The organism is Serinicoccus hydrothermalis, from assembly GCF_001685415.1.
In the GTDB taxonomy this organism is placed as follows: Bacteria; Actinomycetota; Actinomycetes; order Actinomycetales; family Dermatophilaceae; genus Ornithinicoccus; species Ornithinicoccus hydrothermalis.
Genome location: NZ_CP014989.1, coordinates 3,270,964 through 3,382,676 on the forward strand (window position 1 = coordinate 3,270,964; position 111,713 = coordinate 3,382,676).

Annotated in this window: 106 protein-coding genes, 1 tRNA gene and 1 riboswitch (2 of these 108 only partly in view); of the genes, 67 read left to right on the top strand and 40 right to left on the bottom strand. The window is 73.5% G+C overall.

Features of this window, described 5'->3' with window-relative positions; translation table 11 throughout:
• Both SGUI_RS15320 and SGUI_RS15325 read right to left on the bottom strand, forming a co-directional pair.
• On the bottom strand, positions 1–691 hold the 5' portion of the coding sequence (locus SGUI_RS15320) for an enoyl-CoA hydratase/isomerase family protein (RefSeq protein ID WP_066641698.1). 113 nt of this gene lie to the left of the window's left edge; 691 of the gene's 804 nt are visible here — the first part of the coding sequence; the start codon lies at positions 689–691; its stop codon lies off the left edge, out of view.
• A gap of 9 nt (positions 692–700) precedes the next feature.
• Positions 701–1,489 (bottom strand): PaaX family transcriptional regulator, encoded by a 789-nt coding sequence (locus tag SGUI_RS15325; RefSeq protein WP_066643517.1) that lies wholly within the window; start codon positions 1,487–1,489, stop codon positions 701–703.
• 159 nt (positions 1,490–1,648) lie between these two features.
• Here SGUI_RS15325 and SGUI_RS15330 point away from each other — a divergent pair, with 159 nt between their 5' ends.
• Positions 1,649–1,816, top strand: coding sequence for a DUF3117 domain-containing protein (locus tag SGUI_RS15330; protein WP_022925064.1), 168 nt, complete (start codon positions 1,649–1,651; stop codon positions 1,814–1,816).
• Between the two features lie 59 nt (positions 1,817–1,875).
• Here the strand turns inward: SGUI_RS15330 and SGUI_RS15335 are convergent, their stop codons facing one another.
• Positions 1,876–2,508, bottom strand: coding sequence for an O-methyltransferase (locus SGUI_RS15335; RefSeq protein ID WP_066641700.1), 633 nt, complete (start codon positions 2,506–2,508; stop codon positions 1,876–1,878).
• A 65-nt stretch (positions 2,509–2,573) separates the two neighbouring features.
• On the opposite strand from SGUI_RS15335, the gene sigE reads away from it, so the two are divergent.
• The 4 genes from sigE to SGUI_RS15355 are packed head-to-tail and all read left to right on the top strand — an operon-like array spanning position 2,574 to position 5,074.
• Positions 2,574–3,158 (top strand): RNA polymerase sigma factor SigE, encoded by a 585-nt coding sequence (gene sigE / locus SGUI_RS15340; RefSeq protein ID WP_066641702.1) that lies wholly within the window; start codon positions 2,574–2,576, stop codon positions 3,156–3,158.
• 25 nt (positions 3,159–3,183) lie between these two features.
• Positions 3,184–4,320 (top strand): S1C family serine protease, encoded by a 1,137-nt coding sequence (locus SGUI_RS15345; protein ID WP_066641703.1) that lies wholly within the window; start codon positions 3,184–3,186, stop codon positions 4,318–4,320.
• Positions 4,321–4,377: 57 nt separating this feature from the next.
• Positions 4,378–4,755, top strand: a complete 378-nt coding sequence (locus SGUI_RS15350; protein ID WP_083190730.1) for a twin-arginine translocase TatA/TatE family subunit — start codon at positions 4,378–4,380, stop codon at positions 4,753–4,755.
• A 4-nt stretch (positions 4,756–4,759) separates the two neighbouring features.
• Positions 4,760–5,074, top strand: coding sequence for a DUF7677 family protein (locus SGUI_RS15355; RefSeq protein WP_066641704.1), 315 nt, complete (start codon positions 4,760–4,762; stop codon positions 5,072–5,074).
• A 28-nt stretch (positions 5,075–5,102) separates the two neighbouring features.
• Here the strand turns inward: SGUI_RS15355 and SGUI_RS15360 are convergent, their stop codons facing one another.
• From SGUI_RS15360 to SGUI_RS15370, 3 genes are all read right to left on the bottom strand, one after another.
• Positions 5,103–6,251, bottom strand: a complete 1,149-nt coding sequence (locus SGUI_RS15360) for an Mrp/NBP35 family ATP-binding protein (RefSeq protein ID WP_066641705.1) — start codon at positions 6,249–6,251, stop codon at positions 5,103–5,105.
• A gap of 77 nt (positions 6,252–6,328) precedes the next feature.
• On the bottom strand, positions 6,329–6,922 hold the full coding sequence (locus tag SGUI_RS15365; RefSeq protein ID WP_066641715.1) for a DUF1003 domain-containing protein: 594 nt from the start codon (positions 6,920–6,922) through the stop codon (positions 6,329–6,331).
• Positions 6,915–8,198: a magnesium transporter MgtE N-terminal domain-containing protein gene (locus SGUI_RS15370; RefSeq protein ID WP_066641717.1), complete on the bottom strand. Its 1,284-nt coding sequence runs from the start codon at positions 8,196–8,198 to the stop codon at positions 6,915–6,917. The genes SGUI_RS15365 and SGUI_RS15370 overlap by 8 nt, the downstream gene beginning before the upstream one ends.
• Positions 8,199–8,277: 79 nt before the next feature.
• Between SGUI_RS15370 and SGUI_RS15375 the strand changes: the two genes are divergently transcribed.
• On the top strand, positions 8,278–8,772 hold the full coding sequence (locus tag SGUI_RS15375) for a YflT domain-containing protein (RefSeq protein ID WP_066641718.1): 495 nt from the start codon (positions 8,278–8,280) through the stop codon (positions 8,770–8,772).
• A 30-nt stretch (positions 8,773–8,802) separates the two neighbouring features.
• Here the strand turns inward: SGUI_RS15375 and SGUI_RS15380 are convergent, their stop codons facing one another.
• Positions 8,803–10,317 (bottom strand): aminopeptidase P family protein, encoded by a 1,515-nt coding sequence (locus SGUI_RS15380; RefSeq protein WP_066643523.1) that lies wholly within the window; start codon positions 10,315–10,317, stop codon positions 8,803–8,805.
• Positions 10,318–10,388: 71 nt separating this feature from the next.
• Here SGUI_RS15380 and SGUI_RS15385 point away from each other — a divergent pair, with 71 nt between their 5' ends.
• The gene (locus SGUI_RS15385) at positions 10,389–11,897 is read left to right on the top strand and encodes a threonine/serine exporter family protein (RefSeq protein WP_083190732.1); all 1,509 of its coding nucleotides are present in this window, start codon (positions 10,389–10,391) and stop codon (positions 11,895–11,897) included.
• 18 nt (positions 11,898–11,915) lie between these two features.
• Here SGUI_RS15385 and SGUI_RS15390 read toward each other — a convergent pair whose 3' ends face one another.
• Positions 11,916–12,605, bottom strand: a complete 690-nt coding sequence (locus SGUI_RS15390; protein WP_066641720.1) for a hypothetical protein — start codon at positions 12,603–12,605, stop codon at positions 11,916–11,918.
• Between the two features lie 116 nt (positions 12,606–12,721).
• On the opposite strand from SGUI_RS15390, the gene SGUI_RS15395 reads away from it, so the two are divergent.
• Positions 12,722–13,594 (top strand): PHP domain-containing protein, encoded by an 873-nt coding sequence (locus SGUI_RS15395; RefSeq protein WP_066641721.1) that lies wholly within the window; start codon positions 12,722–12,724, stop codon positions 13,592–13,594.
• Here the strand turns inward: SGUI_RS15395 and SGUI_RS15400 are convergent.
• The 4 genes from SGUI_RS15400 to SGUI_RS17570 all read right to left on the bottom strand — a co-directional run bounded on the left by SGUI_RS15400 (position 13,570) and on the right by SGUI_RS17570 (position 16,687).
• Positions 13,570–15,060 (bottom strand): DEAD/DEAH box helicase, encoded by a 1,491-nt coding sequence (locus tag SGUI_RS15400; RefSeq protein ID WP_066641723.1) that lies wholly within the window; start codon positions 15,058–15,060, stop codon positions 13,570–13,572. The genes SGUI_RS15395 and SGUI_RS15400 overlap by 25 nt on opposite strands.
• Positions 15,061–15,311: 251 nt before the next feature.
• A complete protein-coding gene (locus tag SGUI_RS15405; RefSeq protein ID WP_066641729.1) occupies positions 15,312–15,587 on the bottom strand; it encodes a GlsB/YeaQ/YmgE family stress response membrane protein in 276 nt (91 codons plus the stop codon).
• Positions 15,588–15,766: 179 nt separating this feature from the next.
• Positions 15,767–15,994, bottom strand: a complete 228-nt coding sequence (locus SGUI_RS15410) for a DUF3107 domain-containing protein (RefSeq protein WP_066641731.1) — start codon at positions 15,992–15,994, stop codon at positions 15,767–15,769.
• A gap of 57 nt (positions 15,995–16,051) precedes the next feature.
• The gene (locus tag SGUI_RS17570) at positions 16,052–16,687 is read right to left on the bottom strand and encodes a TetR/AcrR family transcriptional regulator (protein ID WP_066641733.1); all 636 of its coding nucleotides are present in this window, start codon (positions 16,685–16,687) and stop codon (positions 16,052–16,054) included.
• A gap of 84 nt (positions 16,688–16,771) precedes the next feature.
• Between SGUI_RS17570 and SGUI_RS15420 the strand changes: the two genes are divergently transcribed.
• Positions 16,772–19,972: an ATP-dependent DNA helicase gene (locus tag SGUI_RS15420; RefSeq protein ID WP_083190734.1), complete on the top strand. Its 3,201-nt coding sequence runs from the start codon at positions 16,772–16,774 to the stop codon at positions 19,970–19,972.
• On the top strand, positions 19,969–23,259 hold the full coding sequence (locus SGUI_RS15425) for an ATP-dependent helicase (RefSeq protein ID WP_066641736.1): 3,291 nt from the start codon (positions 19,969–19,971) through the stop codon (positions 23,257–23,259). The genes SGUI_RS15420 and SGUI_RS15425 overlap by 4 nt, the downstream gene beginning before the upstream one ends.
• On the opposite strand, the gene SGUI_RS15430 is transcribed toward SGUI_RS15425, so the two are convergent.
• Entirely contained in the window at positions 23,223–24,920 is a 1,698-nt protein-coding gene (locus SGUI_RS15430; protein WP_237141521.1) for a phosphotransferase, read from the bottom strand. The genes SGUI_RS15425 and SGUI_RS15430 overlap by 37 nt on opposite strands.
• A gap of 96 nt (positions 24,921–25,016) precedes the next feature.
• Between SGUI_RS15430 and nudC the strand changes: the two genes are divergently transcribed.
• The 4 genes from nudC to SGUI_RS15450 all read left to right on the top strand — a co-directional run bounded on the left by nudC (position 25,017) and on the right by SGUI_RS15450 (position 28,893).
• Positions 25,017–25,958 (top strand): NAD(+) diphosphatase, encoded by a 942-nt coding sequence (gene nudC / locus SGUI_RS15435; RefSeq protein ID WP_066641738.1) that lies wholly within the window; start codon positions 25,017–25,019, stop codon positions 25,956–25,958.
• A 2-nt stretch (positions 25,959–25,960) separates the two neighbouring features.
• The gene (locus SGUI_RS15440; RefSeq protein ID WP_066641739.1) at positions 25,961–28,075 is read left to right on the top strand and encodes an ATP-dependent DNA helicase UvrD2; all 2,115 of its coding nucleotides are present in this window, start codon (positions 25,961–25,963) and stop codon (positions 28,073–28,075) included.
• 127 nt (positions 28,076–28,202) lie between these two features.
• Positions 28,203–28,403, top strand: a complete 201-nt coding sequence (locus SGUI_RS15445; protein ID WP_066641740.1) for a hypothetical protein — start codon at positions 28,203–28,205, stop codon at positions 28,401–28,403.
• 238 nt (positions 28,404–28,641) lie between these two features.
• The gene (locus tag SGUI_RS15450; RefSeq protein ID WP_237141522.1) at positions 28,642–28,893 is read left to right on the top strand and encodes a WhiB family transcriptional regulator; all 252 of its coding nucleotides are present in this window, start codon (positions 28,642–28,644) and stop codon (positions 28,891–28,893) included.
• A 6-nt stretch (positions 28,894–28,899) separates the two neighbouring features.
• Here SGUI_RS15450 and SGUI_RS15455 read toward each other — a convergent pair whose 3' ends face one another.
• Entirely contained in the window at positions 28,900–29,640 is a 741-nt protein-coding gene (locus SGUI_RS15455) for a hypothetical protein (protein WP_066641741.1), read from the bottom strand.
• Between the two features lie 50 nt (positions 29,641–29,690).
• Positions 29,691–31,136 carry a zinc-dependent metalloprotease gene (locus SGUI_RS15460; protein ID WP_066641742.1) on the bottom strand — a complete coding sequence of 482 codons (1,446 nt, stop codon included), beginning with the start codon at positions 31,134–31,136 and terminating at the stop codon, positions 29,691–29,693.
• A gap of 193 nt (positions 31,137–31,329) precedes the next feature.
• Between SGUI_RS15460 and SGUI_RS15465 the strand changes: the two genes are divergently transcribed.
• Both SGUI_RS15465 and SGUI_RS15470 read left to right on the top strand, forming a co-directional pair.
• Entirely contained in the window at positions 31,330–31,758 is a 429-nt protein-coding gene (locus SGUI_RS15465) for a molybdenum cofactor biosynthesis protein MoaE (RefSeq protein ID WP_335675377.1), read from the top strand.
• Positions 31,755–32,927 (top strand): YlbL family protein, encoded by a 1,173-nt coding sequence (locus tag SGUI_RS15470; protein ID WP_066641743.1) that lies wholly within the window; start codon positions 31,755–31,757, stop codon positions 32,925–32,927. Before SGUI_RS15465 ends, SGUI_RS15470 begins: the two co-directional genes overlap by 4 nt.
• On the opposite strand, the gene SGUI_RS15475 is transcribed toward SGUI_RS15470, so the two are convergent.
• On the bottom strand, positions 32,924–33,490 hold the full coding sequence (locus SGUI_RS15475) for a PPA1309 family protein (protein ID WP_066641746.1): 567 nt from the start codon (positions 33,488–33,490) through the stop codon (positions 32,924–32,926). The genes SGUI_RS15470 and SGUI_RS15475 overlap by 4 nt on opposite strands.
• Before the next feature lie 68 nt (positions 33,491–33,558).
• On the opposite strand from SGUI_RS15475, the gene SGUI_RS15480 reads away from it, so the two are divergent.
• The 4 genes from SGUI_RS15480 to SGUI_RS15495 all read left to right on the top strand — a co-directional run bounded on the left by SGUI_RS15480 (position 33,559) and on the right by SGUI_RS15495 (position 39,600).
• Positions 33,559–36,720 (top strand): UPF0182 family membrane protein, encoded by a 3,162-nt coding sequence (locus tag SGUI_RS15480; protein ID WP_237141384.1) that lies wholly within the window; start codon positions 33,559–33,561, stop codon positions 36,718–36,720.
• Positions 36,721–36,775: 55 nt separating this feature from the next.
• A tRNA-Met gene (locus SGUI_RS15485) sits at positions 36,776–36,849 on the top strand.
• A 103-nt stretch (positions 36,850–36,952) separates the two neighbouring features.
• Entirely contained in the window at positions 36,953–38,230 is a 1,278-nt protein-coding gene (locus SGUI_RS15490; protein WP_066641749.1) for a M16 family metallopeptidase, read from the top strand.
• On the top strand, positions 38,227–39,600 hold the full coding sequence (locus tag SGUI_RS15495) for a M16 family metallopeptidase (RefSeq protein WP_066641751.1): 1,374 nt from the start codon (positions 38,227–38,229) through the stop codon (positions 39,598–39,600). The genes SGUI_RS15490 and SGUI_RS15495 overlap by 4 nt, the downstream gene beginning before the upstream one ends.
• Here SGUI_RS15495 and SGUI_RS15500 read toward each other — a convergent pair.
• The 3 genes from SGUI_RS15500 to aroA are packed head-to-tail and all read right to left on the bottom strand — an operon-like array spanning position 39,591 to position 42,853.
• A complete protein-coding gene (locus SGUI_RS15500) occupies positions 39,591–40,415 on the bottom strand; it encodes an inositol monophosphatase family protein (protein ID WP_066641754.1) in 825 nt (274 codons plus the stop codon). The two genes, SGUI_RS15495 and SGUI_RS15500, sit on opposite strands and share 10 nt — an antisense overlap.
• Before the next feature lie 27 nt (positions 40,416–40,442).
• Positions 40,443–41,471 (bottom strand): ribosome small subunit-dependent GTPase A, encoded by a 1,029-nt coding sequence (rsgA, locus tag SGUI_RS15505; protein ID WP_066641756.1) that lies wholly within the window; start codon positions 41,469–41,471, stop codon positions 40,443–40,445.
• On the bottom strand, positions 41,468–42,853 hold the full coding sequence (aroA, locus tag SGUI_RS15510; protein WP_066641758.1) for a 3-phosphoshikimate 1-carboxyvinyltransferase: 1,386 nt from the start codon (positions 42,851–42,853) through the stop codon (positions 41,468–41,470). The genes rsgA and aroA overlap by 4 nt, the downstream gene beginning before the upstream one ends.
• A gap of 208 nt (positions 42,854–43,061) precedes the next feature.
• On the opposite strand from aroA, the gene SGUI_RS15515 reads away from it, so the two are divergent.
• On the top strand, positions 43,062–43,688 hold the full coding sequence (locus SGUI_RS15515) for a DUF998 domain-containing protein (RefSeq protein WP_066641760.1): 627 nt from the start codon (positions 43,062–43,064) through the stop codon (positions 43,686–43,688).
• Positions 43,689–43,703: 15 nt separating this feature from the next.
• Here SGUI_RS15515 and SGUI_RS15520 read toward each other — a convergent pair whose 3' ends face one another.
• The 4 genes from SGUI_RS15520 to SGUI_RS15535 are packed head-to-tail and all read right to left on the bottom strand — an operon-like array spanning position 43,704 to position 48,507.
• Positions 43,704–45,146 carry a glycosyltransferase family 39 protein gene (locus SGUI_RS15520; protein WP_066641763.1) on the bottom strand — a complete coding sequence of 481 codons (1,443 nt, stop codon included), beginning with the start codon at positions 45,144–45,146 and terminating at the stop codon, positions 43,704–43,706.
• Positions 45,143–46,354 (bottom strand): glycosyltransferase, encoded by a 1,212-nt coding sequence (locus SGUI_RS15525; protein WP_191090923.1) that lies wholly within the window; start codon positions 46,352–46,354, stop codon positions 45,143–45,145. The genes SGUI_RS15520 and SGUI_RS15525 overlap by 4 nt, the downstream gene beginning before the upstream one ends.
• Before the next feature lie 19 nt (positions 46,355–46,373).
• Complete coding sequence (locus SGUI_RS15530; protein ID WP_066641766.1) at positions 46,374–47,249, bottom strand: SOS response-associated peptidase; 876 nt, start codon at positions 47,247–47,249, stop codon at positions 46,374–46,376.
• 13 nt (positions 47,250–47,262) lie between these two features.
• Positions 47,263–48,507, bottom strand: a complete 1,245-nt coding sequence (locus SGUI_RS15535) for a pyridoxal phosphate-dependent aminotransferase (protein WP_066641771.1) — start codon at positions 48,505–48,507, stop codon at positions 47,263–47,265.
• A 185-nt stretch (positions 48,508–48,692) separates the two neighbouring features.
• Here SGUI_RS15535 and SGUI_RS15540 point away from each other — a divergent pair, with 185 nt between their 5' ends.
• A complete protein-coding gene (locus SGUI_RS15540; protein ID WP_066643538.1) occupies positions 48,693–49,352 on the top strand; it encodes a sigma-70 family RNA polymerase sigma factor in 660 nt (219 codons plus the stop codon).
• Complete coding sequence (rsrA, locus tag SGUI_RS15545; RefSeq protein ID WP_066641773.1) at positions 49,352–49,651, top strand: mycothiol system anti-sigma-R factor; 300 nt, start codon at positions 49,352–49,354, stop codon at positions 49,649–49,651. Before SGUI_RS15540 ends, rsrA begins: the two co-directional genes overlap by 1 nt.
• Before the next feature lie 92 nt (positions 49,652–49,743).
• On the opposite strand, the gene SGUI_RS18440 is transcribed toward rsrA, so the two are convergent.
• Positions 49,744–49,818, bottom strand: coding sequence for a 50S ribosomal protein bL37 (locus SGUI_RS18440; protein ID WP_373288732.1), 75 nt, complete (start codon positions 49,816–49,818; stop codon positions 49,744–49,746).
• Positions 49,819–50,196: 378 nt separating this feature from the next.
• Here SGUI_RS18440 and SGUI_RS15550 point away from each other — a divergent pair, with 378 nt between their 5' ends.
• Together SGUI_RS15550 and SGUI_RS15555 are read left to right on the top strand one after the other, a co-directional pair.
• Positions 50,197–51,561, top strand: coding sequence for an HD-GYP domain-containing protein (locus tag SGUI_RS15550; protein ID WP_066641775.1), 1,365 nt, complete (start codon positions 50,197–50,199; stop codon positions 51,559–51,561).
• 25 nt (positions 51,562–51,586) lie between these two features.
• Positions 51,587–52,810: an HD-GYP domain-containing protein gene (locus tag SGUI_RS15555; RefSeq protein WP_157621876.1), complete on the top strand. Its 1,224-nt coding sequence runs from the start codon at positions 51,587–51,589 to the stop codon at positions 52,808–52,810.
• A 62-nt stretch (positions 52,811–52,872) separates the two neighbouring features.
• Here the strand turns inward: SGUI_RS15555 and sodN are convergent, their stop codons facing one another.
• Entirely contained in the window at positions 52,873–53,274 is a 402-nt protein-coding gene (gene sodN / locus SGUI_RS15560) for a superoxide dismutase, Ni (RefSeq protein WP_066641777.1), read from the bottom strand.
• Between the two features lie 59 nt (positions 53,275–53,333).
• Here sodN and tsaB point away from each other — a divergent pair, with 59 nt between their 5' ends.
• The 5 genes from tsaB to SGUI_RS15585 all read left to right on the top strand — a co-directional run bounded on the left by tsaB (position 53,334) and on the right by SGUI_RS15585 (position 57,585).
• Positions 53,334–54,002, top strand: a complete 669-nt coding sequence (gene tsaB, locus SGUI_RS15565) for a tRNA (adenosine(37)-N6)-threonylcarbamoyltransferase complex dimerization subunit type 1 TsaB (protein WP_202816587.1) — start codon at positions 53,334–53,336, stop codon at positions 54,000–54,002.
• Positions 53,999–54,463, top strand: coding sequence for a ribosomal protein S18-alanine N-acetyltransferase (gene rimI, locus SGUI_RS15570; RefSeq protein WP_083190739.1), 465 nt, complete (start codon positions 53,999–54,001; stop codon positions 54,461–54,463). The genes tsaB and rimI overlap by 4 nt, the downstream gene beginning before the upstream one ends.
• The gene (tsaD, locus tag SGUI_RS15575; RefSeq protein WP_066641781.1) at positions 54,456–55,499 is read left to right on the top strand and encodes a tRNA (adenosine(37)-N6)-threonylcarbamoyltransferase complex transferase subunit TsaD; all 1,044 of its coding nucleotides are present in this window, start codon (positions 54,456–54,458) and stop codon (positions 55,497–55,499) included. The genes rimI and tsaD overlap by 8 nt, the downstream gene beginning before the upstream one ends.
• A 66-nt stretch (positions 55,500–55,565) precedes the next feature.
• Complete coding sequence (locus SGUI_RS15580; protein ID WP_066641782.1) at positions 55,566–56,897, top strand: TrkH family potassium uptake protein; 1,332 nt, start codon at positions 55,566–55,568, stop codon at positions 56,895–56,897.
• 37 nt (positions 56,898–56,934) lie between these two features.
• A complete protein-coding gene (locus tag SGUI_RS15585; protein WP_066641783.1) occupies positions 56,935–57,585 on the top strand; it encodes a potassium channel family protein in 651 nt (216 codons plus the stop codon).
• A 13-nt stretch (positions 57,586–57,598) separates the two neighbouring features.
• Here the strand turns inward: SGUI_RS15585 and SGUI_RS15590 are convergent, their stop codons facing one another.
• Positions 57,599–58,834 carry a class I SAM-dependent methyltransferase gene (locus tag SGUI_RS15590; protein ID WP_066641784.1) on the bottom strand — a complete coding sequence of 412 codons (1,236 nt, stop codon included), beginning with the start codon at positions 58,832–58,834 and terminating at the stop codon, positions 57,599–57,601.
• 33 nt (positions 58,835–58,867) lie between these two features.
• On the opposite strand from SGUI_RS15590, the gene SGUI_RS15595 reads away from it, so the two are divergent.
• From SGUI_RS15595 to groL, 3 genes are all read left to right on the top strand, one after another.
• The gene (locus tag SGUI_RS15595; protein WP_066641785.1) at positions 58,868–60,133 is read left to right on the top strand and encodes a phospholipase D-like domain-containing protein; all 1,266 of its coding nucleotides are present in this window, start codon (positions 58,868–58,870) and stop codon (positions 60,131–60,133) included.
• 227 nt (positions 60,134–60,360) lie between these two features.
• Entirely contained in the window at positions 60,361–60,654 is a 294-nt protein-coding gene (groES, locus tag SGUI_RS15600) for a co-chaperone GroES (RefSeq protein WP_066641786.1), read from the top strand.
• A 128-nt stretch (positions 60,655–60,782) separates the two neighbouring features.
• Positions 60,783–62,387: a chaperonin GroEL gene (groL, locus tag SGUI_RS15605; protein ID WP_066641787.1), complete on the top strand. Its 1,605-nt coding sequence runs from the start codon at positions 60,783–60,785 to the stop codon at positions 62,385–62,387.
• A gap of 96 nt (positions 62,388–62,483) precedes the next feature.
• On the opposite strand, the gene SGUI_RS15610 is transcribed toward groL, so the two are convergent.
• Positions 62,484–62,789 carry a WhiB family transcriptional regulator gene (locus tag SGUI_RS15610; RefSeq protein ID WP_066641791.1) on the bottom strand — a complete coding sequence of 102 codons (306 nt, stop codon included), beginning with the start codon at positions 62,787–62,789 and terminating at the stop codon, positions 62,484–62,486.
• A gap of 189 nt (positions 62,790–62,978) precedes the next feature.
• On the opposite strand from SGUI_RS15610, the gene guaB reads away from it, so the two are divergent.
• The 8 genes from guaB to SGUI_RS15650 are packed head-to-tail and all read left to right on the top strand — an operon-like array spanning position 62,979 to position 71,926.
• A complete protein-coding gene (gene guaB / locus SGUI_RS15615) occupies positions 62,979–64,496 on the top strand; it encodes an IMP dehydrogenase (RefSeq protein WP_066641793.1) in 1,518 nt (505 codons plus the stop codon).
• A 59-nt stretch (positions 64,497–64,555) separates the two neighbouring features.
• Positions 64,556–65,677, top strand: a complete 1,122-nt coding sequence (locus SGUI_RS15620) for a GuaB3 family IMP dehydrogenase-related protein (RefSeq protein WP_066641794.1) — start codon at positions 64,556–64,558, stop codon at positions 65,675–65,677.
• 46 nt (positions 65,678–65,723) lie between these two features.
• The gene (locus SGUI_RS15625; RefSeq protein WP_418314004.1) at positions 65,724–67,043 is read left to right on the top strand and encodes a YncE family protein; all 1,320 of its coding nucleotides are present in this window, start codon (positions 65,724–65,726) and stop codon (positions 67,041–67,043) included.
• Positions 67,044–67,073: 30 nt separating this feature from the next.
• Positions 67,074–67,871, top strand: coding sequence for an SURF1 family protein (locus tag SGUI_RS15630; RefSeq protein WP_066641796.1), 798 nt, complete (start codon positions 67,074–67,076; stop codon positions 67,869–67,871).
• Positions 67,868–68,203: a DUF3817 domain-containing protein gene (locus SGUI_RS15635; RefSeq protein WP_066641798.1), complete on the top strand. Its 336-nt coding sequence runs from the start codon at positions 67,868–67,870 to the stop codon at positions 68,201–68,203. Before SGUI_RS15630 ends, SGUI_RS15635 begins: the two co-directional genes overlap by 4 nt.
• On the top strand, positions 68,200–69,819 hold the full coding sequence (gene guaA / locus SGUI_RS15640) for a glutamine-hydrolyzing GMP synthase (RefSeq protein WP_066641806.1): 1,620 nt from the start codon (positions 68,200–68,202) through the stop codon (positions 69,817–69,819). Before SGUI_RS15635 ends, guaA begins: the two co-directional genes overlap by 4 nt.
• A complete protein-coding gene (locus SGUI_RS15645) occupies positions 69,810–71,132 on the top strand; it encodes a Mur ligase family protein (protein WP_066641816.1) in 1,323 nt (440 codons plus the stop codon). The genes guaA and SGUI_RS15645 overlap by 10 nt, the downstream gene beginning before the upstream one ends.
• On the top strand, positions 71,129–71,926 hold the full coding sequence (locus tag SGUI_RS15650) for a type 1 glutamine amidotransferase (protein WP_237141386.1): 798 nt from the start codon (positions 71,129–71,131) through the stop codon (positions 71,924–71,926). Before SGUI_RS15645 ends, SGUI_RS15650 begins: the two co-directional genes overlap by 4 nt.
• Here the strand turns inward: SGUI_RS15650 and SGUI_RS15655 are convergent.
• From SGUI_RS15655 to SGUI_RS15665, 3 genes are read right to left on the bottom strand one after another with little or no spacing between them, the layout of a single operon-like run.
• Positions 71,899–72,975, bottom strand: a complete 1,077-nt coding sequence (locus SGUI_RS15655) for a lysylphosphatidylglycerol synthase transmembrane domain-containing protein (RefSeq protein ID WP_066641821.1) — start codon at positions 72,973–72,975, stop codon at positions 71,899–71,901. The two genes, SGUI_RS15650 and SGUI_RS15655, sit on opposite strands and share 28 nt — an antisense overlap.
• Positions 72,972–73,406 (bottom strand): hypothetical protein, encoded by a 435-nt coding sequence (locus tag SGUI_RS15660; protein ID WP_066641822.1) that lies wholly within the window; start codon positions 73,404–73,406, stop codon positions 72,972–72,974. The genes SGUI_RS15655 and SGUI_RS15660 overlap by 4 nt, the downstream gene beginning before the upstream one ends.
• Complete coding sequence (locus SGUI_RS15665; RefSeq protein WP_083190741.1) at positions 73,403–73,795, bottom strand: hypothetical protein; 393 nt, start codon at positions 73,793–73,795, stop codon at positions 73,403–73,405. The genes SGUI_RS15660 and SGUI_RS15665 overlap by 4 nt, the downstream gene beginning before the upstream one ends.
• Positions 73,796–73,868: 73 nt before the next feature.
• Here SGUI_RS15665 and pcrA point away from each other — a divergent pair, with 73 nt between their 5' ends.
• From pcrA to SGUI_RS15685, 4 genes are all read left to right on the top strand, one after another.
• Positions 73,869–76,403: a DNA helicase PcrA gene (gene pcrA / locus SGUI_RS15670; RefSeq protein ID WP_066641823.1), complete on the top strand. Its 2,535-nt coding sequence runs from the start codon at positions 73,869–73,871 to the stop codon at positions 76,401–76,403.
• Between the two features lie 133 nt (positions 76,404–76,536).
• Complete coding sequence (gene sucC, locus SGUI_RS15675; RefSeq protein WP_066641825.1) at positions 76,537–77,718, top strand: ADP-forming succinate--CoA ligase subunit beta; 1,182 nt, start codon at positions 76,537–76,539, stop codon at positions 77,716–77,718.
• A gap of 42 nt (positions 77,719–77,760) precedes the next feature.
• The gene (gene sucD / locus SGUI_RS15680; protein ID WP_066641828.1) at positions 77,761–78,651 is read left to right on the top strand and encodes a succinate--CoA ligase subunit alpha; all 891 of its coding nucleotides are present in this window, start codon (positions 77,761–77,763) and stop codon (positions 78,649–78,651) included.
• A gap of 172 nt (positions 78,652–78,823) precedes the next feature.
• Complete coding sequence (locus tag SGUI_RS15685; protein ID WP_157621878.1) at positions 78,824–80,119, top strand: cell division protein PerM; 1,296 nt, start codon at positions 78,824–78,826, stop codon at positions 80,117–80,119.
• Here SGUI_RS15685 and SGUI_RS15690 read toward each other — a convergent pair whose 3' ends face one another.
• A complete protein-coding gene (locus tag SGUI_RS15690) occupies positions 80,120–82,120 on the bottom strand; it encodes an HNH endonuclease signature motif containing protein (RefSeq protein WP_066641831.1) in 2,001 nt (666 codons plus the stop codon).
• A gap of 221 nt (positions 82,121–82,341) precedes the next feature.
• Between SGUI_RS15690 and purN the strand changes: the two genes are divergently transcribed.
• Complete coding sequence (gene purN, locus SGUI_RS15695; protein ID WP_066641834.1) at positions 82,342–82,938, top strand: phosphoribosylglycinamide formyltransferase; 597 nt, start codon at positions 82,342–82,344, stop codon at positions 82,936–82,938.
• Here the strand turns inward: purN and SGUI_RS15700 are convergent.
• A complete protein-coding gene (locus SGUI_RS15700) occupies positions 82,897–83,514 on the bottom strand; it encodes a class I SAM-dependent methyltransferase (protein ID WP_066641838.1) in 618 nt (205 codons plus the stop codon). The genes purN and SGUI_RS15700 overlap by 42 nt on opposite strands.
• A gap of 49 nt (positions 83,515–83,563) precedes the next feature.
• A riboswitch (ZMP/ZTP riboswitch) is annotated at positions 83,564–83,641 on the top strand.
• Between the two features lie 48 nt (positions 83,642–83,689).
• Here SGUI_RS15700 and purH point away from each other — a divergent pair.
• From purH to SGUI_RS15715, 3 genes are read left to right on the top strand one after another with little or no spacing between them, the layout of a single operon-like run.
• Positions 83,690–85,288 (top strand): bifunctional phosphoribosylaminoimidazolecarboxamide formyltransferase/IMP cyclohydrolase, encoded by a 1,599-nt coding sequence (gene purH, locus SGUI_RS15705; protein ID WP_066641839.1) that lies wholly within the window; start codon positions 83,690–83,692, stop codon positions 85,286–85,288.
• A complete protein-coding gene (locus tag SGUI_RS15710) occupies positions 85,278–86,306 on the top strand; it encodes a DMT family transporter (RefSeq protein WP_066641843.1) in 1,029 nt (342 codons plus the stop codon). The genes purH and SGUI_RS15710 overlap by 11 nt, the downstream gene beginning before the upstream one ends.
• Positions 86,307–86,316: 10 nt before the next feature.
• A complete protein-coding gene (locus SGUI_RS15715) occupies positions 86,317–86,853 on the top strand; it encodes a glycine cleavage system transcriptional repressor (RefSeq protein WP_066641844.1) in 537 nt (178 codons plus the stop codon).
• 10 nt (positions 86,854–86,863) lie between these two features.
• Here the strand turns inward: SGUI_RS15715 and SGUI_RS15720 are convergent, their stop codons facing one another.
• Positions 86,864–87,394, bottom strand: coding sequence for a GNAT family N-acetyltransferase (locus SGUI_RS15720; RefSeq protein WP_083190742.1), 531 nt, complete (start codon positions 87,392–87,394; stop codon positions 86,864–86,866).
• Positions 87,395–87,469: 75 nt separating this feature from the next.
• Between SGUI_RS15720 and SGUI_RS15725 the strand changes: the two genes are divergently transcribed.
• Together SGUI_RS15725 and SGUI_RS15730 are read left to right on the top strand one after the other, a co-directional pair.
• Entirely contained in the window at positions 87,470–88,333 is an 864-nt protein-coding gene (locus SGUI_RS15725) for a bifunctional methylenetetrahydrofolate dehydrogenase/methenyltetrahydrofolate cyclohydrolase (RefSeq protein WP_066641846.1), read from the top strand.
• Positions 88,330–88,641 carry a DUF3017 domain-containing protein gene (locus SGUI_RS15730; RefSeq protein ID WP_066641847.1) on the top strand — a complete coding sequence of 104 codons (312 nt, stop codon included), beginning with the start codon at positions 88,330–88,332 and terminating at the stop codon, positions 88,639–88,641. The genes SGUI_RS15725 and SGUI_RS15730 overlap by 4 nt, the downstream gene beginning before the upstream one ends.
• Before the next feature lie 56 nt (positions 88,642–88,697).
• Here SGUI_RS15730 and SGUI_RS15735 read toward each other — a convergent pair whose 3' ends face one another.
• The gene (locus SGUI_RS15735) at positions 88,698–89,684 is read right to left on the bottom strand and encodes a malate dehydrogenase (protein WP_066641849.1); all 987 of its coding nucleotides are present in this window, start codon (positions 89,682–89,684) and stop codon (positions 88,698–88,700) included.
• 191 nt (positions 89,685–89,875) lie between these two features.
• Here SGUI_RS15735 and SGUI_RS15740 point away from each other — a divergent pair, with 191 nt between their 5' ends.
• Positions 89,876–90,178 (top strand): LysM peptidoglycan-binding domain-containing protein, encoded by a 303-nt coding sequence (locus tag SGUI_RS15740; RefSeq protein WP_066641850.1) that lies wholly within the window; start codon positions 89,876–89,878, stop codon positions 90,176–90,178.
• Between the two features lie 3 nt (positions 90,179–90,181).
• Here the strand turns inward: SGUI_RS15740 and SGUI_RS15745 are convergent, their stop codons facing one another.
• Positions 90,182–90,733: a 2'-5' RNA ligase family protein gene (locus SGUI_RS15745; RefSeq protein WP_066641851.1), complete on the bottom strand. Its 552-nt coding sequence runs from the start codon at positions 90,731–90,733 to the stop codon at positions 90,182–90,184.
• A 127-nt stretch (positions 90,734–90,860) separates the two neighbouring features.
• Here SGUI_RS15745 and SGUI_RS15750 point away from each other — a divergent pair, with 127 nt between their 5' ends.
• Positions 90,861–91,553 carry a hypothetical protein gene (locus SGUI_RS15750; protein WP_066641852.1) on the top strand — a complete coding sequence of 231 codons (693 nt, stop codon included), beginning with the start codon at positions 90,861–90,863 and terminating at the stop codon, positions 91,551–91,553.
• Positions 91,554–91,585: 32 nt separating this feature from the next.
• Here the strand turns inward: SGUI_RS15750 and SGUI_RS15755 are convergent, their stop codons facing one another.
• Together SGUI_RS15755 and SGUI_RS15760 are read right to left on the bottom strand one after the other, a co-directional pair.
• Positions 91,586–92,878, bottom strand: coding sequence for a glycosyltransferase family 4 protein (locus SGUI_RS15755; protein WP_083190743.1), 1,293 nt, complete (start codon positions 92,876–92,878; stop codon positions 91,586–91,588).
• A complete protein-coding gene (locus SGUI_RS15760; protein WP_083190744.1) occupies positions 92,875–94,035 on the bottom strand; it encodes a mannose-1-phosphate guanylyltransferase in 1,161 nt (386 codons plus the stop codon). The genes SGUI_RS15755 and SGUI_RS15760 overlap by 4 nt, the downstream gene beginning before the upstream one ends.
• A gap of 24 nt (positions 94,036–94,059) precedes the next feature.
• Between SGUI_RS15760 and SGUI_RS15765 the strand changes: the two genes are divergently transcribed.
• The 8 genes from SGUI_RS15765 to SGUI_RS15800 all read left to right on the top strand — a co-directional run bounded on the left by SGUI_RS15765 (position 94,060) and on the right by SGUI_RS15800 (position 103,669).
• Entirely contained in the window at positions 94,060–95,160 is a 1,101-nt protein-coding gene (locus SGUI_RS15765; RefSeq protein WP_083190745.1) for a quinone-dependent dihydroorotate dehydrogenase, read from the top strand.
• Between the two features lie 72 nt (positions 95,161–95,232).
• Positions 95,233–96,489, top strand: a complete 1,257-nt coding sequence (locus SGUI_RS15770; RefSeq protein WP_237141387.1) for an amidohydrolase — start codon at positions 95,233–95,235, stop codon at positions 96,487–96,489.
• A gap of 144 nt (positions 96,490–96,633) precedes the next feature.
• Positions 96,634–97,800, top strand: coding sequence for a BMP family lipoprotein (locus SGUI_RS15775; protein ID WP_066641854.1), 1,167 nt, complete (start codon positions 96,634–96,636; stop codon positions 97,798–97,800).
• A gap of 163 nt (positions 97,801–97,963) precedes the next feature.
• Positions 97,964–99,583, top strand: coding sequence for an ABC transporter ATP-binding protein (locus SGUI_RS15780; protein ID WP_066641856.1), 1,620 nt, complete (start codon positions 97,964–97,966; stop codon positions 99,581–99,583).
• Positions 99,580–100,920, top strand: coding sequence for an ABC transporter permease (locus SGUI_RS15785; protein WP_083190747.1), 1,341 nt, complete (start codon positions 99,580–99,582; stop codon positions 100,918–100,920). The genes SGUI_RS15780 and SGUI_RS15785 overlap by 4 nt, the downstream gene beginning before the upstream one ends.
• A complete protein-coding gene (locus SGUI_RS15790; RefSeq protein ID WP_066641858.1) occupies positions 100,917–102,224 on the top strand; it encodes an ABC transporter permease in 1,308 nt (435 codons plus the stop codon). The genes SGUI_RS15785 and SGUI_RS15790 overlap by 4 nt, the downstream gene beginning before the upstream one ends.
• A gap of 60 nt (positions 102,225–102,284) precedes the next feature.
• Positions 102,285–102,635: a cytidine deaminase gene (locus tag SGUI_RS15795; RefSeq protein ID WP_066643590.1), complete on the top strand. Its 351-nt coding sequence runs from the start codon at positions 102,285–102,287 to the stop codon at positions 102,633–102,635.
• Between the two features lie 224 nt (positions 102,636–102,859).
• On the top strand, positions 102,860–103,669 hold the full coding sequence (locus tag SGUI_RS15800) for an Ltp family lipoprotein (protein WP_083190749.1): 810 nt from the start codon (positions 102,860–102,862) through the stop codon (positions 103,667–103,669).
• A gap of 680 nt (positions 103,670–104,349) precedes the next feature.
• On the opposite strand, the gene SGUI_RS15805 is transcribed toward SGUI_RS15800, so the two are convergent.
• Complete coding sequence (locus tag SGUI_RS15805) at positions 104,350–104,922, bottom strand: hypothetical protein (protein WP_066641863.1); 573 nt, start codon at positions 104,920–104,922, stop codon at positions 104,350–104,352.
• 159 nt (positions 104,923–105,081) lie between these two features.
• On the opposite strand from SGUI_RS15805, the gene SGUI_RS15810 reads away from it, so the two are divergent.
• Together SGUI_RS15810 and SGUI_RS15815 are read left to right on the top strand one after the other, a co-directional pair.
• Positions 105,082–105,771 carry a hypothetical protein gene (locus SGUI_RS15810; RefSeq protein WP_157621879.1) on the top strand — a complete coding sequence of 230 codons (690 nt, stop codon included), beginning with the start codon at positions 105,082–105,084 and terminating at the stop codon, positions 105,769–105,771.
• 60 nt (positions 105,772–105,831) lie between these two features.
• Positions 105,832–107,121 (top strand): thymidine phosphorylase, encoded by a 1,290-nt coding sequence (locus SGUI_RS15815; protein ID WP_066641867.1) that lies wholly within the window; start codon positions 105,832–105,834, stop codon positions 107,119–107,121.
• Between the two features lie 115 nt (positions 107,122–107,236).
• Here the strand turns inward: SGUI_RS15815 and deoC are convergent, their stop codons facing one another.
• Complete coding sequence (deoC, locus tag SGUI_RS15820) at positions 107,237–108,004, bottom strand: deoxyribose-phosphate aldolase (protein ID WP_066643610.1); 768 nt, start codon at positions 108,002–108,004, stop codon at positions 107,237–107,239.
• A gap of 24 nt (positions 108,005–108,028) precedes the next feature.
• On the opposite strand from deoC, the gene SGUI_RS15825 reads away from it, so the two are divergent.
• Positions 108,029–108,379: a cupin domain-containing protein gene (locus SGUI_RS15825; RefSeq protein WP_022924970.1), complete on the top strand. Its 351-nt coding sequence runs from the start codon at positions 108,029–108,031 to the stop codon at positions 108,377–108,379.
• Positions 108,372–109,514 carry an adenosine deaminase gene (locus SGUI_RS15830; RefSeq protein ID WP_066641869.1) on the top strand — a complete coding sequence of 381 codons (1,143 nt, stop codon included), beginning with the start codon at positions 108,372–108,374 and terminating at the stop codon, positions 109,512–109,514. The genes SGUI_RS15825 and SGUI_RS15830 overlap by 8 nt, the downstream gene beginning before the upstream one ends.
• Here the strand turns inward: SGUI_RS15830 and SGUI_RS15835 are convergent.
• The gene (locus SGUI_RS15835) at positions 109,502–110,308 is read right to left on the bottom strand and encodes an RDD family protein (RefSeq protein WP_066641870.1); all 807 of its coding nucleotides are present in this window, start codon (positions 110,306–110,308) and stop codon (positions 109,502–109,504) included. The genes SGUI_RS15830 and SGUI_RS15835 overlap by 13 nt on opposite strands.
• Before the next feature lie 48 nt (positions 110,309–110,356).
• Between SGUI_RS15835 and SGUI_RS15840 the strand changes: the two genes are divergently transcribed.
• The gene (locus tag SGUI_RS15840) at positions 110,357–111,352 is read left to right on the top strand and encodes a stage II sporulation protein M (RefSeq protein WP_066641872.1); all 996 of its coding nucleotides are present in this window, start codon (positions 110,357–110,359) and stop codon (positions 111,350–111,352) included.
• Positions 111,258–111,713: the 5' portion of a TIGR03086 family metal-binding protein gene (locus SGUI_RS15845; protein WP_083190884.1), read on the top strand. It continues 135 nt past the right edge of the window; only the first 456 of its 591 coding nucleotides appear in the window; it begins with the start codon at positions 111,258–111,260; its stop codon lies off the right edge, out of view. Before SGUI_RS15840 ends, SGUI_RS15845 begins: the two co-directional genes overlap by 95 nt.

Consider the following 111,713-nt stretch of genomic DNA (forward strand, 5'->3'; position numbering starts at 1 on the left):
CCGCCAGGCCGTGCCCGGCCGAGAAGGCGACCGCCCGGCGCACGGCGCCGTAGGCGAGGGTCGGCCCGGCCGCCAGCTCGCCCGCGACCCGGGCCACCCGCTCGGCCAGCTCGGCGTCCGGGACCACCTCGGTCGCCAGCCCGAGCTCGAGGGCCTCCTGCGCGGGCACGGTGCGCGGGAAGAGCAGCAGCTCCTTGGCGCGGGCGGTGCCGACCAGCCGGGGCAGCGACCAGGACGTGCCAGAGTCGCAGGACAGCGCGATGCCGGTGAAGGCCAGGTTGAAGCCCGCGGACTCGGCGACGTAGCGCAGGTCGCAGGCGAAGGCGAAGGCGGCGCCCGCCCCGGCCGCCACCCCGTTGAGCGCGGCCACGACCGGCTTGTCCATCGTCGCGAGCAGCTCGACGACCGGGTTGTAGTGCTCGGCCACCGTCCGCCACAGCGCCTCGGCGTCCTGGCCCAGCAGCCCCACGTGCTCCTTGAGGTCCTGGCCCACGCAGAAGGCCCGGCCCGACCCGGTGAGCACCACGCAGCGCACCTCGGGGTCGGTCGCCACCTGCTGCAGCGCCGCGAGGAGCGCCTCCTTGGTGGCGACGTCGAGGGAGTTCATGGCCTCGGGGCGCGCCAGCGTCACGGTGGCGACCCCCGTCCCGGGGTCGTGCTCGAGGTGGACGGGGGAGGTCTGCGTGCTCATCGGGCCAACCTAACGGGTGGCCGAGGCCAGCACGTCGTCGACGTAGTGGTCGGCCGCGGGGGCGAGCGCCCGGGCGAGCTCCAGGAAGCGCGCCCGCGCGCGCTGGCCGGGCCAGTCCGGCGGCAGCACCTGCGGCGGCAGCTCGGGGTCACGGAAGAGGAAGCGGCGCCACTCGTGCACGAGGAGCGTGCGCGCGCGGTAGGACTGCTCCGGGCCGGTGCGCGCCGCCTCCTCCACGCCGGGCAGGCCGGCCTCGAAGCGGCGGTGGGCCGCCGCGAGCTCCTCGAGGTCCCAGACGCGGGAGGCGAGCACCGAGCCGTCCTGGGCCGGGTCGAGGGCACCGTGCACAGCCACCCAGCCCACCTCCAGCGGACCCAGCGAGTCCGCCAGCTCCGGGCTCGGCCGGGGGCTGACCCAGCCACCGCCGCCCAGCCTGCCGTAGCCGAGGTAGGTCAGGGTCGCGGCGACCTGCTCACGCCGCCGGCGGTCACCGCCGCTGTCCACGTGCACCATGTGCCAGCGGCCGTCCCACGGGGCGGGGGAGCCGGCGTAGATGCGGTCGTGCGCCCGGTGCCACCGGTCCCGCGCGCGGGCGCTCGCGGCATACCCCCGCAGCCCGGTGTCGGTGCGCGGCTCGAGCCAGCCCTGGGCCGCCAGCCGGGAGATCGCGGTGCGGGTCGCCGGGGCGCCCACCTCGACCGTCCCGGTGAGGGTGAGGATCGCCGAGACCGGCGCCCACCAGCCACGTCGTCGCAGGTGGTCGCCGAAGAGGTCGACGACGGCGGAGCGGGCTTGCACGCTGACAGTGTGCCCCACACGCGTCCCGCGACGGGCCGCGCGCACGGCCTTCTCGATTATGCGGGCGGCGCACGAGGGGGGATAATCGCTCGCAGGTATGGGTCCGTCGACACCGCGGCGGGCGAGCGGCACTGGGCCGCGCCACGAGGAAGGGCAACCATGGCAGCAATGAAGCCTCGCACCGGGGATGGTCCGCTGGAAGTCACCAAGGAGGGCCGTGGCATCGTCCTGCGGATGCCCCTCGAGGGCGGCGGACGCCTGGTCGTCGAGATGAACGCCGAGGAGGCAGGCGCCCTCGGTCAGGCCATCCAGGACTGCGTGGGCTGAGCACCGACCCGCACGACAGAGCCCCCGGACACGACGTGTCCGGGGGCTCTTCGTCGCGCTCAGCGCTTGACGGCGACCAGCAGCCCGTCGCCGACCGGCAGCAGGGCGGGGACCAGACCCTCCTCGTCACGCAGCGACTTGCCCAGGTCCCGCAGCACCGTCGTCGTCTCGTCCCGCGCCGCGGGGTCGGCGACCTTGTCGTGCCAGAGCATGTTGTCCAGGACGAGCAGCCCACCCGGGCGCAGCAGGCGCAGGGCGGCCTCGACGTAGACCGGGTAGCCGTCCTTGTCGGCGTCGACCAGCACGAGGTCGTAGGCGCCGTCGGTCAGCCGCCCCAGGACGGAGGCGGCCTCCCCGCTGATCACCCGGGTGCGCTGGGGCGGTATGCCGGCGGCGGCGTAGGCCTCGCGCGCCGCCCGCTGGTTGTCCGGGTCGCTGTCGATCGTCGTGAGGATGCCGTCGCGGGGCATACCCTGCAGCAGCCACAGGCCCGAGCTCCCCGCCCCGGTGCCGACCTCGACCACGTGGGTCGCGCGCACCGCGGCCGCGAGCAGGCGCAGGACGGCGCCCGCGCCGTTGCCGAGGGGGGAGGCCCCGAGCTGCTCACCGCGGCGCTGCGCCGACTCGATGACCGGGTGGGGGGCGATGAAGTCCTCGGCGTAGGCGATCGAGGAGGCCTTGGGTGCTGCCATGCGACCCAGCCTAGCGGCAGCGCAGCGCCCAGCCTGCTCCCAGCCGGGTCTGCCACCGTGGGGCCATGTCGGCGCCAGACTGGGTCCCCCCGAGCTGGGAGGAGATCGTGCGCGAGCACTCTCCCCGCGTCTACCGCCTCGCCTACCGGCTCACCGGTGACCCGCACGAGGCGGAAGACCTCACCCAGGACGTCTTCGTCCGGGTCTTCCGCTCGCTGGACTCCTTCCGCCCCGGCACCTTCGAGGGGTGGCTGCACCGGATCACGACCAACCTCTTCCTCGACAAGATGCGCCGCCGCCAGCGGATCCGCTTCGACGCGCTGACCGAGGAGCTCTCCGCCCGCCTGCCGCTGCGCGCCTCGGGCACCGACCCGGAGCAGGTCTACGCCATGACCCACCTGGACGGCGACATCCAGGAGGCGCTCAACGCGCTGCCCCCGCAGTTCCGCGCCGCGGTGGTGCTGGCCGACATCGAGGGCTACTCCTACGAGGAGGTCGCCCAGACGCTCGGCATCAAGATGGGCACCGTGCGCTCGCGCATCCACCGGGGGCGGGCGCTGCTGCGCCAGTCCCTGGCTCACCGGCGCCCGACCCGCGGCCCCAGCCAGGGCGGAGCCGCGCTCGGGCGCCCGGCCGCCGCGCTCGGCTGAGGTTCCGCTGGCACAATCGGCTGGCATGAGCGGTCGTCGCAGCCTGGCCCCCGTGGTCGTCGTCTCCGTCCTCGGCGGCCTCCTCGGAGGCATGGGGGGTTTCGTCCTCGCCGACCGGCTGGACGCCTCGGCGGAGCAGGGCACGTCCGCCCCGCCGGCGGTCGAGGACCCCGCGCAGGACGCCCCGGAGGCCAGCTCCCCGCCGCCCCCGGCGCAGGCGGACGGCACGGTGAGCGGCCTCTCGCAGGCCGTGCTTCCCAGCGTCGCGCTCATCTCCATCGGGGAGGACGGCGAGCTGGGGCTGGGCTCCGGCTTCGTCGTCCGCGAGGACGGCTACCTGCTGACCAACCACCACGTGGTCGCGGTCGCCGGTGAGGAGGACGCGATCGTCGTCGAGCTGCCCGGCGAGGACCCCATGACCGCCGAGCTCGTCGGGTCCGACCCGGCCTACGACATCGCCGTCCTGCGGGTCGACCGCACCGACCTGCGCCCCCTGGCCTTCGCCGAGGCCGACACGGTCCGGGTGGGCCAGACGGTCGTGGCCGTCGGGGCACCGCTGGGGCTGGACAGCACCGTCACCAGCGGCATCGTCTCCGCCAAGGACCGTCCGGTGGTGGCCGGTGACACCCAGGAGAGCACGAGCTACATCAGCGCCATCCAGACCGACGCCGCCATCAACCCCGGCAACTCCGGAGGTCCGCTGCTCGACCTGTCGGGGCGGGTCGTCGGGGTCAACTCGGCGATCGCGCAGGTGCCGCAAGCCGCGGGTTTCGGCGGGCCCTCGGGCAGCATCGGTCTCGGGTTCGCCGTCCCCGCCGAGCAGGCCGACCGGACCGCGACCCAGCTCATCGAGACCGGGACCAGCGAGTACCCGGTCATGGGTGTCCTCGTCGACCTCACGTATACCGGCGACGGCGCCCGGGTGCGGGAGGAGGCCGCCGGCGAGGAGCCGCCGGTCGTGCCCGGTGGTCCCGCCGACCTCGCGGGGATCCGGCCCGGTGACGTCATCCTCTCCGTCGACGGGACCGAGATCCGCGACTCCCAGCACCTCATCGTCGTGCTCCGGTCCTACGCCGTCGGCGACACGGTCGAGCTGGAGATCCGCGACGGCGACGACGGCAGCCGCACGGTGCCGGTCACGCTGGCCGGGTCGGGCGGGTAGGTAGGCTGTGCAGGCCGCTGCCCGCCGCCGCGGCGGCCCTGCGACCGGAGGAGAGGCGTGATCGGGAACCTCGCCGGGGGAGAGATCCTCCTCCTCGTCCTGGCCGCGCTCATCGTCCTCGGACCGACCCGCCTGCCCGGGTATGCCGCGAAGCTCGGCCAGGGGGTGCGCTACCTGCGCGACCTCGCCGAGGGCGCCAAGGGGCAGCTGCGCGACGAGCTCGGTCCGGGTTTCGACGACATCGACTGGCGCCAGCTCGACCCCCGGCAGTACGACCCGCGCCGCATCGTGCGCGAGGCGCTCAGCGAGCCCCCGACGCGGTCGGGCGCGCGCGAGGACGAGCCCGACGAGAAGCCGGTCTCGGCCCGGATGACGCCGGCCCTGCCGGTGCACGACCCGACGCTGCCGACACCCTTCGACGTGGACGCGACGTAGTCCGATGGCTCACCTCAGCGACTCCGTGGTGTACGAGCTCCGGCTCTTCGCCTTCTGGCTGGCCAACGGGACCCTGGGGCTCCCGGTGCTGGAGGGGGTTCCCTACCTGGAGCTCATGGGGCGCGAGCCGAGCGCCATCGAGCAGACGATGGCGATCTTCGCCAACGTGCTCGAGGTGGACGAGCGCGGCCAGGTCGTCAACGCCCGGGCCGCGCAGCAGCGCGCCGCGCAGTACCTCCGCAGCTACTGCGACCCCTCCTACGAGGTGGTCCCTCCGCTGGAGGACTGGGAGGTCGAGCTGCACGCGCCGGCGGTCTGACCGTCCGGCGGCACGACGTCCCGCGGCCCTAGGCGCGCACCGTCGGCGTGATGCCGAGCTTGCGCCCGGCCAGGCCGCGGCCCCGACGGGCGAGCTGCCGGGCGACGCCGCGCAGGGCGGTCGCCGCGGGGGAGTCCTGCTGGCCCTCGGCGGACACCACGGGCGACCCCTGGTCACCGCCCTCGCGCAGCGCGACGTCCAGCGGCACCTGGCCCAGGAGCGGCACCTGCGCGCCGATCGAGCGGGACAGCGAGTCGGCGACCGCCTGGCCGCCCCCGCTGCCGAAGAGCTCGGTGCGGCTGCCGTCCGGCAGCTCCAGCCAGGACATGTTCTCGATGACGCCGGCCAGGCGCTGGTGGGTCTGCAGCGCGATGGCGCCGGCCCGCTCGGCCACCTCCGCCGCGGCCTGCTGCGGGGTGGTCACGACGAGCAGCTCGCTGCTGGGCAGCAGCTGGGCGACGGTGATGGCGATGTCGCCGGTGCCGGGCGGCAGGTCGAGGAGCAGCACGTCCAGGTCGCCCCAGTAGACGTCGGCGAGGAACTGCTGCATGGCCCGGTGCAGCATCGGCCCGCGCCACACCACCGGCTGGTTGCCGGGGACGAACATCCCGATGGAGATGACCTTGACTCCGCTGGGCTCGGCCACCGGGGGCAGGATCATGTCGTCGACCTGCGTCGGGGCCTGCGTGACCCCCATCATCCGGGGCACCGAGAAGCCGTAGATGTCGGCGTCGACGACCCCGACCCGCAGGCCCTCGGCGGCCATGGCCACCGCCAGGTTGACGGTGACCGAGGACTTGCCGACGCCGCCCTTGCCCGAGGCGACGGCATACACCGTGGTCAGCGAGTCGGGCTGGGCGAAGGGGATCTCCCGCTCGGCCTGGCCGCCGCGCAGCTGGTCGCGCAGGGCGCCGCGCTGCTCCTCGCTCATGACGCCGAGCCGGACGTCGACCCCGGTGACGTGCTCGACCTCGCTGACGGCGGAGGTGACGTCCCGGGTGATGGTGTCCTTGAGCGGGCAGCCCGGCACCGTCAGGAGCACGGTGACCTGGACGTGACCGTCCTCGCTCGCGTCGACCGCCTCGAGCATCCCGAGCTCGGTGATCGGCTTCTTGATCTCCGGGTCGTTGACCCGGGAGAGGGCAGCGTGCAGGGCGTCGGTGCTGGGGGCGGGCATACCTCCATGGTAGGTGCCGCCGGAGGCCGCTCGGACGGGCGGTCGGGGGAGCCACGGGTGGCCGGGAGGTGGTCCGCTCAGTCGCGCGGCCTGCTGCGCTCGCTGCCCGTGCCGGTCCCGGTGTCGTCCGGCTCCGGGTCCTGCGCGCGCAGCTCCTCGAGCAGGTCCCGGAGCTCGGAGCGCACGAAGTCGCGGGTCGCGACGTCGCGCATCGCGAGCCGGAGCGCGGCCACCTCGCGGGTGAGGAACTCGGTGTCCGCCTGCGTGCGCTCGTCCCGGGAGCGGTCCTGCTCCATCTGCACCTTGTCGCGGTCGTCCTGCCGGTTCTGCGCCAGCAGGATGAGCGGGGCGGCGTAGGACGCCTGGAGGCTGAGCATGAGGGTGAGGAAGATGAAGGCGTAGGGGTCGAAGCGCGCGCCGGGGGGCAGCACCGTGTTCCACGCGATCCACACGAGGACGAAGAGGGTCATCCAGACGAGGAAGCGGGCCGTGCCCATGAACCGGGCGAAGCGCTCGGCGAAGGCGCCGAAGCTCTCCGGGTCCATGCGGGCCTGCGGCATCCACCGGCTCTGCTTGGCCAGCGGCTGGTCCAGGCGTGCGCCGCCCTTGGTCTCCTCCGAGCGCCGCGAGCCCCCGCGCGACCGGGCGGTGTGGCGGGTGGGCTCAGACATCGTCGGACTCCGTGGGGTCGCTCTCGCGCCAGTCGTCCGGGAGGATGTGGTCCAGCACGTCGTCGACGGTGACCGCGCCCAGCAGCCGGCCCTCGGGGTCGGCGACCGGCAGCGCCACGAGGTTGTAGGTCGCGAGCGCGCGGGTGATGACGCCGAGGCTGGCGGCGGGCGGCACCGGGTCGATGTCGGTGTCGAGGATGGAGCCCACGGGCTGGTGCGGCGCCTCGCGCAGCAGCCGCTGGATGTGGATGCTCCCGAGGAGCCGCCCGGTGGGGGTCTCGTGCGGGGGGCGGGTGACGTAGACCAGGGAGGCGGTCGCCGGGTGCATCTCCTCGCGCCGCACCAGGGCCAGCGCCTCGGCGATGCTCGCCTCCGGTCCGAGGATCACCGGCTCGGTGGTCATGAGGCCGCCCGCGGTGTTCTCGTCGTAGGTGAGCAGCCGGCGGATGTCGGCGGCCTCGTCCGGCTCCATGAGCGCCAGCAGCTCCTCCCGGACCTCCTCGGGCAGGTCGGAGAGCAGGTCGGTGGCGTCGTCGGGCTCCATCGCCTCGAGGATGTCCGCGGCGCGGTCGGTCGCCAGGTGGGTGAGGATCTCCAGCCGGTCGTCGTCCGGGAGCTCCTCCAGGACGTCGGCCAGCGTCTCGTCGTCGAGGGCGTCGGCCACCTCGGCGCGGCGCTTGGCGGACAGCTCGTGCACCGCCTCGGCCAAGTCCTGGGGCTTGAGGTCCTCGTAGGCCTCCAGCAGCGCGGTCGCCGCCTGCGGGGGGCCCTGCTCCTGCAGGCCGTCGACCGCCTCGATGTCGACGAGGAGGGTCTCGCCCCGGCGGCGGCGCAGCAGGCCGCGCCGCGGCGCCTCGTCCCGTCCCTTGCGGACGAAGACCTTGGTCAGCCGCCAGTCGCCGCCACGCTGCTGGTCCATGGCGATGTCCTCGACCACGGCGGGCTGGCGGACGTCCCCGTCGCTGACGGTGACCTGCCGGTCGAAGAGCTCGCCCACGACGAGGGTCTCGCCGGCGCGCTGCTCGAAGCGGCGCATGTTGACCAGGCCGGTGGTGATCACCTGGCCGGCGTCGATGGAGGTCACCCGGGTGATCGGCACGAAGACGCGGCGCCGCCCGGGCACCTCGACGGCCAGCCCGATGGCCCGGGGTCCGTGCGACGCGGCACGGCCCGACAGGGTCACCACGACGTCGCGGACGCGCCCGACCTCGTCACCCAGCGGGTCGAAGACGCTCAGCCCGTTGAGGCGGGCGACGAAGACGCGGTGGGTGCTCACCTGGGAAGAATACGACGGCGGCCCCGCACGACGGTCAGGGCCGGTAGCGGCGGCGGTGGCGGCTTGGCACAATGGTGCCGTGAGCACTCCCACCGGTTCCGCGCGCTCCTTGGGGCGCCCCACGCTGGATCTCGACTACCCCAAGAGCATCGGCGTCTACGACCGCTACGACCAGGCCCAGGAGGCCGTCGACTACCTGTCCGACCAGGAGTTCCCCGTGCAGCAGGTGCTCATCGTCGGCACCGACCTCAAGCAGGTCGAGCGGGTGACCGGACGGTTGACCACCCCGCGCGTCGCGCTCGGCGGTGCCCTGTCCGGCGTCTGGCTCGGGCTCTTCGTCGGCCTCATCTTCGCCCTCTTCGCCGAGGCGGGCGACGCGCTGCTGACGATCGGCTGGACCGCCCTCTTCGGGGCGGTCTTCGGCCTGGTCTGGGGGCTCATCGGGTATGCCTTCACCCGCGGCCGGCGCGACTTCACCTCCGTCACGCAGGTCGTCGCGACCCGCTACGAGGTGCTCACCGAGCACAAGCTGGTGGAGCAGGCCCGCGACCTGCTGGACTCCCGGGGCGTCTGAGCCCGACCGCCGTCGCCGGCGTCGGCGCCGTCAGCCGCGGCGTCCGCCGGCGCGGACCCAGGCCTCGACCTCGTCAGCGGTCCGGGGCAGCATGGCCGACAGGTTGCGCGACCCGTCCGCGGTGACGACCACGTCGTCCTCGATGCGCACGCCGATCCCGCGCAGCTCCTCGGGGACGAGCAGGTCGTCGGCCTTGAAGTAGAGGCCGGGCTCGACGGTGAGGACCATGCCCTCGCGCAGCTCGCCCTCGACGTAGTCCTCGCGCAGGGCCTGCGCGCAGTCGTGCACGTCGATCCCGAGGTGGTGGCTCGTGCCGTGCACCATCCACCGGCGGTGGAACTGCCCCTCCTTCGCGTCCAGCGTCTGCTCCAGGGTCACGTCGTCGGGCAGCAGCCCCCAGTCGAGCAGGTGCCGCGCGATGACCTCGATGGCCGCGGCGTGCACGTCCTGGAAGCGGTTGCCGGGACGCACCGCCGCCAGGCCCGCCTCCTGCGCCTCCAGGACGGCGTCGTAGACGCGTCGCTGCGGCTCGGTGAAGGTCCCGGAGACCGGGACGGTGCGGGTGACGTCGGCGGTGTAGAGCGCGTCGGTCTCGACGCCCGCGTCGAGCAGCAGCAGCTGCCCGTCCGCCACGTCGCCGGTGTTGCGGATCCAGTGCAGCGTCGTGGCGTGGTCGCCCGCGGCGCAGATCGAGTCGTAGCCCACGCCGTTGCCGGCGTGCCGGGCGTGCAGCCCGAAGACGCCCTCGACCCAGCGCTCGCCGCGACCGCGCCGCACCGCCTCCGGCAGGTGCTCCACGACGGCGTCGAAGGCGGTGGCGGTGGCGTCCACCGCCTCCTGCATCTGCGCCACCTCCCAGTCGTCCTTGACCATGCGCTGGGTGGACAGGGTCCGGGCCAGCTCCAGGTCCGCCTCCGTGCTCGCGTCGACCTGCGCCTGCGAGCCCAGCCCGCCCTGCGCACGGGCCTCGTCGACCTGCTGGGCCACCTCGCGGTCGGCGTCGCGGACCACACGGACGGCCAGCCCCGACGGGCCGACGTCCTTGGCGAGGGCGTCCGGGAGCTCGGAGAGGTGACGGGTGGGCATACCCAGCTCGGCGGCGGCCGAGGCCAGCGTCGGGCGGGAGCCGACCCAGAACTCGCCGGAGCGGGAGTCGGCGAAGAAGTCCTCGCTGTCCCGGTCCGCCAGCGGCACGAAGTAGAGGCACGCCTCGTGCCCCTCGCCGTCGGCGACCGGCTCGAGGACGAGGACCGCGTCCGGCTCGCGGTCGGCGCCGAGGCCGGTCAGGTGGGCGAAGGCGCTGTGCGGGCGGAAGACGTAGTCGGTGTCGTTGCTGCGGATCTTGAGCCCGCCGGCCGGCACGACGAGCCGTTCCCCGGGGTAGGCCGCCGACAACGTCTCGCGGCGGGCCGCGGCATACCGGGCCGCCTCGGTGAGCTCCGGCAGCTCGCTGGAGCGGGGCGCCCAGCCCTCCCGCATGAAGGCCATGAAGGCCTCGCCGGTCGGACGGTTGCGGTGCTCTGCCTTGTGCTGTTTCTCACTCATCCCGGCCATCGTAGGCGGTGTCCAGCCACCACCGAGCGAACGGTCAGCCGTCGGCCCTAGGCTTTGCCTCGATGAGCGAGCAGTCCCCCTTCACCAGCATGCCCGGCACCGTCACCGGACCCCAGCGCATCGGGCGCCCCCAGCTGATCCCGGCCTCCCGCCTGGGCCGCCAGCTCAAGCACCAGGCGGTGCGCGTGGTGCGCTCGAGCTCCCCGCCGACCACCGCGCTCGGCACCTCGACCGCCGCGGACGAGGCCACCCAGCGGCACGCGCGCGCCGTCTGCGACCTGGCCCTGCGGGTCGGGGAGGCGCTGCTGTCCACCGGGGCCTCGGCGGCCGACTGCGTCGCGACGGTGCTGCGGCTGGGGCAGGCCTACGGCATCACCTCGATGCACATCGACATCACCTACACCTCGATCGCCGTCTCGGTGCACCGCGGCGTGGACGAGGACTCCCTCACCGTCATGCGGGTCATCCCGGACCGCTCACCGGACTACACCCGGATGGAGGCGGTGCAGCGCCACATCGACGACATCGAGCGCTCCGCCGAGGAGGCCCAGGCGGGCATCGGGACGGTGATGGACGTCGACGTGGCCCGGACCACGCTGGTGTCCCTGCTCTCCTCTCCGCACCCCTACCGTCGCTGGGTGGTGACCGCCGGTGCCGCGATCATGTCCGTGGGCGTGGTCATGCTCTACGGCGCCGGGCCGTTCATGTGGATGGTGGCGGCCTTCTCGGCCGCGCTGGTCGACCGGGTGCAGCGGCTGCTGTACATCTGGGGGATCGCCGCCTTCTTCACCCAGGTCCTCAGCGCCGCGATCCCGGCGGGGATCGGGCTGGTCATGTATGCCATCGGCCGGGAGACGCCGTCGGTCGTCGTCATCTCCGGCATCGTCGTGCTCCTCGCCGGGCTGAGCGTGCTCGGTGCCGCGCAGGACGCCATCGACGGCTACTACGTCACGGCCGGCGCCCGGGGTCTCGAGGTGATGATGATGACCCTGGGCATCGCCGTGGGCGTGGCGCTCGTGCTCGGCATCGCGCGCCGCTTCGGGGTCTCGATGGAGGCCGCCCCCTTCGTCGCTCTCGGAGGGACACCGTTCATCTCGACCATCGGCGCGGCGCTCATCGCGCTCGGGTTCTGCCTGAGCACCTACTCCGGCGTCCGGGTCATCGGGCTGAGCATCGTCATCGCCTCGGGCGCCTGGCTGGTGCTGGAGGTGGCCCTCTTCCTAGGACTGGCGACCCCGGCCGCCGTCGCCGTCGCGGCCGCGGTGGTGGGCGCCCTGGCCTTCGCGTCGTTCAAGGTCTTCCGCGTGCCCGAGGACGCCATCGCCACGGCGGGGATCGTCTCGCTGCTGCCGGGCCTGGCCGTCTACCGCGCGCTCTACCTCATCATGCAGAACAACGAGGCCGTCGTGCCCGCAGCGGTCATCTACTTCGTGAGCGCCGTGGCCACCGGCCTGGGTCTGGCCGCGGGCCTGGCCATCGGCAGCTTCGCCGCCCGGCGCAAGTTCGGCCTGGACCCGGCCGCCCTGCGTGCCCGGCGGCGCTCGCGCGGCACCTACGTCGCCGACGCCTGACCGGGCGGCGGGCCGGTCTCAGTCGGTCCAGGTCCAGCTGGCGAGCAGGTCGTCGAGCACCGGTGCGGCGTCCTCGGCCTGGCTGTCGACCGCCGAGAAGGTCACGACGTAGAGCGTGCCCTCGTGCGACACCCACCGCTGGGTCTGGTGCACGGTGACGTCCTGCACGTCCCGCACGAGCGTGTAGCCGGGTGCCTGGTTGCCGTCCACCTCGGCCGGGTCGAGCAGCTCGTACTCGCCGTCCTCGCCGGCCAGCTCCTCCGCGGCCTGCTCCACCGCCGAGGTGAGGTTGCCGACGTACTCCTCCTGGGTGATGACCACGTTGGTGTAGAAGTCGTCCACCCGCTCGCCGTCCCGCCCGGCCAGGACGGCGGCGTCGGTCTGGTCCTGGGCGGTGGCCGTGGCGTCCTCCCAGGTGCCGGGCAGCGTCACCGTGAAGGCGTCGTCGCTGGCGGCGAGCTCGAGCTCCTTGGGCTCCTCCGGCGCGCTGGTGGTCGCGGCCTCCTCGGTCTGCGTCGCCTCGTCCGCCGAGGTGGTCTGCTCGGTGTCGTCCGCGCTGGGCTCCTCGCTCGCGGACGGCTCCTCGGTCGGGCTGCTCGTCGCGGGCGGCTCGGCCACCGGCTCCTCGTCGGCGCACGCGGCGAGGGAGAGCAGCGCCAGCAGGCTCGCGGCTCCGGCGGTGCGCAGGGAGGCTCGGGTCGTGGTCATGCTTCTCCTGAGAGGTCGGGCGCGGCGTGCTCGCCGCGCGTCGCGTGTCGGATGTCCCCGGGTGGTGTCGTCCGTGTCCAGTATGACCGGTCCGCGCCACCGCCTACCGTGTCCTCATGCCGAGCTTCCCGCAGACCGCCCGGATCGACCTGCACACGCACTCGACCCACAGCGACGGCACGCAGGCCCCGGCCGAGCTGGTGCGGGAGGCGGCACGGGCGGGGCTGGACGTGGTGGGGCTGACCGACCACGATGCGGTGTCCGGCTGGGAGGAGGCTGACGTCGCCGGGAGGGAGCACGACGTGGTCGTCGTGCCGGGGGTGGAGATCTCGTGCAGCTGGCGGGGGAGGTCGGTGCACCTGCTGGGCTACCTGCCCGACCCGGCGCACGAGGAGCTGGCCGCCGAGCTGGAGCGGACCCGGGAGAGCCGGACCGGCCGGCTGCGGCGGATGGTGGAGCGGCTGGCCTCGGCCGGCTACCCGGTGACCTGGTCGGAGGTCCTCGCCCGGTCGGGCGACGTCCGTTCCCTCGGCCGTCCGCACATCGCCGACGTGCTGGTGCGCAACGGTCGCTACCCCGACCGGGACGCGGCCTTCGCCGACGTCCTGCACTCGCGCAGCGACTTCCACGTCTCGCACTACGCGCCGGCCCCGGAGCGCGCGATCGCGCTGGTGCGGGATGCGGGCGGAGCGCCGGTGCTGGCGCACCCCTTCGCCGCGGCGCGCGGGCATACCCTCCCGGACAGCCTCGTCGAGGAGCTGGCGGACGCCGGCCTGGCCGGGCTGGAGGTGGAGCACCGGGACCACGCCCCCCGGGACCGGGAGCGCGCGAGCCGCCTGGCTCGCCGCCACGGGTTGGTCGCGACCGGCTCCAGCGACTACCACGGCAGCGGCAAGCCCAACCGGCTCGGCGAGCACACCACCTCCGCGGCGGCGCTGGGCGCTCTGCTGGAGCAGACCGGGGGTCAGCTGCTCGGCGCGTCCCCCTGACGGGCCGTGCTGCGACGGCGGCGACGGCGACGGCCGGAGCCGCCTCCCTCGGTCGTGCTGGTGCGCGTGCGCTGGCGGTTCGGCTGGTCCCCGCCCCGCTGCCCGGAGCGGTCACGGCCACCCTGGCCGCCGCGGTCCCGGCGTCCGGAGGAGCGTCCGCCCCGCCCGCGCCGGTCCGCCCCGCCCGGGCCCTCGATGTCCTCGACCCGCTCCGCGTCCAGACCCTCCCGGGTCCGCGCCGAGCGGGGGAGGGTGCCCCGGGTGCCCTCGGGGATGCCCAGCTGCTCGTAGAGGTGCGGGCTGGAGGAGTAGGTCTCCTCCGGCTCCGGGTAGCCGAGGTCCAGGGCCTTGTTGATGAGCCCCCAGCGCGGCATGTCGTCCCAGTCCACGAGGGTGATGGCGACACCGGTGGCGCCGGCCCGGCCGGTGCGACCGATCCGGTGCAGGTAGGTCTTCTCGTCCTCCGGGCACTGGTAGTTGACGACGTGCGTCACGGCCTCCACGTCGATGCCGCGGGCGGCGACGTCGGTGGCGACGAGGATGTCGACCTTGCCGGTGCGGAACGCGCGCAGCGCCTGCTCCCGGGCGCCCTGCCCGAGGTCGCCGTGGATGGCGGCCGCGGCGAAGCCCCGGTCGCCGAGCTCGTCGGCCACCTTGGCGGCGGTGCGCTTGGTGCGCGCGAAGATGATCGTCAGGCCACGGCCCTCCGCCTGCAGGATCCGGGCGAGCATCTCGACCTTGTCCATGGCGTGGGCGCGGTAGGCGAACTGCTCGACGGCGGCGACGGTATGCCCCTCGCCGTCCTCGCTGACCGCGCGGATGTGGGTCGGCTGGGTCATGTAGCCGCGCGCCAGGGAGACGACCGCGCCGGGCATGGTGGCGGAGAACAGCATGGTGTGCCGTCCCGCGGGGGTCAGCGCCAGCAGCCGCTCGACGTCGGGCAGGAAGCCGAGGTCCAGCATCTCGTCGGCCTCGTCCAGCACCACGGTCCGGGCGTGCGCGAGGTTCAGGTGGCCCTTCGAGGCCAGGTCGAGCAGCCGGCCCGGCGTGCCGACGACGACCTCGACGCCACGCTGCAGCGCCTCGATCTGCGGCTCGTAGGCCCGCCCGCCGTAGACGGTGAGGACCCGGATGCCACGGTGGGTGCTGGCCTTGGTGAGGTCACCGGCCACCTGCACCGCGAGCTCGCGGGTGGGCGCGACGACGAGGGCCTGCGGGGCACCCGGCCGCTCCAGCGAGGAGAAGTCGGCGTCGCCGGGGGCGACGACGCTGTGCAGCAGCGGGAGGCCGAAGCCGAGGGTCTTGCCGGTGCCCGTCTTGGCCTGACCGATGATGTCGTGCCGGGACAGCGCGACCGGCAGGGTCATCGCCTGGATGGGGAACGGGTGGGTGATCCCGCCGTCGGCCACGGCCCGGACGATGTCGGGATGGAGACCGAAGTCGGCGAAGGTGCGCTCTTCCTGCATGGGTGATCCTCTCGATCGGTGGCCGCCCGCGCGCCGTGCGGCGGAGGCGGTCCGGGCCGATCGGAGACGAAACCATGAGGAGGTCGGGCGCCACGCCCGACCCACGACAACCGCCTGCCTCTTCGTGGCAGGCGGCCGACCGGGCACCGGTGTACGCGGGTCAGTCTACCCGCTGGCCGTCAGGCTGCCGACGCACGCGACGGCGCGCCCCCCACGAGGAGGACGCGCCGTCGCAGGCGGTCGGTTCCGGCTCAGCGCTCCACGCGCCCCTGGCTGCGCCCGGTGATGGCGCCGTAGGCGAGGATGACGATGATGGCTCCGATGATCCCGAGGACGAGGCCCCAGAAGTTGAAGGCGCCACCGCTGTAGTCGAAGATCAGGTCGCCGATGAAGGAGCCGAGCAGTGATCCCACGGCCCCCAGCACGACGGTCATGATGACGGACAGGTTCTGACGGCCGGGCAGGACGAGCCGGGCCAGCGGCCCGACGATGCAGCCGGCGAGCAGCGCGACGAGGATGGTGGTCATGGTCTACGACCTTTCGAGAACGGTCCTCCCGGGAGGACGACCCTTCCGGGTGGTCAGCGGGGGCAGGGCTCCCGCAGAACCGCGCTCACAATAGTGAACGACCCCGTGCCGCGCCACTTTATCCACCCCGTGTCGCCCAGGTCGTGACCGGTTCGTGACGAGGGCCGCCGGGTGCGGCGTCAGTGGCTCCCGAAGCCCACGCGTCCCTTGTCCTGGGCGCCGATCTCGACGTAGGCGAGGGTCGTGGTGGGGACGATGACGGTGCGCCCCTTGTCGTCCTGCAGCTCCACGACCGGCGCCTGGGTGGTGAGCGCCTCGGTCACGGCCTGCCGGACCGCCTCCGGCGTCTGCGCCGACTCGAACGTCACCTCGCGCCCGACGTCACGGATACCGATGCGGACCTCCACGGCAAAACCTCCACGGTTGGCTGGTTGCGGTCGACCCGTCCGGGCCGTCGGTCCAGCCTAGCCCTGCGCGAGCGACGTCGTGCGAGGGGGGACGGCGCCCCAGCCCCGCCAGGTGATGGTGGACAGCAGCTCCAGGACCCGGTCGCGCGGGAGCGTGTCGCGACGGCCGTACCAGCTCAGGGCGGCGGCGTGCGCCATACCGGCCATCGCCGTGCCCAGGAGGACGCACTCGTCCCAGGTGAGGTCGGTCTCCTCCGCCAGGACCCGCCCCATCGACTCGCCGCACGCGCGGCGGGTCCGTTCCACGATGGCGGAGACCGCCGGCTCGGAGGCCATGTCGGACTGGAAGAGGATCGCGTAGCCCGAGGAGGGGGACTCCACGAACTCGAAGAACCGGGTCAGGCAGCCCGAGATCCGGGCGTGGTTGGTCTGTCCGCTCTCGAGCGCGCCGTCGATGGTGCGCACCACCTCCTCGGAGACCGACTCGGCGATCGCCAGGTAGAGGTCGAGCTTGCTGCTGAAGTGCTGGTAGAGCACCGGCTTGCTGACACCGGCCCGGACGGCGATGTCATCCATCGCCGTCGCGTGGTAGCCGGACTCGGCGAAGGCCTCCTGGGCAGCACCGAGGAGCTGCGCGCGGCGCTCGACGCGCGGCAGCCGGAGCCGACGTTCACGGGGCGAGGGGCTGGTCACGGGTCCCTCCCTTCTTCGACCGACCAGTCTACGGCCCGTCGACGCCCGGACGGGTCTGTCCGTGCCGGGTGATGGGATAGGACCATGTCCGACACCGCACGGCGGCCGCGCCAGCAGCCTGATCCGTCCCAGGAGCGGGTCGTCGCACATCGTGGGGGAGTCATGGTGGTGCTGGGCTCTCCCGGCACCGGGAAGAGCACCGTGCTGACCCGCCACGTCCAGCGGCGCATCGCCGACGGCCTCTCCCCGGACCGGTGCCTCGTCATCGCCGCCACGCGGCAGGCCGCGACCCGGTTGCGGGCGGACATCGCCCAGGACCTGGGCGCGACGCATACCCGACCGTTGGCCAGGACGGCCGCCTCGCTGGCCTTCGCCGTGCTGCGTCTGGCCGCCGCCCTCGAGGACGAGCCGGCGCCGCGCCTCATCTCCGGGGCCGAGCAGGACACGGTGCTGCGCGAGCTGCTCCTCGGGCACGAGCAGGACGGCACCGGGCCGCACTGGCCGGCCGAGCTCGCGCTGGCCCGGCGCACCACCGGCTTCCGTGGGCAGCTGCGCGACCTGCTGATGCGCGCCGTCGAGCACGGGGTCGGTCGTGCCGACCTCGAGCGGTTGGCCGTGGCGCACGGTCGACCGGAGTGGGCGTGCGTCGGTGAGGTGCTGGAGGAGTACGACCAGGTGACGGCGCTGGCCGACCCCGGGAGCTACGACCCTGCCTGGATCTGCACCGCCGCGGCCGAGGCGCTCGAGACCGACGACGACCTGCGGGCGCTGGTGCACGGACGCGTGGGCTTCCTCGGCGTCGACGACGCGCAGGAGCTCACGGCCTCGGCGGCCCGGCTGCTCGCCGCCGTCCGTCCGTCCGGGACGGATGCCCTGCTCGTCGGCGACCCGGACGCCGCGGTGCTCGGGTTCCGCGGCGCGGTCCCCGGAGCCTTCCTCGAGCTCGCCGAGCGCTGGGCGGACGCCCCGGACGGCCCCGGGACCGTGGTGCTCGGAGCACGCCACACCACGAGCGAGGCGGTCGGCGAGGTGGTCGACCGCGTGGCCCGGCGGATCGGTGTCACCGGGAGCGCCCGGCACCGCGAGCCGGTCGACGGGGCGCGGCCGGGCACGGCCCGGGTGCACCTGACCCGCAGCGCGGCCCAGGAGGCCGCCCTCGTGGCGCGCTGGCTGCGGCACGCGCACCTCGTGGACGGGGTCCCCTGGGGCCAGCTGGCGGTCCTGGCCCGCAGCGGACGCCAGCAGGACGCCGTGCGCCGGGCGCTGGCCTCCGGCGGCGTCCCCGTGCGCGTGGACCGTTCGTCGGTGCCCCTGGGCGCGGATCTTGCCGTGCAGCCGCTGCTCCTCGCGCTGGACGTCGTCACCCGGGAGCCGGTCGGTGAGAACCCGGGCTGGGCGGTCGGGCCGGAGGAGGCGATGGAGCTCCTGCGCAGCCCGCTGGGCGGGCTGGACCCGGTGGGGTTGCGCCGACTGCGGCGGATGCTGCGCGGGGCCGAGCTGGCCGAGGGGGGCACCCGGAGCGCCGAGGACCTGCTCACCCTCCGCCTCAACGACCCGGACCTGCGACGGGCGGCACCGGCTCAGGTCCCGCCCGAGCTCGCCCCCCTCGTCCGCGTCGGGCGCGTGCTGGACGCCGGGCGGGAGACCTACCTCCGTGGCGGGACCGGCGCGGGGACCGCCGGCGGTGCCCAGGGCGGGGCCGGTGCCGACGAGATCCTGTGGGCGCTGTGGGCCGCCGCCGGGCTGGCGCAGACGTGGCGGAGGCAGGCGCTGGCCGGGGGAGCGCTCGGCGCCCGCGCCGACCGGGACCTGGATGCCGTCCTCGTGCTCTTCTCCGCCGCCGAGTCCTACGTCGAGCGGCTCCCCGGAGCCCGGCCCCGCTCCTTCCTGGACTCGGTACGCAGCGCCGAGCTGGCCGCCGACACCCTGGTGGAGGGTGGCCACCACGCGGAGTCCGTCGAGGTCCTGACCCCGCACGCCGCCGCGGGACGCCGTTGGCGCAGGGTGGCCGTCGTGGGGGTGCAGGACGGCGTCTGGCCGGACCTGCGCCTGCGGGACACGCTGCTCGGCGCGGAGGCCCTGGTGGCCGCTGTCCACGGGCGGCCCGTCTCGGGCCCGGAGGCCTGGCGGGCCGCGCAGGCCCAGGTGCGGGCGGACGAGCTGCGGCAGTTCCACGTGGCCGTGAGCCGGGCGACCGAGCACCTCCTCGTGACCGCCGCCGCCAGCACCGAGGAGCAACCCTCGGGACTCCTCGACCTGGTCGAGCCCGGGTTCCGGGACCACCCGCCGGTGGAGGTGCCGCCGCCGATGACGCTGCGCGGCCTGTCCGGCGAGCTGCGGCGGACCGCGGTCCTGGCGCACCGGTCGGGCGACCGGCCCACCCGGGACGTGGCCGTGGACGTCCTGCGCCGGCTCGCGGACGAGGAGGTCCCCGGGGCCGACCCCGCCGGGTGGTGGGGCCTGCGGGGCACGTCCAGCACCGCTCCCGTGCGCCCGGAGGGCCCGGTGCGGGTGTCCCCCTCGCGGCTGCAGACCTTCCTGGACTGCGAGCTGCGCTGGTTCCTCACCTCCCGCGGGGCCGACACCGGCGAGGCATTCCGGGCCGAGCTCGGCACCCTCGTGCACGAGGTGGTGGCCCAGGACCCGGGCGCCGGGGTCGCCGAGCTGGTCGCCGAGCTCGACCGTCGCTGGGCCGACCTCGACCTCGTGGAAGGGTGGGTGTCCGACAAGGCCCGGCAGGACGCCCACACCATGCTCGAGCGGTATGCCGCCTACGTCGCCGCGGCGGGATCGGCCGGCCGCGAGCTCGTCGGCAGCGAGCTCGAGCTGTCGGTGCTGCTCCGAGCCGCGGACGGTGCGGACGCCCCCGGCGCGGGGCGGGACGCCCGGCTCGTCGGCGCCGTCGACCGGCTGGAGCGCACGCCGGACGGAGCCCTGGTGGTGGCCGACCTCAAGACGGGCAGCACCCCCGTGCCCCGGGCCGAGGTCGAGCAGCACGCCCAGCTCTCGGCCTACCAGGTGGCGGTGGGCGAGGGGGCCTTCGGGGAGCTCGGCTCCCGCAGCGGCGGTGCCCGCCTGGTGCAGCTCGGTGCCTCGGGCGCGGTGGAGCAGGCCCAGGCGGCGCTGGTGGACGCCGAGGACCCGGACCGGGCCCGGCGGACCATCCTCGAGGCCGCCGCGGGCATGGCGGGGGCAGACTTCACCGCGCGCGACCTGGAGCGCCGCTGCCGCCGCTGCCCGGCCCGCTTCGCCTGCCCGCTGCAGCCCGAGGGGCAGGGCCGGTGAGCGCCCCCGAGCCGCGCTGGTCGCCGTACGACCTCGCGCGGGCCCTGGGGGCCCCGGAGCCGACCGACGAGCAGGCGGCGGTCATCACGGCGCCGCCCCGGCCGGGCGTGGTCATCGCGGGGGCGGGGTCCGGCAAGACCGAGACCATGGCCTCCCGGGTGCTGTGGCTCGTCGCCAACGGGATCGTCGCGCCGCAGGACGTGCTCGGCCTCACCTTCACCCGCAAGGCGGCGCTCGAGCTCGCGGCGCGGCTGACCTCCCGGCTGCGGCAGCTGCGGGAGGCCGGGCTGTGGGCCGACCCCGCGGGGGAGACTGCCGGCGCCGACGGCTTCGACCTGCCGACGATCTCGACCTACCACGCCTACGCCGGGCGTCTGGTGGCCGAGCACGGGCTGCGCCTCGGCGTGGAACCGGATGCGGTGCTCCTGTCCGAGGCGGCCTGCTGGCAGCTGGCCCACGACGTGGTGACCCGCTACGACGGTGACATGACCGGGATGACCAGTGCGCCGAGCACCGTGGTGCGCTCGGTGATCGCGCTGTCGTCCGAGCTCGGCGAGCACCTCGTGGAGGCCGACCGGGCGCGCGAGTTCCTGCTCGACCTGGCGCGCCACGCCGAGGACCTCCCGCACGAGGGCCGTCCGCTCAAGACGGGACGCGACCTCGCGGCCGACCTGCGTCGCCAGGCGCTGGTCTACCCGCTCGTGCAGGCATACCGCGAGGCCAAGACCGCCCGTGGGGCGCTCGACTTCGGTGACCAGATGGCGCTCGCGGCGCGGCTCGCGCGGGACGTGCCCGCGGTGGCGGCGGCGGAGCGGGCCCGCGTCGGCGCGGTGCTCCTCGACGAGTTCCAGGACACCTCCGAGGCGCAGATGGTCCTGCTCACCTCGCTCTTCGCCGGTCAGGAGATGCCGGTGACCGCGGTCGGCGACCCGCACCAGTCCATCTACGCCTGGCGGGGCGCCAGCGCCACGACCCTCACCCGCTTCCCCCGGGAGTTCGCGCTCGACGGGGCGCCGCCCCCGGTGCTGCAGCTGAGCACCTCCTGGCGCAACGACGCCGCCGTGCTCGACGCCGCCAACCTCGTCGCGGGACCGCTGCGCGAGCAGGCCGCCGTGCCGGTGGGCACCCTGCACGCCCGGCCGGGTGCCGGGGAGGGCGTGCTGGAGGTTGCGCGCCTGGTCGACCACGTGGTCGAGGCCGAGCACGTCGCGGGCTGGGTGCACGAGCGGTGGGCAGCCTGCACGCCCGGCCGGGTCACCGCGGCGGTCCTGTGCCGGGCGCGGTCGCAGTTCGCCCCGGTCGTGGACGCGTTGCGCCGTCGCGGGCTGCCCGTCGAGGTGGTCGGTCTGGGCGGGCTGCTCGACACCCCCGAGGTGCTGGACCTCGTCGCCCTCCTCTGGGTGGCCCAGGAGCCCACGCGGGGGGACCAGGTCGTCCGGCTGCTGGCCGGCCCTGTGGCGCGGCTCGGGGCCGCCGACCTGGACGCCCTGTGGGCCTGGGCCGGCGAGCTCGCCCGTGGCCAGGGCGCCGGGGCACCGGGCGAGCGCGAGCACGCTCCCGTGCTCGCCGAGGCGCTCGAGCACCCGCCCAGGTCCGGCTGGGTGGGACGAGGCGGTGAGCAGCTCTCCCCGGAGGCCGCCGGGCGTGTGTCGTGGTTGGCCACGGTCGTGCGCCAGGTGCGCTCCCTGACGAGCCTGCCGCTCGCCGACCTCGTCCTGGAGACCGAGCGGCTGCTGGGGCTCGACATCGAGGTGGCGGCGGACCCCGACCTGCACCCCACCTGGGGCAGGGCACCGCTCGACGCCCTGGCCGAGGTCGCGGCGGGCTATGCCTACAGCGCGGAACGCGTGAGCCTGGGCGGGTTCCTCGACTGGCTCGACGCGGCCCGGGAGCACGAGCGCGGGCTGGAGGACGCCGAGGTGCCCGAGCTGGCGGAGGTCTCGGTCGACACCGCGGCCGTCCAGGTCCTCACGGTGCACGCCGCCAAGGGCCTGGAATGGGACGTCGTGGCCGTCCCGGGGATGGTCGAGGGCACCTTCCCCGCCGGACGCACGACGCCGGAGCACCGGGACGGCCGCTGGCGGGTCAAGGAGCGCACGGACCGCGGGTGGCTCGCGGGCATCGGCAAGCTGCCCACGCCCCTGCGGGGGGACCGGGCCGGTCGACCGGACGTGTCCTGGTCCTCGGTGACCGACACCCGCGACCTGCGGACCCGGCTGGAGGAGCTCTCCCTCGCCCAGGGTCGGTATGCCGTCGAGGAGGAGCGCCGCCTGGCCTACGTCGCCCTCACCCGTGCGCGGCACCGCCTCCTGCTCACCGCCCCGGTCTGGTCCACCGGGCTCCGGCCCCGCATCACCTCACGCTTCCTGGAGGAGCTGCGCGGGTTGGCCGGTGTGCACGTCGGTCCATGGGTCGACCTGCCCGACCCGCAGGACGAGGCGCAGATGCGCAACCCCCGGCTGGACGAGCAGCTGAGCGCCACCTGGCCGCGGCCGCACTCGCGCGACGAACGCCGCGCCGAGGTGCGGGACGTGGCCGCCGCGCTCCTGGCCGAGGGCGCGACGAGGGGCGCGCCGGCCGACCTGCCCGGCGACCAGCCGTGGGCGGAGACGGTCGAGCTGTTGCTCGCCGAACGGGACCGGAGGTCCGGCCCCGAGGAGTCACCGGCGCTGCCGGCGCACCTGTCCACCTCCGCGGTGGTCGAGCTCGCCGCCGACCGGGCGGCCTTCGTCGGTGCGCTGCGCCGACCTGTGCCCACGCCACCGGCTCCGCACGCGCGGGTGGGGACGGCCTTCCACGCCTGGGTCGAGCAGCACTACTCCGCCGCCACGCTGGTCGACCTCGACGACCCGGACGCCGAGGCGGAGTCGCCCGGGGGGCCGGATCTCGCCGGGCTCAGACGCCACTTCCTGGACAGCGAGTGGTCCGGACGCACCCCCGTCGCGGTGGAGGTGCCGGTGCAGACCACCGTGGCCGGCCGGACGGTCGCGGGCCGGATCGACGCGGTCTTCGACGACGGGGACGGCGGGGTGACGGTCGTGGACTGGAAGACCGGATCCCCCGGGAGCCCCGCCCAGCAGCAGGCCCGCGCGGTCCAGCTGGCGGTCTACCGGCTGGCGTTCGCCCGGCTGAGCGGCCGGACGGTCCACGAGGTCCGTGCCGCCTTCTTCTACGCCGCGACGGGCACCACCGTGCGTCCGGACCTGCCGACCGAGGAGGAGCTCGGACTGCTGCTGGCCGACGAGCCCGCTCAGGTGCGGGGGTCCTCCTCGGCGGGCATGCCGTAGAGCTCGTGCAGCCGGGTGTCGTCGTCGAGCAGGTCCTCGTCGGGGGCGTCCTCGTCCACCGCCTCCGGCGCGCCGTCGCCGGGTGCCTCGTCCTCGACCTCCTCCTCCTGGGAGGCATCGCCCGCAGGTCCGTCCACATCGGGTGCGGGGTCCTCGACCTCGGGTCCCTCCTCCGGGGCCGCGGAGTCCTCGACCGCGCGTGCCGTCGGGTCCTTGTCCGCCTCTCCCGCCGACGGGTCGTCCCCGGAGCCCTGACCCGGGCCGAAGGTCGGCACGGGCACCTCGGTGGTGATGTCGTCGTCCGGCTGGATCGCCGGGTCGGCCAGGTCGTCCGGGTCGTCCGGGTGCGGATCGGGGTCACCGTCGTCGAGGAAGGGGTCCCTGCGCGGGGACTCCAGGTCCGGGTCGTCCAGGGGTTCGTCCGGGTCGTCGTCCGGCTCGTCGTCCTCGACCGGCCCGTCGACGGCCGTCCCGGGAGCGCCGTGCTCGACGTCCCCGAGCGCGTGGACGCCTCCGGCGTCGTCGACGTCCTCGTGCTCGACGTCGTCGTCCTCGAGATCCTCGACGGGTGGGCCCGGCCACTCCGAGGCGTCGTCCGCGGGATCCTCGACGAGCTCCCGGTCGTCCTCGAACGGGTCGTCCGACACCGCGGCAGCGCCCGCGGGCACGACGGCGGCCACCCCGGCCGCTCCCGCCGCACCGGCGGCGCGGGCCGTGGCGGGCACGAGCGAGTCCTCGTCCTCGGTGAGCCGGTCCATCCGGCGCAGGGCCTCGACCAGGCGTCGCGTGGCCTCCTCGTCGCCGGCCGCGACGTGGTGGGCCAGGCCGCGCAGCCGCCAGGTCTCGGCCAGGAGCCTGGCTCGGGCATGGAGGTAGGGGTCGGGGCGCTGGGCGCGGGCGAGCGCATAGCTGTCGAGCACCGCCTCCCAGGCCCCGGGGGAGGCCCGGGTGTAGAGGTCGGCCATGTCGGCGGCCGGATCTCCCACGATGGCCTCGTCCCAGTCGGTCACGGCCACGACCCGGCCACTCTCGGCGCTCTCGTCGGCGAAGGCGACCACGACCGTGCCGCCGCGGAAGGCGCCGTGGACGGGGGTGCTGGCGAACTGCCACAGCGGGGCGGCGTCGAAGGCCTCCTCCCACCTGGCCAGCAGCCGCGTCGGCACCCGCCCCGACTCGGCTGCGCGGTCCACCTCGGAGATGAGGCGCTGGCGGCAGCCGGCCGCGTCGAAGGAAGGGACGTCCTGCTGCTCGAAGACGGCCGGGGGGATGTTGTGGATGGCCGCGAGGGCTCGTCCCACGGCATGGGACAACCCCGCTCCGGCCGGGAGCTGGGCGAAGTCGAGGGTCGAGCCCTCCACGTGCTGGTAGACGGCGGCATGGCCCTCCTGCCCGACCGCGGCGTAGCCGACGGGGGCCGGCACCTTGAACGGCACGTGCCGGGAGAGCTGGCGCACCAGCTCGTCGTTGCGGCGCAGACGCGCACCGGTCACCGCGGTGAGCGGGGAGCGGACCAGCCAGCGGCGGCCGGTGGCGTCCTCCACCACCGCCTGCTGCAGCTCGGTCTCCTCGCCCGGTTCGACACCCATCGCCGCCACCGCCACCGGCTTCATCCCCGGGACAGCGGCGCTCGCGAGGGCTGCCAGGGCCAGGTCTGTACGCATCACGGCTCCCACCGTATGCCGTGCCGGTGGCCGACCGCGGTATTCCGTCGGGGCACGTCTCCCGGGGTTGTCAGGCCGGGCACCTACAGTGGTCGGGTGACGGCAGCAGACGAGACCTATCTGGACCTCGCCCTCTCCCGGTCACGGGTCGACCGGTGGGCGAGCGTCCGCACGGACGACGCCGAGCTGGCGGCGGTGTTGCGCCGGCCCGCCACGCGGGTGCTGGAGCTGCGGGGCGCCAAGGCCCCCCTGGAGCGTGACCCGGTGCGGCTGCGGCTGCGGGCGCCCGAGCCGGAGGACGCGCAGCGTAGCCCGTGGTTCCTCGGACGGGACGAGGGTGCCGACTTCGTCGCGGTCACGGTCCCGCCCGACCCGGGCGCGCCGGACGCCGGTGCCCCGGAGGACCCCTCCTGGGCCGGCCTGCGCGAGGTGGGCGCGGACCTCGACGACGCCGACGCCGGGCTGCTCACCGCGGCGACGGCGCTGCAGGGCTGGCACGCGCGGCACGGCTACTGCCCCCGCTGCGGGACGGCGACCGAGGTCATGCAGGGCGGCTGGCTGCGCCGGTGCCCCCGGGACGGCTCCGAGCACCACCCCCGCACCGACCCGGCGGTCATCATGGCCGTCACCGACGACCAGGACCGCCTGCTCCTGGCGACCGGGCTGCCGTGGCCGGAGGGCCGCGTCTCGGTGCTGGCCGGCTTCGTCGAGGCCGGCGAGTCGTTGGAGGCGGCCGTGGCGCGCGAGGTCGGTGAGGAGGTCGGGGTCGAGGTCACCGACCTGCGCTACCGGGGCAACCAGCCCTGGCCGTTCCCGGCGTCGTTGATGATGGCCTACCGCGCCCGCGCCCTGGGCACCGAGCTGCGGGTGCAGGAGAGCGAGCTGCGCTCCGCCCGGTGGTACTCCCGCGACGAGCTGGCCGAGGGCATACGCGCCGGGCGGCTCACGCTGCCCTCCCGGGTCTCCATCGCGCACCGGCTGATCCAGGAGTGGTTCGGGGCGGCGCTCCCCGGTGACGGGCCGGCGGTCCCGTGGTGAGCGTGGCCGCGACGCTCGATCCCGACCGGCTCCTGGGCGGCCTGGACCCCGAGCAGCGCGAGGTGGCGACCGCGCCGCTGGGGCCGATGGTGGTGCTCGCCGGCGCCGGCACCGGCAAGACGCGTGCGATCACGCACCGCATCGCCTACGGCGTCGCCAGCGGTGCCTACCCGCCGGACCGGGTGCTGGCGGTGACCTTCACCGCGCGGGCGGCCGGGGAGATGCGGACCCGGCTGCGCGACCTCGGCGTCGCCGGGGTCCAGGCCAGGACCTTCCACGCGGCGGCCCTGCGCCAGCTGCAGTACTTCTGGCCCCAGGCCGTCGGAGGTCCGCCTCCCACGGTGGTGGCGCACAAGGCACCCGCCGTCGCGGAGGCGGCGGGTCGACTCCACCTGCGGCTGGACCGCGCCGGTCTGCGCGACGTCGCCGCCGAGATCGAGTGGGCCAAGGTGTCGATGCTCACCGCGCAGACCTACGCCGCCCGCGCCCGGGCGCAGCGCCGGCAGGTCGCCGACCTGGACGCGACCGCGATGGCCCGGCTCATGGAGACCTACCACGAGGTGTGCTCCGAGCGGCACGTCATCGACTTCGAGGACGTCCTGCTCCTCACCGTGGGCATGCTGGACGAGCACCCGCAGATCGCCGCCGCCGTCCACCAGCAGTACCGCCACTTCGTGGTCGACGAGTACCAGGACGTCAATCCCCTCCAGCAGCGGCTGCTCGAGCTCTGGCGCGGTCAGCGGCAGGACGTGTGCGTGGTCGGTGACCCCGCCCAGTCGATCTACTCCTTCACCGGCGCGAGCGCCGATCACCTGCTGGGCTTCACGCGGCACTACCCCGGGGCGCGACGGGTGCAGCTGGTGCGCAACTACCGCAGCACCCCGCAGGTGGTGCACCTGGCCAACCTGGTGCTGGGCCCGCGTTCCGCGTCGGGCGGCGACCGGGCCGGTGAGCTGGTGGCGCAGTCCGCCGACGGCCCGGCCCCGACGCTGACGTCCTACGCGGACGACGAGGCGGAGGCCCAGGGCACGGCCGACGCGGTGTCCCGGCTGCTGGGGGAGGGCGTCCCGCCGAGCGAGATCGCCGTGCTCTTCCGGACCAACAGCCAGTCAGAGGTGATCGAGAACGCGCTCGCCCGCGCCGACATCCCCTACCTCGTGCGTGGCGGGGAGCGCTTCTTCTCCCGCTCGGAGGTCCGCAACGCGATCCTGCTGCTGCGGGGCGCCGTGCGCTCCGACGACGGCGGCAGCCCGCTCGGCGACCTCGTGCGCCACGTCCTGGCCGGGGCGGGCTGGGGCCCGGAGCCGCCGCAGGGCTCGGGTGCGGTCCGGGAGCGCTGGGAGAGCCTGCAGGCGCTGGCGCTCCTCGCCGACTCGCTGGTCGCCCAGTCGCCCCAGGCCCGGCTCGGCGACCTCGTGGTCGAGCTGGACCGCCGTGCCGCGGAGCAGCACGCCCCCACGGTGCAGGGCATCACCCTCGCCTCCCTCCACGCCGCGAAGGGCCTGGAGTGGGACGCCGTCTTCCTCGTCGGCTGCAGCGAGGGGCTGCTGCCCATCACGCTCGCCGACACGGCGGAGCGGGTGGAGGAGGAGCGTCGGCTGCTCTACGTCGGGCTGACCCGGGCCCGGCGCAGCCTGCAGATCAGCTGGGCCGGCGCGCGCAACCCCGGTGCACGGGGCACGAGGTCGGTGTCCCGCTTCCTCGCCCCGGCCGCAGGGGTGCTGGGGGCCCCGGCGTCGGCACGCCCTGCACGTCGCCGCGAGGGACGCCGCAAGATGGCCCCGCCGCGGACCTGCCGGACGTGCTCGGCGATCCTCACCTCGGCCGCCGAACGCAAGATCGGGAGGTGCTCGGACTGCCCGGCGACCTACGACGAGGCCGTCTTCGAGTCGCTGCGGGAGTGGCGGCGTCGAACCGCCCAGGAGGGCTCGGTGCCCGCCTACGTCGTCTTCACCGACGCGACCCTCGTCGCCATCGCGGAGCGGGCGCCCACCGACCAGGAGGGGCTGGCGCAGATCTCCGGGGTGGGGCAGCGCAAGCTCGACCTCTACGGCGAGGCCGTCCTGCGCATCCTGTCCGGTGAGGCCGATCCGGCAGGCCCGGCAGGAGAGGGCTGAGCAGGTCCCGGCGGACCCGTCCGTAAATACCGTTGCGGTCCGCCGGAGCACCGGCATACAGTGTCGGAGTCAAGCCCACGCCAGCTGGTGATGGGGTCACGCGCACACGAGAGGAGGGTGGACCACGATGGAGAACATGATCGTCACCGGCGGAATCGCCGTCTACTCGACCGACGCCACGACCACCCTCCGGACGCCTCGCCTGCGCAGTGCCGTCCGCGTGCTCGCCGCGTCCGTCCCGGGGTCCTTCGGCTCCGGGGTCGTCGAGCCGGCGGCCCCGCACGCTGTCGACCCCACCCTGGGCCTGGGCTCCTCCCGGACACCGTAGAAGGCATCTCCTTCCCCTTCCGGCCGCGAGTCCTCCCCGAGGATCCGCGGCCGTTCTCGTTGCCCGCCGGTACATCGGCGTCACGACCGGTCACTCGGATCCGACCTCACGGAATCGAGACGCAGTGACGACGATCAGCAGCACACCGCACCAGCACCGACATCAGGAAGGAAGCGCCGTGTACCGCCCAGTGCGCCGGCAGCAGGAGATCAAGGACGACATCGCAGGTCCCCACCTCGTGACCAGCGGCCACGGCGAACTGCCCTGCCGGGACCACCCGGCGGACCTCTGGTTCGCCGAGCTCCCCGCCGAGGTGGAGCACGCCAAGGAGCTGTGCGGCCCGTGCCCGCTGCGCGAGATGTGCCTGGCGGGGGCGCTGGAGCGCCGCGAGCCCTGGGGCGTGTGGGGCGGCCAGCTTCTGCTTCAGGGACGCGTCGTGCCGCGCAAGCGTCCCCGCGGACGCCCCCGCAAGGACGAGGTCGCGGCGTAGCGACCCTCACCCCGGCTGCTCCGGCTCGTGCCAGGGGCAGCCGGGGTGCGGCGGCCACCGTCGCACCACGAGGTGCGGGGGGAGGGCCCCGACCTCGTGGGCGGCGCCCGGGCCGGCCGGTGCGACCGACCGGCTGAGGAGCACCACCAGCGCGGTCACGGCCTGGAGGACCTCGGGGGGATGGGTCGGGGGCAGGGGTGCGGTCAACGGGTCGAGGAGCGCGGCCGCGGCACGCGGCCACCCCGGGTCCCGGTCCCGGCGGTGCAGGTCCAGGCAGTGCAGGCAGGGGCGGCCGGGCATACCGGTCCAGGGGCCGATGACCACGCGCGCCGTCTGGGAGACGACGGGCAGGACCGGGCGACCGACGATCGCGGGCTCGCGGGCGGTGCCGACCGGCACCAGGTGGTCGTGGACGAGGACCACGCGCCGGGGGGCCTCCGGTCGCGCCGGTCCCGCGAGCAGGCCTCCCGGCGTGGCGCCCGTGCGGGCGGTCGGGCGCAGCACCGCCCGGAGCGCCTCGGCGACCTCACCCTCGCCCCGCACCTCCAGGGGGCCGTGGTCGTGCGGCGAGGCGACCGGAGCGGTGCCCAGGCGGCGGAGGAACTGCCAGGCCGGGTCCTGCGGTTGGTCGGGCCGCACCCATCCGTCGACCCTCCAGGCCCCGGGGCCGACGCCGAGCTGGAGCTGCCCGTCGGGCCCCGTCGGCCACCAGGCCAGATGCTCCCGCGTCGCCGGTCCCTCTCCCATGAGCCGACCCTGCCACGCCGCGGGCGCAGCCAGGACCGGCTGTCCACAGGTCAGGCGGGTCGGTCTCCCTCGTCCTCGCCGTCGCCCTCTCCGTCGTCCTCCCGGCCGGGGCTCCCGTCCGGCCCCGAGGACCCGCCGAGCAGCTGCTCGATGTCCTCGTCGGTGACGGTGAGGTCCGCGGCCAGCGCACCGTGCCGGTCCACGAAGCCCAGCGGGTCGTCGAGGTCGGCGCCGGTCGGCGCGACGTCCGGGTGTCCCCAGGCCTCGTCCCGGGCGTCGCGCCCGTGCTTGGCCTCCAGGGCCGCCCACAGGTTGGCGGCGTCCCGCAGCCGGCGGGGACGCAGCTCCAGGCCGACGAGCGAGGAGAAGGTCTTCTCGGCGGGACCGCCCGTCGCCCGGCGACGACGCACCGCCTCCGCCATCGACTCCGCGTGCGGCAGGTGCCCCTCGGCGGCCTGCGCGGCGACGACGTCCACCCACCCCTCGACGAGGGCGAGGAGCGTCTCCAGCCGGGTCAGCGCGGCCTGCTGGGCGGGGCTGGGCTCGGGGGAGAAGAGGCTGTCTCCGAGCGCGCCCTGGAGGGCCTCCGGGTCCTGGGGGTCGACCTGTCGCACGGCCTCCTCGATGCCCTCGGTGTTGATCTTGATGTCGCGTGCGTAGTCCTCGACCGCCGTGAGCAGCTGCGGGCCGAGCCACGGCACCCCGGCGAACAGACGCACCCGCGCGGCCTCGCGCAGGGCCAGGTAGAGGTGCACCTCTCCGCCGTCCACCTCGAGGCCGTCGGCGAAGGCCGCCACGTTGGCCGGCAGCATGGCGACGTCCTCGTCGCCGAGCACGGGCAGGCCCACCTCGGTGCCGGACACGACGTCGCCGGCCAGGGCGCCCACCGCCTGACCGACCTGCCCGCCGAACATGCTCGAGGCCATCCGGCGCACCATCGGTGCCATCTGGCCCATCATCGCGGCCGGGTTCATCCCCGGGGGCAGCCCGGGGATCGGCGGGGCACCGTCCTCGCCGAGCTGACCCAGCTGCTGCTCCATCGCCGAGGTCATGGCGCTCTGCAGGCCCTGCGCCACCGGCGTGGTCAGGCGCTCCCAGACGGGCAGCGTGCGCTCGACCCACTCGGCCCGGCTGAGGGCCACGGCCGCCCCCTCGGGGCGCGGCAGGTCGGTCACCTGGTCGAGCCACAGCGTCGCCACCTGCACCACCTGCTCCACGTCGCGACGGGTCCCGTCCCCGATCGTCGAGTCGCCGCCCTCGGACACCGCCTGCCGCGCGACGTCGTGCGCCAGCTGGGTGTTGACCGCTCCGTCGTCCCCGCCGGAGCCCATGAGCATCTCCAGCTGGGAGCGCATCTGCGCGACCTGGTCCGGGTCCAGGTTGGACAGGCCCATCGAGTTGAGGGTCTCGCGCACCTCGGGCGGCACCGGGCCACCGAACAGCGCCTCGAGCGGGTCGGGGTCGTCCCGTCGCTCCGGGTTCTCCTGGTCTGACACGTCCTCTTCCTCTCGTCCGGTCTCGCAGCCCAGCCTGCCACTGCCGGGTGGTCCCGTGGGCTCGTGGTCGGTCGGTCACCGGCGCGGCGGTTTCCTCTACCGACAACACGCGCGGGGCGCCGAGAGTTCCCTGCGCGGCACCGGGGGCGGGGTGGCCACCGCGGGCCGGTGGTCCATGGGGCATGATGACGCGGTGACCGAGGACCAGACGATCGTCGCGGGCGTGCGCGACGAGCCGCTGTCGGTGGACGAGGCGCTCGCTGCGGTCAGCCACCCGCGGGCGGGCGCCGTGACCCTCTTCGTCGGCACCGTCCGGGACCACGACGGGGGTCGCGACGGCGTCACCCGGCTCGACTACTCCGCCCACCCCGACGCGGAGGCGCGGCTGCGGGAGCTCGCCTCGGCCGTGGCCGAGCCCGAGGAGGTGCGCGGCGTGTATGCCGTCCATCGCGTGGGACAGCTCGACGTGGGCGACCTGGCGGTCGTCTGCGCGGTGTCCGCCGACCACCGGGGCCTCGCCTTCGAGGCCGGGCGACGGCTCATCGAGGACCTGAAGAAGGGCATACCCATCTGGAAGCGTCAGCAGTTCGACGGCCAGGACCACGAGTGGGTCGGGCTGTGACCAGCGCCGACCAGCACGGCGGGAGCGAGGGGGCCGCCACCCCGGCGGGGCCGCCCCCGCACACCCGGGTCGGCCGGCGCTCGGCCACCCTCCTGGTCGTCGTGGCGGCGGGCGTCGTCGCCGGCTCGCTGCTCAACCTCGTCCCGGTCCAGCGGGTGATCTACACGCCCGGACCGGTCTACGACACGTTGGGCGAGATCGACGGCGCGGACATCATCACCGTGGACCCGGAGCTGGACAGCTACGACGACACCAGCGGCCACCTCTACTTCACGACGATCCGGCTGCAGGGCGGCCCGGGGGACACCGTGACCGCCTGGGAGGCGCTGCGGGGCGCCCTCGCCCCGTCCATGACCGTGGTGCCGCGCGAGGAGGTCTTCCCCGAGGACGTCACCGCGGAGCAGGTGCGGGAGCAGAACACCGAGCTGATGCAGCACTCCCAGGACGACGCGGCGGTCGTCGCGCTGCGCGCCGAGGGGCAGGAGATCGCCGAGCGGGTCGTCGTCGCCCAGGTGATCGCCGACGCCCCCGCCGACGGGGTGCTCGAGGTCGAGGACGAGATCGTCAGCGTCGCCGGTGCGGACGTCAGCGACACCACGGCCGTGCGCGAGGAGATCCAGGGCGTCGAGCCCGGCCAGGAGGTGCCGGTCACGGTGCGCCGGGGGGACGAGGAGATCGAGCTGCAGGTACCGACCCGGCGCGACGAGGAGACCGGCCGGACGATCGTCGGGGTCTACCTCGCGCCGGTCTACGACAACCCCTACGACATCACCATCGACGCGGGCAACGTCGGCGGTCCGAGCGCCGGGCTCATGTTCTCCCTGGCGGTCTACGACGAGATCACGCCGGGCTCGCTCACCGGGAGCCACGCGATCGCCGGGACGGGCACCATCACCGGTGCCGGCGGCGTCGGACCCATCGGCGGGATCACGCAGAAGATGTATGCCGCCCGCGAGGCGGGCGCCGACCTCTTCCTCGCGCCGGTCGACAACTGCGGCGAGGTCGCCGAGGCCGACCCGAGAGGGCTCACCGTGGTCCCCGTCACGACCTTCGACGACGCCCTGAACGTCCTGGACGAGATCGTGGACGTCGAGCCGTCCGACTTCGACGGGCTGGGTCTGCCCACCTGCGAGCAGGCGCTGGAGGACGACGCCGAGCAGACCGGCTAGCTCTCGTCGTCCTCGAGCAGGGTGGCCGCCAGGGCGTGGGTCAGCCCGGGGGCGATGTCCTCGCCCACCGCGACGGCGTCGTCCTCGTCGAAGTCGCGCTGGCGCAGCAGGCAGGTGCGCTGCCCGTCCCGCAGGCAGGCGGCCAGGAGCCGGACGTCCTTGCGCGCGGGGTGCGCCATGAGGGCATCGGTCGCCTCGCGGCGGTCCTCGGGCAGGTCGCGCTCGGCCTCCGGCGGCACGACGAGCCGTTCGATGGCCAGCGCCACCCCCTCCACGTCCGGGGGCCAGGCCATCCTCCCCAGCAGGGACTCCAGGTCCGCCGTCGGCGGCAGGCGCTCCTGCTCGACGGCGGTGTAGCCGTCGTCGTCCGGGGCGCTCAGCTGGGTGGCGAGGCTCGGCTCGCGGTCCCGGATCAGGCTGGTGCGCACCAGGGCGAACAGCCGCGGCGGCTGGTCCCAGCCCGCCCGGGCGACGTGCTTCTCGACGTCGACCGCCGCGCGCAGCAACGGTCCGGGGCGGGCCGGGTCGGCAGGGGCGGGGGAGGGGGAGTCGGTGGAGGGCACCCGCCCATCGTCGCATCCGGGGCCGGGACGGGGGCGGGGCCCTCAGGAGCGGCAGTTACCCTTGCGTGGTGAGCGAGCGCGAGCCAGAGCAGGGCCCGGAGCCGGACAAGACCTCGGGGAGCGGGTCTTCCGCGTCCGGGGCGCAGCGTGCGGGCGGGAGTGGTTCGGGCGGCTCAGGATCAGGCTCCGGCGGCTCGGGAGGCTCCGGCGGGGGCCGGGGGCCGCAGCGTGGAGGTCCCGCCTCTCGCCTGCCCCGCGGCCGTCTGCTCCCGACCATCCTCATCGTCGTCGCCGTGCTCGCGCTGGCCGGCTGGGGCGCCACCCTCTGGACGCAGTTCCTCTGGTACGAGTCGGTCGGTTTCCAGGGGGTCCTGGTCACCCGTCTGCTCACCCAGGCGGGGCTCTTCGTCGTCGCCGCCGGGCTGACGACCGCCGTGGTGTGGTCGGGGCTGTGGCTGGCGTGGCGGCACCGCCCGATCTACGCGCCCTCGACGCCCGAGCAGGCGGCGCTGGACCGCTACCGCAGCGCGCTGGACCCGATCCGCCGGCTCGTCTTCATCGCGGGACCCGTGGTCCTCGGGCTCTTCGTCGGGACCGCGGCCGCCGCGCAGTGGCAGACCGTGCTGCTCTTCCTCCACCGCCGCCCGTTCGGCGAGGTGGACCCGCACCACAACATGGACGTGGGCTTCTTCGTCTTCAGCCTGCCCTTCTGGCAGATGCTCATCTCCTTCGGGACCCTCGTCGTCGGCCTGAGCCTCATCGGGGCGCTGCTCACCCACTACATCTACGGCGGCATCCAGCTGCAGACCGGTTCCCGGGGGCAGCGGACGACCACGGCGGCGCGCATCCACCTCGCGGTCCTGCTGGGGGTCCTGCTCGTCGTGCGGGCCGCGGGCTACTGGGTCGAGCGCTACACCCTGTCGATGACGCAGCACGAACGCATCACCGGCATGACGTATACCGACGTCAACGCGCTGCTGCCGACGCGCAGCATCCTCGCGGTCGCCGCCCTGCTGTGCGCGGCCTTCTTCGTCGCCACGATCTGGAGCCGGTCCTGGCGGCTGCCCGTCGTGAGCCTCGTCGGCCTGCTCGTCGTGGCGCTGCTCCTCGGCGGGGCCTACCCCGCGCTGGTGCAGCAGTTCCGGGTGCAGCCCTCCGAGGCCCAGCTCGAGGCCCCCTACATCCAGCGCGCCATCGACTCGACGTTGTCCGCCTACGGCCTGGACGACGCGGAGATGATCGACTACGACGCCGAGACCGAGGCGGAGTCGGGCCAGCTGCGCAGCGACGCGGCCACCATCCCGGGCATCCGCATCGTCGACCCGTCGGTGGTCTCGCCGACCTTCCGCCAGCTGCAGGGCGTCCGCAACTACTACCAGTTCCCCGAGGCCCTCGACGTCGACAGCTACGAGGTCGACGGGGAGACCGTCGACACCGTCATCGCCGTGCGCGAGCTCAACCTGGACGGCATCTCCGACGGGCAGCGCAACTGGGTCAACGACCACACGGTCTACACCCACGGCTTCGGCGTCGTCGCCGGCTACGGCAACCGGCGCTCCCCGGAGGGCGAGCCGATCTTCTACGAGCGCAACATCCCGCCGGTCGGCGGTCTGGGCGACTACGAGCCGCGCATCTACTTCGGTGAGTCCTCCCCGGACTACTCGATCGTGGGCGCCCCGGAGGACCAGGCCCCGCGGGAGCTGGACTACCCGGCGAGCGGGCAGGACACCGGTGAGGTGCGCAACACCTACACCGGCGGCGGCGGTGTCGCCATCGGCAACGTCCTGCGCCGTGCCGCCTACGCGATCAAGTACCGCCAGATCGAGATCATGCTCTCGGACTCGGTCAACTCCGAGTCGCGGATGCTGGACCACCGCGAGCCGCGCGAGCGGGTAGAGCGGGTGGCCCCGTGGCTGCGCCTGGACGGCAACCCCTACCCCGCCGTGGTGGACGGTCGGGTCAAGTGGATCGTCGACGGCTACACCGTGAGCGACCGCTTCCCCTACAGCCAGATGGAGGAGCTGGGCGAGGTCACCGTCGACTCGTTGCAGAGCGCGTCCAACGTCACCTCCATCGGGGGCGGCGAGGTCAACTACATCCGCAACTCGGTCAAGGCCACGGTCGACGCCTACGACGGCTCGATCGACCTGTATGCCTGGGACGAGGAGGACCCGCTGCTCCAGGCCTGGTCCGCGGCTTTCGACAACACCGTGCGTCCGCTGTCCGAGATCGACGGCGAGCTCATGGACCACCTGCGCTACCCCGAGGACCTCTTCAAGGTGCAGCGCGAGATCCTCTCCCGCTACCACGTGCAGGACGCCGGCTCCTTCTTCACCGGCCAGGACTTCTGGGCGGTGTCCGAGGACCCGAGCGTCGGCGGTGAGAACCCGCCGGACATGCCCCCGCACTACCTGTCGGTGGCCATGCCGGGCCAGGAGGAGCCGACCTTCAGCCTCACCACCACCTACATCCCGCGAGGCAACCAGCGGCAGAACCTCACCGGCTACCTCGCGGTCGACGCCGACGCCGGGCAGACGGCCGGCGAGCGACGCGAGAGCTTCGGGCAGATGCGGATGCTCGTCCTGCCGAGAGACACCACGGTGCGCGGACCGGGGCAGTTCCAGAACGACATCAACTCCTCGGACGCCAACTCCGACGCCTTCGGCCAGACGCTGTCGCAGTTCCTCAACCTCAACCGCAGCGGCGACTCGACGGTGCGCCTCGGCAACCTGCTGACCCTGCCGGTCGGCGGGGGTCTGCTCTACGTCGAGCCGGTCTACGTCCAGGCCCAGGGCAACAACGCCTACCCGCTGCAGCGCATCGTCGTCGTGGCCTTCGGCAACGACCTGGCCTGGTCGGACACCCTCGACGGTGCGCTGGACGAGCTCTTCGGTGGCGACTCGGGGGCGACGGCGGGCGACGCCGGCGACTCCGGGCCGACCGAGGAGGGTTCGGACGACGTCGGCTCCGGTGACGAGGGCGACGGCTCCGGGCAGGGCTCGGGCGAGGTGGACCAGGACGCTCTGGCCCAGGCGCTGGCGGACATCGAGTCGGCCTACGAGGACGGTCAGGCGGCCCTTGCGGAGAGCGACTGGGAGGCCTACGGCCAGGCCCAGGAGAGGCTGCGCGAGGCGATCGACCGAGCCGTGGCCGCCGACCCCTCGGGTGGGTCGGTGAGCATCGGCGGGGACGACGAGGGCGACGGCGCCACGCAGACCGAGGAGCCCTGACCTGTCACGGATTTGGTGTGCACTTCACCATCACGTAAAGTGGTGCTCACCACGACGCGGGGTGGAGCAGTTCGGTAGCTCGCCGGGCTCATAACCCGGAGGTCGCAGGTTCAAATCCTGCCCCCGCTACGCATTGCGTCGGACGCGCACGAAGGCCCGGGCCGCACGGTCCGGGCCTTCGTGCGCGTCCGACCCCGACCCGCCGTTCCCGACCGCATAGGGTGTCGCTCCTATGCCCCTCGACCTTCCCGTGGCCCACCGGACCCTGCCCAACGGTCTGCAGGTCGTCGTGAGCGAGGACCACGCCGTGCCGAGCGTGAGCATGAGCCTGTGGGTCGACGTGGGCTCACGGCACGAGCAACCGGGCCGCACCGGCCTGGCGCACCTCTTCGAGCACCTGATGTTCCAGGGGAGCGAGCTCGTGGCCGAGGGGAAGCACATGGCCACGCTCATGGCGCACGGCGGCCGGGCCAACGCCTCCACGAGCTTCGACCGGACCACCTACGTGCAGTCCGTCCCGAGCTCCTGCCTGGAGCTGGCCCTCTGGCTCGAGGCGGACCGGCACGGTCACCTCCTGCCGGCGCTGACCCAGGAGAACCTCGACAACCAGCGGGACGTGGTCGTGGAGGAGAAGCGTCAGCGTTATGACACCGTGCCCTACGGCACCGCCCTGGCCACCCTGTGCGACATGCTGTTCCCGCCGGACCACCCCTACGCCCATCCCACGATCGGGTCGATGGACGACCTCGCCGCCGCGACCCTGCAGGACGCCCACGACTTCTACCGCTCGCACTACGGGCCGCGGACCAGCGTCCTCACCCTGGTCGGCGATATCGGGCCGGACGAGGGCTTCGAGCTCGTCGAACGCTACTTCGGCCACCTGACCGACGGCACGACGCCCCGTCCTGCGCCCACTGCGGCGCTGCCCCCGCTGGAGCAGCCGGTGCGCCGCGTCGTGACCGATCCGCAGGCACCGTCCGAGCGCCTCTACCTCGCCGCCCGACTGCCCGCTGCGACCGACCCGGGCTTCCTCCCGTGCGCCCTCGCGCTGGACGCGATCGCCTCGCTCGGCATCTCGCGGGTGCACGAGCGGCTGCTGCGCGGCGCGGAGAGCGCCAGCGGTGCCTCGGCGTCCGTGCTCGGCCTGCGCGACGGCACGTCGGTGGGTCTGATCGTCGCCGACGTGACGGAGGGGACGGATCCCCGCGAGGTCGAGCAGGAGATCGCCCAGATCCTCGAGGAGTTCGCCGCGGACGGGCCTCGGCCGGTGGAGATGGAGGCGTCGCGGGCGGACAGCGAGCGGTCCTGGTCAGAGGCTCTCGCGGGCTACGACGAACGGGCCGACCTGCTCAGCCGTGCCACCCTGCTCTTCGCGGACCCGGCCCAGGTCACCCGTCATCTGGACGAGGTCCTGGCGGTCGGGGCCGACGAGATCCGCGGCGCGGCCGCGCGTCATCTCGTCCCGTCGGCCCTCGCGACCCTGGTCTACCGGTGGGAGCCCGAGGTATGACGGTCGCGCGCGTCCGGCGACGTCCGCCGGTGGGACCACCTCGCCCGTGGGCCTTCCCCGAGGCGGAGAGCACCGTGGCCCCGAACGGGCTGCGGATCCTGCTGGTCGACCTCCCCGGCCAGCACGTCCTCTCGCTGCGGCTCGCCCTGCCGGCCCCGGTCGCCGACGAGACGCGGGGCACCGAGGGCTCGACGCTGCTCATGGCGCGCTGCCTGGACGAGGGGACGACCACGCACAGCGCCACCGAGCTCGCGGAGGTCGCCGAGCGGCACGGCATCGCCCTGGGAGCGGGCGCGGGGGAGCAGGGCATGCACCTGGGGCTGGAGGTCACGGCCCGGCACCTGCCCGCCGCGGTCGAGCTGCTGCTGGAGTGCCTGACCGAGCCGACCTTCCCTGCTCCCGAGGTGTCCCGACTGGTCCGGCACCGACTCACCGACCTCGCCCACGAGCTGGCGGACCCCACCGGGTGTGCCGGCCACGAGTTCCGCACGGCCTACTTCGACCCTCAGGGCCGGGCGCACCTGCCGCTGGGTGGCTCGCCGAGCACCGTCGGCACCCTGACGTCGGACGTGCTCGCAGACCGCCACGCGGGTCTGTCCCCGGTGGGAGGCACCCTCGTGCTGGCCGGGGACCTGTCGGACGTCCCGGACGCCGCCGGCCTGCTCTCGAGCACCTTCGGCTCCTGGCGCAGCACCGCCGTGCCGGCCGCCGTCGGCAGGGCGTCACGTCGCGCCCCGGACGCCGAGCGGCTGGTGCTGGTGCCCCGCTCCGGCGCGGCGCAGACCGAGCTGATGCTCGGCCGCCCCGGGCCGGACCGTCGGACGGAGCACGGCTGGGGCACCTACCAGGCCCTCGGGATGCTCTTCGGCGGGGCACCGCACGCCCGCCTGGACCGGGTGCTGCGGGAGGAGCGCGGCTACACCTACGGCATGCGGCTGGGGTTCCGTCCCCGTCGGCAGGGCGGTCAGTGCATGGTGGGCGGGTCGGTGCGAGCCGATGCCACGCTGCCGGCCCTGGAGGAGACCCTGCGCATCCTGGCGGTGCCGGGCGCCGAGCTGACCGGGCGCGAGGTGCGGGAGGCGGCCGACTACCTGGCGATGACCGCGCCCTCCCGCTACCTCACCGCGGACACGGTCGCCGACGAGCTGGTCTCGTTGCTGCACGACGGCCTCGAGCCCGCTGTCGTGACGCAGACCCTGACCGACCTCGCGGCGCTCACCCTCGAGCGGGCGGCGGGCGCCTGGGACGCGGTGCGCACCGGCCCGGGCTGGACCGTCGTCGTGGTGGGTGACCCGGTCGCCCTCGAGAGCGTCGCCCGCTCAGGGCTCGCCGACGTCCAGGTGGCCGGCGGCCCGACCCCTCATCCCTGAGCCGGCTCTGCGCCGACGGCCAGCGTGGTCAGGACCTCCTCGTGGAGGTGCCCGTTCGAGGCGACGACGGGATGACCGGTGCTGCCTGGCCCGAGCGGGAGGGCTGCGGGGGCGCCCTCCGGGTCGGTCACCGTCCCGCCGGCCTCGCGTAGCAGCGGGGCGAGCGTCGCGAGCTGCACCGGGTCGGCCCAGGCCGCGAGCGCGACGTCCGCCGCGCCCTCGGCGACCAGGGCGTGGCTCCAGAAGTCCCCGAAGGCGCGAGTGCGCCACACCCGGTCGGTCAGGGCCGCGAAGCCAGGTCCGTGCGGCCCGTGGACCCAGCCCGCGACGTCGTCCGCGGACAGCGAGGCGTGACCCAGCACGCGGGTGTCGGAGACGGCGATGCGCCGGGCTCGCGCCAGCGTGCGGCCGGTCCAGGCGCCGGACCCGACGCCGGCCCACCACCGTCGGGAGAGCATCGGTGCGGCCACCAGGCCGAGCACCGGCTGGTCCTCCACCACCAGGCTGATGAGCGTGGCCCACACCGGCACGCCCCGGACGTAGTTGGCGGCGCCGTCGATCGGGTCGATCACCCAACGGCGCGCACCGTGACCGGTCGCCTCGAGCATGCGGCCCTCCACCCGGTCCCGCGGCCGCGTGCGCTGCAGCTGGTGCCGCAGCAGCTCCTCCAGGCGAGCCGCGGCCGGCGTGCGCAGCGATCCGTCCGGGCCGACCTCGACCTCGTCCTCCCACGAGCCGAAGAGGTCGAGCGAGGTGCGCTCCACCGCGTCGGCGAGGACGTGGGCGAGTCTCAGGTCGTCGTCGTATCCAGGCACCCGCTCACGGTAGCCGCTGGTCAGCGCTCAGCCGTGCTCATCGCCGCCGCGGCTGCGCAGCAGCCGTCGCAGCGACTCCAGGCGCGCGGCCCCCGCCGGGCCGGCGTGGCCCTCGTCCACCCACGCGTCGAGAGCGCAGTCCGGTTCGTCGTGGCTGCACCCGCGCGGGCACCCGGCGGTCCCTCCGGCGAGGTCGTCGAAGTGCTCGACGAAGGTGCCCGGGTCGACGTGTCCCAGCCCGAAGGACCGGACCCCGGGGGTGTCCACGACCCAGCCGCCCCCCGGCAGCTCCAGGGCGATCGCCGAGGTCGAGGTATGCCGACCGCGGCCGGTGACAGCGTTGACCTCGCCCGTCGCGCGCAGGGCGTCCGGCACCAGAGCGTTGACGAGCGTGGACTTGCCCACGCCCGAGTGACCCACGAGGACGCTCGTGCGGTCCTGGAGGAGTGACCGGACGCGGCTCACAGCATCCGGCTCGAGGGCACGAACCTCGCCCGTGCCGGAGCTGCCGGTCACCACCGAGGGCACGTCGAGCGCGGTGTAGTGGCGCAGGAAGTCGGCCGGGTCCGCCAGGTCGGCCTTGGTGAGGAGCAGCAGCGGATCGAGCCCGGCGTCGTAGGCCGCGACCAGGCAGCGGTCGACCATGCGCTCGCGGGGCGCCGGATCGGCCAGGGCGGTGACGATGACGAGCTGGTCGGCGTTGGCCACGATGACCCGCTCCACCGCGTCCGTGTCGTCGGCGCTCCGGCGGAGCACGGTGCGCCGGTCCTCGACCCGCACGATCCGGGCCAGCGTGTCCGGTCGGCCGGTGGTGTCCCCGACCATGCCCACCCGGTCGCCGACGACGATGCGGCTGCGGCCGAGCTCGCGAGCGCGCATGGCGACGACGGTGCAGTCCTGGACGCGGGTGGTGTAGCGCCCCCGGTCGACGGTGGTGACGACCCCCACGACGGCGTCCTCGTGGGCCGGGCGGTCCTTGGTCCGCGGACGCGACCCCTTGCGGGAGGGGCGCACCCGGACGGAGGACTCGTCGAGATGGTCGTAGCGCCCGCTCACGGGGACTCCCGGCCGTCCCTGTCCTCGGGTGACGCGGGTGCCCGCGGCCCTGACGGTGTACCGGTGGCGACCGCCTCCGACCAGACCCGGTCGAAGCCCGGGAAGGTCTTGCCCGCGGTGGCGACGTCCTCGACCTCGACCCCGGGGACGACCGCTCCGAGCACGGCGGCGAACATCGCCATGCGGTGGTCGTGATAGGTCCGCAGCCGCGTCCCGGTGAGGGGGGCGGGCTCGATCTCCAGGCCGTCGGCCGTCTCCCGGGCGCCGGCGCCCAGCCGGGCCAGCTCGGTGACCAGCGCCGCGATCCGGTCGGTCTCGTGCCCCCGCAGGTGGGCGACCCCGCGCAGCCGGCTCGGGGTCCGGGCCAGGGCGCACAGGGCGGCGACGACGGGGGTGAGCTCGCCGACCTCGGACAGGTCGAGGTCCACCCCCTCGAGCCGTCCCGCGGGTGCGCCCCGGACGGCCAGTCCCTGCGGGGTGAGCTCGGTGCTGGCGCCCATGGCCGCCAGCACGTCCCTCATCCGGGCGCCGGGCTGGGTGGTGCGCTCCGGCCAGTCGGCCACGACGACCCGGCCACCGGTGGCGGCCGCGAGGGCGAGGAAAGGGGCCGCGGAGGAGAGGTCGGGCTCCACGGTGACGTCGACCGCCCGGACCTCCCCCGGGTGGACCAGCCAGCTGGTCGGGCTGGTGCGCTCTACCTCGACCCCGACCGTGGCCAGGGCGTCGAGCGTCATCTCGACGTGGGGGAGGCTGGGCAGCGTCGTCCCGGTGTGCTCCAGCCGCAGACCACGCGGGTACGCCGCTCCTGCCAGGAGCAGCGCCGAGACGAACTGTGAGCTGGCCGAGGCGTCGATGCGCACGACGGGGGGCGCGGCCCCACCGCCGCCCGCGGAGGACGCCGACTCGTCGGACGGGCCGCCCCTGACGACGAAGGGCAGGGTGCCGTGGCCCTCCTCCTTGATCTCGGCACCGAGCGCCCGCAACCCGTCGAGGACCGGCCCCACCGGGCGGGCACGCGCCGAGTGGTGCCCGTCGAAGCGCACCGGCCCGTCCGCCAGCGCGGCGACCGGTGGCACGAAGCGCATCACGGTGCCGGCCTGACCGCAGTCGATGTCCACGCCACCACGGAGCCCGCCACGCGGGGGTCGGACCGTCCACCGGGCGGCGTCGGTGTCGTCGACCCCGGCGCCCAGGGCGCGCAAGGCCCCGATCATGCTGTCGCTGTCGCGCGAGCGCAGCGGATGGACGATCGTGCTGGGCCCTCCTGCCAGCAGCGCCAGCACTAGCCACCTGTTGGTGAGGGACTTGCTGCCGGGGACGCGGACCTGCGCGTCGACCGGGCCGGTCGAGGTCGGTGCGGCCCACGTCGGCACAGCGCTCATCGCGGTCGCCTCCTCGTCTCGGTCTCGGTCCGGGCCCAACCTAGCGCCTCCCCGCGGTCCGGACGGCCCGCGGTGCTACCGTTCCCACTTCGACCGGTCGGTGGCGGCCCGGCTGCCCCTGGTCGCAGCGGAGGGGGCGCGGCCCGTCCCCGACCGGCCGCCACGACCGTTGCAGACGCTGGCCGCCGAGGCCGGAGGACCTCCCGACATGACCCGCCCCCCGGTCTCGCCCCGATGGCCCGTCCTGGGTGCGGCGGGTGTGCTGGTCGCCATCGTCCTCTTCGTCGTCACCGTGGTCGTCGCCCTGCGGACCACCGGGACGACCTTCGTGTGGACGGTGAACATGTTCAGCGACCTGGGGGACGGTGCGTGCCGTCCTCGGGGTGGACGGTGGATCTGCTCGCCGGGGTCGGCCGCCTTCAACGTCGGCCTGGCGTCGACCGGGGTGCTGCTCGCGGGCGCCGCGCTGGCGCTGACCCCGCGCTGGGGCCGCCTGCTCACGGGCAGCGTCGTGGTCATGGGGCTGGGCCTCGTGGTCGCCGCTGTCTTCCCCGCCGGTGACACCGGTGCCGTCCACCTGGCCGGGGTCGTCATGGCCTTCGTGGTCCCGGCAGCCGGTCTCCTGCTCTCGGCTGTGCGCCCGGAGACACGGTGGCTCGAGAGCGGTCGAGCGGTCCGGGGCACGCTGGCCGTGGTGGCGCTCGTGTTCTGCGCGGAGAACCAGGTGCCTCCCGCCCTGGTCCAGGAGGGCACCGGGCAGATCATCATCGTGGGCAGCCTGGTGCTGACCCTGGTGGTCGAGTCCGTGCGTGTGCTGGCCGTCCGGTCCCCCTGACGCGGGGGGACCCGGTCATCCGCCCAGGCGGCGGAACCGTGGCCACAGCGTCGCCCAGTCGGCGACCGGGTCCACGCAGTGCAGGACGGGCACGTGCTCGAGCCGGGGATGCACCACCGGGCCGGTGTCGAGCTCCGTCGCCGCCCCGCAGCGGCCGAAGTCCCCCCGTCGGGCGACGGCGTCCTCGCCGACCAGCAGGACCTCGTCCCCCTCGGGCGGCCCCAGGTCCCAGAGCGCGTTGTGCCCCGAGTGCACCGCGGCCCGGTCGGCCGAGCTCCCGTAGCGGTGCACGGCGCCGGCCAGGGCGTAGGTGTCGGTGACGACGGCCTCGCCGGGTCGGCGCAGGTCGCTGATCTGCTGAGCGTAGCCGGGCCAGCCGACCTGGTCGCGGATGGTCGGGTTGAGCCGGGACACGGCGGACACCCACGTCTCGGTGGGCGGCAGGACCGGCAGGCAGAGCAGGCACGCCACCACGCCGTTCGCGGCGACGACCGTCCGGCTCCTCGCGCGGCTCCACCGCTCCGCCACCGCCGGGGTGGCCCACCCCACCGCGAGGGCCGGCAGCAAGACGCCCACCGGGTAGTACGGCTGCGAGGGGTTGGCGAAGGTCCACAGGAGGACGAGCACGAAGGTCGGCAGCAGGAAGCGGGCGGGGCGGTCGGGGCGTCTCCAGGGCGTGAGGAACCCGCTCAGCCAGACGCGTAGCAGCGGTGGCCCGGCGAACAGCGCCAGCGCCGGCAGCAGCACGAGCCGCACGAGGTCGCCCTGCTCGTCCACGAGGCCGCCGGACACCTCGGCCATCGGCAGCCCGTGGACGAGCTGCAGGAGCACCTGGGGCGCGCCGAGGAGGACGAAGACCGACGAGCCCAGCAGGGCGTCCCGGGTCCGCAGCAGGGAAGGCCGGGTCAGCAGCAGGCCGACGAGCAGGGCCGCCGCGAGGACGACGACCAGCAGCTTGTTCCAGCAGGCCAGACCCGCGACCGTGCCGGCCCACAGGAGAGCGTGCGGGTGACCCAGGCAGGCCCGGAGGACGAGGAGGACCACCACCTGCCAGGCCAGCAGGTCCAGCGTCGCGGTGGTGAACAGGTGGCCCATGATGAGCGGGTAGACGGTGAACGCGTGCGCCCACCCGGCCAGCCGCTGCACCGACGTCGGGGCACCGAGGGCTCGCGGGAACAGGGTCGCCACAAAAGCGCCGGCGACGGCCGCCACGACCCCCGGCAGGCGCTGCACCCACAGGTCGTCGCTCACCCGGCCCAGCATCCAGGTGAGCCACACCGTCAGCGGCGGCTGGTCGACGTACCACCACCGGGGAGGCAGCATGCCGAAGTAGAGCTCGTCCCAGTGCGGCCCATAGCGCGGGGCGACGAGGAGCAGCACCAGCGCGACGAGGGCCATCGGGGGCGCGGCGACCCACAGCGGGCCGGGGTCGGAGGCCGCGGGGAGGGCGGGCCTCACCTGCTCTCCGCGTGGGCCAGCCACTCCTCGACCTGCCGGACGGCGACCCCGCACCCGTCCTGGCCGCGTACACGCGCCGCCAGCTCGCGGGCCTGCCGGCGGACGGGTGCGTCCAGGGCGGCCTCGACCGCCCGCGCCAGCGCCCCGGTCGTCGCCAGGGCCCGGGGGACCGGGCGGGGTGCCACCCCCAGCAGGTGCAGACGGCTGCCCCAGTAGAACTGGTCGGCGAAGTGTGGGACGACGACCGACGGGGCACCCGCCCGGACCGCCGCCCCGGTCGTCCCCGCCCCGCCGTGGTGCACGACCGCGTGCACCCGGCGGAACAGCTCGTCGTGCGGCTCGTCCGTGACGGCCAAAAGGTGCGGCAGGTCCACCGCCGGGGCACCCGGCACCTGCACGACCGCCCGCACGCCGAGCCGGGCGCACACCGCGTCCACCCGGCGCAGCAGGGCGCCCGGGTCGCGCTGGTGCATCGACCCAAAGCCGACGTAGATCCAGTCCCCGCCGTGGTCCAGCGCCTGAGCCACCCGCGGGGTCAGCGGACGGTCGGGCCCGCTCCCCGTCCACCACCCGGTCACCGTGCCGTCCGTCGGCTCGTCGGCGACGAGCTCGGGGCTGTAGGCGTAGAGCGAGCCGAGCGTGGAGGTCGTCAGGCTCACCGGGTGTCGCGCGACGAGGTGCAGCCGCCCGCGCCGCCACCCCCCGTCGACACCGCCCAGGTAGGGCTCCACCCTACGCAGGGCACGTCGGGCGAGGACCCGGGCCGGTGCCGGCAACCACCACGAGTACGGCAGCAGGGGCATGACCCCCCGCAGGTCCGCGTGCTCCGGCCACATGTGGGCCCGCACCACCGGCACGGACCGGTCCAGGGCCTCGTGGACCGCGGCGATGGCGAAGGTGGACGCCACCAGGACGTCCGCCCGGTCCAGGGCCTCGAGCGAGGGCTGGCGGGCGGAGTCGATGAAGTCGGCGAACAGCTGCCGGTTGCGGCTGAGCTGCCGCGGGCTCCCACGACGTACGGCTCGGGCGGCCGGCCCGGCGAGCAGCTCCTCGGGGTCGCTCGACACGTCCGCCACCCTCAGCCCGGGGTGCCCGGCGCCGACCAGCGTCGCGTGCGTGACGAGGGTGACCTCGTGACCGGCGTCGGCGAAGCGCCCCGCGAGGTGGGTGAAGGGCAGCACGTCACCCCGGCTGCCGATGGCAGCCACCACGACCTTCACCGCGGGCTCACCCGCCGAGCACCTCTCCGGTGACGGGGTCGACCACACCCACCAGCTCCTCGGTCGGGACCGGCTCGAGGAGCTGCGGGCCCGAGCTCCGGGAGCTGCCGACCGAGCGGCCGACGGGCCAGGCCTGGAACCGACCGGGGACGTGCGCCGCGTCGATGATGGATCTCACCTCGCCCGCCTCGGTCAGTCCGGGGTCCAACCAGTCCTCCCACTGCGCCGGCTCCAGCGCGAGCGGCTGTCGGTCGTGGATGCGGTCCAGGCCGGGCTCCGCGCTGGTGGTCACGACGGCATACGACACGACCCACCCGAGCGGGTCGTCCTCGCTCGTGGTGGGGTCCCGCCAGAACTCGTAGACACCGGCGAGGGCCAGCGGCACGTCGTCGGCCCGGGTGACGTAGAAGGGTTGCTTGCGCGGCTTGCCCCTGGCGTCGGTGGCGACCGGGCTGACCTGCCACTCGTACCACCCGCTGATCGGCACGAGGCATCGACGTCGCAGTGCCGGCCGGGAGAAGGCGGGCTTGTCCAGCAGCGTCTCCTGCCGGGCGTTGATCCTGCGCGAGCCGATCGAGGGGTCCTTGGCCCAGGAGGGGACCAGCCCCCAGGTGAGCAGTCGCAGCTGCCGGACAGGAGCCGTCGCCGCTCCCTGGCCGGAGTTCTCGACCTGCTCGTCCTCACCGGAGCCGCCCCGCGGCCTGCGGGTCAGCACGACGGGCGCCTGCTTGCTGGGGGCCATGTTGAAGTCCGGCTCGCCCGGGGGCGGCTGCTGCGGGCTCTTGAGCACGCTGCGCGACACCTCGCCGGTCGCGTCGAGGTCGATGTCGTAGGCCTCGACGAGCTCGTCCGGGTGGGCGCTCGCGGCATACCTGCCGCACATCAGCGTGCCCCGCTCATTGCCGGTAGCCCGCCAGGAAGTTGCCCATGCGCTCCAGCGCGGCCTGCAGGTCGCTGCCCCAGGGCAGCGTGACCACGCGGAGGTGGTCGGGGGTCGGCCAGTTGAAGCCGGTCCCGTGGACCACGAGGATCTTCTCGCTCTCGAGCAGGTCCAGGCAGAGCTGGACGTCGTCGTGGATCTCGTGGACCTCCGGGTCGAGCCGGGGGAAGACGTAGAGCGCGCCCCGCGGCCGCACGCAGCTCACCCCGTCCATGGAGTCGAGCATCGAGACGGCGATGTCCCGCTGCTCGGCCAGCCGCCCGCCGGGGCGGATGAGCTCCTCGATGCTCTGGTGGCCCGAGACCGCCACCTGGATCGCGTGCTGCGCGGGGACGTTGGGGCACAGGCGGGTGGAGGCCAGCAGCTCGACGCCCTCGAGGAAGCCGCGGGCGTGCGAGGTCGGTCCGGTGATCGCCACCCACCCCGCGCGGTAGCCGGCGACCCGGTAGGTCTTGGAGAGACCGTTGAAGGTGAGGCACAGCAGGTCCGGCGCCAGCGCGGCCACGGACACGTGGCGGGCGTCGTCGTAGACGATCCGGTCGTAGATCTCGTCCGCGAGCAGGAGCAGCGAGTGCTCCCGGGCGAGCTCGACGATCTGCTCCAGCACCTCGCGCGAGTAGACGGCGCCCGTGGGGTTGTTGGGGTTGATGATGACGAGGGCCTTGGTCCGGGGTGTGATCTTGGCCCGGATGTCCTCGACCTGGGGGTTCCAGCCGTCCTCCTCGTCGCAGAGGTAGTGCCGGGGTATGCCCCCCGCCAGGCTGGTCGCCGCCGTCCACAACGGGTAGTCCGGGGCCGGGACGAGGACTTCGTCGCCGGGGTCCAGCAGCGCGTTGAGCGTCATCATGATGAGCTCGGAGACGCCGTTGCCGAGGTAGACCCGGTCCACGTCGAGGTCGGGGAAGCCGGGCTCGTCCTGGTAGCGCGAGACCACCGCGCGGCGGGCGGACAGGATGCCCTTGGACTCGGAGTAGCCCTGTGCCGTGGGCAGCGCCGCGATCATGTCCTGCAGGATGATGTCGGGGGCCTCGAAGCCGAAGGGCGCAGGGTTGCCGATGTTGAGCTTGAGGATGCGGTGCCCCTCCGCCTCCAGCGCCGCGGCCCGGGCGGCCACCGGGCCCCGGATCTCGTAGAGGACGTTCTGGAGCTTGGCCGGCTGGGTGAGCGGGCGGAGCCGGGCGGTGCGCGGGGTCGAGGTCACCGTGACATGCTCCCATCCGCGCGGCACGGGCGACGACGTGGGAATGCCCGCCGTGGTCCTGCGCGTTCACCGCACCGTCCGAGATCGTCGAAGGAGGATCCAGCGTGCTCACGACCATCGTCGCCCCCGGGGAGGGTGTCGGCGCCTTCGCCGTCGGTCAGACCCACGGGCTAGGCTGGCAGGTGATGACTACCGATCAGCCGGCGGTCGACCAGGTCGACGCCGAGGAGCAGGCCGAGGCCGACGCCAACGTCGACGTCGCCACCGAGGATCCGGCGGACCGCGCCGCGCGCTTCGAGCGGGAGGCCATGCCCCTGCTCGACCAGATGTACAGCGCCGCCCTCCGGACGACCCGCAACCCGACGGACGCCGAGGACCTGGTGCAGGAGACCTACGCCAAGGCCTTCGCGGCGTTCCACCAGTACCGCCCGGGGACCAACCTGCGTGCCTGGATGTACCGCATCCTCACCAACTCCTACATCAACAGCTACCGCAAGAAGCAGCGTCAGCCGCTGGAGTCGGACTCCTCCGACGTCGAGGACTACCAGCTCGCGCGGGCCGCCTCGCACTCCTCGACCGGCCTGCGGTCCGCGGAGGCCGAGGCGCTGGACCACCTGCCGGACAGCGACGTGACGCGAGCCCTGGCCAGCATCGGCGAGGACTTCCGGATGGCGGTCTACCTCGCCGACGTGGAGGGCTTCGCCTACAAGGAGATCGCGGAGATCATGGACACCCCGATCGGGACGGTGATGTCGCGGCTGCACCGGGGTCGCAAGCAGCTGCGTGAGCTGCTCACCGACTACGCCGTCGAGCGAGGGATCGTCCGGGAAGGGGAGGGGTCGTGATGAGCGAGCGCCCCAGGGACACCTCCACCGACTCCTCCGGCAGCACGGACTGCGCGGGAGTGCTGCTCCGGCTCTTCGAGTTCGTCGACAACGAGACCGGCCCGGTCGACCGGGAGCGGATCCGCGAGCACCTCGACGAGTGCGGGTCCTGCCTGGCCGAGTACGACCGCGAGCTGCTGCTCAAGGCGCTGGTGCGCCGCGCCTGCGTGCGGCAGTCGGCACCTGAGGCGCTGCGCGCCCAGATCCTCACCCGGATCACGAGCACCAGCGTGACCGTGGTGCGCAGGACCGAGGGCTGAGGCCCGTCATGCGGGCCGTGCCCGCCTGACACGAACGAGGGCTGACCCGGACGTCATGTCCGGGTCGGCCCTCGTCCGTGCCTGTCCGCGGATCAGGCGTTGGGCTTGCGGCCGTGGTTGGCCGCCTTTTTCTTGCGGTCGCGGCGCTTGCGTGCACGCTTGCTCATGGGTCCTCCTGACGTCGACTGTTCCCGTCCAGTCTCCCATAGCCGGAGCCGTGGACAAGAAGCGTGACCTCCGTCACCTCCAAGGTAAAGATCTGTCCAAGATTCGTCCCATCTTGAGGATTGCGAGCACGCTCTCACAGTCGTTTGTGGCACCCTTGTACATAGCCCGGTTGGTCGACCGGTTCCTTGCTCCACCCTGCCTCGGAGCACCCAACGGAAGGACATCATCGTGCTGCACCTCATCGCCGACATCTTCAGCTCGGGCGCCCTGGAGGCGTTCTTCGGCTTCATCGACATCGTGTCCTGGGAGGACTGACGGCGAACAGGCCGACGATGAAGGGCGCGGATCGAGCCGATCCGCGCCCTTCGCGCGTCCGCGTGTGGCTTCTCGTCGCGGGGCTGGCGCTCGCCGCGGTCGTCACCGCCTGGTCCTCGGAGCGGTGGATCGCCCCGGACAACCCGGTGAAGACCGAGAGCCTGATCATCCTGCTCGTCCTGGCGACGCTGGGCGTCGTCATCCGCGAGCGCGGGCTGGGCCCGCACTGGGGAGTCTCCATCGCGACGGTCGTGCTGGCGGCCACCATCCCGCTGGGGGGTGCCTACGGTGCCGCTCTGGTCGGAGGTCTGGCCTATCTCGCGGACCCCGGGGCGCGCACGCTGCGGACGAGGCTGTTCAACGTGACCATGACCGCGGCCGTCGGAGCGGTCGGCGGCACCTGCTACGCCCTGCTGGGCGGCAGCTTCGTCCAGAACGTCGACTTCACGCCGCGGGAGCTGCTGCTCCGGGTCGGCGTCCCGCTGGCCGTGGCCTACGTGGTCATGGCGCTGGTCAACGCGCTGTGCATCGGGGCGATGTCCTTCCTCGTCCGGGGCACGCGGGTCCTCACCGTGGCCCGGTCGGTCCTCAGCAGCCTGGGGTGGGGATACCTGGCGCACGCGGTGACGGCCTTCCTCTTCGTCGTGCTCTGGGGACCGGTCGGCCTCGGCCCGGCCTCCGCGGTCTTCGTGCTCGGACCGCTGCTCGTGGCGCACTGGACGATCGGCCGCGACGCCCTGGCGCGGCGGGAGCACCAGGAGACGGTCACGACCTTCGTCGCGGCGCTGGAGCAGGCCGACCCCGCGTCCGTGGGCCACAGCGCCCGGGTGGCGGACGTGGCGGACGCGCTCGGCGCGCAGCTCGGGCTCTCCGGCGAGGCCGCCGAGGAGCTGCGCTACGCCGCGCTGCTGCACGACATCGGGATGATGGTGGTCCGCTCCGAGTTCCCGCACGACCCGGACGACGAGATCGCCTACCTCACCGCGCTCAGCGCCCACCCCTCGGCCGGCCTCAACGTCCTGGCCGGGCTGGACTTCCTCGAGGAGTCCCTCCCGGCCATCGCGCACCACCACGAGCGCTGGGACGGCAGGGGATATCCCGCGGGCCTGCAGGGCGAGCAGATCCCCCTGGCGGCACGGATCATCGCCGTGGCGGACGCCTTCGACGCGCTGATGGCCCCCCAGCAGGGCTCGCGCGTCGACCCGCTCGCGGTGGCCGAGGAGCTGGGCCGACGCGCCGGGACCCACCTCGACCCGACCGTCGTGTCCGCGCTGCACGCCGCGCTCGCGCGTCCGGGCGGGCTGGGCGCAGGACAGGCGAGCCGACCGGCACCGTGCCAGGACCGTGGAGGCCTGCCCGACCACGACCACCCGGGAGTGAGCGACCTCTTCGCGGACTGGCAGCCGGAGAACGTGGGCCAGGCGTGAGGCCGGCGCAGAGGAGGTGGCGGCCGTGCCGCTGACGTGGCCCCTGGCGCTGGTCGGGTTCGTGGCCCTGGTCCTCAGCGAGGCGTGGCGCCAGGCCTCGCCGGTGCCCGTGCGCGAGAGCCCGCTGACCCAGGCCTGTGCCATGGCCCTGGCCATGTCCACGGCCTGGCCGGTGGCCGGTGGGCTGGGGGACCTCCGGGGTCTGTTCGGGCCCCTGCTGCTGGCCGCCGGCGCGGTCCTGCTCGTCGCCCTCTGGTACCGCCGGGTCCGGGCCGTCCCCCAGGGCCTGCTCCGACTGGCCACCTCGGTGGTGGTCGCCGGGCTGCTCGTGCGCGTCCCCGGACCGAACGGCACCACCCTGCTCGAGCGCATCGAGCACCCCGAGGGCGACACGGCACTCTTCGCCCTGACCCTGCTCGCGGCGGCGGTGCTGGCCGCTGCCGCGCCGATCGTCGCCCGGGGGGTGCAGGCGGCGCTGCGCCGGCACGCGTGGCCGTGGGCGACGCTGCTGGCCGAGCTGGGCCGGCAGGCCCCGGTGTCGCTCGCCGCGGCCTCGACCGCCGTGGTGATGTCGCTGGCGCTGACCGAGCTCGGCGCGGCGAGCCTGGTGCTCTTCCAGGTGCCGCTGCTCGTGCTGCAGCCGGCCGTGGCCCGCCAGCGCCGCATCCGGCAGGCCCAGCGGCAGACGGTCTTCGCCCTGGCCCGCCTCCCCGAGGAGGCCGGCTTCGCCGCGGCCGGGCACGGTGCCCGCGTGGCCGCGCTCGCGGTACCCATCGCCCGGGACCTCGGTGTCGAGCCGTCCGACCTCGCGGACGTCGAGGCGGCCGCCCTCCTGCACGACATCGGCCAGGTCGGCCTGGACCGCCCCGTCCCCGACGGCGCGACGGTCGAGGTCTCCGGTCGGGACCAGAGGCAGATCGCCGCCACCGGGTCCTCCATCCTCGCCCGCACCGCCGAGCTCTCCCGGCTCTCCACGCTCGTCGCCGACGTCGGGCTGGCGCAGCACCGGGCGGTCGAGCGGGGCGACGTCTCCCTCACCTCCCGCGTCGTCCGGGTGGCCTCCGCCTACGACGACCTCACCGGCCGCGCGACGCGGCTCGCGGGGGCCGCGGGTCCGGTGCACGCGCTGGAGCGCATCCTGCGCACGACGCCGCACGAGTACGACCCGGTCGTCGTGGCGGCCCTCATCCGCCAGCTGGAGCGTCGCGGGGCGCTGTCGGCCGCCCAGGCGGCGACCCTGCGGGACTGACGCGAGGAGCCGCCCCCGACGCCGTGGCGTCGGGGGCGGCTCCTCGTGCGGTGCGGCTGGGCTCAGCCCTTCTTGGTCTCGGCGAAGATCTCCGCGATGCGGTCGATCTTGCCCAGCAGCTCGTCGGCCGTCGCGACGTCGAAGCTGCCCTTGGTGCCCGAGGCGCCGGCCAGCTTGGTGGCCTCGTTGACCAGCACGTGCAGCTCCGGGAACTGCTCGAAGTGCGGCGGCTTGAAGTAGTCGGTCCACAGCACCCACAGGTGGTGCTTGACCAGCTCCGAGCGCTGCTCCTTGATGATCATGGCGCGCATACGGAAGTCGGCGTCGTCGTTGTCCGCGACCTTCTCGCAGATCTTCTTGACCGACTCGGCCTCGATCCGGGCCTGGGCGGGGTCGTAGACGCCGCAGGGCAGGTCGCAGTGCGCGCTGACCTCGATCGTGGGGGCGAAGAACCTGGTGAACATCAGTCATCCTTTGCAGTGGTCGGGAGGGGCTCCAACACCCCTCACGTTAGCCTGACCGGGTGCTGCTCGCGATCGACACCGCCACCGGGACCGTCGGTGCCGCCGTGCACGACGGTGAGCGGGTGCTGGCGGAGGTCGTCCACGAGGACGCGAGGCGGCACGGCGAGCTGCTCGCACCGGCGATCCGGGGTGCGCTGGACCAGGCGGGCGTCCCGGTCTCGGCGCTGAGCGCAGTGGTGTGCGGGGTCGGACCGGGGCCGTTCACCGGCCTGCGCGTCGGGGTCGTCACGGCCCTGACCCTCGCCCACAGCCGGGGGCTCCTACCGCCCCAGGGGATCTGCTCGCTGGACGCGGTGGCCCACCAGGGCGTGAGCGTCCACGAGGGGGAGCTGCTCGTCGCCACGGACGCACGACGCCGGGAGGTGTACTGGGCACGCTACGAGGTCGGGGCGCACACCGCGCGTCGCCTGGACGGACCCGGGGTGGCGCGGGCCGCCGACCTGCCCGAGCCGGTGCGCACCCTGCCCGTCGCCGGGCGGGGTGCGGCGCTCTACCCGGAGGCCCTCACCGGTCCACCGCTCCCCGGGGTCACCGACGCCCGCCCGGGGGCCCTGGCCGAGCTGGCCGTGCGGCTGCGTCGCGGCGACCACCCGGACGCCTCGACGGCGCTGCTGCCGCCCGAGCCGCTCTACCTGCGCCGCCCCGACGCGGTCGAGCCGAGCCGGTGAGCCCCGCCGCGCCGCGTCCCGCCACCTGGCGGGACATCCCCTTGATGGCCGGCCTGGAACGGGCGGCCTTCCCGGACGACCCGTGGACCGAGGCGAGCCTGTGGGGCGAGCTCGCGCAACGCCCCCGGCGCTCCTACGTGGTGATGCGCGAGCCCGGGTCCGAGGAGCTGCTGGGGTATGCCGGGCTGGACCTCGCGGGGGACGTCGCCGACGTCATGACGCTCGCCGTGGACCCGCATGCGCGGGGCCGGGGGATCGGGGGCCTGCTGCTGGAGGACCTGCACCGCCGGGCCCTGGCCGGCGGCGCCGCGAGCATGATGCTCGAGGTCCGCAGCGGCAACGAGCCGGCCCGCGGGCTCTACGCGGCCCGCGGCTACTCCCTGGTGCGATCGCGCCCCCGCTACTACCCGTCCGGCGAGGACGCCCTCGTCCTGCGCAAGGAGCTGTCCGCCGATGTCTGAACCCCTGGTGCTGGGCATCGAGACCAGCTGCGACGAGACCGGTGTGGGGCTGGTCCGCGGCCAGACCCTGCTCTTCGACGCGATCGCGAGCAGCGTGGACCAGCACGCCCGGTTCGGCGGCGTCGTCCCCGAGGTCGCGAGCCGCGCCCACCTCGAGGCGATGGTCCCGACGATCGAGCGGGCCTGCCGCGAGGCCGGGGTCCGGCTGCAGGACGTCGACGCCGTCTCGGTGACCGCCGGGCCGGGGCTGGCGGGGGCACTCCTCGTCGGGGTCGCCTCGGCCAAGGCGCTGGCGCTCGGGCTGGGGGTGCCGCTCTTCGGCGTCAACCACCTGGCGGCCCATGTGGCCGTCGACGTGGTGGAGCACGGTCCGCTCCCGGAGCCGACGATGGGGCTGCTCGTGAGCGGTGGACACTCCAACCTGCTCCTCGTGCCCGACGTCACCCACGACATCCGCTCGCTCGGCGCGACGATCGACGACGCGGCGGGGGAGGCCTTCGACAAGGTCGCGCGGGTCCTCGGCCTCCCGTTCCCCGGCGGGCCGCACATCGACCGGGTGGCCCGTGAGGGCGACCAGGTGGCCATCGACTTCCCCCGCGGTCTCACCTCGGGCCGCGACCTGCAGCGGCACCGCTTCGACTACTCCTTCTCCGGCCTCAAGACCGCCGTGGCTCGGTGGGTCCAGGCCCGGGAGGACGCCGGAGAACCCGTGCCGGTCGCCGACGTCGCCGCCAGCTTCCAGGAGGCGGTGGTCGACGTGCTCACCCGCAAGGCGGTCCTCGCCTGCTCCGAGCACGGGGTCGAGGACCTGCTCATCGGGGGAGGGGTGGCCGCCAACAGCCGGCTGCGTTCCCTCGCCCAGGAGCGGTGCGACGCCGCCGGGATCCGGTTGCGGGTGCCCCGCCCGGGACTGTGCACCGACAACGGCGCGATGGTCGCCGCGCTCGGCGCCCAGATGCTCGTCCGGGGCCGCCAGGCCTCCCGGCTGGACCTGCCCGCGGACTCCTCCCAGCCGGTGGAGCAGGTGAGCAGCTGAGGGACGCGGCGAGACCCGGGGGCCCGACTTGCCGGGGGTGGCAGCAGAGGCGCACCATAAGTCCTCGTGCGTGTCTTCTGGGCCCATCCGGCCCGCTCGGTCACCCTGGGCTTCCTCGGGCTCGTCGTGGTCGGCACCACCCTCCTCCTGCTGCCGGTCTCGCGCGCGGCCGCCGCGCCCGCGGACGCGCTGGTCGCCGCCTTCACCACGGTGTCCGCCACCTGCGTGACCGGGCTCATCACCGTGGACACCGGGACCTACTGGACCCCCTTCGGCCAGGTCGTCATCCTCGCCCTCATCCAGATCGGCGGGTTCGGCGTCATGACCCTGGCGACGCTCCTGGCGATGGCGGTGCGCGGCAAGCTGGGCCTGCGCTCCAGCCTCGCGGCGCAGGCCGACTCGCACTCGCAGCGGCTGGGCGAGGTCCGCGCGGCCATCTTCTCCACGCTGCGCATCCTCGTGGTGCTGGAGATCGTCGTCGCGCTGGTGCTCGCGGCGCGCTTCCACTGGGGCTACGGGTATGCCCCCGGCCGCGCCCTCTGGCACGGCGTCTTCCACGCGATCTCGGCGGTCAACAACGCCGGCTTCGCCCTGTACCCGGACAGCGCGACGGGCTTCGTCGGCGACATCTTCGTCATCGGACCGATCTGCTTCGCCCTGGTCGTCGGGGGACTGGGCTTCCCGGTGCTGCGCGAGCTGCTCCGGCGGGTGCCGCGCGAGCGGTGGAGCGTGCATACCCGGCTCACGCTGTGGGGCACCGCGGTGCTCATCGTCCTCGGCACCGGCCTCTTCTGGTGGTTCGAGACCCGGGGCGGCGGCACGCTGACCGGGCTGGACCCGTGGGGCCAGTTCGTGGGGGCGCTGGGCGGGGGGCTCTTCCCCCGCACCGCCGGCTTCAACAGCATCGACTACGGCATGGCGAGCGACGAGACGCTGGCGGTGACGATCGTGCTGATGTTCATCGGCGGCGGCTCGGCGGGCACGGCCGGCGGGGTGAAGATCACCACCTTCCTCATCCTGGCCTTCGTCATCTGGTCCGAGGTCCGGGGCGAGCCGGACGTCGTCATCGGGCGTCGCCGGATCTCCAGCGCGACCCAGCGCCAGGCCCTGTCCGTGGCGCTGCTCGCCGTGGGCCTGGTCGTCGTCTCCGCGATCTACCTCATGAGCCGCACCGAGGGGATGCGACCCACCGACCTGCTCTTCGAGACGGTCTCCGCCTTCGCCACGGTCGGGCTCTCGACCGGCCTCACGGCCTCGCTCCCGTGGGACGCCCAGCTGCTGCTCATGCTCCTCATGTTCCTCGGTCGCGTCGGCCCCATCACGGTGGCCGCGGCGCTGGCCCTCAACACCCGTCACCGGCACTACCGACTCCCGGAGGAGAGACCCGTTGTTGGCTAGGAAGAAGCGCGACCCCGAGGGTGGGGTCCCGACCGTCATGGTCGTCGGTCTCGGACGGTTCGGCACCGCCGTCTGCGAGTCCCTGGTGCGCCAGGGGGTCGACGTGCTGGCGATCGACACCGACGAGCGCCGGGTGCAGAAGTATGCCGACGAGCTCACGCACACCGTCGTCGCCGACGCGACCGACGGGGAGGCGATGCGCCAGCTCGGCGTCGGCAGCGTGGACCGGGCCGTCGTCGCCATCGGTTCCGACATCGAGGCCAGCGTGCTCAGCGTCATCACCCTGCACGAGGCGGGCGTCGACCGGATCTACGCCAAGGCCATCACCCGCAAGCACGGCAAGATCCTGGCCAGCATCGGCGCCGACCACGTCATCTACCCCGAGTACGTCATGGGCCAGCGGGTGGCGCACATGGTGACCGACGGTGTGGCCGACTACCTGGAGTTCGACGACGAGTTCGCGATCGCCCGGTGCAGCGCCCCGGTGGAGACCTGGGACCGGAGCCTGGCCGACTCGGGGGTGCGGACGCGGCACACCATCACCGTCGTCGGGATCAAGCCGCCGGGCGCACCCTTCACGTATGCCGTCCCCGAGACGGTCGTCGAGGAGGGGGACGAGCTGGTGGTCTCCGGACGCGTGGGGGACGTGGAGCGCTTCGTGGCGCTCCCGCGCGCCTCCCGGGCCTGACCGGACCCGTCCCTCAGGGGTCGTGCCGGTCCACCATGAGGACCGTCGGTGCACCGGCCACGGTCGTGAGGACCAGGACCGCCTCGACGCCGCCGCGGGCCTTCCGCGGCAGGCGCAGCTCGGTCCGGAAGGCGTCCGGGTCCACCTGGACCCCGCGCTTCTTGATCGTCACCGCCCCGTGGGGTCGCTCCCGCAACCACGCGCGCACGGTCCGGGCCTGCAGCGGGAGCACCTCGCGGACGGCATACCACCGGGCGAAGGGCAGGTCGACCGGCGCCGGCGCCGTGACGTAGCCGGCCCCCGCTGACACCTCCCGTCCCCGCACCAGGGCGGCCACCGAGCCGGTCAGCCCGGCTGCCAGCACGGTCCGGTCCGGCTCGGCGAGCCAGGGTCCGAGCTCGTCGGCCCGGGTGAGCGGCTCGTCGTGCGGGAGCTCGCCGAGCTCGTGCCAGGTCACCTCCGGCCCCGCGTCGTGCCCGACGACGGCGTGGCGTCCGGTGCTGTCGAGCCCCCACCACAGCGCGCACTCGAGCACGTCGCCGTCGAGACCGACCCACTCGGCGCAGACGTCGGCGGGGATCTGCGCGCGGGGGAAGACCGGTGAGAGCTTGGCCACCGTGGCGCGCGCCCGTGCCGCGACGTCGAGCACGGTCCCGAACGGCGGTGAGAGGTCGGCGAGGCGGTGGACGCGTCGCGTCCGGCCCGCGACGTCCGCCCGGCCGGGGGTGCGGCGGGCCGGGTCGAGGAAGGCCGCGTCGCCGGGCCCGACCGTGACGTCCGCGGCGTCGGCGACCACGACCCGGGCCCGGTCGAAGGGCGCGAGGTTGGCCCGCGCGGCGGCGGCGACGACCGGGTCCGAGTCGACCGCGGTCACCGCGAGACCGGCCTCCGCGAGGGCGCGCGCGTCCAGCCCCAGCCCGCAGCCCAGGTCCAGGACGTGCTCGACCCCGGTGCCCGCCACCATCCGGGCCCGTCGCGCGGCGACCGCCGGCCGGGTGGCCTGCTCGAGGCCGTCCTGGGTCAGCAGGAGCTCGTCCGCGAGGGCACCGAGCCGCGGTCTCGCGCGCGCCCGCAGCCGCGCCTGGGTGAGGGCGGCGGACACGAGGTCGGCGTCATGGCCCTGCGCGCGCAGCCGGCTCATCAGCGCGAGCGCCCCCGACTCCTCGTAGGGCGGGAGGCCGGACAGCAGCTGCGCCCCGGGCCCGTCGCGCAGGCGGTCCATGAGGGCCACGGCAGGGTCGGCGGTCATGACCCCAGTGTGACCGCCGCGTAGATTGTGCCCATGCCCCGCGTCTTCAGCCGCAAGGTCAGCCGACTGCTCCGCCGTGGCCGTCGGCTGGCCCTGGGGACGGCCGCGGCGGGGCTCGCCGGGCAGCTGACCCTGGCCGCGGGCGTGGTCGCCGCCGACGCGCTGCGCAAGCGCCGCGACCACGTCGAGCGCGACGCCCCGGAGCGCGACCCCGTGTCCGCGACCGTGCGCGGGGCCAGGGTCACCACCTACACCTACGGCCAGTACCTCTACGACGACATGATCGCCGCCATCGACGAGGCGGAGGACTTCGTCTACCTCGCCTCCTACATCTGGAAGGGCGACGACGTCGGCCGGGCGTTCAAGGACGCCGTGGTGCGGGCCGCGGACCGGGGCGTCCTGGTCTGCCTCGTCTTCGACGGCTTCGCCAACCTCGTCGTGCCGCGCGAGTTCCTCGACTTCCCGGACGGCGTGCACATGCTGCGCTTCCCCGTCCTGCGCACCGCGCTGCCGATCATCGACATCCGGGCCTCTGGCCGGGACCACCGCAAGATCCTCGTGGTCGACGGCCGGGTCGGCTTCGTCGGGGGTTACAACATCGGCTCGCTGTATGCCACCAGCTGGCGGGACACGCACGTCCGGGTCGAGGGGGACAGCGTCTGGGAGCTGACCAACGCCTTCACCGACTTCTGGAACCGGCACAAGGGCAAGCGGCGCCCGCAGCTCCCGGACAGCGGGACGATGGAGTGGAACGCCAACATCCGGGCCGCCCGCAACGAGCCGAGCCGCGTGGTCTACCCGGTGCGCGCGCTCTACCTCGAGGCGATCGACCGCGCCGTCCACCGGATCTGGATCACGCAGGGCTACTTCATCCCGGACCGGGAGATCCTGCACGGGCTGCTCACCGCAGCCTCGCGCGGCGTGGACGTGCGGGTGGTGATGCCGCAGGCCTCCAACCACGTGCTCGCCGACATCGTGGCGCAGTCCTACTACGCGACGCTGCTCGAGGGCGGGGTGCGGCTGCACCTCTACCACGACGTCATGGTGCACGCGAAGACCATGACGGTGGACGGCCAGTGGGCCACGATCGGCACGGCCAACATCGACCGGCTGTCGATGCAGGGCAACTACGAGATCAACCTCGAGATCGTGGACGAGCAGCAGGCCGCCCACATGGAGAACATCTTCCGCGCCGACCTCGAGCAATGCCACGAGCTCACGCTGGAGGAGTGGGAGCGACGCGGCCGGGGGACCCGGCTGGTGGAGCGCGTCCTGCAGCCGCTGCAGGTGATGCTCTGAGGCCGGTGGGGAGCGGAGCCCCCTGACGGTACTGGCACTCGGTTTGACCGAGTGCTAACCGCGTGCCTAGATTCGTCCTAGCACTCTCGGCACGTCAGTGCCAGCCGCGAGCGCCGACCGACCCCCGCGACGGCGGTGGGCCATCGCGGTGGAGTGAGCACGACCCAGCAGCGACCACCTGGCCGGCGCGCCGCGCCGGACACCTGAAGGAGAGAAGGAAGGTAACCGTGTCGGTTTCCATCAAGCCGCTCGAGGACCGCATCGTCGTCAAGGCCGTCGAGGCCGAGCAGACGACGGCCTCTGGTCTCGTCATCCCGGACACCGCCAAGGAGAAGCCCCAGGAGGGCGAAGTCCTGGCGGTCGGCCCCGGCCGCGTCGACGACAACGGCAACCGCGTCCCCATGGACGTCGCCGTCGGCGACCGCGTCATCTACAGCAAGTACGGCGGCACCGAGGTGAAGTACTCCGGCGAGGAGTTCCTCATCCTGTCGGCCCGCGACGTGCTCGCGGTCGTCGGCTGACCCGGCCGAACTCCCTGCGGCCGACTCGACCCGCACGCCACGCCCCGGCCGCCGATCCCGGTGACCGGGGCGCGGGCGTGCGGGCTGCCGGTCCCCTCGCACCGCATACCTGAAAGGAGCGCTCGCCCATGGCGAAGCAGCTGCAGTTCAACGACGACGCCCGCAAGGCGCTGGAGCGGGGCGTCGACGCCCTGGCCAACGCCGTCAAGGTGACGCTGGGCCCCAAGGGCCGCAACGTCGTCCTCGACAAGAAGTGGGGCGCGCCGACCATCACCAACGACGGCGTGACCATCGCCCGCGAGGTCGAGCTGGAGGACCCCTACGAGAACCTCGGGGCCCAGCTGGCCAAGGAGGTCGCGACCAAGACCAACGACATCGCCGGTGACGGCACGACCACCGCGACCGTGCTGGCCCAGGCCATGGTCAAGGAGGGCCTGCGCAACGTCGCCGCCGGAGCGGCGCCGTCCGGCCTCAAGCGCGGCATCGACGCGGCCGTGTCCGCCATCAACGACCGCCTGCTGGAGACCGCCCGCGAGCTCGAGGGCCGCGACGAGATCGCCCAGGTGGCCGGGCTGTCCGCCCAGGACCCGCAGATCGGCGAGCTCATCGCCGACGCCTTCGACAAGGTGGGCAAGGACGGCGTCATCACGGTGGAGGAGTCCTCCACCACCGCGATGGAGCTCGAGTTCACCGAGGGCATGCAGTTCGACAAGGGCTACCTCTCGCCCTACTTCGTCACCGACAGCGAGCGGATGGAGGCCGTCCTGGAGGACGCCTACGTCCTGCTCGTGCAGGGCAAGATCTCCAAGGTCTCCGACCTGCTGCCGCTGCTGGAGAAGGTCGTCGGCGAGAGCAAGCCGCTCATGATCATCGCCGAGGACGTCGAGGCCGAGGCACTGTCGACCCTCGTGGTCAACAAGGTGCGCGGCACCTTCAACGCCGTCGCCGTCAAGGCGCCCGGCTTCGGTGACCGCCGCAAGGCGATGCTGCAGGACATGGCCATCCTCACCGGCGGCCAGGTCGTCGCCGAGGAGGTCGGACTGTCCCTGGACTCGGTCGGCCTGGAGGTGCTCGGCACCGCCCGCCGGGTCGTGGCCACCAAGGACACCACGACGATCGTCGAGGGCAGCGGCGACGCCCAGGCGGTGAGCGACCGCGTCGCCCAGCTCCAGGCGGAGGCGGCCGCGACCGACTCCGACTGGGACCGGGAGAAGCTGCAGGAGCGCATCGCCAAGCTCGCCGGCGGCGTCTGCGTCATCAAGGTCGGCGCGCACACCGAGGTGGAGCTCAAGGAGAAGAAGCACCGCATCGAGGACGCCGTCTCGGCGACCCGCGCGGCCATCGAGGAGGGCATCGTCGCCGGTGGCGGCTCGGCCCTGGTGCACGCCGCCCCCGCCGCGGACGAGCTGGGCCTGACCGCCGACGAGGCGGTCGGTGCGGCCATCGTCCGCAAGTCCGCGGCCGAGCCGCTGCGGTGGATCGCCGAGAACGCCGGCCTGCAGGGCTACGTCGCCACCACCAAGGTCGGCGAGATGTCCCCTGGGCAGGGACTCAACGCGGCCACCGGGGAGTACGGCGACCTCTTCGCCGCCGGGGTCATCGACCCGGTGAAGGTCACCCGCTCCGCGCTGCGCAACGCCGCCTCGATCGCCTCCATGGTGCTCACCACCGACACCCTGGTGGTGGACAAGCCCGAGGAGGAGGACGAGGCCGGTCACGGCCACGCGCACTGAGGTCGCGACCGCAGCCGGTCACGACGACGAGGCCCCGCCCGGATCATCCGGGCGGGGCCTCGTGCGTGTGTCTGTGCGTGGGGCGGACGGGTCCGGTCAGCGCGTCTTCTGGTGCGGCCGGGCCGCGTCGACCTGCTCGTAGTGCTCGGCGCGCTCCTCCTCGGTCATCCCGCCCCAGACGCCGTAGGGCTCGCGCACCGTGAGGGCGTGGGTGCGGCACTGCTCCAGGACGGGGCAGCCGCCGCAGACCTGCTTGGCGCGTTCGTCCCGGCGGCGGCGGGCCGGTCCGCGCTCGCCCTCCGGGTGGAAGAAGACCTCCGGACTCGTCGTGCGGCAGGCTCCCTCGAACTGCCACTCCCACAGGTCCGCCACAGGACCGGGCTGATGAGCGATCTCGGCCACGGGATCCTCCTCTCGGGGGGCTGACCCGGTCCCCGCCTCACGCCTCGTCCCCCATCCGGGGCAGTCAGCAGGAAGGTTCCGAGCATGACGAGTTCCTCGTCGTCTTATTACTCTAAGTGATCGAACCCCTCTGGCATAGCGCCGGGTGGGCGGTCCGCGCGTCCGCCCGGTCGTCCGTAGACTCGGGGTATGACCTCCGGTGACCTCCGCGGCCCCTCCTCCGACGCCTTCGCCCGGGTCGGTCTCACCTACGACGACGTGCTGCTGCTCCCGGGGGAGACGGACATGTCGCCGGACCAGATCGACACCCGGAGCCGGCTCACGCGGGACATCTCGCTGCGCGTGCCGCTGGTGTCCGCCGCGATGGACACCGTCACCGAGGCGCGGATGGCCATCGCCATGGCGCGCCAGGGCGGCATCGGCATCCTGCACCGCAACCTCTCGGTGGAGGACCAGGCGCTGCAGGTCGACCTGGTCAAGCGGACCCAGACCGGGCGGATCACCAACCCGGTCACCATCGGCCCGGACGCCACGCTGGAGGAGCTGGACCAGCTCTGCGGGCAGTACCGCGTCTCCGGGCTGCCCGTGGTCGACGACGGCGGGCACCTGCTCGGCATCTGCACCAACCGGGACCTGCGCTTCACCCCCGTCGCGGAGTGGGACCGGACGCTCGTGCGCGACGTCATGACGCCCATGCCGCTGGTCACCGCCCCGGCCGACGTCTCCCGCGGGGAGGCCACCGCGATCCTGCGGGCGCACAAGCGGGAGCGGCTGCCGCTGGTCGACGAGCAGGGGCGCCTGTCCGGCCTCATCACGGTCAAGGACTTCGTCAAGAGCGAGCAGTACCCCCGGGCCTCCAAGGACGGGGACGGGCGGCTCCTCGTGGGGGCCGCGATCGGCTACTTCGGGGACGCGTGGGAGCGGGCGACCACCCTGGTCGAGGCGGGCGCCGACGTGCTCGTGGCCGACACGGCCCACGGGCACGTGCGGATGCTCCTGGACATGGTGAGCCGGCTCAAGAGCGACCCCGCGACCCGGCACGTCCAGGTCATCGGCGGCAACATCGCGACCGCCGCGGGCGCCCAGGCCTTCGTCGACGCCGGCGCGGACGCCGTCAAGGTCGGGGTAGGACCCGGGGCGATCTGCACCACGCGCGTGGTCACCGGCGTGGGCGTGCCCCAGCTCTCCGCGGTGCACGAGGCGGCCCAGGTATGCCGGGAGTCCGGCGTCCCGGTCATCGCCGACGGCGGCATGAAGTACTCCGGCGACATCGCCAAGGCGCTCGTGGCCGGGGCCGAGGCGGTCATGATGGGGTCCATGCTCGCGGGCTGCGAGGAGAGCCCGGGGGAGCTCATCTTCGTCAACGGCAAGCAGTTCAAGAGCTACCGCGGGATGGGCTCGCTCGGGGCGATGAGCTCGCGCGGCAAGAAGTCCTTCTCCAAGGACCGCTACTTCCAGGCGGAGGTCGCCAGCGACGACCAGCTCGTGCCCGAGGGCGTCGAGGGCAAGGTCGCCTACCGCGGGGCCGCCAGCGCGGTGGTGCACCAGATGGCCGGCGGCCTGCGGCAGGCCATGTTCTACGTCGGTGCGCGCACCGTCCCCGAGCTGCAGGCCAAGGGCCGGTTCGTCCGCATCACCCAGGCCAGCCTGCAGGAGTCGCACCCGCACGACATCGAGATGACGGCCCAGGCGCCCAACTACGGCTGACCCGCCCGGGGCGCGTGGCGCAGGACGGTCGGGGCCGGGCCGGACGGTAGCCTGACCCGGTGAGCGAGATCGAGATCGGACGCGGAAAACGGGGCCGTCGGGCCTACTCCTTCGACGACGTCGCGGTCGTCCCCTCGCGCCGCACCCGCGACCCCGAGGACGTCTCGATCACCTGGCAGATCGACGCCTACCACTTCGAGCTCCCGATCCTCGCCGCCCCGATGGACTCCGTGGTCTCCCCGGCGACGGCGGTCGCGATCGGCAGGCTGGGCGGCCTGGGGGTGCTCGACCTGGAGGGTCTGTGGACGCGCCACGAGGACCCGAGCGACGCCCTCGCCGAGATCGCGCGGCTCGAGGGGGAGCAGGCGACCGCCCGGATGCGTGAGCTGTATGCCGCGCCGATCCGGCCCGAGCTCATCACCGAGCGGCTGCGGGAGATCCGGGACGCCGGGGTGACCGTGGCCGGGTCCCTGTCGCCGCAGCGGACCCAGCAGTTCTGGAGGTCGGTCGTGGACGCCGGCGTCGACCTGTTCGTCATCCGCGGCACCACGGTCTCGGCCGAGCACGTCTCGAGCCAGGCCGAGCCGCTCAACCTCAAGCGCTTCATCTACGAGCTCGACGTCCCCGTGGTCGTCGGCGGCGCCGGCACCTACACCGCCGCGCTGCACCTCATGCGCACCGGGGCGGCGGGCGTGCTCGTCGGCTTCGGCGGCGGGTCCACCCACCGCACCCGCACCGCCCTGGGGATCCACACGCCGTCGGCCACCGCGATCGCCGACGTCGCGGCCGCCCGGCGCGACTACCTCGACGAGTCCGGGGGACGCTACGTGCACGTCATCTCCGACGGCGGCACCAGCGTGTCAGGGGAGATCGTCAAGGCGGTGGCCTGCGGCGCGGACGCCGTGATGCTCGGGGCGGCGCTCGCGCGGGCCCAGGAGGCCCCGGGCGCCGGCTACCACTGGGGCAACGAGGCGCACCACCCCGAGCTGCCGCGGGGCGTGAAGGTGCACGTCGGCACGGTGGGGACCCTCGAGGAGGTGCTCGTCGGCCCGGCGCGCACCGCGGACGGCACGACCAACCTCACCGGGGCCCTGCGCCGCGCGATGGCGACGACGGGCTATACCGATCTCAAGGAGTTCCAGCGAGTGGACGTGGTGGTGGCGCCCTATGGCGAGCGGTGAGCCGACCGGGTCGGACGGCAGGAGGCGAGGCAGCGGGATGCCGGAGGTGAGCGTCAGCCACGCGCCCGAGCACGTCCGCCGGCGTCGGGTCGTCCTCGGCGTCCTCCTCGTGCTCGTGCTCGCCGTGGGCTGGGGCCTGAGCCAGGTCCTCGGCGGCGGCACGGCGCCCGCCGACGAGGCCGGTGCGCAGGGCACGTCCGGTCCCGCCGAGGCCCAGGCGCCCGCGGACGAGAGCGACGACGAGGACACGGAGGCGCAGGAGTCGGAGGAGCCGGACGCGTCCTCCGAGGAGACCGCCGCCGGGGAGACCGAGATCTGGCAGCGCGAGCCGGTGGCGGGGGAGCACGCCAGCGACACCACGGCGCTGGAGCAGGTGGACTACCTCACCGGCGGGCTCACCCCGAAGTCGGTCATGGCCTCGGGGCACGGGCTGATGATCGCCAACAACATGATGTACAGCCACACCTCCACCGTCTTCGACAGCACCACCCGGGAGCAGGTCGAGGTGCTGCAGGACGAGGTCGACCTCGCCGACTACGGCATCGAGGGCCACCCCGGCCTCTCGCAGGGAGCGCCGGTCGAGGCGGCCTGGACCGACGACGGGCGCTACGCCTACGTCTCGCAGTACACGATGTACGGGCAGAACTTCGGCGTCGAGGGCTTCGACGCCTGCACCCCCGACAGCGGGGTCGGGGCCTCCTTCGTCTACCGCTTCGACGCGGAGGAGATGGCCTGGGACCAGGTCTTCGAGGTGGGCGCCGTCCCGAAGTACCTCACCCTCACCCCGGACCAGAAGACCCTGCTCGTGAGCAACTGGTGCGACGCGACCCTGTCGGTCGTCGACACCGAGAGCGGCGAGGAGACCGGGGTGGTGGAGCTGGCGGCCGCTCCGCGCGGCGTGGTGGTCATGCCGGACAACACCACCGCCTACGTCGTCGCGATGTATGCCGACCAGCTCTACAAGGTCGACCTCGCCTCCGGCAGCGCCGAGGTCGTCATGGAGACCGCGTCGCGGCCGCGGCACCTCAACCTCGCGGACGAGGGCGCCACCCTCTACCTCACGACGAGCGGCGGCAACGCGATCTACAAGATCGACACCGCCACCGACGAGATCGTGGACCAGGTCGACCCCGGTGCGGAGCCGCGCAGCGTCACGCTCAGCCCGGACGAGAGCGCCCTCTACGTCGTCAACTACAACGAGGCGAGCATCTCCAAGGTGCGCACCTCCGACATGGAGGTCATCGACTCTGCCCCGGTCGACGCCAACCCCATCGGCATCGACTACGACCCGGTCACCAACACCGTCTGGGTGGCCTGCTACGGCGGCTCGATCTACGTCTTCGACGACCAGAGCACCCTGCTCTGACGCCCAGGCTGAGCGCCTACCCTGGATCCCGTGATCCGGACCGCGCTCAAGCCCGCCTGGCTGGCCCTGCTGGCGCTGCTCGTGGTCGTGGTGGTCTCCTTCTACGAGCTGGGGATGTGGCAGCTCGGGGTGAGCTCGAACTCCGCCTCGCGGGAGTTCGCGCAGGAGCAGGAGAGCCGCCCCACGGTGCCGATCGGCGAGGTCGTCTCCCCCCGGTCGACCTTCCCCGCGGACGGTGCCGGACGGTCGGTGGAGGTGGAGGGCAGCTACGACGCCACGCTGCAGTTCCTCGTCCCGGACCGCCTGCTGGACGGCCGCAGCGGCTCCTGGGTGGTGACCCCTGTCCGCACCGAGACCGGGAGCGGGCCGGCGCTCCTGCCGGTCGTGCGCGGTTTCGTCACCTCGCCGCAGGACGCCGGCACCCCCGGCGCCGGCGCGGTGACGCTCACCGGGACGCTGGCACCCTCGGAGTCACCCGGCCCGACCGGCCTGCCCGAGGGCCAGCGCGGCTCCATCGACACCGCCGACCTGGCCAACGACTGGGACGCGCCCATCTACGACGCCTTCATCTTCCTCGTCGACGAGGAGCCCACGCTCACCGACGGCTCGGTGCAGCGGGTGCCGCCCCCGGTCTTCGGGGAGAACGGCGTGGTGTGGCGCAACGTCGGCTACGGGCTCCAGTGGTTCGTCTTCGCCGGCTTCGCGATCTACATGTACTTCCGCTTCCTGCACGACGCGGCCCGCCGGGAGGCGGCGGACGGGCCGCCCCCGACCCTGCCGCCCCCGACGACACGTCCATCAGCACCCTCCGAGGAGACCCGACGATGACCCCCCGCGCCAAGCTGCTCTTCTTCCGGATCATGGCCTTCGTGGTCGGGGTCGGGCTGCTGCTGCTCGTCGCCCACATGATCCTGCGCTACGGCTTCGACAACCATGCCCTCGACTGGTGGCCCTCGCCGCACGGCTGGTTCTACATGGTCTACCTCGTGGCCACCGCCCTGCTCGGCTTCCAGCTGCGCTGGGGTCTCGGCAGGATGGTGGGGGTCATGCTCGCCGGCTGCGTGCCCTTCCTGTCGTTCTGGGTCGAGCACCGCGTCGCCGCGGACGCCACGGCCCGGATCGAGGAGATGCAGGCCGCCGCCGGTAGGGTGACGCCGTGACCTCGGCCCCCTCGCTCGACGTGCGTCCGGTGCTGGTCGTCGACTTCGGCGCGCAGTACGCCCAGCTCATCGCCCGCCGGGTCCGCGAGGCGGACTGCTACAGCGAGATCGTGCCGCACACCATGCCGGCCGAGCAGATGCTCGCCAAGGACCCGCTCGCGATCATCCTCTCCGGTGGACCCGCCTCGGTGTATGCCGACGGCGCCCCGGGGCTCGAGGAGGGCGTGGTCACGGCGGGGGTGCCGGTGCTCGGCATCTGCTACGGCTTCCAGGCCATGGTGCGCGCCCTCGGCGGCACGGTGGAGCGGACGGGCAGCCGCGAGTACGGCCAGACCGACGTCACGGTGAGCGGGCCGCCGAGCACGCTCTTCACCGGGCAGCCGGAGCAGCAGGTGGTGTGGATGTCGCACGGCGACGCCGTCACCGAGGCGCCGGACGGGTGCGCCGTCTCCGCGCGCACCCCCGGGGCCCCGGTCGCCGCCTTCGAGGACGACGAGCGCCGCCTCTACGGCGTGCAGTGGCACCCGGAGGTGCTGCACTCCGCGCACGGCCAGGAGGTGCTGGTCAACTTCCTCACCAAGGGCGCCGGGATCACCCCGTCGTGGACCAGCGAGAACGTCGCCGAGGGACTCATCGAGCAGGCCCGGGCCCAGATCGGGCAGGACCGGGTCATCTGCGGCCTCTCCGGTGGCGTGGACTCCTCGGTGGCCGCGGCGCTGGTGCAGCGCGCCGTCGGGGACCAGCTCACCTGCGTCTTCGTCGACCACGGCCTGCTGCGCGAGGGCGAGGCCGAGCAGGTCGAGACCGACTTCGTCGAGGCGACCGGCGTCGACCTCGTCGTCGTCGACGCCCGCGAGCGGTTCCTCTCCGCGCTGGCCGGCGTCGCCGACCCGGAGGAGAAGCGCAAGATCATCGGCCGGGAGTTCATCCGGGTCTTCGAGCAGGCCGCGCGCGACGTCGTGCGCGCGCACGAGCCGGGGGGGCAGGAGCAGGGCGAGGCACAGGGCGGTGCCGACGACCACCCGGTCCGCTGGCTGGTCCAGGGCACGCTCTACCCCGACGTCGTGGAGTCCGGCGGCGGCAGCGGCGCGGCCAACATCAAGAGCCACCACAACGTCGGCGGGCTCCCCGAGGACCTGCAGTTCCAGCTCGTCGAGCCGCTGCGCACCCTCTTCAAGGACGAGGTGCGCCAGGTCGGCCTGGAGATCGGCGTCCCCGAGGGCATCGTCTGGCGCCAGCCCTTCCCCGGGCCGGGCCTGGGGATCCGGATCATCGGCGAGGTCACCGCCGACCGGCTGGAGATCCTGCGCCGGGCCGACGCCATCGCGCGGGAGGAGCTCACCGCGGCCGGTCTGGACCGGGAGATCTGGCAGTGCCCGGTCGTGCTCCTCGCCGACGTGCGCTCGGTCGGCGTCCAGGGCGACGGACGCACCTACGGCCACCCCGTCGTCCTGCGCCCGGTCTCCTCCGAGGACGCCATGACGGCGGACTGGACCCGCCTGCCCTACGACGTGCTGGCCCGCATCTCCTCGCGGATCACCAACGAGGTCGAGGAGGTCAACCGGGTCACCCTCGACGTGACCAGCAAGCCCCCGGGGACCATCGAATGGGAGTGAGGACCACCCTGGCCCTCGCGGCCGGCAAGGGGGCCCGTGCCGTCTTCCGGCTCCGGGGCGGTGGCTCCGCGCTGCCCGGGCTGGTGACCGAGCGGATCGACCCGGCCGTCCTGCGGCATACCCTCGGCTCGCTGCCCCGTGGCGTGGTCGTCGTCAGCGGCACCAACGGCAAGACGACGACCACGAAGATGCTCGTCGCGCTGCTGCGCGCCCACGGGCTGCGGGTCTTCACCAACCCCACCGGCTCCAACTTCACCCGCGGCGTCATCTCCTCGATGCTCGGCGAGGTCGGCCTGCGCGGCCGGCTCGACGCGGACGTGGCCGTGGTCGAGCTGGACGAGGCGCACGCGCTGCACTTCAGCGCCCAGGTGCCCCCGACGCACTCCCTGCTGCTCAACGTCGCGCGCGACCAGCTGGACCGGTTCGCCGAGATCGACCACACCGCCCGGCTGCTCACCACGCTCGCGGAGCAGACCACCGAGGGCGTGGTGCTCAACGTCGACGACCCCTTCATCTCCCGCATCCGCGGCCACGTGCGGCAGGACGTCCGCGTCGGCTGGTTCGGGGTCGACCCCAGCATCGCCGACCGTCTGCCCGAGCTGCAGGAGGCCGACGTGCGCCCCGAGGACGAGGCGGGCGTGGTCCTCGACGAGCAGGAGCTGGCGGGCGCCGCGCTGCTCCTCCCGGCGGACGACGGGCGGGGGCTCACCGTCCTGTGCCCCGGTGGCGAGGACCTCGGCCCGGTGAGCCTGCGCCAGCGCGGGCTCGCCGCGATGATCAACGCGACGGCGGCCACCGCCATGGCCCGGCACCTGCTGGGCGAGGACTTCCGCGTCGAGGCGGCCGCCGCGGCGCTGGAGCGGGTCTCCCCGCCCTTCGGCCGGGGCGAGGTCGTCGACGTCGGCGGGACCCCGCTGGAGCTGGTGCTCGTGAAGAACCCGGCGGGCTTCACGGTCGCCCTGGGCACCTACGGCGCCGAACCGGTCGCCACGATGATCGCGATCAACGACAACTACGCCGACGGCCGCGACGTCTCCTGGCTCTACGACGTCTCCTTCGAGTCGCTGCGCGACCGGGGGGTGGCGCTGACCTCGGGCGTGCGGGGCTGGGACATGGCGCTGCGGCTGCGCTACGACGGCGTCGAGGTCGGCGACGTCGAGCCGGACCTGGACGCGGCGCTGGACCGCTTCCTGCGCGAGGCCGCCGGGGAGCCGATGCGCATCTTCTGCACCTACACGGCGATGATGCACCTGCGGCGCCGGCTGGCCGAGCGCTTCGGGCTGGCCCGCTTCGGAGAGGACCCGGAGGCATGAACGAGCCGACCCACGGTGAGGTGGCCCTGGCCCTGCCCGACGACGTCGCGGCGCTGGCGCAGTTGCCGGCGGACAAGGGCGAGGTCCACCTCGTCCACCTCTACCCGCGCGAGATGAGCATCTACGGCGACCTCGGCAACACGCGGTGCCTGGCGGCCCGGCTGCGCTGGCACGGCTACCGACCGGTCGTCCACGACCACCACCCGGGCGCGCCGTGGCCGGAGCGGGCCGACCTGCTGCTCGGCGGGGGCGGGCAGGACAGCGGCCAGGCCCGGGTCACCGAGGACCTCGAGCGGCACGCCGACCGGCTGCGCGAGCTCGCCGCGGACGGGCTGCCGATGCTCATGATCTGCGGCATGTACCAGCTCTTCGGCGAGGCCTTCATCACCGTGGAGGGCCAACGCCTCCCGGGGCTGGGGATCCTCGACGTCACCACCCGCGGCAACGCCACCCGGATGATCGGCCCGGTGGTGCTGGACACCGACTTCGGCTCGGTCGTGGGCTACGAGAACCACTCAGGGTCCACGGTCCTGGGGGAGGGGCAGCAGCCCTTCGGCCGGGTGCGGCACGGGCAGGGCAACAACGGCTCGGACGGGTACGAGGGGGCCCGCGTCGGCAACGTCGTCGCCTCCTACCTGCACGGCCCGATCCTGCCGGCCAACCCGGCGCTCGCCGACGGGCTGCTCGAGATCGCGGCCCGGCGCGCCACCGGTGACTGGGTCCCCGGGGAGATCGACGACACCGTCGCCACCCGGGCGCACGAGGCTCAGGTGCGCAGGTTGCTCGGCTCCTGAGCCGTCCCCCGGACCAGGGACCGCCCCGGGCCGAACCACCAGGCCGCGAGCGCCCCGAGGCCGAAGGGGACGACGACCACGTGGGCGTAGATGGCATACAGCAGGGCCGTCGCGGACGCCGCTCCCGGGTCCCCGCCCAGCAGCACGAGCATCCCGGCCGTGCCGACCTCGGTGATCCCGAGGCCTCCCGGGGTGATCGCGACGACGGTGAGCAGCTGCCGGAAGGTGTAGGCGCAGACCAGCTCGGCGAGCGGGAGGTCCAGGCCCACGACGCGGGCGGCGAACCAGTAGAGCCCGAAGAGCAGGACGAACTGCCCCGCCATGCCCAGCGTCATCGAGACCCCGCCGGTGCGGACCACGTGGGTGACCCGGCGCCGCTGGTCGGTGAGCAGCCGGTCCGGTGCCTGACCGCGCACGGTGGAGGCGCCGAAGAGGGCGAGCACCCGGCGCAGCGCCACGGCGAGACCCGCGGCCGCCCGGTCCGAGAGGACCACGACGCCCGCGACGAGGACGATCGCGGCCCCGAGCACGCCGGCCACCCAGGCCCCCCGGACCACGACCTCGGGGGCCTGCACCGGGCCGGCCACGAGGACCAGCGCCCCGACCACCGGGAGGGCGATCCGGGCCAGGACGTTCCACAGCCCGGTCACGAGGATGCTCGTCGAGATCGCCCGCAGCGCGAAGCCCCAGGAGCGGAACATCGTGCCCATGAGCGCGATCCCGGCGGCACCGCCCAGCGGCAGCAGGTTGGCGGCCGTGGCGGACACGGCGTTGGCCCGTAGCGCCTGCAGGTTGCCCAGGCCGGGCAGCGAGCCGATGAGCACCCAGGTGTAGCTGAACAGCCCGGCCAGCAGCAGCAGCGCCATGACGAGCGCCGTCCCGGGCCGGACCCGGGCCAGCTGGGCGCCGATCTCGGACCACGACGTCTCCAGGAAGAACGGCAGCCCGTAGGCGATGAGCAGGGCTGCGACGACGAGGCCGAGGACCGAGCTGGCCCCGTCGCGCCAGGTCAGGCGGCGTAGCGCAGGAGTGCCCTGCGCATCGCTCACGCCGTCCCCTCCGACACGGCGCGCGCCCCGCGATCGGAGAGCAGCCACCACAGGCCGGCGACGGGCAGCACCAGGGGGATGAAGAGGTAGCCCTGGCCGTAGTGGCTCCAGACCGTCTGGTCCGGGAACATCTGCGGCGCGAGGTAGCTCCAGGTCCCGACCGCCAGGACGCCGAGGAGCTCGACGGAGAGGGCGACCAGGCTGACCCACCACGCGGCACGGCCGCGCAGCGACAGCGAGACGAGCGCGACGACATACACCAGCGCGGCGACCGCCGAGAGGGTGTAGGCCAGGGGCGCCTGGTCGAAGCGGGTGGAGATCTGCGCCGCGGAGCGGGAGACGGTGCCGATGACGAAGACGAGGTAGAGGGCCAGGATCACCCGGCCGGGGCCGTGCCGCCGGTCGCCGGCGTCCGCCGTGGGCCGCCTCACGGGACCATCCCGATGCCGTACCAGATCTGCGCGGTGCGGGCACCCATGACCGCGACGACGAAGGCCGCGACGGCCAGCACGAAGGTGCTCCACCGGGTCGGCTCCTGACCGGCCCAGACGAGGGCCAGCGCCGGCAGCAGCAGGATCGTCACGAGGTAGGCCCAGAGCTCCCAGGACGGGCCGACCGGGGCGGCGCCCGCGAGCTGGCGGCCCGCGTAGGTCGCGCAGTAGGCGACGACGCCGGCCTGCAGCAGCCAGGTGAGCCCCAGCGTGACCCGGCCGGGCGGCCGCCCGTTGAGGCCCGCGACGAGGGTGACGACCGCGATGCCCAGCCCGCCGAGGAGCAGCACCAGGGTCGGCGGGTCGAGGTAGCCCGAGCTGGGAGTCACCCCACCAGCGTAGGCCGCGGGCTGTGGAGGACCGGACCGGGCATGTCGCCCGGGCTGCCTAGGATGGGAGGTGATGAGCGGCTTGTTCGACCACCTTCCCTTCGACGCACCCGTGCCGTCCATGAGCGCGCGTGCCGCGAGCGGCCACGCCGACCCGGGCGACGACGGACGTGGCGGGGTGGACGAGCGCGGCGTCCCGGCCTGGGCCGTCGCCGGCGCGAGGGGGCCGGGTGCTGCGCAGGGCCCCTCGGTCGCCGAGCTGCTCGCGGGCCTCAACGAGCCGCAGCGGGAGGCGGTCACGCACCACGGGAGCCCGCTGCTCATCGTGGCCGGCGCGGGGTCGGGCAAGACCCGGGTGCTCACGCACCGGATCGCCTACCTGCTGGCCGAGCGGCACGTGCACCCCGGCCAGATCCTCGCGATCACCTTCACCAACAAGGCCGCCGCGGAGATGCGGGAGCGGGTCGAGGCCCTCGTGGGGCCGCGGGCGAAGGCCATGTGGGTCTCCACCTTCCACTCCGCCTGCGTCCGGATCCTGCGCCGCGAGGCCACGACGGCGGGGCTGAAGAGCTCGTTCTCCATCTACGACGCCGCCGACAGCCAGCGGCTCATGGGGCTGGTCATCCGCGACCTGGACCTCGACCCGAAGCGTTACCCGGCGCGGGCCTTCCTGGCGAAGGTGTCCAACGCCAAGAACGAGCTGGTCGACGAGGAGGCCTTCGCGGCCACCGTCGGCAGCAACAGCTACGAGGTCAAGGTGGCCGAGGCCTACACGATGTACCAGCGTCGGCTGCGGGCGGCCAACGCGCTGGACTTCGACGACATCATCTCCACCACCGTGCACCTGCTGCGCGCCTTCCCGGCGGTCCGGGAGCACTACCGGCGCCGGTTCCGGCACGTCATGGTCGACGAGTACCAGGACACCAACCACGCGCAGTACTCCCTGGTGCGGGAGCTGGTGGGTTTCGAGGGCGACATCGTCGACGGCGGGAGCCGGGCGCTGCCGCCCGCGGAGCTGTGCGTCGTCGGCGACGCCGACCAGTCGATCTACGCCTTCCGCGGCGCGACGATCCGCAACATCGTCGAGTTCGAGGAGGACTACCCGCAGGCCCGGACGATCCTGCTGGAGCAGAACTACCGCTCCACCTCGACGATCCTCACCGCCGCCAACGCGGTCATCGCGCGCAACCCGAAGCGGCGGGAGAAGCGGCTGTGGACCGACGCGGGGGAGGGGCAGCGGATCGTCGGCTACGTCGCCGACTCCGAGCACGACGAGGCCTCCTTCGTCGCCCGCCGGATCGACGAGCTCGCCGACGAGCGGGGGGTCCGGCCGGGCGACGTCGCCGTGTTCTACCGCACCAACGCGCAGTCCCGCGCGCTCGAGGAGGTCCTGGTCCGGACCGGCCTGCCCTACAAGGTGGTCGGCGGCACCCGGTTCTACGAGCGGCGGGAGATCAAGGACGCGCTCGCCTACCTGCGGGTCATCGCCAACCCGGCCGACGACGTCAACCTGCGGCGCATCCTCAATACCCCCAAGCGCGGGATCGGGGACCGGGCGGTGGCGGCGGTGACGATGCTCGCCGAGCGCGAGCGCATACCCTTCGTCGCCGCGCTCGGCCGGGCCGGGGACGCGCCGGGCATCGCCTCCCGCTCGGTGGCCGCGATCGGCGGCTTCACCGCGCTGCTGGAGGAGCTCGGCGACCTCGCGGGCGAGGAGGGCTCGGGGATCGGCTCGCTGCTGGAGGCGATCCTGGACCGCACCGGCTACCTCGCCGAGCTGCGCGCCAGCCACGACCCGCAGGACGAGACCCGGGTCGAGAACCTCACCGAGCTGGTCACCGTCGCCCGCGAGTTCGACGACAACTACCCCGAGGGTGGGCTCGTGGACTTCCTGGAGCAGGTCTCGCTGGTCGCCGACGCCGACGAGATCCCCGAGGGGGAGGGCGAGCCGGGCACCGACGCGCCCGACCAGGGCGTCGTCACTCTCATGACGCTGCACACGGCCAAGGGGCTGGAGTTTCCCGTCGTCTTCCTCACCGGGATGGAGGACGGCACCTTCCCGCACCAGCGGAGCCTGGACGACCCCGACGAGCTGGAGGAGGAGCGGCGGCTGGCCTACGTCGGGATCACCCGGGCGCGCGAGCAGCTGCACCTGTCCCGGGCCGGCAGCCGCGCGGCCTTCGGCACGCCGCAGTGGTTCCCCGCGTCCCGCTTCCTCGACGAGATCCCCGACGAGCTCGTGACCTGGGAGCGCACCGACGCCGACCGGATGAGCATGACCGGGCGTCGCTCGGCGGCCGAGGGGATCGGCTGGTCCGGGGGGTATGCCGGTGGCTCGCGCGGCGGGTCCGGCTGGTCCGGTGGCGGTCGGCCGGCTGCGGTGCGGCTCGACCCGCGGGGGAGCGCGCCGAAGCGGGCGCGCAGCGAGGAGCAGGAGGCCGAGCTCGCCGGCCTGACCGCCGGGGACAAGGTCTCGCACGACAGCTTCGGCATGGGCACGGTGGTGCTCGTCGAGGGCACCGGCCAGCACACGATGGCCCACGTCGACTTCGGCGAGGCCGGCCTCAAGCGGCTGCTGCTGCGCGTCGCCCCCCTCGTCAAGCTCTGAGCCGGTGGTCGGAGCCCCGTGATCGCGCTGCGATAGTGTGCGACGCAGTGCCGCCGACGGCGCCCAGGAGCGTGCGGTCGTGCGGTGAGCACCGGCATACCGGAACCACCATCGACAGACGGGAACCGCAACTGTGGATCTGTTCGAGTACCAGGCGCGTGACATGTTCGAGAAGCACGGCGTGCCCGTGCTCGCCGCCGAGGTCGTGACCGAGGCCTCCGACGCCGGCCCCGCGGCCGAGCGCGTCGGCGCCGACAGCGGCGGCGTCGTGGTCGTCAAGGCCCAGGTCAAGGTCGGGGGCCGCGGCAAGGCCGGCGGCGTCAAGCTCGCCAAGAGCGCGGACGAGGCGGTCGCGGCGGCCGAGCAGATCCTCGGCATGGACATCAAGGGCCACACCGTCGGCGCGGTGATGATCGCCCAGGGGGCCAAGATCGCCGAGGAGTACTACTTCTCCCTGCTGCTCGACCGCACCAACCGCTCCCTGCTCGCCATGTGCAGCAAGGAGGGCGGGATGGACATCGAGACCCTCGCCGAGGAGCGCCCGGAGGCCCTCGCGCGCGTCCCGGTCGACGCCAACACCGGCATCGACGACGCCGCGGCGCGCCGGATCGCCGAGGAGGCCGGCTTCGAGGCCGGTGACGTCGACGCCCTCGCGCCGGTGCTCATCCGGCTCTGGGACGTCTACAAGAACGAGGACGCGACGCTGGTCGAGGTCAACCCGCTGGTCAAGACCGAGGACGGCACGATCCTCGCGCTCGACGGCAAGGTGACGCTGGACGGCAACGCCGACTTCCGGCACGAGGACCACGCCGCGCTGGAGGACGCCGCCTCGGCCGACCCGCTCGAGGCCAAGGCCAAGGGGCTGGGCCTCAACTACGTCAAGCTCGACGGCAACGTCGGGATCATCGGTAACGGTGCGGGGCTGGTCATGTCCACCCTCGACGTCGTCGCGTACGCCGGTGAGGACCACACCGGGGGCAAGGCCAAGCCGGCCAACTTCCTCGACATCGGTGGCGGCGCCTCGGCCGAGGTCATGAGCAACGGCCTCGACGTCATCCTCGGCGACGACCAGGTGAAGTCCGTCTTCGTCAACGTCTTCGGTGGCATCACCGCCTGCGACGCGGTGGCCAACGGCATCGTCGCGGCCCTGAAGATCCTCGGCGACGAGGCGACCAAGCCGCTCGTGGTCCGGCTCGACGGCAACAACGTCGAGGAGGGCCGCGCCATCCTTGCCGAGGCCGCCCACCCGCTGGTGACCATCGAGGCCACGATGGACGGCGCCGCACGCAAGGCCGCCGAGCTGGCCGCCGGCTGACCCCTGACGACGACAGACGTAAAGGAAGAAGAAGAGACCACCATGGCGATCTTTCTCAACAAGGACTCCCGGGTCATCGTGCAGGGCATGACCGGCTCGGAGGGCATGAAGCACACCCAACGCATGCTGCGCTCGGGCACCCAGGTCGTGGGCGGGGTCAACCCGCGCAAGGCGGGCACGACCGTCGACTTCGAGGACGGCGTGCAGGTGCCGGTCTACGGCTCGGTCTCCGAGGCGATGGAGGAGACCGGGGCGAACGTCTCCGTCCTCTTCGTGCCCCCGGCCTTCACCAAGGCGGCCGTGGTCGAGGCGGTGGACGCGGGGATGCCGCTGGCCGTCGTCATCACCGAGGGCGTGCCGGTGCAGGACACCGCGGAGTTCTTCGCGTATGCCCAGGCGCAGGGCGGCACCCGCATCATCGGCCCGAACTGCCCGGGGCTCATCAGCCCGGAGCAGTCCAACGCCGGCATCATCCCGGCCGACATCACCGGCCCCGGCCGGATCGGCCTGGTCTCCAAGTCGGGGACGCTGACCTACCAGATGATGTACGAGCTCAAGGACATCGGCTTCACCACGGCGGTCGGCATCGGCGGTGACCCGATCATCGGCACGACGCACATCGACTGCCTGCAGGCCTTTCAGGACGACCCGGAGACCGACGCCATCGTCATGATCGGCGAGATCGGCGGCGACGCCGAGGAGCGAGCCGCGGACTACATCAAGGACAACGTCACCAAGCCGGTCGTCGGCTACGTCGCCGGCTTCACCGCGCCCGAGGGCAAGACGATGGGTCACGCCGGCGCGATCGTCTCCGGCTCCAGCGGCACCGCCGAGGCGAAGAAGGAGGCCCTTGAGGCCGCCGGCGTCCGGGTCGGCAAGACCCCGTCGGAGACTGCCGAGCTCATGAAGGAGATCATCGCCGGCCTCGGCTGACGCACGCGACCGAACACCCCTTCGGTCCGGCTCGCACCGGACCTCCTCGCGACCGAACACCCCTTCGGTCCGGCAACCGCCGGACGGGAGGGGTGTTCGGTCGTCCTGGGGGCGGAGGGATCACCGGCGCGCCTCCCGGGTGCGGTGGCCCGCGTCCGTGACCATGGTGGCGATGACTGTGGTGGAGCGGGCCAGGGCCGGCAGGCGACCGGCGGGTGCCGTGTCCGGGGAGGAGATCCCCGGGCGCGGGCCGACGCTGACGATCCGGCGCCTCGGCGAGCTCCTCGGGGCGGGTGTCGCGGGCGTCGTCTGCGTCCTGCTGGGGGTGCTCGTGGTCGTGCTCCCGACGGTCCTGGCGTGGGTCGTCGAGCAGCGCAGCACCGCCAGCTTCTGGCAGACCGTGGGCGTCGGTGTCGATGTCTGGGCGCTCGCGCACCGCGCCGCCGTGAGGACCCCGGCCGCCGAGGTCGTGCTCGCCCCGCTGCTGCTCACCGCGCTCTTCCTCGCCCTGTGCTGGTATGCCGCCCGCCAGGTCGTCCTCAGCCGTCACCACCTCACGACCCGGGTGCCGCGGATCGGGGGCTGGCGCACGGCGTGGAGCGCGCTCGGCGGCTCCGACGGCACCGCCTTCGTCCTCGGCTACGTCGTGGCCGGGCTGCTCCTCGCGCACACCGCCAGCTTCGGGCTGGCACCCGTGCGGCTGGCCACCCTCGTGCCGGGAGTCGTCCTGGTGCCGCTCGTCGCCCTGGGCCTCGTCTGGTGGGGGGAGCACCGCCGCGAGGAGCACCCCGTCGTCGACGCCGGGCTCGCCTTCCTCGAGGCGCGGACCCCGGTCCTGGTGCGCCGCGCGCTGCCGCCGGTCGTGGAGGTCCTCGTCGGGCTGGTCGCCGTCTCCTTCCTGCTGGTGCTGGGCCTGCTGCTGCTGCGCGGCGAGCGGATCCTCACGCTCTACGGCTCCCTCGACGCCGGGCTGGTCGGCACCGTGGTGCTCACCGTGGGGCAGCTGCTCGCGCTGCCCAACCTCATGGTCTGGGCCTTGGGCTGGACCACCGGGTCTGGCGTCACCGTCGGCACGGCCCACGTCGGCTGGGGCGAGGCGACCGCGGGCGACCTGCCCCTGCTCCCGGTCCTGGGCGCGCTGCCCGAGCCGGGGTCGATGCCGCCCGGCATCTGGGCGATGGCCCTCGTGCCGCTCGTCGCCGGGGGATGGCTGGGCTACCGGGCCGCGGGCTCGGCCCCACGGCTGGCGACGTGGTGGACCAAGACGCAGATCATGCTCGCCTCCTGCGTCGCGGTCGCGCTCGTCGTGCTGGTGCTGTCCTGGCTGGCCACCGGGGGACTCACCCCGGGCCTGCTCGGCACCGTCGGCGTCGAGCCGTGGCGCACCTCGGGGCTGCTGCTCGCCGAGCTGGTCGCCGGCGGGCTGCTCGTGCTCACCGTGCTCCACCTGAGCCGTCGCCGCCTCTGATCAGAAGGGTGGGGGCTCTCCGGACGGGGTGCGCCAGCCGGTGGTGCCGGGCTCGTCTGTGTCGCCGGGGTCCGGTTCGGGTTCGTCGGTGGTCGCCAGGCCGAGGACGGTTTCCGGGGTCGGGGTGTGGGGGTCGGCGCCGTCGCGGCGGCGACCGGAGTGGGTGCGGGTGACCCACATCCAGCCGGACAGGGGGCCGCCGTGCTCGCCGGTGCCGGGGTGGTCGTCGGCGTCGGTGAGGAAGGCTCCGGGGCCGCGGTGCGCGATCGCGGCGTAGAAGGCGCGGTTGAGCAGGTCGCGTCTGGCGTCCAGGTCCTGGCGCAGCGCTGGGTGCTCGTGGGTGCGGGCAGGGTCCAGCGGCACGGCATGGTCGAGCGCCTCAGCCAGGTCGGGTGCTGCGCTGTACTGGCGGTAGTCGTGGACCCGGGTGGTCTCGGTCTGGCCGAGCAGTGTGGTCCAGGTGAGGTCGCGCAGGTCGTTGATCCGGGCGAGGGCGCGGCCGAGGGTCTTGAGCTGGTGGGGTGACTTGGCGAGGGCGACGAGGTTGGTCTCGGCCGTCGGGCCGCCGGGCCCGTCCGGTGCCCAGGGGGTGACGTGGTCGAGCTCGCACACGGCGCCGGGTTGGCGGGTGCCGGGGGCCCGGGAGTAGACGTCGGCGGCCAGGACCTGTCGACGCATGGCGGCGTCGGGGCGGTAGGCGGTGATCGAGCGTTCGACGAGCCGCCCGTCGGCGGGGTCGGTCAGCAGCCGGGCCAGGGTGGTGCCCGGGGCCAGGGCCAGCTCGCGCAGGTGCCCGGGGGACAGGAACGTCGGGTGCCGCCCGAGCACCAACCCCACGCCACGTCCTCGCCCGCTGGGGTCCGCGAAGGCAGAGTTCTCCCCCTGGTCGGGATCGGCGTGGGCCGTTGCGTTGCAGCTGGGGCAGGCGGGTCGGCCGGTGAGCGTGTCCCAGGGGACGATGACCTGGAGCTCGATGGTCGGCATGCCGCTGACGACCCGCGCGATGCCCTGCAGGTCGGGGGTCAGCAGGTCGGCCCACCCCTCGGGCGGGCCTGCCACGCCGTCCCCGGGGGACTGGTTCGATCCGGGGTCACTTTCGACCTGCCCGCCAGGCCCGCCAGGCCCGTCTGGGCTCGCCTCGTTCCCGCCGGGCGCGGCCGGGCCCGGGTCACTCCCTAAGGGCCTGTCCTGCGGGACGGGGAGCTGTCCGTGGACGAGCAGGGCCATGAGCACGTCGCAGCGCAGCTGGTCCAGGGTGCGCGGGTCGCCCTGCTTGCGCAGCAGCCGCGCGGCCCGCTCGATCCGGCTGTGCGCGGCGATGATGCAGATCGCGGGCCCGGTGGCCTCCAGGGTCGCGGTGCCGTCGTCGTGCACGGTGATCGTGGCCCGGCGGGCCCGGTAGGCCTTGCGCCGGCGTTCCCGCTCGGCCTGCGCGTCCTCACCCTCGGCCCGGGCGGCCTCCCGCGCCAGCGCCGTGGTGTAGTCGGCCTGGTGCCAGGGGCGCTCACGCAGGTCACCCTCGGGCGTCAGGCGCTCGGTGACGACCACGGCAGGGTCGGTCCCGAACAGGCCCTCGGCGACCAGGAGCGCCTTGTCGGCCTCGAGGGACCCGCAGCGCCGCCAGAAGGACCGCACCATCTCCCAGGTCACCTCCGCCCGGTCCAGCGCGCCGAGCACCAAGGTGCGCACCCCGTCCGGCGCGCAGGCCAGTCCCACGAGCTGGCGTGCCTCGGTGACGCCCATGCCCAGGCGGGCCTGCACCTCGGCGCAGGCGGCCCGCTTGGTCTCCGCCCGCCACTTCGTGCGCTGCCCCTGGCTCAGCTCCTCCACCGACGTGAACCCCTTCTGCGCCAGCACCGCCGCCCCGGTCACCGCCACGACGAGACGGGCCGCCTCCACCAGCCGCGCGTCCAGCCCCGCCCGGGTCGCCGCCACCACACCCAGGGCCTCCAGCGCAGCATCCTCCGCGCACCCCTGCGGCTCGATCGCCGTGACCGCCATGCCCTCACCCCCTCAGATGAAGCACCTGCTCCTTTCGCACGAGCCTAGTCGAACACCTGTACGAATGTCAAGCACTGAGTCGGCGGCATGTCCCTCACGTGCCTGATGCCTGACCTCTTCACTGACTCGACGTGTCACGAACACCCGTCCTGCCCACCCACCATCTGCAGCAGCCGAACCGGAATCCCGCCCACCAGAGACGACACCCCTAGGCTGATCCGGTGAGCACCTCCCACCCCCCGGCACGCGTCGTCGTCCTCGTCTCCGGGTCGGGGACCCTGCTGCAGGCCGTCCTCGACGCCTGCGACGACCCGGGGTATGCCGTCCGCGTGGTCGCCGTGGGCGCCGACCGTGAGGGCATTGCCGGGCTGGAGCGGGCCCGGGCCCGGGGCATACCCACTTTCGTCGAACGCCTCGGTGACCACCCCGACCGCGCCGCCTGGGACGCCGCCCTCGCCGACCGCCTCGCCGAGCACCGGCCCGACCTCGTGCTCAGCGCCGGGTTCATGAAGATCCTGGGGGCGCAGGTGCTCGCCACCCAGCGGGTCGTCAACACCCACCCGGCGCTGCTGCCCAGCTTTCCCGGCGCCCACGCGGTGCGCGACGCCCTCGACCACGGCGTGCGGGTCAGCGGGGCCACGCTGCACCTCGTCGACGCCGGCGTGGACACCGGTCCGATCCTCGCCCAGCGCGCGGTCGAGGTCCGCACCGACGACACAGAGGAGACCCTGCACGAGCGGATCAAGGTCGCCGAGCGGGAGATGCTGGTGGCGGCCCTACCCGGGCTGGCGCGCGTGCACCCGCTCGATGACGCCTAGCGTCGTCCGCTCGGACTCGAGCACCTCCAGGCCGGCCCCGGCCAGGTGGGCGAGCGGTCGGCGACCGAAGTGCTCCCCGGCGAGCGGCACGGTGACCGCGTCGACCATGGCCTGGGGTGCCCGCACCCACCACCGGTCCGAGGCGACGTGGTCGGCGAGCAGGAGCGAGCCGCCCGGGCGCAGGATCCGGACCATCTCGCGCAGCGCGGCACCCAGGTCCGGGACGCAGCACAGGGTGAAGGTCGAGACGACCGAGTCGAAGGCGGCGTCGGGGAAGCCCGTCGCACCGGCGTCGCCGTGCACGAAGGTGGCCCGCAGGCCCTCCTCGCGGGCCCGACGACGAGCCTGCTCCAGCATCGGCCCGCTGCGCTCGAGGCAGGTCAGATCTACCCCGGCGGGATAGTGCGGCAGGTTTGCGCCGGTGCCGACGCCGACCTCCAGCACCCGCCCGCTCGCCCGCGCGGCCACCCAGGGGCGGCTCGCCGCGAGGAAGCGCCGCTCCACCCCGGCCGACAGCTCGTCGTAGCGCGGGGCCAGACGGTCCCAGTGACGGGCGTGGGCGTGGGCGGGGTCCATCCTCCGAACCTAGCGGGGCCGGATCCGCCTCCGCCCGGCCCCGACTAGACTGGCCGCACACGACTGGCGCGGGTGGGGAACCACCGGGGAGTGACGATCGTGGGCATCGCCCGCCTGGGTGCCCGCAGCCGTCGACCGACGGCAGGCAGATCCGTCGAACCCCGAGGAGCGATCCATGACGTCGTCCACCACCGCCGCCGACGAGCGCCGCCCGGTCCGCCGGGCCCTGGTCTCGGTCTACGACAAGACCGGGCTGGACGAGCTCGTCACCGCCCTGCACGAGCACGGCGTCACCCTCGTCTCGACCGGCGGCTCGGCCGCGCGGATCGAGGGTCTCGGGCTGCCGGTGACCCGGGTCGAGGAGCTCACCGGCTTCCCCGAGTGCCTGGACGGGCGGGTCAAGACCCTCCACCCGCGGGTGCACGCCGGGCTGCTGGCGGACACCACCAACCCCGAGCACGTCGACCAGCTCGCCGAGCTCGGGGTGGAGGGCTTCGACCTCGTCGTCTGCAACCTCTACCCCTTCGCCGACACGGTCGCCTCCGGTGCCGCTCCGGCCGAGTGCGTCGAGCAGATCGACATCGGCGGGCCCTCGATGGTCCGCGCCGCCGCCAAGAACCACCGCAGCGTCGCCGTCGTGACCAGCCCGCCGGCATACCCGCAGGTGCTGGACGCGCTCTCCTCCGGCGGCTTCACCCTCTCCCAGCGCCGGGAGCTCGCCGCGCAGGCCTTCGTGCACACCGCGACGTATGACGTCGCGGTCGCCTCGTGGATGGGCTCGGTCCTCACCGACACCGGCGAGGGCACCGGCTTCCCGGCCTGGATGGGCGCGACCTGGGACCGGGCGAGCGTGCTGCGCTACGGCGAGAACCCGCACCAGCGCGCGGCGCTCTACACCGACGGGCAGGCGGACGCGCCGGGGCTGGCCCAGGCGGAGCAGCTGGGCGGCAAGGAGATGTCCTTCAACAACTACGTCGACGCCGACGCGGCCCGCCGCGCGGCGCACGAACACGGGGACCGGCCCACGGTCGCGATCATCAAGCACGCCAACCCCTGCGGCATCGCCGTGGGCGAGGACATCGCGCAGGCGTATGCCAAGGCGCACGCCTGCGACCCGGTGTCGGCCTTCGGCGGGATCATCGCGACCAACGCCCCGGTGACCGAGGCCATGGCGCGCCAGGTCGCCGAGGTCTTCACCGAGGTGGTCGTGGCGCCCGCCTTCGACCCGGCCGCGCTCGAGGTGCTCTCGGCCAAGAAGAACCTGCGGCTGCTCGAGGTCCCCTCGCCCACGCCGGGCGGTGTGGAGACCCGCGCCATCTCCGGCGGGCTCCTGGTGCAGGCGGTGGACGCCGTCGACGCCGAGGTCGAGGACGGCGGTGACGACGCCGCCCGCTGGCGCCTCGTCGCCGGGCAGGCTGCCGACGAGGCCACGCTGGGCGACCTCCAGTTCGCCTGGCGGGCGGTGCGCGCGACCCGCTCCAACGCGATCCTGCTGGCCGACGACGGGGCCTCCGTCGGGGTCGGGATGGGCCAGGTCAACCGGGTGGACTCCTGCCATCTCGCGGTGAGCCGCGCCGGGGACCGGGCCGCCGGCTCGGTCGCGGCGTCGGACGCCTTCTTCCCCTTCGCGGACGGGCTGCAGGTGCTGCTCGACGCCGGGGTACGCGCCGTGGTGGCCCCGGGCGGCTCCATCCGCGACGAGGAGGTCGTCGCGGCCGCCGAGCAGGCGGGGGTGACGATGTACTTCACCGGCACCCGACACTTTGCCCACTGACGGTCCCGCCCCGGCGGAGCCGCGGGACCGGGTGGCCCTCGCCCTCGTGGCCGCCGCGTCCTGCGGAGCCGTGCTCGCGCTGCAGTCGCGGGTCAACGGGACGCTCGCGGAGCACCTCGGCGGGATCCCCGCCGCGACGATCTCCTTCGGCAGCGGGCTGGTGGTGCTGACCCTGATGCTCGTCGTGCCGAGCCTGCGTCGCCGCGCCGCCGCGGTGTGGGTCGCCGTCCGCTCCCGCCGGTTGCGGTGGTGGCAGGTCCTCGGCGGCACCGCCGGCGGCCTGCTCGTCGCCGGGCAGACGTATGCCGTGCCGCTCGTCGGGGTGACCGCCTTCCTCGTCGCGATCGTCGGGGGCCAGTCGGTCAGTGCCCTCCTCGTGGACCGGGCCGGGCTCGGGCCCCGGCCGGCCCGGCGGCTGCGGCCCGGCCGGGTCCTGGCGGCCGGGCTGGCCGTGCTGGGCGTGGCGGTGGCGGCGGCCGCCCCGCGGGCGGGGGACGGGACGGGCGGTGCCGCGGATGGCTCCGCCGTGGTGCTGCCGCTGCTCGGCGTCGTGCTCATCGGTGCCCTCACCTCCGTGCAGCAGGCCTTCAACGGGGTCGTCACGGTCGTCGGGGGTGCTCCGCTGGCGACCGCGTGGGTCAACTTCCTCACCGGGACGCTGACGCTGCTGCTCGTCGGCGGGGCGCTCGCGCTGACGCAGGGGGTGCCCTTGCGGGCCGCCGGTCCGGATCTGCCGTGGTGGGCCTGGATCGGGGGCGTCATCGGGATCGGCTACATCGCGGCGGCGGCCTTCGCCGTGCAGCACCTGCCCGTCCTCGTCTTCGTCCTCGTGGCGGTGACGACGCAGCTCGTCGTGGGTATCCTGCTCGACGCGCTCAGCCCCGCCGGCGCGACGGTGCTCAGCCCACAGGTCCTGCTCGGGGTGCTGCTGGCAGTACTGGCCTCGCTCTGGTCGGCGCTCGCCCGGGAGCGCGTCCCCGCCGCGCCGCGCGGCGGACCGGTGGCGGGCCACCGGTAGGGTTGGCCGCATGGCGACTCTCGTGATCACCGTCGTCGGCGACGACCGCCCGGGCCTGGTCAGCGCGCTGGCCGACGTCATCGCCCAGCACTCCGGGAGCTGGGAGCGCAGCCAGCTGGCCGAGCTGGCCGGCAAGTTCGCCGGCATCGTGACGGTCGACGTGCCCGAGGACCGCGCTTCGGGCCTCGCCGAGGCGCTCGGCGGGCTCACCGGCGTGCTGGACACGACGGTGCACACCGCGCGACCGCAGCCGGAGCGCAGCGGCGAGGGCGAGGTGCTGCACCTCGACCTCATCGGCAACGACCGGCCGGGGATCATCCAGGAGATCACCGCCGCCCTGACCGAGCAGCAGGTGTCGGTGGAGGACCTGCAGACCAAGGTGGTGCCGACGCCGCAGGCCGGGGGAGACCTCTTCGCCGCCCGCGCCCGGCTCCGGGTGCCCGACGACGCGGACCTGCCGGCCCTGCGCGGGGCGCTGGAGCGGATCGCCCAGGAGCTGATGGTCGACCTCAGCTTCGAGCCGGAGGACGACGCCGGCTGGGAGTGACCGACCCGGGTCAGCCGTTCTCGACGTCGCAGACGTAGCGGTCGCCGCTCCAGCCGTCGGGCTCGGCCACGATTCCGACATGACGGAAGCCCAGGCGGCGCGCGACGGCGGCCGAGGCGTGGTTGGCCGGGGCGCACCGGATGAGGAACCGCGTGACCGGTGCCTGGGCCGCCGCCAGCCGCATCGCCGCACGCGTGGCCGCGGTGGCGTGGCCGCACCCTCGGCGCCCGGCATACAACGTGTAGGTCAGATTGACCTCGCCGGGCCGGAGGTAGGACAGGCCTCGCTGGATGCCCACGACGCCGACGTGCTCTCCCGTCGCGGCGTCCTCGACGGCCAGGTCGACCACGTCCGCCCGCGCGCGCCACGCGTCTGCCATCCGCTCGAGCCAGGCCAGGTGCTCCTCCGTCGTGCTGGTGCGACCACCGTTGACCCAGCGGTCGACCAGATCGTCGCACCCGGAGGCATGGACGGCGAGGTCGTCCGGCCGCAGCGGACGCAGCAGCACGGCCGGCACAGGCCGTTCGTCGGAGAGAGGCACGGGTGGACGCTAGCAACCGGCGAGGGGGCGTGTCCGTCGGCCGGACCGCCCCGGCCGCCGCCCTAGACTGCCTGCATGACCGCCACGATCCTCGACGGCAAGGCCGTGCACGCGACGATCCAGGACGAGCTGCGGACCCGGGTGGAGGCGCTGGCCTCCCAGGGGGTGGTGCCGGGGCTGGCGACCGTGCTCGTGGGGGACGACCCGGCCAGCCGGTGGTACGTCGGCGCCAAGCACAAGGACTGCGCCCAGATCGGCGTCACCTCGGTGCGCCGCGAGCTCCCTGCGGGATCGAGCCTGGAGGAGGTGCTGGCCGTCGTCGACGAGCTCAACGCCGACCCCGAGGTCACGGCCTTCCTGGTGCAGCAGCCCACCGGGCTGGACGAGTTCGCGATCCTCTCGCGCGTCGACCCCGCCAAGGACGTCGACGGGCTGCACCCCACCAACCTCGGTGCGCTCGTCATGAACGAGCCGGCACCGCTCCCGTGCACCCCGGTCGGGTGCGTGGAGCTGCTGCGGCGCTACGACGTCCCGATCGCGGGCGCGGAGGTCGTGGTCGTGGGGAGGGGCCTCACGGTCGGCCGGCCGCTCGGGCTGATCCTCACCCGGCGCAGCGAGAACGCCACCGTCACCCTCTGCCACACCGGCACCCGCGACCTGGCCGCGCACACCCGGCGCGCCGACATCGTCGTCTCCGCGGCCGGCGTGCCCGACATGATCACCCCGGACATGGTCAAGCCCGGGGCGGCGGTGCTCGACGTGGGGGTGGCGCGGCGCGACGGAAAGATCGCCGGCGACATCCACCCCGACGTCGCCGAGGTCGCGGGCTGGCTGACTCCCAACCCCGGCGGGGTGGGACCCATGACCCGCGCCATGCTGCTGCGCAACGTCGTCGAGGCGGCGGAACGGTCCGCGTCGGGCTCTTCCTCGGCCGGATGACCCCCGCCGCGCAGGATCCCGACGACCTGTCGGGCGGGGGCGTCGACCCCGCCGGGCCGGTGCTCGGGGTGTGGTGGCTGGCCGTGCTCGGCCTGCTGGTAGCCGCCCTGCTCCTGCTGTCCTCCAACCTGCGCGCCTACGGGTATGCCCTGGGCGCCACCCTGGGTGCGCTCGCGCTGCTCCGCGCGGTGCTCCCCACCGCCCGTGCCGGAGGGCTGGCGGTCCGGGGGCGGTGGGTCGACGTCGCGACCCTCCTGCTGCTGGGCGCCGCGGTCGCGGTGCTGGCCTCGACCCTGCGCATCGTCTGAACCACGGACGCGGACGGGCGGCCCCGGCATACCGCCGAGACCGCCCGCGCGTTCGCTCAGATGAGGCCGAGCTTGCTGACCGCCGCCTTCTCCTCCACGAGCTCGGCGACGGAGGCGTCGATCCGGCCGCGGGAGAAGTCGTCGATGTCGAGCCCCTGGACGATCTCGTAGGAGCCGTCGCGGGTGGTGACAGGGAAGGAGCTCATGATGCCCTCCTCGACGCCGTAGGAGCCGTCCGAGCGGACCGCCATCGACACCCAGTCGCCCTCGGGGGAGCCGCGCAGCCAGTCGCGGGCGTGGTCGATCGTCGCCGACGCGGCGGAGGCGGCCGAGGAGGAGCCGCGGGCCTCGATGATCGCCGCGCCGCGCTTGGCCACGGTGGGGATGAAGGTGTCCTCGATCCACTGCTGGTCGTCCACCGCCTCGGCGGCGTTGCGACCGCCGACCTGGGCGTGGAAGAGGTCGGGGTACTGCGTCGCGCTGTGGTTGCCCCAGATCGTCATGTGCGAGACGTCGGTGACCGGCGCGCCGACCTTGGCCGCGAGCTGGGCGATCGCCCGGTTGTGGTCCAGCCGGGTCAGCGCGGAGAAGCGCTCGGTCGGGATGTCGGGGGCGTTGCTCATCGCGATGAGGGCGTTGGTGTTGGCGGGGTTGCCGGTCACCGTGATGCGCACGTCGTCGGCGGCGTGGTCGTTGAGCGCCTTGCCCTGCGCGGTGAAGATGGCGCCGTTGGCCTCGAGCAGGTCACCCCGCTCCATCCCCTTGGTGCGCGGCCGCGCGCCCACGAGGAGGGCCACGTTGACGCCGTCGAAGACGACGTCGGCGTCGTCACCGGTCTCGACGCCGGCGAGCAGGGGGAAGGCGCAGTCGTCGAGCTCCATGACGACGCCCTCGAGCGCACCGAGCGCCGGCGTGATCTCCAGCAGCCGCAGCTCGACCGGGGTGTCCTTGCCGAGCAGCTCGCCGGAGGCGATGCGGAAGAGCAGGCTGTAGCCGATCTGGCCGGCCGCGCCGGTGACCGCGACCTTGACGGGGGTGTTCACGAGGAGGACCTTCTTTCGTGGCGGGGCTGGGGGGCTGATGCGCTCGACGCTAGCACCACCGGCGGTGGCCGCCACGGCCGAGTGGCCGCGGCCGTCGGCCCTGGGCTAGCGTCGCTCGCGAGCCGGTACGGTGCCCCTGGCCGGGCCAGTCGTCGACCGGCCCGGGCCGCCCGCACCAGGAGGAGCGAGACATGGGACTGTTCGACCGGATCAAGGACGCGATCAGCGGGATCCGTGGCTCACGGACGGACGCACGCCCGGGCACCGAGCCCGCGTCGTCCGCGCCGGCCGGCCAGGGGGCGGGTGCGCCGGTGGCGCCGGAGCGCGAGGAGTCGCAGAACCGGTATGCCACGGTCACCGTGCAGCCGGGCCAGACCCTGGCGGGGATCGCGCAGGAGCGCGGGGTCGACCTGGAGGAGATGGTGCGGCTCAACGGGATCGAGCGGCCGGACCTCGTCTTCGCCGGCCAGGTCTTCAAGCTCCCGCGCGGCTGAGGCTCACCCGGCGAGCGGGTAGTCCGCGCGGGTGCGCCACTCGCCGTCCCCGTCGTGGACATAGAGTCGGAAGGCGTCGGCGGGGTAGGAGCAGCTGAACGCACCGAGGTCGCGGAAGGCCCGGTCCAGCGCGGCCAACGGCAGGTCGTGGGCGATCGTGACGTGCGGGTGGTAGGGGAAGTCGAGCGGACGCCGGACCGGCCCGGTGCGCACCGCCCGCTCCAGCCGTTCGCAGTCGGCGACCCCCTTGGCCACCTGGACGAAGACCACCTCGGAGACGGGCCGGAAGGTGCCGGTCCCGCGCAGCATGACCTCGAAGGCCTCCTGCTCGCGCGCCACGCACTCGAGGTGCTCCTCCAGCGAGCACAGGTCGTCCTCGGTGATCGGCGTGGGGGGCAGCAGGGTGATGTGCGTGGGGATCGCGGCGGCCCGCTCCTCGCCGTAGCCGATGCGCAGCCGCTGCAGGTGGCTGCCCCACGGCTCGGGGACCGGCAGCGCCACCCCGACGACGAGGGATGCCTGACCGCGCTCGTCGGCGTGCTCGGAAGGGCTCATCACCCTCCACCATAATGCGCGGGCCCCAGCCGGGCGGCGGCACGCCGTGACGGGAGTGACGCGTGGAACCCGGAGCCGTCGGGACAGGTCTCAGGTGTATGAGCGGGTGGGTTCGCGGTGGTGTCCGGTGACCGGGCGCGAGGGTCGGCGCCCCTGGTGGCTCCTTGCCGCCGCTCTCGGCGTGGGGTGCTCACTGCTCGTCGGCTGCGGCACCGTCGCCGACCAGAGCTCGTGGAGCCAGGAGGTGTCCCCTGCGGAGACGACCACCAGCGCCGCGCCGCCGGTCGTCGTCGGGGCAGGCACGACGATCGCGGAGATGGACGGTCCGGACGAGATCGCGCGATGGGCCTCCCAGGTGCTCGTCGTCACGCCGAGGTCCGAGGAACCGAGGGACGACGGTGGGGCGACCGAGGTCGGCCGTGACGTGACGGTGGAGGTCGACGAGGTGATCTGGACGGCCTCGGACGCGATCACCGGGCTGACCGAGGGGCGGCAGTGGACGTTCTACGAGTACCCGGCCTACGCCCGGAGTGGGGGCCGGCTGGTGCCTGCGGTCGAGGAGGGCCAGGGCAGGTTGGAGCTCGGGGAGCAGAGGGTCGTGGTCGTCGCCGATGACGTGGTCGACGGGCGGCAGGGCCTCACCCTGCTGCACGTGTCGACCCTCGAGGGCGGGGCCGCGGCCCTGGCCGGCTCGAGCACGTCGGTCGACGCGGGCGACCTGGCGAGGGAGGTCGACGCTGCCGCGGAGCACGTCGACCGGCTCGCCCCACGCACCGGTGAGTCCCTCGTCCAACGCTTGGAGCGCCAGGTCGAGGAGTAGTGCCCGGCACGCCGGGAATCCCGGTATGCCGGTCAGGCGACGGAGCGCGAACCGGCGTGGACCACGGCCGAGTAGTGGTCCACGAGCTGGTCGACGAGCGCGGGCCAGGACCGCTCCTGGACCCGCTGCCGACCGGCGGCACCCATCCGCTCCCGCACCTCGGCGGCGCCGGGTCCGACGAGCGGGGTCACGGCGGCGCGCAGCGCCCCGCGCACGTCAGGGTCGAAGAGCTCGCCGGTGCGACCGGGCTCGATGAGGTCGAGCGGGCCGCCCCGGGCGGGTGCGACGACCGGCAGCCCGGCGGCCGAGGCCTCCTGCAGGGTCTGGCCGAAGGTCTCCCGGGTGCCGGTGTGCACGAAGACGTCGAAGGCGGCATACGCCTGCGCCAGGTCGGCACCCTCGCGCCGGCCGAGGAAGACCGCCTCGGGCAGCTGGGCCTGCAGGACCTCCCGGCTCGGGCCCTCGCCGACGAGGACCAGCCGGGTGCCGGGCAGGGAGGAGAGCTCGGTGAGCCGGTGCAGCTCCTTCTCCGGGGCGAGCCGCCCGACGTAGCCCAGGATCGTCTCGCCGCGGGGCGCGAGGCGGTCGCGCAGCGCGAGGGCGCCGGGGTCGGCGCGGCGGTCGGGGTGGAACAGGTCGGCGTCGACGCCGCGGCCCCACTGGGCGATCCGGGGCACCTGGTGCGCCGCGAGGTCCGCGAGCGCCGCCGTCGACGGGGCGAGGGTGAGGTCGGCCTGCTCGTGGATGCGCCGGATCCAGCGCCAGGCGGCACGCGCCGTGAGGTCGCCGGCCGGGCCCGCGTGCTGCCGGATGTAGGAGGGCATGTCGGTCTGGTAGATCGCGACCGAGGGGATGCCGAGGGCGCGGGCCGCGACGAGGCCGCGCACCCCGAGCACGAAGGGGGAGGCGACGTGCATGACGTCGGGCCGGAAGCGGTGGAGCACCGTCTCGATCTCGTAGGACGGCAGCCCCACGCGGAACTTGCGGACCGGGACGCTGGTCACCGTGTGGACGGGGAAACCGGCGTAGTGCTCGGGGGTCATGACCGGGCTCCACGGGCTGGTGCCGGGGGCGATGACGAGGGCCTCGTGACCCTGGTCGCGCAGGCACTCCAGCACCTTGCACACGCTGGTGGTGACGCCGTTGAGGGCGGGGAGGAAGGACTCGGTGACGATGGCGACGCGCACGTGCTCCAGCCTGGGCGCCTCGGGTATGCCGTCGGCGGACGGGGAGGGTGTGTCCGGTGGCCGTCGGGTGACCAGCGGATGTCCGACGCCGTCGCGCAGGGTGCGGCGGGGGGTGCCCGGGTCGGGTCGTCCGGTCATGTGAGGTCCTCCCGCCCCAGCTGCTGCAGCGTGGCGACCATGCCGCGGACGTCCTGGCAGCGCTCGCGGGTCGTCACCAGCAGTGCGTCGGGGGTGTCCACGACGACCACCTCGTCCAGGCCGAGCACGACGACCGCCCGGTCGCCGTGCGCCGCGACGACGCCGGTGGAGTCCTGGGCGACCACGTCGGACGACCGGCCCAGCACCCGGACGCCGCCGTGCTCGGGACGCTCCTCGAGCAGGGTCGCGAGCGAGGCGAAGTCGCCGACGTCGTCCCAGCCGAGGTCGGCGGGCACGACGGTGACGTGCCCGGACCGGGCCGCGGGCTCGGCGACCGCATGGTCGATGGCGACCGCCTCCAGCGAGCCCCAGACCTGCTCCAGCTGGCCGGGGTCGGCGGCGAGCAGCCGCAGCAGGCGCACCATCTCGGGGTGCTCCTCGGAGAGCAGGTCGAGCAGGGTGGCAGCGCGCACGACGAAGATCCCGGCGTTCCACCGGTGCCGACCACCCTCGAGGTAGCCCTGGGCGACCTCGCGCTCCGGCTTCTCCACGAACGACCGAACCTGGTGCGCGTCCGGCGCGCCGGGCAGGGGCCGTGCCTCACCGAGCTCGATGTAGCCGAAGGCGGTCGAGGCGTAGCGGGGCCGGATCCCCAGGGTGACCAGGGCCCCGGCCCGGGCGGCGACGACCGCCTGTCGCAGGCTGGCGGCGAAGGCCGCCTCGTCGTCGATGACGTGGTCGGCGGCGAAGGAGCCGAGCACCGCCTCGGGGTCACGACGCTCGAGGACGGCGGCGGCCCACCCGACCGCCGGCATCGAGCTGCGCGGGGAAGGCTCCAGCAGGAGATCCTCGGCGCCCAGGTCTGGCAGCTGCGCGCGCACCGCGTCGGCGTGCCGTCGTCCCGTCACCACCATGACCCGGTCACCGGCCAGCGGGCGCACCCGGTCGACGGTGGCCTGCAGCAGGGAACGTCCGGTGCCGAGGAAGTCGTGCAGGAACTTCGGCGAGTTCTGGCGCGACAGCGGCCAGAGCCGGGTGCCGGAGCCCCCGGCCGGGATCACCGCGGTGAGCCCGGCGACCTCGCCGCCCCCGTCCCCGCCGGCCGCCCCGTCGAACCCGTCCTCGTGGGGGTGCGCGTCGGGGGAGGGGGTGCTCATCCTGGTCAGTCTAGGGTTGCCGACATGTCCGCGTCTCCGGTCCCTCCCGCGCTCCCCCGGCGACTGCTCGGTGAGGCCGGACGGGCGGCATACCGGCACCTGGCGCGCCCCGCCCTGTGGCGGCTGGACGCCGAGCGTGCCCACCACGCGACCCTTGTCGCGGCGGACCTGCTCGGGCGGGTCGCGCCGACGCGCGGCATCGTCGCGGCCGCCGGGTATGCCGTGCCTCTCGGCGAACCGGTCGAGCTGCTCGGGCTGCGTTTCCCGCACCGCATCGGGCTGGCGGCCGGGATGGACAAGGACGGCCGCGCCGTGCCGACGTGGGGGGCGCTGGGCCTCGGCCACGTCGAGCTGGGCACGGTCACCGCGCACGCCCAGCCCGGCAACCCCCGGCCGCGGATGGTCCGGCTCCCGCAGAGCCGGGCGGTCATCAACCGGATGGGCTTCAACAACCAGGGGGTGCACGCGCTGGCGGGGCGGCTGCGCGCGGCGCGCACGGCCGGCCTCGTGCGGATCCCCGTCGGGGTGAGCATCGGCAAGTCCAAGGTGACCCCGGTGGAGGAGGCGGTGCCGGACTACCTCGCGTCGGTGGCGGCCCTGGACGGTCTCGCCGACTACCTCGCGGTCAACGTGTCCAGCCCGAACACCCCCGGGCTGCGCTCGCTGCAGGACGCCGAGCCGCTGCGCCGGCTGCTCACGGCGGTCGTGCAGGCCGCGGGAGAGGTGCCAGTGCTCGTCAAGCTCGCGCCGGACCTCACCGACCCCGCGCTGGAGGAGGCGGTCGGGGTCGGGCTGGACGCCGGGGTGGCCGGTTTCGTCGCGACCAACACGACCCTGTCGCGCGAGGGGGTGGCGCCCGAGGAGGTCGCGCTGGCGGACGGGCAGGCCGGGGGCCTGTCCGGTGCCCCGCTCACGGTGCGCGCCCGGGAGGTCGTGCGCCGGGTCCGCTCGCTCACCGACCGGCCGGTCGTCGGCGTCGGCGGGGTCATGACCGGCACGGACGCCGCCGCGCTCGTGGACGCCGGCGCCGACCTGGTCCAGCTCTACACCGGGCTCGTGTATGCCGGTCCCTCGCTCGTGGCGGACGCCGTCGGGGCGACCAGGGTTGCCGCTCCCCGGGGGTGAGGGGAGCGGGGGAGCGGGGGAGCGGGGCTGCGTATCCTGGCGGGTGGACCCGACACCGACCGGAGAGAGCCGTTGACCACCGACGTGACCCGCCCGTTGCAGCAGAGCGCCACCGCCTCCGAGCCCAGCTCGCTGGCCCAGGTGCTGCGACGGGTCGAGGCCGAGGTCGACGCCCGCGCCGAGGACCTGCTGGCCTGGCGGCGCGACATCCACCAGCAGCCCGAGATCTGCTGGACCGAGCACCGCACGACCGAGCTCGTGGCCGGCGTGCTCTCCCAGGCGGGGGCGAGCGTCCGGACGCTGCCCGGCACCGGTGCCGTCGTCGACCTCGGCCACCCCGAGCCCAAAGTCCGCATCGCGCTGCGTGCCGACCTCGACGCGCTGCCCATCGAGGAGGTCACCGACCTCCCCTTCGCCTCCCGGACGCCCGGCGCCTGCCACGCCTGCGGGCACGACGTGCACACGGTCGGGCTCCTCGGTGCCGGGCTGGCGCTGCGCGCCCTGGAGGAGGACCTGCAGGCCCGCGGCCTCGGGGTGCGCCTCGTCTTCCAGCCCGCCGAGGAGACCCACCCGGGGGGCGCGCTCAAGGTCATGGACGACGGCGTCCTCGAGGGTGTCGACCGCATGCTCGCCGTCCACTGCGACCCCTCGGTCGACGTCGGCAGCATCGGCCTGCGCGTCGGCCCCATCACCGCGGCCTCGGACCAGGTGCACGTCGTCATCACCGGGCGCGGGGGGCATACCTCCCGCCCGCACCTCACCCAGGACATCACGTATGCCCTCGCGAAGGTCGTCACCGATGTCCCCGCGGCGCTGACCCGCCGGCTCGACCCACGCGCCGCCGCCGTCCTCGTCTGGGGCGTCGTCCGCGCCGGGGCGGCCGCCAACGTCATCCCGGCCCAGGGGGAGGCGCTGGGCACCCTGCGGATGCTCGACGCCGAGCTGTGGGAGGTCGTGGAGCCGATCTTCACCGAGACGGTCGAGGCGGTCGTCGCGCCCTACGGCGTCACGGCCACGGTGCACTACACCAAGGGTGTGCCGCCGGTCGACAACGAGAACAGCTCGGTGGTGGCGATGTCCAAGGCGGCGATGATGCTCCTGGGCGCCGGCGCCGTGCAGCCGACCAAGCAGTCGATGGGCGGGGAGGACCTGGGGTGGTACCTCCAGCACGTGCCCGGCGCGATGGCGCGGCTCGGCACCCGGACCCCGGGCGGCCCGACCTACGAGCTGCACCAGGGGGACCTCGTGGTCGACGAGCGCTCTGTCCTCATCGCGGCGAAGCTGCTCGCCGGGTCGGTCTTCACCGCCCTGAGCGAGTCACGGGCGTGACGTGCCAGCACTCCTGTGACTGATGTGACCGCCCAGGTCACGCTTGCATCACGTTGTGGGTGACGTGCGCGTCACCTGCGTCCTACTCGTGGGTCACCAGGGTTACCATCTTCGCGTCATACCCACAGGACAAAGGAGTTTCCCGTGCGTCGGGTCCTGAAGCTTGCCACCGCCGGTGCGGCGGCCACCCTCGTCCTTGCCGCCTGCGGCGAGGCCCCCACCGAAGACGAGTCGAACGCCGGCGGCGACAGCGCCGACAGCAGCGAAGGAGGGGACAGCGCCGCGGCCAGCGACTTCAAGGCCTGCATGGTCTCCGACGCCGGCGGCTTCGACGACCAGTCCTTCAACCAGTCCGGCAAGGAGGGCCTGGACGCCGCGGCGGAGGCCCTCGACGTCGAGGCCGTCGAGGTCGAGTCGCAGGCCGACACCGACTACGCCACCAACGTCGCCGGCCTGGTCGACCAGGGCTGCTCGATCACCATTGGCGTCGGCTTCCTCCTCGAGGACGCCATCCAGACCGCTGCCGAGGACAACCCCGACACCAACTTCGCCCTCATCGACTCCGCCTTCACCGACGCCGCCAACGACAACGCGCCGATTGAACTGGACAACGCAAAGCCGATCCTCTTCAACACCGCCGAGGCCAGCTTCCTCGCCGGCTACCTCTCGGCCGGCATGACCGAGACCGGCACCGTGGCCACCTTCGGCGGCCTGCAGATCCCGTCGGTGTCGGTCTTCATGGACGGCTTCGCGGACGGTGTCGCCAAGTTCAACGAGGACAACGGCGCCGACGTCGAGCTGCTCGGGTGGGACAAGGAGGCTCAGCAGGGCTCGTTCTCCGGCGACTTCGACAACCAGAGCCAGGGCCAGACGCTCACCGAGCAGTTCATCTCCCAGGGCGCCGACATCGTCATGCCGGTCGCTGGCCCGGTCGGCCTCGGTGCCGCGGCGGCCGCGGAGGGAGCTGACGGGGTCAAGATCGTCTGGGTCGACTCCGACGGCTACCTCACCGCCTCGGAGTACTCCGACCTCATGCTCACCTCGGTCCTCAAGCAGATCGGCCCTGCGGTCGAGCAGACCGTCACCGACACGGTCAACGGCGGCTTCTCCAACGAGCCCTACGTCGGCACGCTGGAGAACGACGGCGTCGGCCTGGCCCCCTACCACGACATGGAGGGCGACGTGACCTCCACGGAGGTCACCGGCCCCGACGGCGAGACGATGACGCTCGACGCGGCCGTCGAGATGCTCCGCGAGCAGATCATCTCCGGCGACCTGGTCGTCGAGTCCACCAACAGCCCGCAGCAGTGACCGCTCGCCGCGTCGGCGGTATGCCGACCGGCTGACACACCGGGTAGCGGCCCGACCCCACCGGGTCGGGCCGCTACGCTGTCCTCCGCATCACCCGAGGTGCAGGCATAACCCGTGCCTCCCTCAGCCCGTCCCCGTGAGGTGCCATGAAGCAGGAACCGCGATGAAGCTCGAGCTGCAGGGCATCACCAAGGTCTTCGGATCGTTGGTGGCCAACGACCACATCGACCTCGTCGTCGAACCCGGTGAGATCCACGCCCTGCTGGGCGAGAACGGCGCCGGCAAGAGCACGCTGATGAACGTCCTCTACGGTCTCTACGACCCGGACGACGGCCAGATCCTGCTCGACGGGGAGTCGGCGACCTTCAAGGGGCCGGGTGACGCGGTCGCCGCCGGGATCGGCATGGTGCACCAGCACTTCATGCTCATCCCGGTCTTCACCGTCGCCGAGTCGGTCGCGCTGGGCTACGAGCCGGCCGGTGCCCTCGGTGCGCTCAAGCTGGACGAGGCCCGGCAGCGGGTCACGGAAATCTCCGAGCGCTTCGGCTTCCACGTCGACCCCGACGCCAAGATCGAGGACCTGCCGGTCGGCGTGCAGCAGCGCGTCGAGATCATCAAGGCGCTCTCCCGTGAGGCCAAGGTGCTCATCCTCGACGAGCCGACCGCCGTGCTCACCCCGCAGGAGACCGACGAGCTCATCGGCATCATGCGCGAGCTCAAGGAGTCCGGGACCTCCATCGTCTTCATCACCCACAAGCTGCGCGAGGTCCGTGCGATCGCCGACCGCATCACGGTCATCCGTCGTGGCGCCGTCGTCGGCGAGGCCAGCCCCAGCTCGACCGAGACCGAGCTGGCCTCGCTCATGGTCGGCCGCTCGGTCAGCCTCCGCGTCGACAAGGAGCCGGCCGACCCCGGCGCCGCCGCCTTCGAGGTCGAGGGGCTCTCCGTGGTCAACGCGGCCGGCACGGTCCTCGTCGACGACGTCTCCTTCGACGTGCGCGCCGGGGAGATCCTCTGCGTGGCCGGGGTCCAGGGCAACGGCCAGACCGAGCTCGCCGAGGTCATCCTCGGGCTCGAGGAGGCCGACGCCGGCACGCTGCGGCTCGACGGCGAGGACCTCAAGGGCATGGGCGTCAAGCAGCGGCTGCGCGCTGGCATCGGCTTCGTGCCCGAGGACCGCTCCACCGACGGGGTGGTGCCGAGCTTCTCCATCGCCGAGAACCTCGTGCTCGACCTCTACGACACCGAGCCCTTCGCCAAGGGCATCTCCATGAGCCCGTCCACCGTGACGAGCAACGCCGAGCAGCGCACCGAGGAGTTCGACGTCCGCTACACCTCGGTGCACGACCCCATCTCCACGCTCTCCGGCGGCAACGCCCAGAAGGTCGTCCTGGCCCGGGAGATGTCGCGCCCGCTGCGGCTGCTCGTCGCCTCCCAGCCGACCCGCGGCCTGGACGTCGGCTCCATCGAGTTCGTGCACAAGCGCGTCGTCGCCGAGCGCGACCGGGGGACCCCGGTGATCATCGTCTCCACCGAGCTGGACGAGGTGCTCGGCCTCGCCGACCGGATCGCGGTGATGTACCGCGGCCGGATCATCGGTGTCGTCGACGCCACCGGCGAGGACGGCGCCCCCGTGAGCCGCGACGTCCTCGGCCTCATGATGGCCGGGGTGCCGCTCGAGGACGCCCAGGAGCAGGCCGCGCAGCACCAGTCGGTGCTGGGCGCCGCCGACCTGGACGGCGACGGCATACCCGATGCGCAGCAGCGAGAGGAGCAGCCGTGAGCGACCAGCCCCACGCCAGCAAGTCCGAGCGGCCCGACGCGGGGGAGGAGCAGTCGGTGGCCGCCTCGCCCCCCGGCGAGACCGGCGACACCGGGAGCAGAGCCACCCTGCGCGAGCAGGAGCGCCCCTCGGTCCTCTTCCAGATCCTCTCCGGCAGCGCGCTCATGTCCGTGCTCGCCGTCGTGCTCGCGCTCTTCATCGGCGGCCTGCTCATCGCCTTCGCCGACGAGGACACCCGCGAGGCCGCGACCTACTTCTTCGCCCGTCCGCTGGACACGCTCTCGGCCGGGTGGAGCGCGATGTGGGAGGCCTACGTCGCGATGTTCCGCGGCTCGGTCTTCGACTGGCAGGCCGACAGCCTCGCCGGGATGGTCGACCCGCTCACCGAGTCGATGGTCTTCTCCGTGCCGCTCATCCTGGCCGGTCTCGGCATCGCCATCGGCTTCCGCGCCGGTCTGTTCAACATCGGCGCCCAGGGCCAGATCATCGTCGGCGCCATCGTCTGCGCCTGGCTCGGCTTCGCCTTCGACCTGCCGCCGGTCATCCACCTGCTGGTGGCGATCATGGGTGGCCTCATCGGCGGCGCCGTGTGGGGCGGGATCCCCGGCGTGCTCAAGGCCCGCTTCGGCGCCAACGAGGTGATCGTCACGATCATGCTCAACTACGTCGCGGTCTACCTCATCAGCTTCATGCTCAAGCAGCCGAGCTTCAACCCCGGGCGGACCGGTCAGCGGAGCCCGGCGGTGAGCCCGGACGCGACCTACCCGCTCCTCGTGCCGCAGTGGCTGTGGCCGGACAACGGCTTCCGGCTGCACTGGGGCTTCGTCGTGGCCATCCTCGCCACGATCGCGGTGTGGTGGCTCATGGAGCGCTCCACCGTCGGCTTCCAGATCCGCGCGGTCGGTGCCAACCCCGCGGCCGCGCGCACCGCGGGCATGTCGGTCGGGCGGATCACCGTCATCACCATGGTGCTGGCCGGCGCGCTCGCCGGTCTCGCCGCCACCGGTCAGGTGCTGGGCACCGAGCGCTCGCTCACGGCGGGGGTGGCGGCCTCCTTCGGCTTCGACGCCATCACCGTGGCGCTGCTCGGGCGGTCCCGCCCCTGGGGCACCTTCTTCGCCGGGATCCTCTTCGGCGCGCTCAAGGCCGGCGGCTTCCTCATGCAGTCGCTCACGTCGACCCCGATCGACATCGTTCTCGTCGTGCAGTCGCTCATCGTGCTGCTCATCGCGGCACCGCCGCTGGTGCGCAACGTCTTCCGGCTGCCCGATCCCGACAAACCGCGGCGCCGACGCGCCTCCCGCCCCGGCTCGACGACCCAGGAGGCCACGGCATGAGCACCCCCACCCAGGCCCCGGCCCCGGCGACCCCCTCCGACGGGGAGGAGCCGACCCGCGGCCGCCCCAAGGTCGGCCTCAAGACGACGGTCGTGTATGCCCTCGCCGCCCTGGTCACGCTCTTCGCCTGGGTGCTCGACACCCCGGCGGACGCCAGGACGACCTTCCAGTTCGGCACCGGCGGCGACCTGTTCCGCATACCCAACATCCCGCTGCCGGCGCTGGCCACCCTCGTGGTGCTCCTCGTCGTCATGCTCGGGGCCACGGTCTTCTCGTGGGTGCGGTGGCGCGCCCGCCGGCCGGTGCCGGTGTGGCTGCACGTCGTCGTGGGTGCGGCCTTCGTCTTCTCCTTCCTCACCTTCGTCGGTGCGGGTCGGAGCACGGTCATCCCCATGGTCTCGCTGCTCGCGGGCGCGCTCGCGCTGTCGGTGCCGCTCGTCTTCGGCGCGATGTCCGGCGTCATCTGCGAGCGGTCCGGCATCATCAACATCGCCATCGAGGGGCAGCTGCTCTTCGGTGCCTTCGCGGGTGCCGTCGTCGCCTCGGCGGCCGGCTCGCCCTATCTCGGCCTGGTGGCTGCGCCGGTCGGCGGCGCGATGGTCGGTGCGGCGCTGGCGTGGTTCTCGGTGTCCTTCCGGGTCAACCAGATCATCGTCGGCGTCGTGCTCAACACGCTCATCATCGGTCTCACCGGCTTCCTCTTCTCCACCGTGCTCTCGGACAACAAGGCGCTGTGGAACTCGCGGATGCCGCTGCCCGAGATCCGCATCCCGCTGCTCGCGGACATCCCGGTCATCGGGCCGGTGCTCTTCAACCAGACGATCCTGGTCTACCTCATGTACGTCCTGGTCGTCGGCCTGCAGTTCATGCTCTTCCGCAGCCGCTGGGGCCTGCGCACCCGAGCCGTCGGTGAGCACCCGAAGGCCGCGGACACCGTCGGCATCAAGGTCAACGTGCGGCGGGTGTGGAACACCATCCTCGGCGGCGCGATCGCCGGCCTCGGCGGCGCCTTCTTCACCGTCGGCTCCGGGCTGGCCTTCGGCCGCGAGATGTCGGCGGGGCAGGGCTACATCGCGCTCGCCGCGATGATCCTGGGCAAGTGGAACCCGTGGGGTGCCGTCATGGCGGCGCTGCTCTTCGGGTTCTCCAAGAACCTCGGCAACGTGCTGTCCACCATCGGCAGCGGCGTGCCCTCGGAGCTGCTGCTCATGCTGCCCTACGTCATCACCATCCTGGCCGTCGCCGGATTCGTCGGGCGGGTCCGCCCGCCGGCCGCCGAGGGCGTGCCCTACACCAAGAGCTGAGGGAGGCATACCGTGCCCGAGCAGATCGACTGGCAGCCGCTGCACGACCGGGCGGTGGAGATGACCGCCCGGGCGTATGCGCCGTACTCCGGCTACCCCGTCGGCGTCGCCGGTCTGGTGGACGACGGCCGGGTCGTGGCCGGGTGCAACGTCGAGAACGCCGGCTACGGCGTGACCCTGTGCGCCGAGTGCGGCATGGTCTCCGACCTCGTGGCCGGCGGCGGTGGCCGCCTCGTGGCGGTGTGGTGCGTCGACGGTCGCGGCGAGACGCTCATGCCCTGCGGCCGGTGCCGCCAGCTCGTCTGGGAGCACGGCGGGGCCGACTGCCTGCTGCAGACCCCCGAAGGCGTGCTGCGGATGGACGAGGTGCTGCCCCAGGCCTTCGGCGCCGAGAACCTCGACCGCCGCTGACCGCCCGGCTCTCGGGGTATCGGCGCTCATCCCGCGCCCGGCGCGCCTGAGCTTGGTGCTGCTACTGAGATTGCAGCATGCCTTCACGGCGGACCTTTGTTCGCTATTCGGGGCAGCGAAGAAAGACTTGCAGCTTTTCAGGGCATCCTTTCGGTATCAGCATGTGTAGGGTGGGCGATGACAATCCCGATAGGCAATGACGCGACCGAGAGAGAGTTGCCTCGATGAGCAACAGCACACCACCACCAGCACCCAGTACCTCTGCTTCGTATGGGGATAACACAGAGGCGCCGTCGAAGAAGCGTGGGGGTTGCTTCAAGATCCTGCTCATTGGGTTCGTCGGCTTCGTTCTCCTTTTGGTCATCGGAGCGGTGGCTCTGTCCATGGGTGAAGGTGAGGATGCCGCAAGCCCGACATCGCCCGCCACATCGGAGTCTTCAGAAGAGGAAGAGTCTTCGTCTCCTGATGAGAGCGAGGCGGCTCAGGACGAGGACACAGATGGCTCCGAGGCTGATGAGCAGGAGCCGTCTGAAGAAGCCTCAGATCCGGGGGAGGACAGTGGGCTGACATCGGCCCAGGACAACGCGCTCAGAGCGGCGCGCAATTACCTGGAGTTCTCCGGCTTCTCGCGGCAGGGACTGATCGACCAGCTGTCCTCGGAATATGGGGACCAGTATGCAGTGGAAGATGCCACCGCTGCAGTGGACTACCTGGAACAGGAGGTCAGCTGGGGTGAGCAGGCGGAACGCTCAGCCCGGCAATACCTCGATGTTGGCCCCTTCTCACGGCAGGGCTTGATCAACCAGTTGTCATCGGAGTACGGAGATCAGTACACGGTGGAGCAGGCGACCGCTGGAGTTGACGCGGTGGAGCCCGACGTGGATTGGAACGAGGAAGCGGCAGAAGCAGCACAGAACTATCTAGAGATCTCTCCCTTTTCTCGGGACCAACTGATTGAGCAACTCTCCTCTGAGTACGGCGACCAATTCACGGTCGAGCAGGCGACCTACGGAGTGGATCAGACAGACCTCTGACGAGGCTCTGTCGCTCATGGACACGGGAGCTGCCGCTTAGGAAGCCGCAGCCTCCGGACTGGGGACTCCAAGGTCTGCGGATCCCTACGGTCCATGTCTCGACTGCCCGACCGGGTCGGAAACTGCGACACGCATCGCACTAAAGCGTGGTGGAGGTTGCAGGAGGGCGACCTGACTCCCGGTATGCCGTGGGTTCACCGCCGAGTTCTTTGAGCGCCGATGAGCGCCCTAGCGCCCCACCCGCGTCCAGCCTCCGGTCCGCCCCCCACCGCGTCCGGCCCCATACCCGGAGTGAGGTCAACCTCCTGCAACCTCCATCACTCTCCAGGGCGATGGAGGTTGCAGGAAGGTGACCTCACTCGGGGTATGCCGTGGGCTCGCCGCTCCGGAGTCTCTTCAGTCACGTGCGACACGGTGGTCACGAGCTGCCGGGAAATCCCCGTATGCCGGGTCTATCACCCCGGCATACCGGGATTTCCTGGCACTGCGGTGCGGGTGGGGAGCGTGTGGCGGTTGGTATGCACGGTCGCCCTCGGGTCAAGGTGGCCCCTCACCCGGAGTGCGGTCACCTTCCTGCAACCTTCATCACTCTCTAGGGCGATGGAGGTTGCAGGAAGGTGACCGCACTCGGGTATGCCGTGGGAGGTGGGCGTGTGGCCCTGGGTATGCCCGGGCGCGGCTCAGGCGGAGGTGGGCTCGCCGCCGAGCAGGCAGGTGCGGGGGAGGCCGGCGGCGAGGGCGAGGCGTGCGGACTCGGGGCTGCGGGCGACGTAGAGCGCCTGGCCGTTGATCTGGGCGACCCGCTCGTGCAGCGTCGTCATGGTGCCGGCGTCGATGACGACCCGGCCCTGCTCCGGCGGCAGGAAGGTCTCCTCGCCGAAGGTGCCGCCGCGGTTCGTAAGCGCCACCGTCGTGACGTCCACCGGTCGCTGGGCCATCGCCTCGGCCAGCAGGCGCAGGGTGCCCGCACCCTGGCCGGTGGGCTCGCCGCCGTCCACCGGCACCGCGAAGCGCACCTCCTCGCCCGACTCCTTGACCTCCTGCAGGACCCAGCGGGCCGAGCGCTCGCGGGTCATGACGGCATACGTCAGCGCGGGCTGGTCGTCCACGCGCGCCTCGGCCGCGACGACCAGCGCCTGCGGGTCCACCCCGACGGCCAGGCTGGTGGCGGCCGACATCGTGGCCTCGATCCGGGGCGTGGAGACGATCGCCACGACCCGGTCGTTCCGGACCGCGACGATCGTGGGGAACATCGGCTGCGGCGTCGACGTCCCAGTCCGTGAACGCCTCAGCAGATCGGTCACCGGAGGAGCGACGAGGGTCATGATGTCAGCGACGAGCACGCCGCTCAGGATGTCACACGGGTGGTGCTCCGCCCCGGGGCGGACCACGAGGGAGGCATGATGGCGTCCATGAGGAATGGCAAGCAGGTGCCGTGGTTCGGGATCATCGTCGTCGTCATCCTGCTCAACATCGTCGCCGACCTCGACATCCCCCTCGTGCCGATCATCATCGGCGCGGTCATCTTCAGCATGGTCACCGGCTCGCGCCGCTCCCGGTCGGTCGGCGGCGGGCAGAGCACCCGTCCCGCCCCGACCCCGCAGGACACCAGCACCGAGCAGGGTCTGCCGCGGATCGACGTCCCGCAGTTCCCGGGCGAGACCCCGCCCCCGCCGCTGCCCGGCCAGCGCAGCACGACCGGACCGTCGCAACCCCAGCCACCGCCGGCCCAGCCCTCACCGCAGCCCGCCTCGGCGCAGGGTGCGGCATACCCCTCGAGCACCTCGACCGACCCCGTCGTCTCACTCGGCCAGCTCCACCTCGGCCGCCTCGCGCGCGAGCTCGACACGGCCGCCCGCAGCGGCTCGACCGCCGACGTCACCCGCCTGCTCGGCGAGATTGACGAGATGACCCGTCGCTCGCTGATGATGCTCGACGGCGCCAGCGGCGTCCCGGGCAGCGGGCGCAAGGAGTTCGAGGCGGGGCTGCGCCGGCTGGAGCGGGAGGTCTCGGCGGCACGCGGGGAGCAGCCGCCCGACGGCAAGGTAGCGCGCGTGGTCCAGACGTGCAGCGCGCTCGGGCAGACCGGGCGGTATGCCTGAGCCCACCGGCTCGGCTTACCCGGCGGCGGCGAGGATCGTCGATAGGCCACACTGGCCTGCATGAGTGAGTCCTTCGACGCCGTCGACATCATCCGCACCAAGCGCGACCGGGGCGAGCTGAGCCCCGAGCAGATCGCGTGGGTGATCGACGCGTATACCCGGGAGGTCGTCGCCGACGAGCAGATGGCGGCCCTGGCCATGGCGATCCTGCTCAACGGCATGGACCGCCGGGAGATCGGCGACTGGACCAGCGCCATGATCGCCTCGGGGGAGCGGATGGACTTCTCCTCGCTGTCCCGGCCGACGGCCGACAAGCACTCGACCGGTGGTGTCGGCGACAAGATCACGCTGCCGCTGGCGCCGCTGGTCGCGGCATGCGGCGTCGCCGTGCCGCAGCTGTCCGGGCGGGGCCTGGGCCACACCGGCGGCACGCTGGACAAGCTGGAGGCCATCCCCGGCTGGCGGGCGGCGCTGTCCAACGAGCAGATGCTGGACCAGCTCGAGGACGTCGGTGCCGTCATCTGCGCGGCGGGGTCCGGCCTGGCCCCGGCGGACAAGCGGCTCTACGCCCTGCGCGACGTGACCGGGACCGTCGAGGCGATCCCGCTCATCGCCTCCTCGATCATGAGCAAGAAGATCGCCGAGGGCACCGGCACGCTCGTGCTGGACGTCAAGGTCGGGTCCGGGGCCTTCATGAAGACCCAAGAAGACGCGCGCGAGCTCGCCGAGACGATGGTGGCGCTGGGGCAGGACGCCGGCGTGCACACCGTCGCCCTGCTCACCGACATGTCGACCCCGCTCGGGCTGACCGCCGGCAACGGCGTCGAGGTCGCCGAGTCGGTCGAGGTGCTCGCCGGCGGCGGCCCGCAGGACGTCGTCGACCTCACCGTGGCACTGGCCCGGGAGATGCTCGAGGGCGCCGGCGTCACCGACGTCGACCCCGCGGACGCGCTCGCCGACGGCCGCGCCATGGACGTCTGGCGGCGGATGATCGAGGCCCAGGGTGGCGACCCGGACGCCCCGATGCCGGAGGCGAAGGAGAGCCAGGAGGTCCTCGCGGACGCCGACGGGGTGCTCACCCGGCTGGACGCGCTCGCCGTGGGTGTCGCCGCGTGGCGGCTCGGGGCCGGACGTGCCCGCAAGGAGGACCCGGTGCAGGCCGCCGCCGGCGTCGTCATGCATGCCAAGCCCGGCGACGAGGTGAGGAAGGGTCAGCCGCTCCTGACCCTGCACACTGACGAGGCGCAGCGGCTCGGCCGGGCCACCGAGGCGCTGGAGGGCGCCTGGGCCATCGGCACCGCCTACCAGGTCGAGACCGCCGACAGCATCGTCATCGACCGCGTGAGCTGACCCGCCGCCCGGTCACTCCGACCGGAGGCACGGTATGCACGGACCGGCCGCGGTATGCACGCGCTGGCCGCGGTCGGTCGATCCACGTGCGCGGTCGGTCGACCCGACCGCGCGGTCAGTAACCCTCCCCCTCGGTGCCGGGAGCGTCGGCGCCCGGCTCGGGCACGACCAGCGTCCCCTCCTCCTCGCGCTCGCGCGCTCCCGCGAGCAGGGCTTCGGTGGAGGAGGTCCCGATCCGGGTGACGCCTTCGGCGACCATCGCCAGCAGGGTGTCGATGTCGCGGACCCCGCCCGAGGCCTTCACCTGCATCGTGTCCGGGATCGTGGCCCGCATGAGCCGCACGTCCGGCAACGTCGCGCCACCGCCGGCGAAGCCGGTCGAGGTCTTGACGAAATCCGCCCCCGCGTCCTCGCTCGCCCGGCAGGCCGCCTCCTTCTGCGCCTCGTCGAGCAGGGCGGTCTCGAAGATGACCTTCACCAGGACTCCGGCCGCGTGGCCGGTCTCGACGACCGCGGCGATGTCCTGCTTGACCGCCTCGACGTCACCACCGCGCAACCGCCCGATGTTGAGCACCATGTCCAGCTCGGTCGCGCCGTCGGCCAGCGCCTGGCGCGACTCAGCCACCTTCGCGGCGGTCGAGGTGGTGCCGTGCGGGAAGCCGATGACCGTGCATACCCGGGTCTGGTGCCCCTCGACCGCCTGCAGCGCCAGCCGGACGTCCGAGGGCCGGACGCACACCGACCAGATCTCGTCCTGGGCCAGCTCGCGGCAGGTCTGCTCGACCTCCTGCGGCGTGAGCTCGGGCTTGAGCAGCGCGTGGTCGATGAGGTCGGCGACGTCCTGCGCGGTCAGGCTGGTCCCGGGGGCGATGATGTGCGACATGACCACCACTCTAGGATCACTGCTATGCCGACGATGCTGCGGCCGGTCCGGGTGCCCGGGACCGGGGAGAAGCTGATCCAGGAGCTGGCCGGTTCCGCGAGCACCGGGCACGACGGTGTCTCGGTCGCGCGGATGACCGCCCCGGCGGGGTGGGACGAGCCGGGCCAGCGGCCCGAGTTCGACGAGGTGACCTACGTCCTGGCCGGTCACCTCGTGGTCGAGCACGAGGACGGTCAGATCGACGTCGGCGCGGGGGAGTGCGTGCTGACCCGCGCCGGGGAGTGGGTGCGCTACTCGGTCGGACCCGGCGGCGCGGAATACCTCGCCGTCTGCGCCCCCGCCTTCACCCCCGAGCGGGCGCACCGCGATGAGTGAGCTGGGCGCCGAGCAGATCCGCGCGCTGCCGAAGGTGCTGCTCCACGACCACCTCGACGGCGGCGTGCGCCCGGCGACGGTGCTCGAGCTGGCGCAGGAGCAGGGGTATGCCGCGCTCCCGGCCGACGACGTGGTGTCCCTGTCGGCGTGGTTCGCCGAGTCCGCGGACAGCGGCTCCCTGGTGCGCTACCTCGAGACCTTCGCGCATACCGTCGGGGTGATGCAGACGGCAGACGCGCTGCGGCGCACGGCCCGCGAGTGCGTCCTGGACCTGGCGGCGGACGGCGTGGTCTACGCCGAGGTCAGGTATGCCCCCGAGCAGCACCTCGAGGGGGGCCTGGGTCTCGACGAGGTCGTGGCGGCGGTCAACGAGGGGCTCCGTGACGGCGAGCGCGAGGTGGCGCAGGGTGAGGCGGAGGCACCGGCCGGACGCATCCGGGTGCGCGCGATGCTCACCGCGATGCGCCACGCCGCCCGCAGCCAGGAGATCGCCGAGCTCGCGGTGCGCTACCGCGACGACGAGGTGTGCGGCTTCGACATCGCCGGGGCCGAGGACGGCTTCCCGCCCACCCGGCACCTGGGTGCCTTCGAGTTCCTGCGCCAGGCCAACGCGCACTTCACCATCCACGCCGGCGAGGCCTTCGGGCTGGCCAGCATCTGGGAGGCGATCCAGTGGTGCGGCGCCGAGCGGCTCGGGCACGGCATCCGGATCGTCGACGACATCACCCTGGACGGCTCACCGGTCACCGACGACCTCGCGGCCGCCATCGACCGGGCGCAGGCGGAGCCGGGCGCCTTCGCGCTCGGCGAGCTCGCGGCCTACGTCAGGGACCGGCGGATCCCGCTGGAGATGTGCCCGAGCAGCAACGTGCAGACGGGTGCGGCGCCCTCGATCGAGGAGCACGCGATCCGGCTGCTCGACGCGCTGCGCTTCCGGGTGACGCTCAACACCGACAACCGGCTCATGAGCGCGACCACCATGAGCCGGGAGGCCCACCTGCTCGTCGACCAGGGCGGCTGGGGGTTGACCGAGCTGCGCCGGGTCACCGTCAACGCGATGAAGTCGGCCTTCCTGCCCTTCGACGAGCGGCTCGCGATCATCGAGGACGTGCTCAAGCCCGCCTACGACGGCTGACCGAGCACCCGGGCACGCAGCGCGTCGGCGCGCTCGAGGCGCTCCTCGTCACGCAGCCGTCGCTGCGCCAGGACGCTGCCCATGACCAGCTCCGGGTGGACGCCCGGCGGGGGAGCGGGCGCGACGTGGCCGAGCACCGCGGCATACAGCTCGCTGCCGGTCTGCGCCCGCGCGGCCGGGGTGAGGGTCTGCGCACGGGCGAGGAACTGCCGGGTCGCGACGACGAGGCTGTCGGGCAGGACGCCGATGTCCGCCCCGGCCGCCCAGTCCGCGAGCTCGGGGGCCAGCTGCGGCGGGGTCAGCATCCGCAGCCGGACCCGGTCGTGCACGACGTAGGTGCCCGCCAGGAAGTCGCCCAGCCGCTTGGCCTTCTCGTTGGTCATCGCGGTGATGAGGGCGACGCTGCCGAAGGTCATCCACAGCTCGAAGGTGCCGGCCAGCGCGCGGATGATCGCGTGCCGCAGCCCGATCGGGCCGGTGTCGTCGCGGACGGTCCGCAGCCCCATGACCATCTTGCCGACGGTGCGGCCGCGGGTGAGGCTCTCCAGCGTGATCGGCACCCCGGCCATGACGAGCACCAGGAGCACGATGACGAAGGCCTGCCCGAGCGCGGCGTCCGCGGCGAAGATCTCGACGGGCAGCAACCAGACCAGCAGGAAGGTGGAGACGCCGATGAGGAGGAGGTCGATGAGCCCGGACAGCATGCGCGTCGGGAGCTGCGCGGCGGGGAGCTCGATCTCGACGGCCTCGCTGGTCACGAAGCGCTGCGCCTCGAAGATCCCCCGGGTCGCCATGGGCGCACTCTATCCCTCGCGCGGGCGGCGATGGCCTACGGTGATCCCGTGGACCTGGATGCGCTGGTGGGGCGGCGGCGCGCCGCCTGGGACCGGCTGGACCGGCTCTCCCGGCAGCGTCGGCTGGACGGCGAGGCGGCCGACGCGCTGCTCGACGGCTACCAGCGCGCGGCCACCGACCTCTCGCTCGTGCGCTCCAGCGCCCCCGACGCCACGGTCGTCACGCACCTGTCGACCCTGGTCGCGCGGGCCCGGGCGCGGGCGGCCCGGGTGCCGACGCTGACCTGGGCCGGGATCGGGCGCTTCTTCGCCGAGGACTTGCCGGCCGCGCTCTACCGGCTGCGCTGGTGGTGGGGGATCACCGCGCTCGCCAACGTCGTGGTCGGCCTGGTCCTCGGGTGGTGGCTGGTGCAGAACCCCGTCGTCGAGCAGTCCCTGCTCAGCACCGAGGAGGTCACCGAGCTGGTCAACGTGAGCTTCGAGTCCTACTACTCCGAGAACGCCGCGAGCAGCTTCTCGACGCTCGTGTGGGTCAACAACGCCTGGGTCGCGGCGCGCTGCATCGGTATGGGTGTGCTCGGGGTGCCGGTGATCTGGCTGCTGTGGCAGAACGTGGCCAACGTCGCCGTCATCGGCTCGCTCATGCACCGGCACGGCCGCGCCGAGGTCTTCTGGGGGCTCATCACGCCGCACGGGCTGCTGGAGCTCATGGCGATCTTCGTCGCCGCCGGGGTCGGGCTGCGGCTCTTCTGGGCCTGGGTGGCGCCCGGTCGCCGGACCAGGCTGGCCAACCTGGCCGCCGAGGGCCGCACCGCGGCGGGCGTGGCGATCGGCCTCGTCTTCGTCCTGCTCCTGTCCGGGGTCATCGAGGGTTTCGTCACGCCCTCGCCGCTGCCGACCTGGGCGCGGGTGGGGATCGGGGCCCTCGCCCTGGGGCTCTTCTTCGTGTATGTCTTCACGCTCGGCCGCCGCGCGGCGCTGCGGGGAGCCACGGGTGACGTGGGCCAGGAGCTGCAGGCGGCGACCGCGCCGACCTCGGCCTGACCGACGGAAGGCCCTGCTGCACCACCTGTTCGGGCTCACCGTCGCCTTCCGCGACGGGGCGGCCAAGGTCGAGGGGCCCACGACCGGGACCCCTCCGCAGGTGAGCGAGGGTCCGCTGCCGGAGGGATGGCGCGAGCAGCTGCGAGAGCGGCTGACCGCGCTCGCGCAGGCGTGGTCCGAGGAGTCGGCCTGGGAGGGGATGACCACCGCGGGCGGGGTGACCTTCCCCGCCGAGGTCTGCGGGCTGGTCGCCCTGGACGAGGTCCTGCTGCACGGGTGGGACCTGGCCGCCGCGACCGGGCAGGCATACCCCGTGCCGGACGAGGAGGCCGAGGCGGTGCTGCCGATCGTCACCCCGAGC

Bases quoted from the DNA above. Each gene is read 5' to 3' on its own strand.
- SGUI_RS15690 (WP_066641831.1), bottom strand. From the start codon at position 82,120: ATGGCGGTCACGGCGATCGAGCCGCAGGGGTGCGCGGAGGATGCTGCG.
- SGUI_RS15405 (WP_066641729.1), bottom strand. From the start codon at position 15,587: ATGACCACCATCCTCGTCGCGCTGCTCGCCGGCTGCATCGTCGGGCCG.
- SGUI_RS15355 (WP_066641704.1), top strand. From the start codon at position 4,760: ATGGCTCACCTCAGCGACTCCGTGGTGTACGAGCTCCGGCTCTTCGCC.
- SGUI_RS15345 (WP_066641703.1), top strand. From the start codon at position 3,184: ATGAGCGGTCGTCGCAGCCTGGCCCCCGTGGTCGTCGTCTCCGTCCTC.
- SGUI_RS15420 (WP_083190734.1), top strand. From the start codon at position 16,772: ATGTCCGACACCGCACGGCGGCCGCGCCAGCAGCCTGATCCGTCCCAG.
- sucD (WP_066641828.1), top strand. From the start codon at position 77,761: ATGGCGATCTTTCTCAACAAGGACTCCCGGGTCATCGTGCAGGGCATG.
- SGUI_RS15590 (WP_066641784.1), bottom strand. From the start codon at position 58,834: ATGACCGCCGACCCTGCCGTGGCCCTCATGGACCGCCTGCGCGACGGG.
- SGUI_RS15595 (WP_066641785.1), top strand. From the start codon at position 58,868: ATGCCCCGCGTCTTCAGCCGCAAGGTCAGCCGACTGCTCCGCCGTGGC.
- SGUI_RS15400 (WP_066641723.1), bottom strand. From the start codon at position 15,060: ATGCAGGAAGAGCGCACCTTCGCCGACTTCGGTCTCCATCCCGACATC.
- SGUI_RS15715 (WP_066641844.1), top strand. From the start codon at position 86,317: ATGGCGACTCTCGTGATCACCGTCGTCGGCGACGACCGCCCGGGCCTG.
- SGUI_RS15530 (WP_066641766.1), bottom strand. From the start codon at position 47,249: ATGTGCGGCAGGTATGCCGCGAGCGCCCACCCGGACGAGCTCGTCGAG.
- purH (WP_066641839.1), top strand. From the start codon at position 83,690: ATGACGTCGTCCACCACCGCCGCCGACGAGCGCCGCCCGGTCCGCCGG.
- SGUI_RS15390 (WP_066641720.1), bottom strand. From the start codon at position 12,605: ATGACCACGACCCGAGCCTCCCTGCGCACCGCCGGAGCCGCGAGCCTG.
- pcrA (WP_066641823.1), top strand. From the start codon at position 73,869: ATGAGCGGCTTGTTCGACCACCTTCCCTTCGACGCACCCGTGCCGTCC.
- aroA (WP_066641758.1), bottom strand. From the start codon at position 42,853: ATGAGCGCTGTGCCGACGTGGGCCGCACCGACCTCGACCGGCCCGGTC.
- SGUI_RS15685 (WP_157621878.1), top strand. From the start codon at position 78,824: ATGACTGTGGTGGAGCGGGCCAGGGCCGGCAGGCGACCGGCGGGTGCC.
- SGUI_RS15760 (WP_083190744.1), bottom strand. From the start codon at position 94,035: ATGAGCACCCCCTCCCCCGACGCGCACCCCCACGAGGACGGGTTCGAC.
- SGUI_RS15700 (WP_066641838.1), bottom strand. From the start codon at position 83,514: ATGGACCCCGCCCACGCCCACGCCCGTCACTGGGACCGTCTGGCCCCG.
- deoC (WP_066643610.1), bottom strand. From the start codon at position 108,004: ATGTCGCACATCATCGCCCCCGGGACCAGCCTGACCGCGCAGGACGTC.
- SGUI_RS15805 (WP_066641863.1), bottom strand. From the start codon at position 104,922: ATGTTCCCCACGATCGTCGCGGTCCGGAACGACCGGGTCGTGGCGATC.
- SGUI_RS15360 (WP_066641705.1), bottom strand. From the start codon at position 6,251: ATGCCCGCCCCCAGCACCGACGCCCTGCACGCTGCCCTCTCCCGGGTC.
- groL (WP_066641787.1), top strand. From the start codon at position 60,783: ATGGCGAAGCAGCTGCAGTTCAACGACGACGCCCGCAAGGCGCTGGAG.
- SGUI_RS15740 (WP_066641850.1), top strand. From the start codon at position 89,876: ATGGGACTGTTCGACCGGATCAAGGACGCGATCAGCGGGATCCGTGGC.
- SGUI_RS15745 (WP_066641851.1), bottom strand. From the start codon at position 90,733: ATGAGCCCTTCCGAGCACGCCGACGAGCGCGGTCAGGCATCCCTCGTC.
- SGUI_RS15650 (WP_237141386.1), top strand. From the start codon at position 71,129: ATGAACGAGCCGACCCACGGTGAGGTGGCCCTGGCCCTGCCCGACGAC.
- SGUI_RS15835 (WP_066641870.1), bottom strand. From the start codon at position 110,308: ATGGCGACCCGGGGGATCTTCGAGGCGCAGCGCTTCGTGACCAGCGAG.
- SGUI_RS15495 (WP_066641751.1), top strand. From the start codon at position 38,227: ATGACGGTCGCGCGCGTCCGGCGACGTCCGCCGGTGGGACCACCTCGC.
- SGUI_RS15515 (WP_066641760.1), top strand. From the start codon at position 43,062: ATGACCCGCCCCCCGGTCTCGCCCCGATGGCCCGTCCTGGGTGCGGCG.
- SGUI_RS15725 (WP_066641846.1), top strand. From the start codon at position 87,470: ATGACCGCCACGATCCTCGACGGCAAGGCCGTGCACGCGACGATCCAG.
- SGUI_RS15490 (WP_066641749.1), top strand. From the start codon at position 36,953: ATGCCCCTCGACCTTCCCGTGGCCCACCGGACCCTGCCCAACGGTCTG.
- SGUI_RS15380 (WP_066643523.1), bottom strand. From the start codon at position 10,317: ATGAGTGAGAAACAGCACAAGGCAGAGCACCGCAACCGTCCGACCGGC.
- SGUI_RS15780 (WP_066641856.1), top strand. From the start codon at position 97,964: ATGAAGCTCGAGCTGCAGGGCATCACCAAGGTCTTCGGATCGTTGGTG.
- SGUI_RS15730 (WP_066641847.1), top strand. From the start codon at position 88,330: ATGACCCCCGCCGCGCAGGATCCCGACGACCTGTCGGGCGGGGGCGTC.
- SGUI_RS15765 (WP_083190745.1), top strand. From the start codon at position 94,060: ATGTCCGCGTCTCCGGTCCCTCCCGCGCTCCCCCGGCGACTGCTCGGT.
- SGUI_RS15790 (WP_066641858.1), top strand. From the start codon at position 100,917: ATGAGCACCCCCACCCAGGCCCCGGCCCCGGCGACCCCCTCCGACGGG.
- SGUI_RS15445 (WP_066641740.1), top strand. From the start codon at position 28,203: ATGGAGAACATGATCGTCACCGGCGGAATCGCCGTCTACTCGACCGAC.
- SGUI_RS15385 (WP_083190732.1), top strand. From the start codon at position 10,389: ATGAGCGAGCAGTCCCCCTTCACCAGCATGCCCGGCACCGTCACCGGA.
- SGUI_RS15810 (WP_157621879.1), top strand. From the start codon at position 105,082: ATGAGGAATGGCAAGCAGGTGCCGTGGTTCGGGATCATCGTCGTCGTC.
- sigE (WP_066641702.1), top strand. From the start codon at position 2,574: ATGTCGGCGCCAGACTGGGTCCCCCCGAGCTGGGAGGAGATCGTGCGC.
- SGUI_RS15455 (WP_066641741.1), bottom strand. From the start codon at position 29,640: ATGGGAGAGGGACCGGCGACGCGGGAGCATCTGGCCTGGTGGCCGACG.
- SGUI_RS15825 (WP_022924970.1), top strand. From the start codon at position 108,029: ATGCCGACGATGCTGCGGCCGGTCCGGGTGCCCGGGACCGGGGAGAAG.
- SGUI_RS15330 (WP_022925064.1), top strand. From the start codon at position 1,649: ATGGCAGCAATGAAGCCTCGCACCGGGGATGGTCCGCTGGAAGTCACC.
- SGUI_RS15365 (WP_066641715.1), bottom strand. From the start codon at position 6,922: ATGTCTGAGCCCACCCGCCACACCGCCCGGTCGCGCGGGGGCTCGCGG.
- rsrA (WP_066641773.1), top strand. From the start codon at position 49,352: ATGAGCGAGCGCCCCAGGGACACCTCCACCGACTCCTCCGGCAGCACG.
- SGUI_RS15395 (WP_066641721.1), top strand. From the start codon at position 12,722: ATGCCGAGCTTCCCGCAGACCGCCCGGATCGACCTGCACACGCACTCG.
- SGUI_RS15815 (WP_066641867.1), top strand. From the start codon at position 105,832: ATGAGTGAGTCCTTCGACGCCGTCGACATCATCCGCACCAAGCGCGAC.
- SGUI_RS15335 (WP_066641700.1), bottom strand. From the start codon at position 2,508: ATGGCAGCACCCAAGGCCTCCTCGATCGCCTACGCCGAGGACTTCATC.
- SGUI_RS15795 (WP_066643590.1), top strand. From the start codon at position 102,285: ATGACCGCCCGGGCGTATGCGCCGTACTCCGGCTACCCCGTCGGCGTC.
- SGUI_RS15830 (WP_066641869.1), top strand. From the start codon at position 108,372: ATGAGTGAGCTGGGCGCCGAGCAGATCCGCGCGCTGCCGAAGGTGCTG.
- tsaD (WP_066641781.1), top strand. From the start codon at position 54,456: ATGTCTGAACCCCTGGTGCTGGGCATCGAGACCAGCTGCGACGAGACC.
- SGUI_RS15540 (WP_066643538.1), top strand. From the start codon at position 48,693: ATGACTACCGATCAGCCGGCGGTCGACCAGGTCGACGCCGAGGAGCAG.
- SGUI_RS15585 (WP_066641783.1), top strand. From the start codon at position 56,935: ATGGTCGTCGGTCTCGGACGGTTCGGCACCGCCGTCTGCGAGTCCCTG.
- sodN (WP_066641777.1), bottom strand. From the start codon at position 53,274: ATGTTCACCAGGTTCTTCGCCCCCACGATCGAGGTCAGCGCGCACTGC.
- guaB (WP_066641793.1), top strand. From the start codon at position 62,979: ATGACCTCCGGTGACCTCCGCGGCCCCTCCTCCGACGCCTTCGCCCGG.
- SGUI_RS15800 (WP_083190749.1), top strand. From the start codon at position 102,860: ATGAGCAACAGCACACCACCACCAGCACCCAGTACCTCTGCTTCGTAT.
- SGUI_RS15635 (WP_066641798.1), top strand. From the start codon at position 67,868: ATGACCCCCCGCGCCAAGCTGCTCTTCTTCCGGATCATGGCCTTCGTG.
- SGUI_RS15755 (WP_083190743.1), bottom strand. From the start codon at position 92,878: ATGACCGGACGACCCGACCCGGGCACCCCCCGCCGCACCCTGCGCGAC.
- SGUI_RS15430 (WP_237141521.1), bottom strand. From the start codon at position 24,920: ATGCGTACAGACCTGGCCCTGGCAGCCCTCGCGAGCGCCGCTGTCCCG.
- SGUI_RS15645 (WP_066641816.1), top strand. From the start codon at position 69,810: ATGGGAGTGAGGACCACCCTGGCCCTCGCGGCCGGCAAGGGGGCCCGT.